The sequence below is a fragment of the Bradyrhizobium nitroreducens genome (assembly GCF_002776695.1).
GTDB lineage: Bacteria > Pseudomonadota > Alphaproteobacteria > Rhizobiales > Xanthobacteraceae > Bradyrhizobium > Bradyrhizobium nitroreducens.
The window spans coordinates 7666868-7780452 of record NZ_LFJC01000003.1 but is presented as its reverse complement, the minus strand read 5'-3'; the positions used below and the strand labels follow the sequence as shown (position 1 = coordinate 7780452).

The following is a 113585-nucleotide window of genomic DNA, read 5'->3' as shown; positions in this document are numbered from 1 at the left end:
GCTCAGCGCCACCGCCGGCGCAGCGGCCGGCAGCGAGGCCGTCCCCGTGGCGCACAGTGTGGTGCGGCTGAACACTTCGATCGTCAGCAGGCCGTTGTGCTCGGTGGCATCGACATCAGCGGCCTCGCCATCATAGACCGGCTTGATGAAGCGCGCCTCGACCAGCCCGCGTGACAGGAAATCACGCCCCCAGCGGGCGATCGGCACGTGCATCATGTAGGCGAAGACATCGACGCCCGGGACCAGCCCGCCGGAAAAGCCGAAGCGGCGCGCCACCGTGTCGTCATGCATCTTGTTTTCGGATTGTTTGGCGGTGTTGTAGGCCTCGACGCGGTAGGTTTCGAGCCGGTTCGGCATGGCTTGGCGTTCCCCATATTCTTGTTTCGGGACCGATCGTAGGCCCCGGGGAACAGCGGTCAATCCCCTCGCCTTTGCGGCCCGAATGGGGTACCACGCGGCGGAATGACCGATACCCCCACCCGCATCTATGTCGATGCCGACGCCTGTCCGGTGAAGGACGAGATTTACCGCGTGGCGCTCCGACACGGCGTGCCCGTGAGCGTGGTCGCCGGCAACTTCATTCGCGTGCCCCAGGACCCGCTGATCTCGCGCATTGCCGCAGGCAGCGGCATGGACGCGGCCGACGACTGGATCGCCGAGCGCGCCAGGCCGGGCGACGTCGTGGTGACCTCGGACATCCCGCTGGCGAGCCGCTGTGTGAAGGCGGGCGCCGACGTGATCGCGCCGAACGGCAAGCCCTTTACCGAGGAATCGATCGGCATGACGCTGGCGGTACGCAATCTGATGACGGATTTGCGCTCGGCCGGCGAGGTCACCGGCGGCCCCAGATCATTCGCGCCGCGCGACCGCTCCGCCTTCCTCTCGGCGCTCGACCAGACGCTGCGCCGGATCCAGCGCCGCCGCGCCGACCAAGCCGCAACACATCAGGGCTGACCATGGCGCCCCCGCTGATCCAACTCAAGGACATCAGGCTGACCTTCGGCGGCACGCCGCTGCTGTCGGGCGTCGAGCTCAATGTCGCTCCATCCGAACGCGTCTGCCTGATCGGCCGCAACGGCTCGGGCAAGTCGACGCTGCTCAGAATCGCGGCCGGCCTTGTCGAGCCCGATAGCGGCACCCGCTTCGTGCAGCCCGGCGCCACCGTGCGCTATCTGCCGCAGGAGCCCGACTTCGGCGACCACAAGACCACGCTGGCCTATGTCGAGTCCGGGCTCGCCCCCGGCGACGACCAGCATCAGGCGCGCTACCTGCTGGAGCAGCTCGGCCTCACCGGAGAGGAGAACCCGCACAATCTCTCCGGCGGCGAAGCCCGGCGCGCGGCGCTGGCCTACGTGCTGGCGCCCTCGCCCGACATTCTGCTGCTGGACGAGCCGACCAACCATCTCGATCTCGCCACCATCGAATGGCTGGAACAGGAGCTCGACTCCAGGCGCAGCGCACTGGTGATCATCAGCCACGACCGCCGCTTCCTCACCAATCTGTCGCGCTCCACGGCCTGGCTCGACCGCGGCAAGATCAAGCAGATCGACCGTGGCTTTGCCTCGTTCGAGACCTGGCGCGACGAGGTGCTGGCCGAGGAAGAGCGCGACCAGCACAAGCTCGACCGCAAGATCGTCGACGAGGAGCACTGGCTGCGCCATGGCGTTTCCGGGCGCCGCAAGCGCAACGTCAAGCGCCTCGCCAATCTGCATGCGCTGCGCGACCAGCGCCGCAACTATCGCGGCACCGCCGGCACCGCCAGCCTCGCAGCTAGCGAAGCCGACCAATCCGGCAAGCTGGTGATCGAGGCCAAGGGGATCACCAAGGCCTATGGCGAGCGCAAGATCGTCGAGAACTTCTCGACCCGCATCCAGCGCGGCGACCGGCTCGGTATCATCGGCCCGAACGGCGCCGGCAAGACCACACTGGTCAATCTGCTCACCGGCGGCATGCAGCCTGACTCCGGCACCGTACGGCTAGGGGCCAATCTGGAGACAGCCACGCTCGACCAGCACCGGGAAAGCCTCGATCCCAAATCGACACTGGCCGAGGCACTGACCGGCGGCCGTGGCGATCAGATCATGGTCGGCGGCAAGCCGAAGCACGTCGTCGGCTACATGAAGGACTTCCTGTTCGCCCAGGAGCAGCGCGGCACCCCGGTGGAAGTTCTCTCCGGCGGCGAGCGCGGCCGGCTGATGCTGGCGCGCGCGCTGGCGAAGCCGTCCAACCTCCTGGTGCTTGACGAGCCGACCAACGACCTCGATCTCGAAACCCTCGACGTGCTCGAGGAGATGCTCGGCGACTACGAGGGCACCGTCATCCTGATCAGCCACGACCGCGACTTCCTCGACCGCATCGTCACCTCCGTGATCGCGCCTGAAGGTAACGGCAAGTGGATCGAGTATGCCGGCGGCTACAGCGACATGCTGACCCAACGCGGCGCGGACCTCAAGCGCGAGGCGGCGAAGGCGCAAGCCCCTGTCGAGAAGAAGGAGGAGCGTGCTGCGGCTCCCTCGTCCGCGCCGAAGCGCAAGCTGAGCTTCAATGAGAAGCACGCGCTGGAGACGCTGCCGAAGAAGATGGAGACGTTGCAGGCCGACATCGCCAGGCTGCAGCGCGTGCTCGACGATCCCAATCTTTATGCGAAGGATCGCAAGAAATTCGACGATACCTCGGCCGCCATCGCCAAGGCGCATGACGAACTGTCCGCCGCCGAAGAGCGCTGGCTCGAACTTGAAATGCTCCGCGAAGAGATTGAACAGGCCTAACCCATGACAACCACCCTCGCCGCCAAGATCGCCCGCGAATACGGCACGCCCTGCGCCGTCATCGACATGGACAAGGTCGAGCGCAACATCGCGCGCATCCAGAAGGCCTGCGACGAGGCCGGAATCGCCAATCGTCCCCACATCAAGACGCACAAGAATCCGACCATCGCCAGGATGCAGGTCGCGGCCGGCGCCAAAGGCATCACCTGTCAGAAGATCGGCGAGGCCGAGATCATGGCCAATGCCGGCATCGACGACATCCTGATCAGCTACAATCTGCTGGGCGAAGAGAAGATGGCGCGGCTTGGCGCGCTGAATGCCAAGACCAACATGACAGTCGCCGCCGACAATTCGACCGTCGTCGCGGGGCTGCCCAAAGCCGCCGCAGCGTCCGGCCGCCCGCTGTCGGTCGTGGTCGAATGCGACACGGGTCGCAAGCGTGCGGGCGTCGAGACGCCGGCCGAGGCGATTGCGCTGGCGCGCGAGATCGCGGGGTCCAAGGGGCTCGAATTCGCCGGCTTCATGCTCTACCCGACCGAGACCGGCTGGGGCGATGCACAGAAATTCTATGACGAGGCTCTGGCCGGCGTGCGCGCGCACGGCCTGGATGCCAAGATCGTCTCCACCGGCGGAACACCGAACCTCGTCAACATCGGCAAGCTCAAGGGCGGCACCGAGCACCGTTTCGGCACCTACATCTACAACGACCGCATGCAGGTCGCGGCCGGCGTCGCCAGCTGGGACGACTGCGCGCTGCACATCTATTCGACCGTGGTGAGCCGCGCCGCGCCCGAGCGCGGCATTCTCGATGCCGGCTCGAAGACGCTGACCTCGGACACCGGCGGCCTCGACGGCCACGGCCTGATCCTGGAGCACCCCGAAGCCAAGATCGCCAAGTTCGCCGAGGAGCACGGCTTCCTCGACCTCTCCCGCAGCAACACCCGCCCCAATGTCGGCGACGTCGTCCGCATCGTGCCGAACCACGTCTGCGTCGTCGTCAACATGATGGACGAGGTGTTGATGGTGCGCGGCGAGGAGATCATCGGCACGCTGCCGGTGGCGGCGCGCGGCAAGCTGCGGTAGACTAGGCGGAGCGCCCGCGCATCCTTCGAGGCGCGGCCTCAGGTGCTTTGCACCGGAGGCCGCGCACCTCAGGATGACGCTCTCTCTTGAGCTATGCTCGAGAATAGAGGGCGCTCACGCGTAGCCGTCACCCTGAGGTGGCCGCTTCTTCAGCGGCCCTCGAAGGGCGGCAGCATTCTATGAACGCTTGAGCCACGCCAACACGCCCCTGCCCGCGGCGGCCCCGGTCGCGAACGAGGCCTGCAGCAGGTAGCCGCCGGTCGGCGCCTCCCAATCCAGCATCTCGCCTGCCGCGAACACGCCCGGCAGCTTGCGCAACATGAAGCGGTCGTCGAGCTCGTCGAACGAGATCCCGCCCGCGGTCGAGATCGCGCGCTCGATCGGGGCTGTGCCGGTGAGCTGAACCGGAATGGCGTTGATCAGCTCCGCAAGCTCCGCCGGCGAAAGCGACGCGAGCGGCCGCCCCGAGGCGATGGCGGCCTCCTGCATCAGGCCGATGCCGACCGGCGACAATTGCGCGGCCTTGCGCAGGAAGTTCGCCAGCGACTGCTTGCCGCGCGTGCCCGACAAGCGAGTCGTCAGCGCAGCAACGTCGAGATCAGGCCGCAACGCGATCATCAAGGTCGCCGGCCCGAGACCCAGCACCGCCTCGCGCAGCTCCGCCGACAGCGCATAGATCGCCCCGCCCTCGATGCCGCTGCGCGTGATCATCGCCTCGCCGCGCACCGTGTGCGCGCCGATCGTCAACGCCACGCCCTTGAGCGGCTGGCCCTCGAAACGATCGCGGAACACGTTTGACCAAGCGACCGTGAAGCCGGAATTGGCCGGCCGCAGCTTTGAGACGGCGATGCCTTTGGTGGCGAGCAATTCGACCCAGCCGCCATCTGAGCCGAGCCGCGGCCAGCTGGCACCACCAAGCGCGAGCACGGTCGCATCGGCAACGACGGCTACCACGCCATGCTGCGTTCGAAACAGCAAGCGCCCCTCGCCGTCCCAACCGGTCCAGCGATGACGGAACGTAAACCTCACGCCGGCCGCATCGAGCCGCCGCAGCCAGGCGCGCAGCAACGGCGAGGCCTTGAACGCTTTCGGAAACACGCGCCCGCTGCTGCCGACGAAGGTCGGCTCGCCCAGCGCCTCGCTCCAGGCCCGCAGCGCATCCGGCGAAAAGGCCTCGATCGCGGCTTGCAGCTTCGGTGCCGCCTCGCGGTACCGCGCCATGAACTGCGGCAGCGGCTCGCTGTGGGTGAGATTGAGCCCGCCCCGGCCCGCCATCAGGAATTTGCGGCCCGCGGACGGCATGGCGTCGTACACGGTGACGCGCGCGCCGCCCTGCGCCAGCACCTCCGCCGCCATCAGCCCGGCGGGACCGGCACCGATGACGGCAACGTCGGTCAGAGCTTGATCCCCGCCCGCGCCGCGGCCTGCGCCACGTATCTCTGGGTCTGCTCGAACGCGCCGGTCAGCGCCTTCGCCTTCGACATGTCGCTGATCTCCGCGAAATGCGCAGCGACCGCGTCCGGCGTCCATTCGGATTCCGGCAGGTTGATGCCTTCGCTCTCCAGGATCTTGATCACCGCGAACGAGCCGGCACCGGCGCCCATGATGGTGCGGGTCGGCGCATCCTCGCTGAGCATGTACTCGACCGCGGGCGTGATCGCGTTCGGCTTCATCAGCTGCAGCGCCTGCGGCGGCAGCAGCTCCTCGGTCATGCGGGTCGCCGCCGTCGGCGAGATGATGTTGACGCGGATGTTGTTCTTGCGCCCCTCTTCGGCGAGCACGTTCATCAGGCCGACCATGCCGGACTTGGCCGCGCCGTAATTGGCCTGGCCGAAATTACCGTAGAGGCCGGAGGACGACGTCGTCAGCACGATGCGGCCGTAGTTGCGGTCGCGCATGCCGGCCCAGGCCGCCTTGCAGCAATAGAAGGTGCCGACGAGATGCACGTCGAGTACCTTCTGAAAATCGGCGGCTTCCATCTTGCCGAACGACTTGTCGCGCAGGATGCCGGCATTGGCGCACATCAGATCGACGCTGCCCCACTCCCTGGTGGCGCGTTCGACCATGGCGGTGACCTGCTCGAAGTTGGAGACGTCGGCGCCGTCGGCCATCGCGGTGCCGCCGGCTTTGCGGATCTCCTCGACCACGGCCTCGGCCGGGGACAGCGAGCCGCCGGTGCCATCACGCGCGCCGCCAAAATCGTTGACCACGACCTTGGCGCCGCGGCTGGCCAGCCCCAGCGCATGCGCCTTGCCGAGACCATTGCCCGCGCCGGTGACGATGGCGACGCGTCCGTCGAACCTGATTGCCATTGTGCAGTTCCTGCCTCTTCTTCCTTCTCCCCCTGTGGGAGAAGGTGGCGCGAAGCGCCGGATGAGGGGTCTCTCGCAACAGATGCGCTCGCGGAGAGAGACCCCTCACCCGGCTTCGCGTTCCGCGAAGCCACCCTCTCCCACAAGGGGAGAGGGTGAGAGCGCTCCGCGAGAGATTTGGTCAGCTTTTGAGCAGCGATGGGTTGCCGGGTCAAGCCCGGGAACGACGCGCGGTATCAAGCGAAATAGATCAGGCCCAGCCACTCCGCGACCAGCGCCGGCTTGTCCTCGCCTTCGATCTCGACCGTGACGTTGGTGCGGGACTGCAACTCGTTCGGCTTGCGCAGCTTGGCCTCCGCCAACACGAAGCGGCCGCGGACGCGCTTGCCCGAACGAACCGGCGAGATGAAGCGCAGCTTGTCGAAGCCGTAATTGACGCCCATCGTGGTGCCTGCGATCGCCGGCATCACTTCATAGGACATCACCGACAACATCGACATCGTCAGAAAGCCGTGGGCGATGGTGGTGCCGAACGAGGTTTCCTTGGCGCGCTCGGGATCGACGTGGATGAACTGGTGATCCTCGGTGTCGTCGGCAAAGGCGTTGATGCGGGGCTGGTCGATCAGATGCCACGACGACACGCCGATCTCCTTGCCGACCAGGGCCTGATAGGCCTGAAGCGTGATCGGCGGCGACTTCCAGATTTGGTTCACTTAGGTCTCGCTCCGTGTTTTCGAAAACTCCGGAAAATCCTCCTCGCGGAATTCGCGGCCGCGCAGGGGATCCTCGCGATCGTCGTCGCGTTCGAGCCGTCGTAGCTGCACGCGACGGATTTTGCCAGAGATCGTCTTCGGCAGTTCGGTGACAATTTCGAGACGGCGGATGCGCTTGAACGGCGCAAGCCGCGTATGCAGGTGCCTGAAGATGGAAAGCGCCGTCTCCGGCGTCCGCTCCGTGCCGGAGGTCAGCAGCACGAACGCCTTGGGGATCGCAAGACGGATCGGATCCGGACTCGGCACGACCGCGGCCTCCGCGACGAGCTCGTGCTCGAGCAGCACGCTCTCGAGCTCGAACGGGCTGATGCGGTAATCGGATGACTTGAAGACGTCGTCGGAACGGCCGACGAAGGTGAGATAGCCCTCGTCGTCCTCGAACACGACATCGCCGCTGCGATAGAGCTCGCCCTCGGCGCCGGACAGCTTGCCGTCGTCGCCCTGATAGCCCTGCATCAGACCTGCGGGCCGCTCCGAGCCGAGCACCAGTGTGACCTCGCCTTCCCTGGCGGGATGGCCGTCGGCGTCGCTGATCTGCACGCGATAGCCCGGCAGCGGCCGGCCCATCGAGCCGATCTTGATCTTCTGGCCCGGCGAGTTGCCGGCGAGCGCCGTGGTTTCGGTCTGGCCGTAGCCGTCACGGATGGTGAGGCCCCACGCCGCCCGCACCTGGTCGATCACTTCAGGGTTCAGCGGCTCGCCGGCGCCGCAGACCTCGCGCAGCGCCACCTTGAACGAAGCAAGGTTCTCCTGGATGAACAGCCGCCACACCGTCGGCGGCGCGCACAGCGTGGTGACGCCGCAGCGGCCGATGGTGGCGAGCAGGCCCTTCGCATCGAAGCGCGGCTGGTTGACCACGAACACGGTCGCACCCGCATTCCACGGCGCGAAGAAGCAGCTCCAGGCGTGCTTGGCCCAGCCGGGCGAGGAGATGTTGAGATGCACATCGCCGGGCTTCAGCCCGATCCAGTACATGGTGGAGAGATGGCCGACGGGATAGCTGCGCTGGCTGTGCCGGACCAGCTTTGGTTTCGCCGTGGTGCCCGAGGTGAAATAGAGCAACATCGGGTCGTCGGCATTGGTCGCACCATCAGCCGCGAAACTTTCGGAGGCCTTCGCGGCTTCATTGTATGACAGCCATCCGTCGGAGGCGGTGCCGTCCACGATGCGAACGATGCCCTCGGCACCGAGGCTTGCGAATTTCGCCACCTGATCCTCGGCAGCGACAACCGCCCTCGCCCTGCCGCGATCGAGGCGATCGCGCAGCTCGTCCGCGGTGAGCAGCGTAGTCGCGGGAATCACGACGACGCCGAGCTTCATCGCCGCCAGCATGGTCTCCCACAACGGAACCACATTGCCGAGCAGCAGCAGGAGATGATCGCCGCGGGTCAGGCCCTGCGCACGGAGGAAGTTCGCGACCTGGTTCGAGCGCTTCGAGAGCGCCGCGAATGACAGCTTCGTCTGCCGGTCCTGCGCAGCGTCGACGATCCAGAGCGCGGGGCGATCCCTGCTCTCCGCGCTCGCCGCCAGCTCGGCGTCGAACCAGTCGAGCGCCCAGTTGAAGGGAACCGGATCGGGCCAGCGAAAGCCTTTGACCGCGGCCTCGTAGTCCGTGCGGTGATCCAGCAGAAACGCGCGCGCTTCCAAAAATGTCGTCATGATCCGGGCCCGTCGAATTGATCTTCGAGCGTAGCCCGGATGGAGCAAAGCGCAATCCGGGGCCGGCTACGCCATTGGAAGCAGCTATCCCGGATTTCGCTTCGCTCCATCCGGGCTACGAAGCCCCGCTATTTTCCAGCGAGGCTGCGAACGTGCTTGATAATTCCGGAAAAATCCACCCCGCCCTGACCGGCTGCGTCGAAAGACTGATAGATCTCCTGCGCATGCTTGCCGAGCGGCGTGGCCGCACCGGCGGCCTTGGCGGCGTCCTGCGCCAGCGTCAGATCCTTCACCATCAGCGCCGAGGCAAAGCCCGGCTTGTAGTCATTGTTGGCCGGCGAGGTCGGCACCGGGCCCGGCACCGGGCAATACGTCGTCAGCGACCAGCACTGGCCCGAGGAGGTCGAGGCGACGTCGAACAGCGCCTGATGCGAGAGCCCGAGCTTCTCGCCGAGCGCGAACGCTTCGCTGACCGCGATCATGGAGATGCCGAGGATCATGTTGTTGCAGATCTTGGCCGCCTGGCCCGCGCCGGCGCCGCCGCAATGGACGATCTTCTTGCCCATGTTTTCCAGCACGGGCTTCGCAGCGGCAAACGCCTTGTCATCGCCGCCGCACATGAAGGTGAGCGTGGCGCCCTTGGCGCCGCCGGTGCCGCCGGAGACCGGCGCATCGACCGAAAGCACACCGCTCTTGGCGGCGAGCGCATGCGCGGCCCGCGCGCTCTCGACGTCGATGGTGGAGCTATCGATGATCAGCGCGCCCTTGGTCATGGCGGGCACGACCTCGTTCCAGACGCCGAGCACGTGCTTGCCTGCGGGCAGCATGGTGACGACGACGTCAGCGCCCTTCACCGCGCCCGCAGCGCTGTCGGCGATGCCGGCGCCATCGGCCTTGGCCTGATTGCGCGAGGCTTCGACGAGATCGAACGCCACCACCTTGTGGCCGGCCTTGACGAGGTTGGCGGCCATCGGGCCGCCCATGTTGCCCAGACCAATGAATGCGATCGTGGCCATTGTCATTTCCTCCGCTGTCGCGTTGTTAATTGAACTTCAGCTCGTCGGCGCCAATCTCGGCGAGATACGGCGCCAGCATCTCCGGCGTCACATCCTCGATGCGCGGCGGCGACCAGGTCGGGTTGCGGTCCTTGTCGATCACGGCGGCACGCACGCCCTCGCGAAAATCGTCGCTGCGGAAGACTTCCAGCGCGGCGCGGTATTCGCGCACCAGGCATTCCTCGAGGCTCGATGAAGCGCGGGCGAGCCGCAGCAGCTTCAGCGTCACCACCATGCCGCGCGGCGACTTTTCGTTGAGCGTCTTCAGCGTCGCCAGCGCGAAGTCGGAGCCGTCACGCTTCAGCGCCGCGAAGATGTCCTCCATGCGGTCGAAGCCGAACAGCGCGTCGATGATTGACTCCTTCTCAGCCACCGGTCCTGCGGTCTCGCCGGTCGCAAAGCCGCTGATGAGCTTGCCGACATCGGCCGCGCTCGCACCGGGGTGCAGCTTCGTCAGCGCCTCGCGCAGCTCGGGCAACCTCAAAGCCGGCACCACCCAATCGGCGAATTTCGCATGGATCGCGTCCGGCCCATTCATGGTCTGGCCGGTGAGCCCGAAATAGGTGCCGATCTCGCCCGGCGAATGCGAGAGCAGATAGGTGCCGCCGACATCGGGGAAGAAGCCGAGGCCGACTTCGGGCATGGCGAGCTTGGTGCGATCGGTGACGACGCGATGGCTGGCATGGGCCGAGAGGCCGACGCCGCCGCCCATCACGATGCCGTCCATGAAGGCGACATACGGCTTCGGGAACTTCTTGATCCGCGCATTGAGGATGTATTCCTCGCGCCACAGGATCTTGCCGAGATCGCCGCCAGCCTTCGAGCTTTCCCAGAGCGTACGGATGTCGCCGCCGGCACACAGCCCGCGCTCGCCGGCACCTTCGAGCAGGATCACAGCGACTTCAGGATCGGCCTCGAAGCGGTCGAGCGCTTTCTCGATGTCGCGAAACATCTCCAGCGTCACGGCGTTGATGGCCTTCGGACGGTTGAGCCTGATGATGCCGGCGGCGCCCTCGACGCGGGCGACGAGATCGCCCTCCTCTGCTCCGCTCATCGCGCGCCCTCGATCAGCTTGCGCGCCACGATGAGCCGCATGATTTCGTTGGTGCCTTCGAGGATCTGGTGCACGCGCAGATCGCGCACGATCTTCTCGATGCCGTATTCGCTGAGGTAGCCATAGCCGCCGTGAAGCTGCAGGGCATGGTTGGCGACCTCGAAACCGACATCGGTGCCGAACCGCTTGGCCATGGCGCACAGCATGGTGGCGTCAGCATCCTTGCGGTCGAGCGCCGCCGCAGCACGCCACAGGAAGGTGCGCGCAGCCTCGAGCTCGATCGCCATGTCGGCCAGGCGGAATTGCAGCGCCTGGAATTCGTCGAGGCGCTTTCCAAATGCCTTGCGCTCCTTCATGTAGGCGCGCGCCTTCTCGAGCGCGGTCTGTGCGCCGCCGAGCGAGCACGCCGTGATGTTGAGCCTGCCACCGTCGAGGCCGGCCATCGCGATCTTGAAGCCGACGCCCTCCTCGCTCAGCCGGTTGGCAACCGGCACGCGGGCGTTCTCGAACATCACGGCGCGGGTCGGCTGCGCATTCCAGCCCATCTTGCGCTCGTTGGCGCCGAAGGAGACGCCGGGCGTCTTGCCGTCGATGACCAGGGTCGAAATGCCGCCGGGGCCATCGCCGCCGGTGCGGACCATGGCGACCAGCAGATCCGTGCCGCCAGCGCCGGAGATGAACTGCTTCTGGCCGTTGAGAACGTAATGATCGCCGTCGCGCACCGCCCGCGTGCGCAGCGCTGCCGCGTCCGAGCCGGCGCCCGGCTCGGTCAGGCAGTAACTCGCGATCAGCTCCATCGAACAGAGCTTTGGCAGCCATTTGTGGCGCTGGGTGTCGCTGCCGAAGGCATCGATCATCCAGCTCGCCATGTTGTGGATGGAGATGAAGGCCGAGGTGGTCGGGCAGCCGGTCGCCAGCGCCTCGAAGATCAGCGCCGCGTCGAACCGCGTCATGGCGGAGCCGCCGACATCCTCGCGGATGTAGATGCCGCCCATGCCGAGGGTGGCAGCCTCGCGCATCACGTCGACGGGAAAATGCTTCTCCTCGTCCCAGCGCAGCGCATGCGGCGCGATCTTCTCGGCCGCAAACGCCAGCGCCATGTCGCGAATTGCGACCTGATCCTCGTTCAGAGCGAACTGCATCCCGGCCTCGCTCCTCAAGAGGATCACTTCATCAGCGGGATCGAGAACTCCGCGCCTTCCTTGACGCCGGACGGCCAGCGCGAGGTCACCGTCTTGGTCTTGGTGTAGAAGCGGACCGAATCCGGGCCGTGCTGGTTGAGGTCGCCGAAGCCCGACTTCTTCCAGCCGCCGAAGGTGTAATAGGCGATCGGCACCGGGATCGGCACGTTGATGCCGACCATGCCGACATTGACCTTGGCCGCGAAGTCGCGCGCGGCGTCGCCGTCGCGGGTGAAGATGGCAACGCCGTTGCCGTAGTCATGCTCCGACGGCAGCGCCAGCGCTTCCTTGTAGTCGTGCGCGCGCACGACCGAGAGCACGGGCCCGAAGATCTCTTCCTTGTAGATCCGCATGTCCTTGGTGACGTTGTCGAACAGCGAACCGCCGAGATAGAAGCCCTTCTCGTAGCCCTGCATCTTGAAGCCGCGGCCGTCGACGGCGAGCGTCGCGCCTTCCTTGATGCCGATGTCGATGTAGCCCTTGACCTTCTCGACCGCCTCGCGCGTGACCAGCGGACCGTAGTCGGCCGACGGATCGATCGAGGTGCCGATCTTCAAGGACTCGACGCGCGGGATCAGCTTTTCCATCAGGCGGTCGGCGGTGGACTTGCCGACGGGGACGGCGACCGAGACGGCCATGCAGCGCTCGCCGGCCGAGCCGTAGCCCGCGCCGATCAACGCGTCGACGGCCTGGTCCATGTCGGCGTCGGGCATGATGATGGCGTGGTTCTTGGCGCCGCCGAAGCACTGGCAGCGCTTGCCGGTCTGGGCGGCGCGCTCATAGATGTACTGCGCGATCGGCGTCGAGCCGACGAAGCCGACGGCCTTGATATCGGGATCGTCGAGGATGGCGTCGACCGCTTCCTTGTCGCCGTTGACGACGTTGAGGATGCCGGCCGGCAGGCCCGCTTCCATCATGAGCTCGGCGAGCAGCATCGGCACGCCGGGGTCGCGCTCCGACGGCTTGAGGATGAAGGCGTTGCCGCAGGCGATCGCCGGGGCAAACTTCCACATCGGGATCATCGCCGGGAAGTTGAACGGCGTGATGCCGGCGACGACGCCGAGCGCCTGGCGCATCGAATAGATGTCGATGCCGGGGCCGGCGCCTTCGGTGTACTCGCCCTTCATCAGGTGCGGAATGCCGCAGGCGAATTCGGCGACCTCGAGGCCGCGCTGGATGTCGCCCTTGGCGTCCGGCACGGTCTTGCCGTGCTCGCGCGCGAGCAGCTCGGCGAGCTTGTCGTAGTCGCGCTGCACCAGCTCGACGAATTTCATCATCACGCGGGCGCGGCGCTGCGGGTTGGTCGCGGCCCATTCGGGCTGTGCCGCGCGCGCGTTCTCGACGGCGGCGCGAACCTCGGCCTTGGACGCCAGCGCCACCTTGGCCTGGACGTCACCGGTCATCGGCTCGAAAACGTCGGCGGTGCGGTTTGAGGTGCCCTTGACCTCCTTGCCGCCGATGAAATGTCCGATTGAACGCATGGAATGGTCTCCTTCAGGCCGAGCGTGGTCGCTTTGACAAATCCTATCGACCTGCATTTTATAGGATTCAAGTCTGAGATAATGCACCATAGATGTGCGAAAATGCTGGATCAAGGCGCTATCGACTGGGACGACTTTCGCTTCGTGCTGGCCATCGTGCGGGGCGGCTCGGTTTCGGCTGCGGCAAAACAGCTCGGCGTCGACCACGCCACCGTGATCCGCCGCGTCGACCGGCTGGAGAAGCACCTCTCGGCCAAGCTGTTTGACCGGCGCAAGACCGGCTATCTCCTCACCGAGGCCGGCCAGCGCGTCGCCGACAGCGCGGAAGCCATGGAATCGACCATCGTCGCCAACCAGGAGCAGGTCGGCGGCTCGGTGGCACGTCTGACCGGCACGGTGCGGATCGGCGCGCCCGACGGGTTCGGCACCGCCTTCCTGGCGCCGCGGCTGACGCCGTTCGCGGACCGGTATCCCGATCTCGACCTGCAACTTGTGGCCACCGCCCGGCTGTTCAGTCTCTCCAAGCGCGAGGCCGACATCGCCATCAGCCTGACCATGCCGAAGGAAGGCCGCATCGTCGGCCGCAAGCTGCTCGACTACCGCCTCGGCCTCTATGCCGCCCCCACCTATCTCGACCGCTTCCCGAAGATCGCTTCAAAGCAGGACCTGCCGCAGCACCGCTTCGTCGGCTACATCGAGGAGCTCCTGTTCACCCCGGAGCTCGATTATCTGCCGCAGGTCTCGCCGCGGATTTCCGCCCGCTTCCGCAGCGCCAATCTGATCGCCCAGCTCAACGCCACGCTGTCAGGCTTCGGCATCGCGGTGCTGCCCCATTTCATGGCGAGCGATTACCCGCAGCTGGTGGCCGTGCTGCCGGAGGAGATCTCGATCACGCGGACGTTCTGGATGCTGATGCACGCCGACAGTAAGGACCTCGCCCGCATCAGGGCGGTGGCGGATTACATCGGGGAGATCGTGGAACGCGAGCGGGCGCTGTTCAACGGCGCGAGGTTCGTGCAAACCGGTAGCGACGATCATTTAGAAGGATGAGCTATGGCTCTCAGTTTTTCAATGGCGTCCGCGCCGAAAAGTCGATTGCGGCTTCGATCTTCGCTGATCGTCACAACTGGAAAGGGATAGGGGTATTCTAAATCTTCCGGAGCCTCAAGCACCGTGACGCTGTCGGCGCTCAGCATCCCCCGAAGCGTCCGAATCAGGCCCCTCACCTCTTCGAGGTCTTTATCGTGCTTAATTGTGACAGCGAGGTGCATGACGAGACCTTACGGTGGCGGTGTCCGAATCAGCTCTTCGAGCGATCCCTTCTTCTGTACTAACGCTTGTGTTTGTCCAATGCCCATGGAACCGGCCGCTGGAAAACGGTTACCCACGAAATCCCCAGGGTCCCAATCTTGTTGCTGCCAGTAATTACACGTGATTCCGACAGTAACAGCAGTTTGGATTTCATCTTCCACACCCCTAGTTATCCGATTCTCGTGGGGAGGCTTGGGGCAAACGATAGCCAGAGACGCGGATTGCAAAACAAGACGCCTATCCCTCCATCCAACATCCGTACGCATCGCAGATGAAGCATCATCGATTTGCTTTACAGGAATTGAAATCGTCTCGCTTAGGCAGGGCAAGATTGAGAGATCTGCATTCCCCCAAAGTTCAACGAGATTCCAGCGTTCTTTGTCGCATTCAAAATCCACACTTGTGGTTCCCGCAGGCACTTTGCCGGCCTTCGATACAATTGGCAGTTCATCAATTGAAAGTGGTGAAATAAATGCCCTATGCCGATTTGTTATCATTTCTTGTGCAGCTAGCAGATGCGCTTGATTTATAACTGCGACAAAACTGCTATCGCCCGAGGCGGCCAATTCGCGCGGCGCGCTAATGGGAAAAGACAGGTAAGTAACCGGGGCATCAAAGACTATTACGTTCACCAACGCATCAAGGTTGTTCCCAGTTGCGCATACTATGTGACGCGCCTTCGGATTTCCAAGATGAGAAAGTACGACATCTCCCAATAGTTGTTCAGCACGCCTTGCCGCGAGCAATTGCTCGAACGTTGGACGCCCCTTCACCTCCTGACCTTGCGCACGAGTCTCTGTTCTGCTCCACATCTGGAATACGTCGTCCACGAGAGAAACAATGAGCGTAGGCGCAAAATCGCTACAAATACTCGGAATGTGGACGGGACAACGAAGTCCCAAGATGCCGCTGACGTAAGTCGCGTGCAATCCGAGGACGACCGCCTCGCTTCCCAACGTCTTCTTAAAATCGTCCCAAGCTTGTCGCCAAGTCATCGCTTGCTGCGCAATATCCTGCGCAAGAAACGTAACCCAATTGCGAACATTCAGCCGAGCCTTCAAGAAGTCGTTTTCAAAATCGACGTAAACGAAGTCGTGGCCAAGTGAACCATCCATCCGGGTGCGCAGCCTCTTCATGGCTGTGACCTTGTCGACGCCTGTCGGTCCCAAAAGCAAAACTCGTTTGTGCGCGCCCGACATTGACCTCCCCCGATGAGCGTGCAGACAGGTTGTCGTGCAATCAGCAGTCGGTCAACGGAATAAGCGAAACGACACTAGAACAAATCAAGAACTTCGTCAATGGAAATACGCCGATCTCTAGCCCGCGGCCATCCTGCGAGACGGCACTGCTTTTAGGATGAGATCCTGGAGCGGTGGCTGCCGCTAGCTCGGCTTCGCCTTCTTCGCTGCCGCCGCCTTCGACTCGCGCTTGGTGACGTCGAGCGCACTGTCCTTGCCCGCCTTCAGCACTTCGTCCGACAGCTCGCTAGAGCCGGCGATGCGCGCCAGCAGCATGGTGCCGGCCATCGTCGCCAGCGTCGCGATCGCCTGCTTGCGGGCAGCCTTGCGCGGCAGGTTCGGGATGTAATCCGCCATCAGCTCGATCATCTCGTCGAGCTTTCCGGCAAACGCCTTGCGGGTTTTCGGGCTCTCGCGGGCGATCTCGGCGCCCAGCGCGGGAATTGAGCAGCCATGGCCGGGATTGTCGCGATGCAGCGCCGAGAGATAGGCCTCCGCGATCAGCGCCAGCCGCTTGTCCGGCGCGGCTTCGCCGGTGATCTTGCGCCAGTGCTCCATCGAGCGGTCCATGGCGTAACCGAACGCCTCGATCACCAGCGCCTCGCGGGAATCGAAATGCGCGTAGAAGCCGCCATGGGTGAGGCCGGCCTCCTTCATGAGGTCGGCGACGCCGATGCCATGGGCGCCCTTTTCGCGCAACCGCACGGAGGCCTTCCTCACGATGCGGTCGTGGGTTTCCTGCTTGTGTTCCCGGGAGTAGCGCATGCGGTTCTCATTGGATGTCGATGGTCATCTCATAGCACGCCAATCACGAAATGGGTGCATTAATTCATGTCAAGTTGCTTCCGATCATGGAAAACGTTGCAGTTGCATGCACCGCAAGGGCCCCCTTGCCGTCGCGGACGAAGCCTTCGGTGTAGCTGGTCTGCCGCCCCAGCTTGATCACCTTACCTTCGGCCGAGATCAGCCCGGAACGGACCGAGAGCGGACGCAGGAACGTCATTTTCAGGTCGAGGGTCACAGAGCTCTGCCCCGCTTCCAACCGGGTCGAGATGGCGCATCCCATCGCGGTATCGATCAGGGCCGCCGCCGTCGCCCCGTGCAGCAGGCCGATGGTATTTTCGAGATCCTCGCGCGGCTCCAGTTCCATGACGATCCGGCCCGGCTCGACGACGGCCATGGTGAACCCGATCAGTTTCGCAAAAGGCGGCGGCGGCAGCCGGCCGTCGCGAATGCCCAGCATCGCGTCCATGCCCGATAGGCCCATCGCCACTTTCGCGACGGGCGCCGGCACCTGCCAGTCCACCACGCGCTCACGCCGCTGCGCGGGCGCAAACAGATCGAGTTGATCGGGTTCAGTCATGGGACTCCCTTTGTATGATTGTTATCATACTATGTCACGGACTTCGCACTTGCAACTCGGCGGCGCGCCCGCTTGACAACAGGGACGTTTCGGCCCGGAAGTAGCCTCGACCCGCGCGCCTCGCGCCGGTCCACGAAACTTTCGAGTTGCCAAAATGGAAATGCTCAATCCCCATTGCGGCGTGACGCGCGATACGCGCGGCGTCGTCCATGTCGCGATCTGCAACGCCGGCCCGCTCAACATTCTCGGCTCGCCGGTGACCGACGCCGTGCGCGAAGGCCTGCAGCAGCTTGCATCCGACCGCAGCATCCGCGTCGTGGTGCTGCGCGGCCAGAGCGAGAAGAGCATGATCGGCGGCGCCGACATCAAGGAGATGGCGAAGCTCGACCAGAAATCCGCTGAGGCCTTTATCAGCCGCCTTCGCGACCTCTGCGAGGCGGTGCGCCAATTCCCGGCACCTGTGATCGCGCGCATGCCCGGCTGGTGCCTCGGCGGCGGCCTGGAGGTCGCGGCGGCCTGCGACTTCCGGATTGCCGCGCATGATGCGCATTTCGGCATGCCCGAGGTGCGCGTCGGTATCCCCTCGGTGATCCACGCCGCACTGCTGCCACGCCTGATCGGCTGGGCCCGCGCGCGCTGGCTGGTGATGACCGCGGAAAACATCGACGCAGCCACAGCCCTCGCCTGGGGACTGGTCGACAAGGTCGCCCCGGCAGGCGAACTGGACGCCGCCGTCGAGCATCTGGTGAACATGCTGCTCGACTGCGGCCCCGAAGCGCTGCGCGCGCAGAAGGCCCTGCTGCGGCAATGGGAGGAACTGCCGCTGACGGAGTCGGTGAATCTGAGCGTGAAAGTGTTCGGCGAATCGTTCCTGACCGACGAGCCGACGCGGCTGATGGGCGCGTTCGTGAACCGGAAAAAATAGCACTACTCCCAATCGGACGACCAAATCTCATCCCACCCACGACAATTTCTCATCATTGGCGCGGGTTGCATTTTTTGCGCCGCATCATATGATGACCATCATCTTACCCTCCATCGCCAGGGAGCCCATCATGGCCGAAGCCGCCGATCCCGTCGTCATCGTCTCCGCCGCCCGCACGCCGCTCGGCCGCTTCATGGGCGAGTTGTCGCCGCTTTCCGCGCACAAGCTCGGCTCGCATGTGATCGGCGCGGCGCTGGAACGCGCCAAGCTCGTACCGGAGAAGGTGGACGAGGTCTTCATGGGCTGCGTGCTGCCGGCCGGCCAGGGCCAGGCGCCCGCGCGCCAGGCCGCCCGCGCCGCCGGTCTGCCCGATGCCACCGGCGCGACCACCGTCAACAAGGTCTGCGGCTCCGGCATGAAGGCGACCATGCTGGCGCACGACATCATCCGCGCGGGCTCGGCCGAGATCGTGGTCTCCGGCGGCATGGAGAGCATGAGCAACGCGCCCTATCTGCTCGCCAAGGCGCGCGGCGGCTATCGCGTCGGCCATGACCGTATCATCGACCACATGATGATGGACGGCCTCGAGGACGCCTACGAGACCGGCCGCTCGATGGGCGATTTCGGCGAGGCGACGGCCGAGGCCTATCAGTTCACCCGCAAGGACCAGGACGCCTATGCCATGGAGACGCTGAGCCGTGCCCGCAAGGCGGTCGAGGGCGGCGCGTTCAAGGCCGAGATCGCGCCGGTCACGCTGGCCGAGAAGGCTGGACCTCGCGTCATCGCCAATGACGAGCATCCGCTGAAGGTCGATCCCGCCAAGATTCCCGGCCTCAAGCCGGCGTTCCGCGCCAACGGCACGATCACGCCGGCGGCCTCCTCCGCCAATGCCGACGGCGCCGCGGCGCTGGTGCTGACGAAGCGCTCGCTCGCCGATCGGAACGGGCTGCCCGTTCTCGCCGAGATCAAGGGCCATGCCACCCATAGCCAGGAGCCGCAATGGTTCACGACGGCGCCGATCCCGGCGATCCGCAAGCTGCTCGACAAGGTCGGCTGGGCTGCCTCCGATGTCGACCTGTTCGAGATCAACGAGGCCTTCGCCGTCGTGGCGATGGCGGCTCAGCGCGATCTCGGCATCGCCAGAGAGAAGCTGAACATCAATGGCGGCGCCTGCGCGCTCGGCCACCCCATCGGCGCCACCGGCGCGCGGCTGATCGTGACGCTGCTGCATGCGCTGGAGGCCAACAACCTCAAGCGCGGTGTCGCCGCGCTCTGCATCGGCGGCGGCGAAGCGACCGCGATCGCGGTGGAGCGGCTGAGGCACTAGCACCAATGTCCGAAATTGAGGGAAGTCTGTCATTTCAGACTTCCCGGAACTGTGCCAAACAGGAAGCATGACGCGGGCCCTCGCGGGACTCGCCAACAACATTGAGGCCCAATGATCTCGAACTGGCTCGCGGCAGCACTGTCCCGTCGCAACATTCATTACGGCTGGGTGATGGTCGGCGTGACTTTCCTCGCCGCGCTGATCAGCGCCGGCACGGTCGGCGCGCCCGGCGTGTTCATCGTCCCGCTGCAGAAGGAATTCGGCTGGAGCACGGCGGAGATCTCCTCCGCGCTGTCGATCCGCTTCATCCTGTTCGGGCTGATGGCGCCGTTCGCGGCCGCCCTGCTCAACCGCTATGGGCTGCGCAACGTCACGCTGACCGCTCAGCTGATCGTGGTCTCGGCGCTGGTCCTCTCGCTCGGCATGACCGAGGTCTGGCAGCTCGTCGCCCTCTGGGGGGGCGTGATCGGCATCGGCACCGGCATGACCGCGCTGGTGTTGGGCGCGACGATTGCTACGCGCTGGTTCGCAGCACGGCGCGGCCTCGTGGTCGGCATCATGACCGCGAGCGTCGCCACCGGCCAGCTCGTATTCCTGCCGCTGCTGGCCAGCCTCACCGAACGCTATGGCTGGCGGCTCGCGCTCGGCTTCGTCTGCATCATGCTCGGCGTCTCCGCGCTGGCCGTCCTGCTCGCGATGCGCGACCGCCCGAGCGACGTCGGCCTGCGTCCTTTCGGCGACGAGGGCACCGAGCCCCTGCCCGCTCCGCCCGTCAATCACGGCTCCATCACGGCCGTGGCGCTCGGCACGCTGCGCGACGCCTCGAAGTCGACCGCGTTCTGGATCCTGTTTGCGACCTTCTTCGTCTGCGGCGCGTCCACCAACGGCCTCGTCCAGGTGCACCTGATCCCGATGTGCCTCGATTTCGGCATCCCGCAGGTGCAGGCGGCGAGCCTGCTGGCCGCGATGGGCATCTTCGACTTCTTCGGCACCATCATGTCGGGCTGGCTGTCGGATCGCTACGACAACCGCTATCTGCTGTTCTGGTATTACGGCCTGCGCGGGCTCTCGCTGATCTTCCTCCCCTTCAGCGATTTCTCGTTCTATGGCCTGTCCATCTTCGCGATGTTCTACGGTCTCGACTGGATCGCGACCGTGCCGCCGACCGTGCGTCTCACCGCGCAGAAATTCGGCCCCGAGCGCGCCAATCTCGTGTTCGGCTGGATCTTCGCCGGCCATCAGCTCGGCGCCGGCACCGCCGCCTTCGGTGCGGGTTTCTCGCGAACGGTCTATCAGAGCTACCTGCCCGCGTTCTTCATCGCTGGCGCGCTCTGCGTGTTCGCCGCACTGATCGTGCTGGCGCTGTCGCGGCAACCGAAACCGCAGCCGAAACCCGCCATGGCCTAGTACCTGATCGTGGTGGTGACGCCGAACACAGCGGCGTCACCAATTCGCGAGACACCGGCCGGATCGTTCGGATTGGGAATTCCGCCGGAGGGGCGGAACACATATTGGAAATAAGGCGCGACCAGCCAACCCGGCTTGACGTGCGCCTCGTAGATCATCTCGATCAGTGTCTCATTGCTGCGCACCGGGCTCCGGACCCCGGTGAAGGCCTGCGTGTCGAGATCGAGATTGCGCGCGGTGTTCGAGATTCGCATATAGGCCATCGCCACGCCGAAGCGGTCGAGTGGACGGCCCGGTGTGAAACCGACAAAACCGATGCCCCCGTCCAGGTACAGATCGATCAGATTGCGATCCGGCGGGCTGTACGCGACACGGCCGAACGCGGTGATGCCCGGGAGCGAGGCCGAGGTGCTGTTCTCGGTCACCGATGGCGGGCGATACAGCACCTGCTCGATGACCGCAAAGATCCCGTAGTTGCCGCGTAGTTTCGCGGGGATGCCGCTTCCGCCGGGATCGGCGATCGACAGCCCCTCCGCCGTGAAACGCTGGCTGTCGAACGAGCCATAGTGCTTCCAGGCGCCCGGCGTGAAATTGCCGGCGAGCGGCCGGCCGCCGATATCAATGTCGTAGTTGAAGCGGACCTGCCCGATCACCCACGGCGGATCGTTGACGCGGAATGCCAGGCCATGGTGGTCGCGCAGCTGCGGATCGGCTTCCCCTGGCCCCGACGGGTCGCCGTCGAACACCGCGCCGTAAGCGGTGATCCTGTCGGTCAGCGCGGCCTTGATGCGAATGCCGGGCACCGCGATCGGCGGCGCCGGGCCACCCGCCGGAAGGTTGGAAGCCTTGATCGCGGGCCAGCCGAAGGTGCCGTTGATGAAGAGGTCGTCGGTCTGGCTGTCGAAGAACTCGACATCGGCTGCCTGCTGGCCGGCCCTGATGTTCAGGCGGTCGTTGAAGAAGCTCTGCTCGAAATAGGCATTGTAGAGCCGCTGGTCCGGCAGCGCTTCGATCTCGCTGATGGTGGCGAGGTTCATCACGTAGTTGCGCGAGAGCCCCTGGCCGTAGATCACGAATGCGTTGGCGTAGAAGCGGCCGCCGCTCCAGCCAATCAGCTTGTCGAGATCGGCATCGACCGACAGATCGAGACGGCCGAAATGGACGGCGCCGCGCTTCACGCCGCCGGAGGCGTTGGCGATGTTGTCCGCGATATAGGTGGCGCCGAAATTCAGGCCCTTGCCGGCAAGGCCGTCATGCCACGCGTTGAACCATTTTGGAAACAGCCATTCGGCCGCGCTCTCGTCCTTGGCGCCGGCGAATGCGCTGGGGCTTGCCACTATGTGGGCCAGCGCGATTGCAGCCAGGGTTGTTCGGGTCCTCCAGCTCACGATCGGCGCGCGCTATTTGAAAATGCCTGTGCGCCGCATGAACAGATAGGCCGCACCGACGGATGACGCCATCAGCATCGCGGCCCACAGAAATCCGCTCTCGACGTCGGTCAGCGGCAAGCCTTTGGTGTTCATGCCGAAAATGCCGGTGATCAGCGTCGGCGGCAGCAGCAACGAGGTCACGATCGAGAGCGTGTGCAGATGACGATTGCTCTCCTCCTCGTTCTTGAAGCGCAGCTCCTCCTCGAGCAGCCGGCTGCGCTCGCGGAGCTCGACGATGTCGTGATCGAGCCCGTCGAGCCGCTGCGCCAGCTTGCCGGCCTGGATCCGCAACGCGGGTGAGAGACGGTCCGTGTTCTTCTGGTCGAGGCGATGGAACAGCACGCGCAACCCGGTGAGCTGGCGATGCAGCCTGACGCAGGTCCGGCGCAGACGGCCGAGGTTGCGGCGCATCTCCGGCCTTACGTCGTCGGCGAGAATCCGTTCCTCGATGTCGTCGATCTCCTGGCCGAGCTTGTCGGCCATCCGATCCAGCGTATCGGCGACCTCGTCGACGATCTTTTCCAGGAGATGGGCGACATTGTCGACGCGATAGCCACCTTCGAGCACGCGCCGCGTTGCGTCCGCCGAGCACAGCGCCTGATGGCGGCCGCTGATCAGAAGACGCTCGGTCATGGCGAAGCGCAGGAACGCAGTCTCTTCCGTCGCGCTGTCGATGTCGCGGATGAGATCGGAGAACACGCCGTAGACGCAGTGGTCGATGACGTGAAGCTGCTGGAACGTGTCGTTCGACAGCAGCAGCTCCCGCGCAAGCGGCGGCAGCTGCGACGACGCGATCCACGGACGCACCCGACCGTCCGTCAAATTGAAATGCAGCCAGAGCCGGCCGTCATGGCTGAATTCGATCGGCCGGTCGATCGGCAGCGCCTCGGCGCTGCCGTCACTGTGCAGACGGAAGGCCCAGACCAGACCGGGAATGGCCGGGTCGGCCTCCTCTATCGCGCTGACAAGCTTTGCCGGCTCAGCCATGGATAGCCCCAACCGTCAACGACTGTCCCATTCCGGAAGATGGCTGACGGCATCTTTTCCGGATCCATGCGGGGTACTCAATTACGCCAGTGTTACAGCTTGATGATGGCGCCTGATGCCGCCGCCGGCCCGATCGCAGCTGCCGGCCTCCGTGGCACGAGCATCCACAAGACATGATCTTTCCGGAAGACGCACTTGCGCATTCTCGCGGCTGATTTCGCCCGAGCTTTGCTCTCTTCGTTGCGCCCTCTCGATCAGAAAGGGCGCAGGGAAGGCCGGGCGCCGGCTGGCACCCGAAGTCCCGCGTGCGAACAAAGACGCGCACGGGGTGGACCACAGGTGTTGCCGGTCGCCCGGCCTTCCCTGCGCGGATGGTTTTACGGCTTATGTCGCGCTCTCCCCGGGGAGCGATGCACTATTGCCCCCGTCGCCTTGCGGATGGCTGATGCGCGGACCCGGTTGGGCCGCGACATCACCGCAACACTTGACGCACAGACCCCGGGCGTCAGGACCACACGATTTTGCCGCCGCGCACATCCTCAGCCCCTGTCCGCGACGGCTGGCGTGCGCTCGCCATCGCGGCCGAACGAGGACGCTGTCAGCGCCGTGTCGTATCGCGCGGGCTGCTGCTCACGGGAAGTCCCGCCCTGCAGCCGACCCGGCGCGCCGACGCCGTCGCGGCCACCGCCTCCCGGCCCGCGTCTCGTGACGATCGCGAAACGCCCCTTGCGGCGGGCGGGATGGGTGAAATATGCGATATTTCCGAATTCTTGTAAAGCGAATTCTTGTCCCCCTGGTCCGAGGGTGCTCTTCCCGGGTACCCGCCGCCCCTTCTGTGCCGGCAATCGACCGTCACAGTTGGGGAGGACGCTGAAACGGGAGAGAGGACCGCCGCCAGTTGGGGGTGCCAACGTCGGGGTGCGAGACGACGGTCCTCAGGCGAGAGAACTTGGAGAAGGATCTGAGGGGAATGAGCAGGGATCGAGCTCAAGCGATCGAAGTCACCTGGCGTCCTTGTTCAATTCGATCGCGACTTCCGACATCCAGGAGCCCGGCGCCTCCATCAGGAAAGACTGGTGATTGCTCCTGGTCTGGATCGTCACCAGGGCGGCCACCGTGTTTCCCTCAATTCGCGCCTCGATCAAGCCGTCCTTGTTGCTGCCGTAGACCTTGCCGCCCTGTCGGTATTCGCTCTCGAACCAGTTGCCGGAAAGCTCCGTCCCACTCTGCTCGATGTTGGCGGACAGGACCATCTTGTACGCATCGCTCGCGCAACGCAGATCGAGCGTCAACGACCGTCCCGGCCTGGTGACGTTGTACGCCACCTTGCAGCGGACCTTCTCACGCGGACCGTCGGACGGCTTCATCGTGCCGATGCCCGACCATGCGCCGGCCAGACCGTCGAACACGGCCTCTGCGCGCACGGCGCTGGTGCCGACGAGCACGAGGCAGGCCGCGCCAATGCCCATGCGCGCCGCCGAACTCTTCAATCGCATTCTGTCAATCCTGATTCGTGAAGTCTCGGCGCGTCCTACACCCGGACAGCCGCGGGATGTTGACGAAGATGTTTAGAAATGTTGCGGAGATTGCCTGAACGTTGCCGGGACCGGGCTGCCCTCCCCCGGGCCGGAGCTATCGCTTTCGAGCTGTTCACTCTAGGCACGATAGTCCCAGATCGCCATGGCCGGGCTTGTCCCGGCCATCCACGCCGCCACGCAGCACAAAGAACGTGGATGCCCGGGACAAGCCCGGCCTTTTACCGAGACCGACAATCGGGATGATGTGATTTTGAGCTTGGCCTTGTAGCCTGATTTGGCGGCGCGCGCGACCCAGTCGATGATGGTGTCGAGATCGCCGTGCAGGGTGATCTGGAGGTCGCCGCGCTTCTCGCCGGGGCTGATGACGATGCGGTCGATGACTTCGCGTAGTGCCTCGGCAGCCTCGCGGGCGTCGTCGGCGTGATTAAGCGCTTCGGTCAGGCGCTCGATCCTGCGCCGGTAGATGTCGCCTATGTTGGGATGGATGTCGGGCAGATCGACGGGAACCTCCGATAGACGCGCGTTGAGTTCGGCCTGCCTGGCTTCAAGCTCGGTCAGCCGGTTGGACAGGGCACGATGATAGCCGCCTTGCTCGATAACGCGGACGATCTCCTTGATGGCCTTCTCGGTGTTGGCAAGCGCGCGATGGGTCGTCTCGCCCGAGTTGCGGCGCTCGCGGTTGAGACGGTTGGTTTCCTGCGCGTAGGCGCGCATGGCTTCGGCTGCGGCCTCAGGCGCCATCAGGCGGTCGCGCAGACCGGCGAGCACGCGGCACTCCAGCACCTTGCGGTCGATGGTGCGGGCATTGTCGCAGCCGTTGGACAACACATGATTGGTGCAAGCGTAGCGGTCCTGGCCGCGCCGCGCATAGGAGCCGTCGCAGCAGCCGCAGAAGAGCAGGCCGGACAACAGCCTGCGCGGCCGGTGCGTGGCGTTAAGACCTCCGTTGGCGACGACGCGGCGGATACCCTCGCGAGCGCCCTCGATCTGCCTGGTGTAGAGGCCGGTCAGATGGTCCTGCCGCGCCTTGGCGGCCTCCCATAGCTCCTGCGGCACGATGCGAAGCCCGGGAACCTCAGAGCGTATCCATTCGCTTTCGGGATTGAGACGCAGGACGCGGCGGCCGGTGTCCGGGTTCTTCATCTGGCGCTGCCGGTTCCAGCGGATGACGCCGATGTAAAGCTCGCAGTTGAGAATGCCGGAACTGATGGCGCGGTTGCCGCGGATGGTGGTGTCCGACCAGCGCTTGCCGGCCGGGCTAGGGATGCCCTCGAGGTTGAGGTCGGCGGCGATCTTCTGCGGTCCCTTGCCGGCGACATATTCGCGGAAGATGCGTCGCACGATCTCGGCTTGCTCCTCGACGATCTCGCGCTCGCCTCGGACCGGCTCGCCGCTCGCGTCCAGCGTCTTGACGACGCGATAGCCATAGGCGTTTCCGCCGCCGATCTTGCCCGCCTCGACGCGGCCCCGGATGCCCCGATGGGTCTTGAGCGCGAGGTCTTTCAGGAACAGGGCGTTCATGGTGCCCTTGAGGCCGACGTGAAGCTCGCTGATCTCGCCTTCCGACAGGGTGAAGATCGTCACGCCCACGAAGCGCAAGCGCTTGAAGACACCCGCCACATCTTCCTGATCGCGGCTGATGCGGTCCAGCGCCTCCGACAGCACCATGTCGAAACGGCCAGCCTGTGCATCGGCCAGCAGGGACTGGATGCCCGAACGGATCAGCGATGCGCCGGAGATGGCACGGTCGGAATAGCTGTCCTCCACGGTCCAGCCCTCACGCGCCGCGCGCTCGCGGCACTGGCGCAACTGGTCTTCGATGGAAGCATCACGCTGGTTGTCTGAGGAATAGCGGGCATAGAGTGCAACGCGGGGCATGGCGGTGTCTTTCTTGTCTACAGGTTCTTCAAATCCTTGATGAGTGCGAACAGATGCCGCGGATCAGTGGGAGACGGCTGGAAGTCGAACCGCTCGTAAAATGAACGCGCGGCGTCGTTCTTGGCGTGAACCACGAGCGCGCGGACACCGGCGATGTCGGCCACTTGCAGCGTGCGCAGAATGGCGTCGCGCAACAGCCCCGCGCCAATCCTCTTGCCTTGCCACTGCTCGCTGACCCCAAGCCGGGCCAGCAGCATGACCGGTACGGGATGCCGGGCCAATCCCTTGGTCAGCCGTTCCGGCGCGCCCTCATAGCCAACCTCGCCGACAACGAGCGTATGAAAGCCCACGATGGAATCGTCATCCGCGAGGCCAACATAGGTCTGTGAGGCGTTCGCCATCTGGTTTGGAAGGGCAAAGCGAACCAGAAAGCGGTTCAGCGCTCCCTCACCACAATCGAAGGTCTCGACGGAATGACGGCGATGCAGCTTTTCGATCCGAAAGCCCGTCACGCGCGCTTATCGCCCGAAAAGACGCTGGGCTCGTTCAGAAGCTTGCGCAGACGCGGCAGATCGCGCGGCGGGGCGTCTAGGGCCGCGATGAAAGCTTCCCACTTCTCGGGCGGAAGCTGAAAAACGCGACGGTCGGCAAGGGCTTCCTCGGCCCTGCCGAGCGCGCTTTCAAGCACGAACTCGCTTAGCGAGCGGCGTTGCGCCTGCGCCGCGGCTGCCAGGGTATGCTTAGCCTCCGCCGTCAGGCGGAGATCGAGCTTTTCGGTGCGGGTGATGCGTGTGGCCATGAGACTGCCTCCTCAACGCACCCTGCCGAAATGCCAGACATTGTCAAGACGTTTGAGCGCATTACGTGTCCCCGCTGCCAGGCTCGTCGCCGGATTTGGGCGTGTTGTCATTGGCGGCGGCGATGTGCGCGGCAAAATCCTCACGCGCCATGCGGCGGCCGATGATGCGCGCAAGTTGGAGGACGACATCGTTGACCTTGCGCAGCGCCTCGGGGTTGGGGTTGTCCGCGTCGCCGTTATCGTTGGCCGCGACGGGATGCCTTTCGGGATCAGACGGGTCAGCCGGCGTCATGGTTGCCCGCCTTTCCGCCGGGGTCTTCGTTGTCATTGACGGCACGCCACTCGACGGGGTGGGCGACCCACCGGTTGATGTCGGATTCCCGCCAGCCGGCGCCGTTGGTGCTGATCTTGAGCTGAGCGGGGAAGGTCCCCTCGGCGATCTTGCGGTAGATGGTGGAGCGGGACAGGCCGGTGCGAGCGAGCACGGTCTTAAGGCGGATGATACGCTCTGGTGTCTGCATGGCTGCGCTGCCTCCTACCGGCTGTTTCTGACGGCTTCCGAGACCAGACAGAACAACGATTTATCGTTTTGCAAGAGGCATTTAGCTGGCTTAACGCTACGGCGTACAAACGGCGGAAAATAGGATGATTCTACAGTCCGATGCTCCGGCCTCTGCCTAGGTCGATGCCGTGCGTGAAGGCCAGTTCCCGGCCGAGGCTGCTGCCTGTTTCGATCCCGATGCCGAGGTCTTTCTTGCGGCCCGCAAGAATGGATTCCAGTTGCGGATCGCGCTCCAGGCTCCGCGCCATGTCGCCCATCTGAATGCGGGTTGTCTTGTAGCCGGCATAGTCGCCTTGCGCGTACTGGTGCTGGCGCTGTCGGTCCAGCTTCTGCCAGCGCTCGACAAAGCGATCGGCGCGCTGGCCGAGGTCCGTGCCAAAGCCGGCGTCGCGTCCGGTGCGGATTTCCGTTTCAAACTGGAGGGCGCGAACGGCGCGGCCGATACTACCGGAGCCTGTTTCGCGCGCGAGGCTGTTATCCTTGCTGTAGGCGGCTTCCGCATCCTGCCAGCCGTAGGGCCGCACCTCATCGAATGCGCGCCTTGCCGCGCTGAGCTCGCGCCGTTGCTCGACGGAAGGCGCAAGGCCCTGTTGTTTGGCTTCGATGATGGCAGCGGACGCGCGGGCGTGGCGGACAAGCGCCCGCCTGCGGGCGCTGCGCAACGCGTCCTCCGGGTCTTCCGCCACCTTCCTGTCCGGCGCTGCCCGCTCTGGCATCTGTGTGCCGTCTGAGGGTGAGCGCACGGCCTCTATCATGTCGCCGATGCGCTCGCGGAGCTGTTCCGGCACGATCGTCTTGACGATCTCGACGACACGCTCGCGGAAGGTGATGCCGCGGCGCTCGGCATAGTCCTGCGCCGGATCGGAGCGCGCATAATCCGACGCCATGTCCTTGGCGCGGTCACGCGACAAGGTGCGCACCAGCCTGTCCCCATCCGCGAAGTCGTCGCGGCCATAGTGCAGCTCCATGCCGTCGCGGTGGCGCGAGAGGGCGACATAGCTGGAATGGGCATCCAGGCCGGGCGTGGCCAGCACATGGGTGCGGTCGACCGTCATGCCCTGCGCCTTGTGGATGGTGGCGGCATAGCCATGGTCGATGCGATCGTAGTCCTTCAGATCAAAGGCGATGGATCGGCCCTCATCGGTACGCACCGACATGGACTGCGCGCTGACCTGCTCGAGGGTGCCGAGCGTGCCGTTCTTCACGCCCAGCCCGCGCTCATTCTGCAGGAACATCACACGGTCGCCGCGGGCAAAGGAACGCGCGCCGCGCTCCACGGTGACGCGCACTTCCTCCCCGAGTTCACCTGCCTCCCGCATGCGTTCGCGGGCGGCCTGGTTGAGGGCGCGCACCTCGTCATTGGTGTGAGTGAGGATGATACGGCTTCGGTCTGGTGCGACCTGCCGGTCACGGTCCCAGCGGTCGATCAGTTCGTCCCGCGCCTGTTCTCGCGTCTGAGCTGCATGGACCATGCCACCCCTGTCATAAGCCTGAATGGCATCGCCGATCCGGCCGGACGCCAGATCCCGCGTGGCGTCGCGCTGCCAGTACGCGCGCTGGCGGCGTACCTCGCTGATCTCCGCACCGCCATAACGCTCAACAAGCGAGCGGAACGCCGCACCCGCCTCGATCGATTGCAGTTGCTGCGGATCGCCGACCAGCACCACCTTGGCGCCAACGTCAGCGACATGGGAGAGCACGCGCTCCAGCTGGCGCGTGCCGACCATGCCAGCCTCGTCGATCACCAGAACATCGCGTGAGGTGAGCAGATCCCGACCCTGTCCCCAGCCATGTTCCAGGCTGGCGATGGTGCGAGACGCAATGCCCGATCCGCTCTCCAGATTCTCCGCCGCGATACCGGAAAGGGCGACGCCGCGCACCTCCAGGCCCGCCGCCTCCCAGGCTTCGCGCGCAACACCCAGCATGGCGCTTTTCCCCGTCCCGGCATAACCGACGACGATGCCGAGATCGCGCGTGCCGGTGATGTGCGCCAGCGCGTCCGACTGCTCGCCAGACAGAACGAGGCCCCGCTGTTCGGCACGCGCCAGTGCCGCCTTCCTGTCGCCATCCCTCACCGCATGACGCTCGCCCTCTGCCATCAACGCGGCAGCCCTATGTAGACGCTGCTCGGCCTCGATCATCTGCCGCGTGGCGAAGCGGGCCTCGCCGCGTCTATCCTTGCCCAGCTCGACAAGATCGGGCGCGCAGCCCATTGCGCCCATCACCTCGTTGAACTGCTCGATACCGTCGCTATGGCGATGCGCGAAGCGCGCCATGTCACGCCGGGTAAAGGTCGATTGCTGGTGGGTGATGGCGTCCAGTGCCAGCGCCGGATCGGCGATGATCCGCGCGCCATTGCCGCGCGCGATCTCGCGGTGCAGCTCTGCCCGATCGGCTGCCTCGATCCCTTCCGCTTCAATCCTCCGGGCGGGCGCGCCGATCTGGCTCTGCGGCTCGAGCTCGATGCCCTGCGCTTCCAGGCTGCGATGATCGATGCGCGCGTCGATGTCGAGTTCGGCCAGCCGCTCATTGGCGAGCGCCGCCCAGCGTTCGCGCCAGCGCTCGACCATCTCGGTCGCGTTCCACTCCCGCACCTTCGGACCGAAGCCGTCCTCGTCAACCGAACGCATGGTGAGCATGACATGGGCATGGGGTTTGGCCATGCCGTCCTCGCCACTGTCCCAATGCACATTGAGATCGGCGACCATCCCGAGATCGACGAACTCCGCCTCGACGAAGTCACGGGCGAGCGCGATCCCCTGCGCCTCGGTCATCTCGCGCGGCAGGGCAAACTCGACCTCACGGGCAAGCTGGGCGTCCTTGCGCAGTTCGGAGGCTTCGACATCGTTCCACAGCCGCTCGCGGTCGCCCCACATCTCGGGCGCCCCGTCCGGCAGCAGAACCTCAGAATGCACAACGCCGCGTTTACCGGAGAAGTCCTGGACACGATCGATCCGGTTATCGCGCAGCCGCGAGGCCGAGCGATAGGCAGCAGCCGCTACCGCGCTGGAGCCGGCCCTGCGGCCGATGACCTTGACGTGAAGATGATAGATCGCCATCGCGATCCGAACATCACCACGGCGAAGCGCACGTCGGAACGACGTATAAGCGCGCCCTCCCTCGAAAAAATCTCGGGAGCGACGAGCCCATCTCAGTCTGTCTCAGCAACATTACAGCCATCCGGAACAAGCTCAACTATCTTCCCACCATCGACTGCTGATGGAGATGACGATGCGCAAACCACGGGACTATGATGCGGAGCTAAAGGCACTTGAGGACAAATCACGAGAGCTCAAGACCCGCAAGGTGCAGCAGCTCGGCGATCTGGTGATTGCCACCGGCGCGGACGCGCTCACGGCGGAGGAACTCGCAGGCGCCCTGCTCGTGCTCGCCGAGACTAAGGACCCTGGACGAAAGGAGGCCTGGGCGCGACGGGGCGCAGCATTCTTTCAAGGAGGGGCACGTCGATCTGCACCGGCATCTGAACGCGACCCGGTCAGCACTCCGGCGCATCAGGGCGGCGCGCAACCGTCATCAGGCAACATGGGCGCGGCATGACATGCGGACGTGGCAGGTCGAACGCCGCAAGCGCACGCGGCACCTCATCGAACTCGGCGGGCTCGTCATCAAATCCCGAATCGTCGACCTCACCAACGACGACCGCGCCACCATCCTCGGCGCGCTCCTCTGGATGGCGGAGAAGCTCAAAAGCGACGAGCGCGACAGAGCGTTGGCGCTCTGGGCCGGAAAGGGGAAGCAGGCGTTCGAGATGGAACGCAAAGGAGATGCACACGCCATCGCGCGGCTTTAGTATCGCAACACCGGATAGATGCTTCGTCATGAACTCCACGGACCCGGTGAGCTTTGGGGCCGCAAGAGGCAAGTAGGACGTTCGTCGCGTCGACGTCCATGCACTCGTTCCCGGACATGCAGATCGCCATTTCATTGACGCGAGCATCTCTCAAATGCTATTAAGACGATGCTCTGGCGGAGCTGAACGGCATAGCCGGAAAACTACTTGCCCCGAAAGTGAGGCGGATTCTCGCGGAGGGAGGCAGTATGTTTAACCGCCAAGATCATCTTGATTTCTTTGCAGCTTATGACCTACCCGTCGTCAATATCACGACGGAGTGCCGATGCCGCGACTTCGCAGCGACAGCCAAGGCGAAGAAGGTGCCGCCCTTTGCCGTGATGCTTCACGCCATCGCACGCACTTCCCTAGCGCTGGGGCCATTCCGTCGTCGCATCCTTGATGGCCGGCTGCGGCAGGTCGAACGGCTACGGGTGTCGTATCCGGTCGATGGAATGAACGGAAACCTAAATTACTCGACCTTCCTGTTCGACGATGACTTCTCCGCGTTTCTGAAGCGCTATCTTGCTGACGGCGCCGAGGCTCGACAGGCGCAGCACCTGCGCCTCAGCCCTATGGAAGATCGCGACCATCTCTTCGTGACCTGCCTGCCGTGGCTGCATTTCACATCCATTCAACACCCGATCGCGCGCTTGGCCGACTGCTCCATCCCGAACATCGCCGTCGGACGCTTCCAGAAGACTGGAGATTCCCTTGTGTTTCCGCTCGCAGTCCAGGCGCATCACGGCCTTGTTGATGGTCTGCATATTCAGCAATTCGCATCGAAACTTGAGGAAATGCTCAACGAAGCAGCGGAGATAAACAGAAATGAATGATGATCATATCTTTCTATCCGTCACGGAAGCCTATGACCGTTGGGCCTCCTTCTATGATGCTTACGACAATCCGATGGTCTTCGGCGCGGCCCAGGTTATCGAACATCTGTCCGACGATGCCTGTGGCAAGGTCGTCGTTGAGTTTGGGTGCGGCACCGGCCGGAATCTCGCTGGATTGAAGCAGGCCGGTGCCGAAAAGCTGATCGGTTCCGATCTTTCGCCGGGGATGCTGGAGCAAGCCCGCGCGCGCGATCCCGAATTCACGCTTTTCCAGCAGGATATGTCGCATCCCCTGCCATTGGCCGATGGCGTTGCCGATCTTGTGCTCTTCTCCTTGGCTTTGGAGCATGTCGGCAACCTGATATCGCCGCTGCGGGAAGCGCGCCGTCTTCTGCGCGCAAATGGCAAGATCGCGATTATCGAAATCCATCCGTTCCTGTCGCTCGGCAATGTGAGCGCTCATTTCCGCGAGGGCGACGACATCGTGCGGATGCCGACCTTTCCGCACCGCTTTTCCGACTACATCAACGCTTCCGCAAAGGTTGGCCTGGCGATCAATCAATGCCGGGAATGGCGGCCACATGATTTTCAAGGAGCGGCGCCGGAAAAGCTATTCAAACGCGGGGCTAATGTTCCGCTTCTTGTCGCGTTCACACTGGTGAAAGCCGAGTCGGGCCAGCCATGAAGTATCGGAGCACAAACGGCCTGATGCGTTTTCGGCCATTGGTTGGTCGGACAGACCTCGCCGTCGCTCGTTGTGCCGACAATGGGCAGTGTCTAAGTATCAATTTTTAACTTTCAGTATTCGGATATGGCTAAGGATTTCGTACACGACGCTGACGCGCGGCTGTGTTGCATCTATTACGATCAAACTGCTTGGCGTATCTTCTTTTTTGGCGTGTAAACGTAGGATGATCTCCCGTTCACTCTTGTGCTTGCCCCAATCGTCAGTGGCTTATTGAGATGTGTCAGGTAGCCACCAGATATAGTATGAATAGATTCGTCGAATTTGTGGTTGAGGTCAGGCAGGTGAATTGATTGGACAGGCTGATGCAGACCGTCAGGGAACTCGAACCAAGTGACGTAGAAGCCTTCCGGGAAATCCGCTTGGAGGGGCTTCGCCTTCATCCCGATGCCTTCGGCTCGGTCCATGCGGTGGAAGCCAAGGAGACGCTGGCCGATTTTGCTGCGAAGATCGTTCGCGGTGGCCTGTTCGGCGGCTTCGTCGAGGGGCGGCTTGAAGGAATGGCTGGATTTGGCGTGTCCAGCGCCGCGCAGCTCAGCCACAAAGGCATCTTGGGCGGGATGTATGTTCGCGAGGCCCTTCGTGGGAGCGGCCTTGCCGAGGCCATTGTGAAAACCGTCCTGGCCCATGCCGGGAGGCGGGTCGAGCAAGTCCAACTCTCCGTCGCCGCGACGAACGAACGCGCCATCCGTTTCTATCGCCGTCTCGGCTTCCAGGCGTACGCCACCGAGCCTAGGGCCCTGAAGGTCGGTCAGACCTATATCGACGAATTACTGATGGTCCGTTTCCTCGGCGAATAGCCAGAACGCGCCATGGACCGCTTCCCGCAATCCCTGATCGAGTTCCAGCAAACCTACGGCGACGAGGATGCCTGCATCCGCTTCATGGTGGAGTGCCGCTGGCCGGAGGGCTTAGTCTGTCTGAAATGCGGATCCACAAAGGCGTGGCCCATGACGGGCAGGCTGGTGTGGGAATGCGGCGCTTGTGGGCGCCAGGCGTCGTTGAAGCACCTCGCTACCGCGATTCAGGTACACAGCAATGAATCGCAAGCGATTCATCCGATTCAAGAATTTTTGATAGAGACCTCTCAATCGATTCAAGCACTTGTGGGTAATTGGAAGCCGGTGAAGGCTGCGGCCAATTATGCCGCTACGAACCGGTTAAGGGCGCCAACAACGGCGGTGATGAACGTGCCGCTACCGCCGTGTCCGGCATCGTCGAGGACGTGAAGCTCACTGGTGCTCCACCGCTGCGACAGTTGCCACGCGGTATCCAGCGGGCTGCTGACGTCATAGCGGCCGTGGATCAGGACGCCGGGAATGCTGTTCAGTGTCGCGGCATCCCGGAGCAGTTGGTCTTCCCCGAGAAAGGCGGCGTGCCGCCAGTAGTGCGTCACTAGGCGCGCGAACCGGAGGCGAAATTCCGGATCTTCGTGGCGCGGGTTCGGGAGGTGGCCGGGAGTGAGGGAGACGTGCGCGTCTTCCCAGGCGCACCACTCGCGTGCTGCGAGATCACGGACGGTTGGATTGGGGTCAAACAATAGAGTGGCGTACGCATCGGCCAGCGGCAAGTGCTGCAATTTGTCGGGTACAGCTGAGGCGAACCGGTTCCACTCGCGAGGGAAGATGCGGCCAACATCGCGGGTGATCCATTTGACTTCGCGACGGGATGTGGTGGTCACGAGTGACAACACCAATGCGTCGATCCGCCCGGGGTGCGCCTGGGCATAGGCCAAGCCAAGGGTGGTCCCCCAGGACATGCCCAAGATGGTCCAACGCTCGACCCCGTGGAACTGGCGCAACGCTTCGATGTCCGCGATGAGATGGGCGGTGGTGTTGGCACTCAGGTCGGCATCCGGCGCGCTGGCGAGCGGCCTGCTGCGTCCGGACCCACGCTGGTCGAAGAGTACGACCCGATAGGCATCCGGATCGAAGAAGCGTCGCTGGCCTGGCGAGAAGCCTGAACCGGGGCCGCCGTGCAGATAGAGCGCGGGTCTGCCAGCGGCGTTCCCACAGCACTCCCAATACACCTGATGGCCGTCACCCACGTCGAGCATGCCGCTGTCGTACGGTTCAATTGCTGGGAATCTATCGTCCTGCATTCAGTCCACCCTCCACCGTCCTCCCGACCACCGCTTGGTTCGCGCGCGTTCGCTCACGCAGGTTCAGCGGTGGTGCTCTCACGGGCAACTTCGGAAGCGACCGCACTCAGCGCCGTAGCCACGATCCGCTCTTTCTCTTCTAGCGTCCAGCGCCGGCGACGCTGCACCGACGTGATAGCCTCAACCGCCTTCGTCATAGGTCCCAACTCCTGATCGTGAGCGTGCCGGCGTGTACCGGAGCGCGAGAGATTCGAACTCGTAAGGTCGCGGGGACGTGGTCGCCGCTCCGCTCCGGAAGCGTGAGCCTAAATGGCAAAGGCCGCCCCGAAGGGCGGCCTGGATGTTCCTAAATCGCCACGACGAGCGATTTATGATGGAAGTGGTTGCGGGGGCAGGCTTTAAATCTCCACCGTTATTAAGTGTCTGTCTCGGTCAAAACCTGCCCGGGCATGACGACCTTTGCTGAAGTTCAAATGCGATCGCCCTAACTCCGAGCCGAGGGGCCGCCGGGGCTAACCGGAGTAAAAACCCGGCCTCACCCCGGCCCCGGCAGGCCGCCTGCGAACTGCGGATAGCATTCGCGCAGCTCCTCGCGAATGCGGTCCCGCATCAAGGACAATGTCGCCTCGTCCGGCAACGGGGTCGTGATCTCGCATTGCTCGTTGTCGTAGGAGAAGCCGGTCGTGCCTCGGATGTCGCGCCAGTCATACCCCGGATGCGTGCTCTCCAGGCGAAAGCGTCCGGCCTCCCGGTCGAACGAGAACAACGCCGCATTGGTCAAGAGGGCGTGCGGGCCGCCGCGCCGATAGACCGTCTCGTCGCTGACGCCTGGCGCAGACACGAAGTCCACGCGTTCGACCAGGGATCGCAGGCTGTGCTCCTCGCGGAACAAAATGACCCTGGGAACGAGGAAGTACAGATAGGCCGAACCGAACGAGCCGGGCCATCGGACCTGATTGTTCGGATAGTCGCCGGTGCCGACGAGATTGACATTGCCCTGGCCGTCGATCTGGCCGCCGCCGAGAAAGAAGGCGTCGAGGCGCCCCTGCGCGGCGCAATCGAACAACTCCTCGGCACCGCCGGTGAAGGAATTGTGCTTGACCGAGCCGAGGATCGAGACCTGCACGCGCTCCTGTCCGTCACGCTCGTTGAGCGCCCGCAACAGCATCGCGCCGGCGGCCGGCATCGGCGACGACTGGCCGACCGCAACATGCCGCACGCCCCTGAGCAACCGCGAAATCGTGTAGATCATCAGCTCGCGGCTGGTACACGCCTCGCTCATGCCGCGCTCCTGGAATCCCGGAGATAGGCCTGGAAGCCTTCCGGCGAACGCGCCGCGCGCGCATATTTCTCGACCTCCTGCCCATCTCTGGGATACTCGGCGTAGAGCCCCGTGGGCCACCCGCCCTTCTCGAGCCGAGCCACCGCACCCACATAGATCGCGGGCAGCACACCGGCGGCCAGCTTCTCGTCCTCGAGCAGCGACGTCTCGGAGATGCGCTCCACGGTCACGAAAGCCGTCTTGGACGCATGGGCCAGCAGCATCGTTTCGCGCCGGCGCCCGAGCCGGACATTGCCGGACCGGTCCGCTTCGGGCGCATGAAACAAGGCGATGTCGGGCTGGATCGCCGAGACCACGACGATCTTCTCGCTATCGTCGAACGGGTTGGAGGTCACCTTCCAGTCGTCGCGCTTCTTGAGGACGTCGCTGCCGATGATGCCGCGGATCGGCATGAACGGAACGCCCTTCTCCGAAGCCGTGAGCCCCGCGAACACAGCGGGGCACGTCGCATCGCGGAGACGAATGGACCCGTCGCGAACGGCGCGGCTGAAACACGGCGCGCCGCCGGCTTCGCCGAGGCTGACGGCGCTGGTCTCCAGCGTCGCCACGGCGCCGGCGCCGATGAGCATATCGACCTGCATGCCGCCGATCGGTGCACAGACCACGTGAAGATCGCGAATGCCGCGATCGATCAGCATCCGGACCAGTCCCGGGGCCGCAGCGTAATCGTCCGGCGCCAAACCGAGCTTGCAGCCCGAGGGGATCATCTCCGCCATCTCTCGCGGCGTTACGAAGTCTGTCATCTCTCCACCTCCCTCGATCTTCAATCAGGACGTGTCACGCGTCCCGATCCTTTTCCGTGCCGCCCCTTGACGAGACGTAGCCGTCCCGCGTCTGCGGCAGCTTCCAGCCCAGCACCTTGCTTGCGACCAGCGTCCGCAGCACCTGAGCCGTGCCGCCGCCGATCGTGAACATGCGGACATCGCGTGCCATGCGTTCGAGCGGAAATTCGCGCGAATAGCCGCGGGCGCCGAACACCTGCAGGGCGTCGTTGACGATCTTGATGGCAGCTTCCGAGGCGAAGATCTTAGCCTGGGCGGCAAGCGTGGGATCGGGGAATGCACTGCCGCCCGGCCCGCGCGAGGCAGCAGCTGCGTGCAGCATCAGGCGCGATGCGGTGAGTTGCGTCTGCATGTCGGCGAGCATCCAGTGCAGCCCCTGGAATTCGCCGATCGGCCGGCCGAACTGCTCGCGTGTCTTGGCCCATGCGACGGCGTGCTCCAGCGCGCCGGCGGCGATCCCCATGGCGACCGTGCCGGCGCCGACGCGCTGACTGTTATAGGCATTGATGAGATCGGCAAAGCCGCGCTTGAAGCCGGATGGCGGCAGCAGCACCATGTCCGGGGTGATCTCGAGGTCCTCGAACACGAGCTCGCCCTCGGGCATGCCGCACAGGCCCATCGTCGTTTCACGCTTGCCGACGCGCAGCCCCTCGGCCTCGCCGCGGACGGCGAGAAAGCCGCCGACGCCGAGCTCCTCGCCGCTCTCGTCGAACACGCGCGCAAAGATCAGGTGCAGGCGCGAGACCCCGGCGCCGGTGATCCAGTGCTTCCTGCCGTTGAGCACGTAGCGGTTGCCGCGCCTGTCGGCCCGGGTCGTCATGCCGCTGGCATCGCTGCCGGCGTCAGGCTCGGTGATGCAGATGGCGGGCTTGTCGCCTCCCAGGACGAGATCGGCCGCGCGCTTCTTCTGCGCATCGGTCCCGTACGCCATGACGGTCGAGATCGCGCCCATATTGGCCTCGACCACGATGCGCGCAGAGACGGTGCAGGACCGGGCGATCTCCTCGATGACCAGCACCGTGTCGAGGAAGCTCCGGCCCTGGCCGCCATATTCAGGCGGAATGGTCATGCCCATGAAGCGCTCGGCCTTCAGCACCTCGACGACGTCCCACGGATATTCGCGCGACGTGTCGATGTCGGCCGCACGGCCGCGGATCGTCCCGTTGGAGAGCGCCGCAGCCCTCTCCTTCAAGGCCAGCTGCTGGGACGAGAGCTCCATGACCGTTCTCCATTCCGCGCGGACGCGCGTGCTCGCCGAAGCGATCCGTCAGCCGCGTCCCATGCTGTAGAATTCCGCGTTCGGACGCATGCTGGTGACGTTGGCAAGCCGGTTGGAGAGGCCGAAGAAGGCCGTGATCGCGGCAATGTCCCAGACGTCCTCCTCCGTGAAGCCGTGCGATTTCAGCGTGGCGAAATCGGATTCGGAAACCTTGTAGGCCTCGGTCGAGACGCGCACGGCGAAATCGAGCATCGCCTTCTGCCGGTCGGTGATGTCGGCCTTGCGGTAGTTGACCGCGACCTGGTCGGCGATCAGCGGATCCTTGGCGCGGATGCGCAGGATCGCGCCATGCGCGATGACGCAATATTGGCACTGGTTGAGGTTGCTGGTGGCAACCACGATCATCTCCCGCTCGGCCTTGGTGAGGTTGCCGGGCTTGTCCATGAGCGCATCGTGGTAGGCGAAGAACGCGCGAAACTCGTCCGGGCGGTGCGCGAGCACGAGAAACACGTTCGGAATGAAACCCGACTTCTCCTGCACGGCCAGGATGCGGGAGCGGATGTCTTCCGGCATGTCGGCGAGATCAGGGACGGGGAAGCGGCTGATGGCGAGTGCCTGGGTCATGGCCTGGAGATCCTTCAGATTAGTCGATGGAGATCGGTACGATCACGCGTCCCCGCACCGCGCCGGCAAGGAGACGGTCCGCGACGGGAATGCAGTTTTCGAGCGAGACTCTCTCGGTCATCGCATCAAGCAAATGCAGATCGAGATCGCGGGCGAGCCGCCGCCACGCCTCGCGGCGTTCTTCGCGCGGACACATCACACTGTCGATCCCGACCAGCGTGACGCCCCGCAGGATGAAGGGCGCAACGGTGGCCGGAAAGCTCATGCCGGCGGCCAGCCCGCAGGCGGCAACGACGCCGCGATATTTCATGGACGCGCAGACATTGACGAGCACCTGCCCGCCGGCCACGTCGACCGCGGCGGCCCACTGCTCCCTGGCAAGCGGCTTGCCCGGCTCGCTGAAGAGCGATCGCGGCAGGATCCGCTTGGCGCCGAGGCTCGTCAGATAGTCGCTCTCCTCCATGCGACCGGTCACGGCGACGACGTCGTAGCCGAGCTTTGCGAGCAACGTTGTCGCAACGCTGCCGACGCCACCGGCTGCGCCGGTGACCAGCACCTCACCACGACCGGGCTTGATGCCGTGACGCTCCAGCGCCATCACGCACAGCGCCGCGGTGTAGCCGGCGGTACCAATGCTCATGGCTTGCGCAAAGGAAAACGCAGGCTCGAGCGGTATCAGCCAATCGCTCTTGAGGCGGGCCATCTCGGCCAGACCGCCCCAATGCTGCTCGCCCACGCCCCAGCCGTTCAACACGACCTTGTCGCCGCGCTTGAACTCGGACGAGGAGGATTCCTCGACCGTCCCCGCAAGGTCGATGCCGGGCACCATCGGAAACTTGCGGACCACCGGCCCCTTCCCGGTGATGGCGAGCGCATCCTTGTAGTTCAGGGTCGAACAGGCGACCCGCACTGTCACATCGCCATCGGGCAAACTGTCCCGCGGAAGCTCTGCCAGCCTTACGGACTGCTTGCCGCTCTCATTCTCGATCAGGATGGCTCTGAAACTATTGCTCACGGTCGTGGGTCCTCATGTCCTTGGCCTCAATCATCGCGAAGAATCCTCGCGCGAATACGTCGAGCGCCTCGGGGCGTCGTTCCAGCTTCGCCCGCAGCACCGCCCCCTCCCAGCCGATCCAGAAGAAATGCGCGAGGCTATCGCAATCGAGGCTCTTGGGTATGTCGCCCGCGCGCTGCGCCGCGCGGAGGCAGCGGGAGGTCCGCGCTTCCCAATCCCTGAACACGGCGGCCAGGCGCTGCCGGAACGGCTCCGGCAAGGCGCCCATCTCCTGTCCGAGATTGCCGACCAGACAGCCGCGTCGATAGAAGTGGCGCGCCATGCCCGAGCGGGCGTCTGCGATGAAATCTCGAAGGCGGTCGAGCGGAGCGCGCGTCCCATCGTCGAACCAACGATCCAGCTTGCGCGCGAAATAGGCGGCATACGTATCGATCAGCTCGAGGCCAAAGGCCTCCTTGCTGCCGAAGTAGTGATAGAACGACCCCTTTGGCACGTCCGCCGCGGCCAGGATCTCCTCGACGCCGACGGCGCTGAATCCCTTCTCGGTCAACATCGCCAGGCCCGTGCGCAGCAAGCGGGCGCGCGGCGCGTTCGGCTGCGACTGGTCCTTCGGAGGACGACCGCGCCGACGCCGCTCTGAAACCGAGGCTTCGCTGTTCATGCGAATTTATTAGACCGATCGTTTTACTAAATCAACCCCGTGGCTGAACGCGATCCCCGCCCGCCGGCGTACCGGCGCGGAGACGCGAGCTTGCCCTGGCGGGCCCGCTCCGATGTCGTGAAGCAATGCGAGGTGCTGCGGCGAGCCGCGCGCGGAATGCGCACAGAGACGATTGCAGGCGTGCCGCGCTAGCGAGATGAACTTCTCTCGGCGCGTCGGACGCGGCAACTCGGCGGCATCCCGTTCGATCAGGCTCGCTTTCGCGAGATCAGCAGGTCTTCTGCTGCAAATGCTGCACGCAGGTGCAGGTGGCCGCCGGATATTTGATGTCGTAATAGGGAGAACTCGAGGAGCCGCCCGGGCCGTTGGTCGAGCAGCGCGGGAACAGATAATAGCTGTCCGACAGCTTGACGGTGCCCGCGATGGTGAAGCCGAGGTTGGGCGTATAGTCGTAGGAGACTTCGCTCAGGATGAGGGAGATGTTGGCGTTGGTGGTTCCGCCCGGCGCGGTAAAGGACGACAACGTCATCTGCTGACCGACAGTCCTCGCCGACGACGCGTTGGTCGACGCACTCCACTGCACCGTCGCTTTGCCGCTGCTGTCGGTCGAGACTTCCGAGACCGTGATCGTCATCAAGGAGGCGCTGCCATTCTTGATGGGATATGGCGCCATGATGGCACCCGCAGCCGCAAGGATGCCGGTCATCTGCGTCGCGCTGACCTGCGTGTTCTGCGTGATCATGTCGGCGACGCTGTGAGCGGTGGCGCTGACCTTGACGTTCATGGCGAGCCCGTTGCCGAGCTCGACGCCGCCGATATAGAGCACCAGCATGAACGGCGTCACGATGGCGAACTCCGTCGCGGCAACGGCGCGGACATCGGTCAAGAGGTGCCGAGCGCGGGATGTCAGGGCGGAGATCATCAGTTGGCTCCTGGCTCGTTCTGGAACGCGGCGGACGACATGACCAGCCGGTTGCCGTTGCCGAGGTTGGACAGGTTGAAACCGAGCGGCCCGAGCACGACGGGCCACACGTACATGACGCGGAGAACGACGATGTCGCCGGCATTGCCGGGGTTGTACTGCCACGTATTGGTGACGTTGCCCGAGGCATCGAAGGTCAATGTGGGCATCGCCGTGTTCGCCGATGTCCACGAGGTTGCCACCTGCATGTCGACCATCAGGCCGCTGCACTTGAACAGGATCACGATCTGATCGCAGACCTTCTGCTTGAACACGTCCTTCGTCATCTGCGCGGACTGAACCTGTCCAGTCATGACGAGGCGCGCCGACTGCTGCACGACGGATTCCAGCATCTGCTGGGCGAAGAAGACCAGAAACGTCTGAATGAGCGCGATGACGAGCGCGAGGAACGGCGCTGCGACGAGCGCGAACTCGACGGCCGTGGCACCCTTCCTGTCCCGCGCGAAAGCGGCGCAGCGATTGCGGCGTCTCCTCATTGTCGAGGCGGATCCGAACATGGCCCCTTCCCTACTGCACGAGGCTGGCCGTGCTGGACGCGACCTTGATGAACAGGTCAGTCAGCGCCTTGGAAATGTCGCCGCCATTCTGGACGTTTGCGTACAGGCCCGGTGAGGCACAGGATTGCAGCCGTTGCGCGATCGTGCCCGTCGACGAGGTCGGATTGTTGAACTGCGCGATACGGCTGGTGTACCAGCCATCGCTCGGCAGTTGCAGATACTCGGTGTAGAGGATCGCGATACGGATGTTCCGGCTCTTGATGGTGTCGCATATCGCCGTGTTGAGCGGTTGCTGGCATCGCGCGGTCGTGCTGTTGGCGGACGGAAGCGGATAGGTGGCGTTGGGGTCGCAGCTGCCCCCCGACTTCGGGATGAGCTTGTCCTCGACGCCGTCGGTGACGAGGAAGACCACTTCCTGGGGCGTTCCGGTCGCGCTGCCGTCGCCGGGATTGGGCATGGCGGCGTTGAGGTCCGTCAGCCCCTTCGAGATATCGGTGCCGTAGTCGGTGGTATAGATGCAGCCGCCCGAGCCGTTGAGAACGGGGCAGTTCTGGTGATCGACCGTCAGCAGCTGAATGTTGCCGATCTTCGTGCCGGCGGTGGTCGGGGTGGTCAGCGTCTGGATCGTGTTCAGGGCGTAGTCGAAGGTATAGATGGCAGCCTGGTAGGTCGTGTTGTTGAGCGCCGACATGCACTGCATGACGCCGCCCGAAGTGCCCGACTGCGGGCAGGTCCAGGGTCCGACCATCAATTGCTTGACGGCATTGGTCACGAGATCGATCCGCAGCGTGATGTTGTTCGCACGCGCGACCGTGAGATTGTCCTTGTTCGTCGAGCTGGGGGCTGCGTTGTTGGGATGCGCCTCATGGCAGGCGAACGCGCAATTCTTCGCGTAGGTGGGCTGGTTCTTCGTGGCGAGAACCATGTTGTCGATGTCGCTCTGGGTCGCCGCCAGCGCCATCGACGGGGAATCGTCCAGCAGCAGGTAGAAGTTCATGTTGGGTGCGCTCGACGCCTTCGCCGTCGACGAACCGGACACCTGCCAGGTCTGCTTGCCGAGGACGCCGGGGAAACTGTTCACGGACTGCGCCACGTAGGACACCGTGATGGTCCGCGCGAGGCCGACATCCGTGACCGTGACCGTCGGCGTCGGCACGGCCGCGAGCCCGGGCAGATTGGCCTTGGCGGCAAAGACGGCCGTCGCCGTCGCCTCGATGACGGACTTGGTGGTTTGCGTCAGCATCGCCGGCCGCACGGCTGCGATCGCGGCCGCGTCGGCGGCTGCGTTCAACTGCTCGCGCTTGCGCAGGGCCTGCGTGTAGTCGAGCGTCATGCCCAGGAGAAAGATGATAGGAACCATCGTCAGCGCGAAGATGATGGCGACGTTGGCCTTCCGGTCTGTCGCAAAACAGAGCATTGCGCGGCGGAGCATGAGGTTCATCCTGGCTGCCGTCGTTGCGGCAGCGGTCCTTTCCCTGTGAAATCGACGGAAGAGATCGTCGGGTTTCGATCCCGGCGCTCCCCCATCACGGGCGGACTATGTCGATGGCTCTCTTAATCAACGCTTACGGCCAATTCGCAAACCACGGCCGAAGCGGATCGAGATGTCTCATATCGAGAAGGCATCATTAATGTCGCTTAAATGCAATCGCAGCGATTGGCGCTAAACCCCAGCAAACACCCGTAGATTTCCGGATGAGCCACAATTTGCGCGTGCCGGCGGAGGGCCGTGAGGCGCTTCGTGCGCGCGGCTCGAACAGGCATCCGAAAACGCTGCCGCGCACGGTGCCCGGCGCAAACCGCCCTGCCCGCCTTGCTCTGCGGATGAGAGACATATTGCCGTTAGACTTCGCCGCGCAAACGTGGACAATGCCCTGACGCACATGACGTGCGCAGTGCACACCAAGATGCGCCAGGGGAAACAAATGCCGGCTGCCGGTCCGTCGTCCGAATCCATCATTCCAACAGCTCCGCTCACCGCCCACATGCGCGATTCGCTGCGCGCGATCGTCGGCGAGAAAGGTTTCATCGAGGACGAGCACGGCAAGCAGCCGTTCGTGACGGACTGGCGCGGATTGCTGGTTGGACGGGCCGGAGCCGTCGTTCGCCCCGGCAGCACCGAGGAAGTCGCCAAGGTGGTCAGGCTCTGCCACGAGCATGGGGTCGCGATCGTGCCGCAGGGTGGCAACACCGGCCTGATGGGCGGCGCCACGCCCTGGCCCACGCACACGGGCATCGTCTTGTCCTTGGGCCGCATGAACCGCGTGCTGGATATCGATGCCACCGGCTACACCATGACGGTCGAGGCCGGCTGCGTGCTGCAGTCTCTGCAGGAGACGGCAAGCAGGCACGACAGGTTCCTGCCTCTCAGCCTCGGCGCGCAGGGCTCGTGCATGATCGGCGGCAATCTGTCGACCAACGCCGGCGGCGTGCAGGTGCTCCGCTATGGCAATGCCCGCAATCTCGTCCTGGGACTCGAAGTCGTTCTGCCGAATGGCGATGTCTGGGACGGTCTGCGCGCGCTCAAGAAGGACAATACCGGCTACGACCTCAAGCACCTCTTCATGGGTGCCGAAGGAACGCTCGGCATCATCACCAAGGCGGTGCTCAAGCTATGGCCGGCTCCCAGGGACGTCTGCACGGCGTGGCTTGCGATCCGGGATCCGCGCGCAGCGCTGGAGATCCTGTCGGACGCCCATAGCGCATCCGAGGACAATGTCGGCTCCTGCGAGCTGATGAGCCGCGCTGCCGTCGACATGGTGCTCCGCCACATTCCCGGCACGCAGGATCCGCTCAAGGCGGACACGCCATGGTACCTCCTGCTGGAATGGTCGTCCTCGCGGGCACGCCAGGACGGGGCCGTGGGCATCGCAGAGAAGATGGAGCAGTTTCTCGGCGATCAACTCGAGGCCGGACGCGTGCTCGACGCGGTGATCGCCCAGACCGGAAATCAATCGCGCAACATGTGGCACATCCGGGAAAGCGTTGCCGAAGCCTCGCGCGCCGAGGGGCCGGGGCTCAGCTACGACGTCTCGGTGGCCATCTCCAGGATTCCGGAGTTCATCGACCTCGGCCTCAAGGCCGTGCGCGACATTCTCCCGTCCGTCCGGCCCTATCCTCTCGGGCATATCGGCGACGGCAATCTGCACTTTTCGTTCATGGCGCCGGTGGGCATGGATCAGCAGACGCTGACCCAATACAAGACCGCCATCACGCGGGCGGTGAACGATCTCATCACCTCCATGGACGGCTCGATCTCGGCGGAGCACGGCATCGGCATCGACAAGCTCGACGAGCTCAGCCACTACCGCTCGAAGATCGAGCTCGACGTCATGCGAACCATCAAGCGCGCGCTCGATCCGCAGAACATCATGAATCCCGGCAAGGTGCTGCGGCTGTGAGCTAGAACTTCGCGCCGAAACCTCCGGCGCCTCCCCGGCCGCCCGGACCACCCGGCCCCGGCGAAGGCGACGATGTGCCGCCCTTCAGCTCGGCGGCCGTAACCTTGCAGTCGGCGTTCTTGTCGTACTGGCCGATGAAGCGGCTCGGCTTGTCCACGAACTCGGAGCGGCTGACTTTGCCGTCGTGGTCGTCGTCGAAATATCCAAGCTCTGCCTGGGCGAAGGTCCGCTCGGCGCGACGGATAGCGGGGAATTCCGATGCGCTGAGAAAGCCATTCCGGTTCTGGTCGGCAAACCGGAACAGCTGCTCCATGTAGCGCTTCCATTCATCGCAGGTGTAGGTGCCGTCGCGGTCGTAGTCCCAGATCAGCGGGCCGTCCGGCAGCGGATCGACGCGCGGCGGCGTTGCGCCTCCCTGCGCCGGACCTCCTGGAGGCATTTGCGCGTGAACACCAGAGACGAAAACGAGGGAGAATACGACGACGAGAAAACAGCTCGCGGCGCGGAATGCGGTAGTCATAGGAGTGAACCGGAGATGGGAGCTTGCATGCGGACTGAGCAACCAGCCGCCGGCGGCGACAGTGTGGCTTCCGCCCGTCCGGCAATCGACTGTTACAAATCGGGGAGAGCCCGCATGGGTCGACGTCACCTGGCGTCCTCGTTCAATTCGATCGCCACCTCCGACATCCACGAGCCCGACGCTTCCATCAGGAAGGATTGATGGTTGCTTTTGGTCTGGATCGTCACCAGCGCAGCGACGGTGTTGCCCTCGATGCGCGCCTCGATCAGACCATCCTTATTGGTGCCATAGACCTTGCCGCCCTGCCGATACTCGCTCTCGAACCAGTCGCCTGACAGCTCCCTCCCGCTCTGCTCGATGTTGGCCAACAGCACCGTCTTGTACGCATCGCTGGCGCAGCGCAGGTCGAGCGTCAGGGATCGTCCGGGCTTCGTGACGTTGTAAGCCACCTTGCAGCGGACCTTTTCACGCGGGCCGTCCGACGGCTTCATCGGTCCCGATGGCCGCGGGAGGTTGACGAAGATGTTTACAGATGTTGCGGGATTGCCTGAACGTTGCCGGCCAGCACGTCAGTCGGTGATAAAGCCGATATCGCCGCGGCGGCCTCCCGTCGGCCTGGTTCCGCCGTAGATTCGGTTGATGTTGCCGATGAGAGCGGATTGCGGGTCGCTCGAGGCGGCGAAGCCGTCGTCCGGCCGCGACAACTCTCTCGGGCTCACGGCGCGGACCAGGTACGGCGTCACGAGAACGACGAGCTCGGTCTGATTGTTGACGAAATCCTGGCTGCGGAAGAGCGCGCCCAGCAGCGGCACCTGCATGAGCCCGGGCAAGCCGTTCACCGCCCGCTTGGTCTGGTCCTGAATCAGGCCCGCGATGGCCATGGAGCCGCCGGAGGGAATTTCGAGCGTGCTCTCGGCCCGGCGCGTCTTGATCGACGGCACGGTCAGCGAGTTGGTCGTGCTGTCGCTCACGGCCTGGGACAGAGTGATCGAATTCTCGTTCGAGAGGTCTGACACCTCGGTCATCAAATGCAGGCTGATGCGGCCCTCCGCGAGCACGACCGGCGTGAAGCTGAGCGACATCCCGAACTTCTTGAAGCTGATCTGCGTGGTGCACACATGGGTGGTCGGATCGCAGGAATAACCCGCGGGAACCGGAAATTCGCCGCCGGAAATAAAGGTCGCCGCCTCTCCCGAGATCGTCGTCAGCGTCGGCTCCGCCAGGGTGCGCACCACCCCCGCATTCTCCATCGCCCTCAGCGTCGCGGTCGTTCCACCCGCCGAAAGGGAGACATTGTTGCCGTCGACGAGATTCTTGCCATATGCCGTGAACGGGTTCGCATTGGTCAAGTTGACCACCGAGGTGCCAGAGCTGAGACTCGTGCTGAGATCGACGCCCAGCTGCTTGATGATCTGGCGGGAGACCTCAGCGACCGTCACCTTCAGCATCACCTGGTCACGGCCGCGAACCGTGATCGAGTTGACGACCTTGTCGGCGCCGCCCGTGAGGCGCGCGGCGATGTCGCTGGCCTGCTGGGCCTCCAGGGGCGTCGCGGCGGTACCGGTCAGGATGACGCCGTCGCCGACGCCGTCGATCTGGACGTTGGCGGCGGGAAGCGCCTGTTTCAACGCGGCGCGAACACCGTTCAGGTCACGCTTGACGGCGATGTCATAGGCCCTGATCGACTGGCCGGTATCGTCGAAGAACACCACGCTGGTCTGCCCGACCGCCGCGCCGATGACGTAGGCGCGCTGCGCCGATCGCAGCACGACGTTGGCGATCTTGGGGTCCGCGACCAGCACGTCCTTCACATCGCGCGGAAGGTCGAGCACGAAGGATTTGCCGACGCCGAGCGACACGAACTGCCCATCGGACTGGCCGGCCGCATCCTGCTGTCTCGAGATACGGCGGTCGGCGGCCTCCACGCCCGAAGGCAATGGACAAGACACCGCAGCCAGAAGGATGAGCAACGGCAGCATGCGCCTGAATGCGCGCGACAATGATCCGGCTCTGCCATGCATGACGATCGTCCTCAACGTCCAGCTCCACGGAAGACGCGGGTCCCCGCGGACTGCGGGATCCAGGTCGCATCAACGCGGGTTTAACGTCGCAGGTCGGCCGTTCGGTCGCCACTACAACAAGTGAAACAAAACAGAGAAGAGCGATACACGCGGGAAAAGAATGCCCGGCGCGCACTCGGCCCGCAAATCGCGCCAAGGTGCTCCGGCTGCGACGGAGCGGGGCACCCTCACTGTTTCTCAGCCGCGCGGATTGACCACGGCACAGCCGCGCAGAGAGCACGCGTGAATGCGCGTCGCGCTGCCGCCCGAATTGGCATCATACGCCATCCCCTACTGCATGATCGCAGCCGCGATCTTCTCGGCCGACATCAGCACCGGGAAATTGGTGTTGGCGCACGGCACCACCGGGAAAATCGAGGCGTCGACGACGCGCAGGCCCTGGATACCCCTGACGCGGCCCTGATTGTCGACCACCGCCATCGGATCGTCGGCCCGGCCCATGCGGCATGAGCAGGAGGCGTGCCAGACGCCGATGGTCGCCTTGCGCACGAAAGCTTCCAGCGCCTCGTCGTCGTTCATCACCTGATCGAAGGTGAAGCCCTCCACCACGAAATTGTCGATCATGTAGTGGCGCAGCGCCGCCGGTCCGTCCATCAGCGTCGCCGCGATCCTGGTCAGGATCTTGTTCCTGGTGTTGACGACGCCGATCTTGCGGACCTTGTCGGTGTAGGCGGCCGGGAACGGCTTGTCCGTCACCTGCTTCACGATGTCGCTCATCTGAATGGCCGCCATCTTGCGGAAGCCGCTCATCAGGCGATCGAGATCGCGCCGGTCTGACAGGAGATTGAACTCGACGATCGGCTCCGCGGACGGATCGCGCGAGGCCAGCTTGACCTGTCCGGTCTCCGAATAGGTCTTGTTGACGAAGGTCAGGAGCGAACCGATCTGCTCGCCGACCGCATGCCAGGCCGATTTCGAGAGCAGGACGACGAACATGTCGCCCTTCGGCACGCCCGCAAGTCCCGACGAATAACGCAGGCCCAGCTGCATGTGGCGCCTGGTGTGCTCGTTCATGCGCGCGCCGCGGCGGACGAAGGACGACAGCGAGATCGAGGGATGATCCATCAGACGCTGGCCCACGCCCGGTAATCCCATCAGCACGGGAATTCCCAGGTCCTTGAGGTGGCCAACCGGGCCGATGCCGGCACGCAAGAGATGCGCCGGTGAGTGGATCGCGCCGCTGGAGAGGATGATCTCGCGGCCGCGGAATTCCTGCTCGCGCCCGTCGACGATCGCCTTCACACCGACGCACTGCGTGCCTTCGAACAGCAGCTCGCGCACCTGCGTGTTGGTGGAGATGGTGAGATTGGCGCGCTTGCGGGTGTCGCGATCGAGATAGCCCATCGCGGCGGAGACGCGCTGCTCGGCCTGGTTCGAATGCGTCACCGGGAAGAAGCCGTCGACGAACTCGCCGTTCTGGTCAGGCAGGAATTGATGGCCGGCCTGCTGGAAGGCCTCGGCGAACGCCTGCGAGTGCTTGGTCCAGTGCTCGCGCGGGATGCGGCGGACCGGGATCTTGCCGTCCTTGCCGTGGTAGGGGCCGTCGAAATCGAGGTCGCGCTCGACCTTCTTGAAAAAGGGCAGCACGTCATTCCACGTCCATCCCTCGGCGCCGCGCGCGTCCCATTCGTCGTAATCGGTCGGCGCGCCGCGATTGGCCATCTGGCCGTTGATCGAAGATCCCCCGCCGAGCACGCGCGCCTGCTCGTATTTGCGCAACGGCGGACGGGATTCGTTCGGATTGTTGTGGCTGACGACCTGCGTCGTGACCTTGAGCTCGGTCCAGTGGAAGCGCGGATCGAAATAGGCAGTGCCCGGATAGCTGTCCCTGATCTCGGCCGGCTCGTTGCCGGGAGGCGTGTCCTGACCGGCTTCGCACAGCAGGACCTTGTTGGCGCTCTTGGCGGAGAGCCGGTGGGCCAGCACGGACCCCGCCGAGCCGCCGCCCACGATAATGAAGTCATGCACGATTGGCGTTTCCTGTTGTTCTTTGTTGGTGGAGCATAGCGCGTTGTCGTTTTGCCGTGGAAGGGCTTTGGACGCCGCACCTCGTGTCCCGGACGCGCTGCAACGCGTAGCGTTGCTGCGCTGAGCCGGGACCCAGAACGCTCCGGACTCGCTGTGATATGGGCCCCGGCTCTGCAGCGCACCGCTGAAGAAGCGCTGCGCTGCGTCCGGGGCACGAGCGCCATCGCTTGGTTCACAATGCTAGGGCCTGATCGAAAAATTCCCCGGCGGCCCCGCCTTGCGCAGCGGCTCCGCCAGACGCGCGAACTCGCACAGCAGCGAGCGCGTCTTGCGGGGATCGATGATCTCCTCGACCCAGAACTTTTCGGCCGAGCGGAACGGCGAGCGCAGCTTGTTGAGGCGCTCCTGGATCTCCTCCAGCTTGGCTGCCTTGTCCTCGGCCGCGTCGATGTCGGCGCGGTAGGCGGCCTCGATTCCGCCTTCGAGCGGCAGCGAGCCCCAATAGGCCGACGGCCAGGCGTAGCGGATCGAGAAGCGGTCGGCGGGCTGATGCACGACACCGGCGACACCGAACGCGTTGCGCAGGATCACCGTGCACCAGGGCACGGTGGTCTGGTTGACCGCGGCCATGACGCGGACGCCGTGGCGGATGGTCGCCGCCTTCTCGGCATCGAGGCCGATCATGAAGCCGGGGCAGTCCATGAGATAGACGATCGGCAGGTGGAAGGTCTCGGCGAAGTCGACCCACCGCACCACCTTCTGGCAGGCATCCGCGGTCCATGACCCGCCATAATGAAAGCTGTCGCTGGCGAGCAGCATCACCGCCCTGCCCTCGAGCCGCGCGAGTCCGACGATGATGGGCTTGCCGAAATTCTTGCCGACCTCGAAGAACGAGCCCTTGTCGACGACCGTTTCGATGATCGGGCGCACCTTGTAGACCTGCCTGCGGTTGCGCGGCACCGCGCTCATCAGCGCCTCGTCGCCGCGTTCGGGATTGTCGGTGCAGGGCAAGGTCGGCGGCAGCTCGTAGACCGACGACGGCAGATAGGACAGGAACCGCCGCGCGCAGGCAAAGGCCTCTTCCTCGGTGTCGACGGCATGATCGACCGCGCCGGCGCGGGTCTGAATGTCGGCGCCGCCGAGCTCCTCCTTGGAGAGGTCCTGCCCGAGCGCCTTCACCACCGGCGGCCCTGCAACGAACATCGCGGACTTCCGGGTCATGATCGAATAGTGGCTGGCAGCAAGGCGCGCGGCACCGAGGCCCGCGACCGAGCCGAGGCCAAGTGCCACCACCGGCACGCGCGACAAATTCTCGGTCGTGAAGCGATACCAGCGCGTGCCGCCAATGCCGCCGGGCAGATTGGCCGCGCCCTTGGTCTCGATCGTCTTCACCGAGCCGCCGCCGCCGGAGCCTTCGATGATGCGGACGATGGGCAGGCGGAAGTCGTGCGCCATCTCCTCCGCCATCAGGGGCTTTGCCGAGATCGACGCATCCGCCGAACCGCCGCGCACCGTGAAATCGTCGCCAACGACCACGACCGTGCGGCCGTCGACGCGGGCGCGGCCGAACACGCAATTCGCCGGCGTCAATTTCTTCAGATCGCCGCTGGGATCGTACTCACCGATGCCGGAGACGGCACCGATCTCGTGAAAGCTGCCTTTGTCGATCAGCTTGTCGATACGCTCCCGAACAGTCAGCCGGCCTTGGTCATGCTGTCGCTTGACCTTGTCAACGCCGCCCATCTCCCGCGCGAAGGCTTCGCGCCGGGCGAGCTCGTCGAGTTCCGGCTTCCAGTTCATTCACTCCCTCCGAATTGATCGGCTTGTTATTGTTATGCACGGCCATTGCGACCGGCTTACGCGAGATGCGATTGGCGAAGGCATCGCTTTCCGCGCCCTCCATCAGGCTGCCGAGCGAGCGGCCGAGCGCGAGCATCGGCGGAGCAACTTCGTCATGCAGACGCTGCTCGTCATACATCGCCGACAGAAGGCCGATCGTGATGACGACGAAGGTCTGGTACTGCGGTGACCAGATCGGCACCGCGAGCCCGTTGATGTGCGGGCTCCACAGGCCACAGGCCGTGACATAGCCGCGCTCGCGCAGCGACTGCCGGTTGGCTTCGATACGGGGCCGCAGGATCTTCGCAGCCTCGGGCGCTTCCCGCTCCATGTCGTTGATGAAGGCATCGCCGATTTCGGGCGCCAGCGCCGCCGTGTAGGCCGCGCCCGCCGCAGTCGAGGCCATCGAGATGCGGCTGCCGGTGCCCTCGTGCAGGCCGAGCGCGGAAGCCGAGCGCGCGAACTGGAGATAGACGAGATGGAAGCGATCGGGAACGACGAAGCCGACCGTGCCCGGCAGCTGCTCGGCGACTTCCTGCAGCCGCTGGCGGATCATGCTGCGCAGCTGCGCGCCCTTCATCATCGAAGCGCTCATCGCCACCGCGCTCGGACCGATGCGATACTTCTGGTCGCGCGGCAGATAAACCAGTTGGCCCATGCGCGTCAGCGTGTGCGTGAGCCGCGACACCGTCGAACGCGGCAGGCCGCAGCGATTGGAAATCTCGAGATTGCCGAGCCTGCTGTCGTGGCCCTCGAAGCATCGCAACACGTCGAACGCGCGCGACACCACCTGAATGACATCTCCCTCACCGGCATCGCCAGCGAGCACGCCCTGCCTACTCAACCGCTCGGATCGTCGTCCCATGTTCCCTACCGTCTGTTCCGCTGTGCGGAATTAAATTCCACTTGCAGACGACGCTACCTCAGGCATTTTGCGACGACAACAAAAAGGCGATGGCATGCCAGAAATTAAGATCGTCACGGAGGTCGCCGGACGCATCTGCGCAACTCCCGTGCAAGTTGGAGGAACCGTCGACGATGGCGACGACGTTGTGGTGGTCGAAGCCATGAAGATGGAGATACCGGTGCCATCGCCAGCGAGCGGCACGATCACATCACTTCTGGTGAAGCTCGACGACGTCGTTGCGGAGGGACAGGCGATCGCGATTGTCGCGAACTGACTGCATCCTCCGTCATTTCCGCGACAATCTGTCAGCCTCATTCCTCCATGCGCGGTACGGCGTTGCCATCGCTTGATGGCGATGACATGATCTCTTGCAAACAAAACGTTGTTTCAAACAAAGAAAGAAAACCCTCGCAGCAAAGCGAGGATCATTGGAGGGAAACATGCTTCGTGGGCTGTTCATGCTCGCGCCTGCCTTGGTTGCGGGCATTTCTTTTGCGTCTACACGCTATGCATCCGCCGAAGACATCAAGCTACCGGCGACGTTGACCTTCACCGCCTATGACACCGGCACCGCCGGCTTCAACATCGCCGTCGGCGTCGGCAAGATGATGAAGGACAAGTTTGGCACTGACGTGCGCGTGCTCCCCGCAGGCAACGACGTCGCCCGCCTCGCGCCGTTGCGTTCCAAACGCGCGGCATCCTCGGCGATGGGATCGGGCACCTACTTCGCGCAGGAAGGCGTGTTCGAATTCGGGGCCAGGGAGTGGGGCCCGCAGCCGCTCCAGATCATGCTCTCGACCGTCGACTGCAACTGCGGCTCGCTTGGCGTTGCCGCCGACACCGGCGTGAAGGAGCTGAAGGATCTCAAGGGCAAGCGTGTCGGCTTCGTGGTCGGCTCGCCCGCGCTGAACCAGAACTCGCTCGCAGTGCTCGCCTTCGCCGGGCTGACGCAGAAGGACGTCAAGGCCGTCGAATTCGCGAGCTACGGCGCGATGTGGAAGGGCCTGATCAACAACGACGTCGATGCCGCCTTCGGCACCACGATCACCGGCCCCGCCAAGGAAGCCGAGACCTCGCCGCGCGGCCTGATCTGGCCGCCACTGCCGGCCAAGGACAAAGAGGGCTGGGCGCGGATGCAGAAGGTCGGCTCGTTCTTCTTCCCGCAGGTCGCCACCTGCGGCGCCGGCATCTCGCCGGAGAAGCCGGTCGAGCTCGGCAACTACCCCTACCCGATCTTCGTTACGTACGCCTCGCAACCGGCCGACCAGGTCTATGCGATGACCAAGGCGATGATCGTCAACTACGACGCCTATAAGGACTCCGCGCCCGGCGCGGGCGGGCTTGCAGCCGACCGCCAGACCAAGAACTGGGTGGTGCCCGTGCATCCCGGAGCGGTGAAAGCACTGAAGGAAGCCGGGCAATGGAGCGATGCGCAGGAGGCGCACAACACCAAGCTGATCAAGCGGCAAGAGGTGCTCGGCGCCGCATGGACGGAGTACGGCAAGTCCAATCCGCCGTCGGACGACAAGGCGTTCCTCGACGGCTGGATGAAGGCGCGCGCAGCGGCGCTCGCGAAGGCCGACATGCCGAACGGGTTTGAGGAATAGTCCAAAGCGTTGAATAGCCCACGCGCGGGGTCCATCTGATGTCTGCTTCCACTGCCACCACCCCGCAAGACGAGCCCAAGCGGGTCGTGTTCGACGACCCGCATGGCGCCGCCGGCAACATGCAGGAGGCCGAGGTCACGCGCGTGCGCGCGCTTCGCGGCGCCTGGCGCTGGCTGCTGGTGGCCGCGACCGCGGCGACCATCCTGCTCTGCATCAACCAGCAATTCTCGCTACGATTCTTCATCGGCTACACCCAGCTCAACACGGAGTATTTCTATCTCCTGATCGCGCTGATGCTGCCGTTCACCTTCCTGATCTTCCCCGGCACCGAGAGCGCGCCGCTCGACCGGATTCCCTGGTACGACCTCGTCCTGTTCGTCGTGACCTTCGCCGCGGCGCTGCTGTTGATGTCGAACGTACGGAAGGCCGCCGAGGCCGGCTGGGAATTCGGTGGCGCGCCGAACAACGTGATCGCGGCGGGCCTCGTCATGTGGGTGATGCTGATGGAGGCGCTGCGCCGCACCGGCGGCTGGAGCCTGCTGCTCAGCGTGCTCCCCTTCACCGTCTATCCGCTGTTCGCGGAGGCCGGCTGGCTCGGGCCGTTCCGCGGCACGCAATCGACGCTGGAACAGGCGACCGCCTATCACGTGCTGTCGGGCGAAAGCCTGCTCGGCATACCGATCCAGGCCTTTGCCGACACCGTGATCGGGTTCCTGGTGTTCGGCACCGCGCTGATGATGACCGGTGCCGGCAAGTTCTTCATCAACCTCGCCTTCGCGCTGTGCGGCACCTTCCGCGGGGGCGCGGCGAAGGTCTGCATCTTCGCCAGCGGCCTGCTCGGCATGATGTCGGGCTCGATCATCTCCAACGTGCTGACGGCCGGCACCATGACCATCCCCGTCATGAAGAAGAGCGGTTTTCGCGCCTCCTATGCCGGCGCGATCGAGGCCTGCGCCTCGACCGGCGCCGTGCTGGCACCCCCGGTGATGGGGGCCACGGCCTTCGTGATCGCGCAGTTCCTCAACGTCAGCTACGCCGACGTCGCGCTCGCCGCGATCATTCCGGCTGCGCTCTATTATGTCGGCCTGTTCATGCAAGTGGACTCCTACGCCGCGCGTCACGGGCTGAAGGGCATTCCGCGCGCCGAGCTGCCGCGCGTCATGGATACGATCAAGGATGGCTGGTATTACGTCTTCGTCATCGCGCTGCTGATCGTGATGCTGCTCTACTTCAAGCGCGAGAGCCACGCGCCGTTCTACGCCACCGCACTGCTCCTGGTGCTCAACCAGCTCTTCTCCAAGGACACGCGTTGGACGTTGGCAACGATCGGCAAATTCCTCGAGGTCAACGGCCGCACCTTCGTCGAGCTGGTCGGCATCCTCGCCGGCTGCGGCCTGCTGATCGGCGCGTTCTCGATGACTGGCGTGGTGTCGAGCCTCGCCAACGACCTGCTGCACATCGCCGGCGACAATCCGTTCCTGCTGCTCGGCATGTGCGCCCTAACCAGCCTGATCCTCGGCCTCGGGCTGACGACGACGGCCTGCTACATCTTCCTCGCCATCCTGGTCGCGCCCGCACTGGAAAAGCTCGGGCTGAACAGGATGGCGGTGCACATGTTCATCTTCTATTGGGGCATGCTGTCGTCGATCACGCCGCCGGTGGCGATCGCCTCCTTCGCCGCCGCAGGCATCGCCGGCTCGCCGGCGATGAAGACCGGCTGGGAATCGATGTGGGTCGGCAGCATCATCTATTTCATCCCGTTCTTCTTCGTGCTCAATCCGGCGCTGGTGCTGCAAGGGCCGAGCCCCTATTTCGCCGGCCTCGGCCTGATGGGGCTGGCCGCGTTCGGCACGCTGTTCATCTGCGGCGGCATTCAGGGCTACCAGCCCTTCGTCGGCGACCTGCGCGGCACAGGCAGCCTGGAATGGCCGATCCGCGTGCTGCTGGTGATCGGCGGCTTCGTGGTGGCGACGCCCGGCGGCGGAATCATGCCGCTGTCGCAGATGCAGGTGACGCTGCTCGGCCTTGGGATCCTCCTGCCGACGATCTTGATCGCGCTTCTGCTGATCCGACGCCAGCCTGTGATGCCGGATGGGTTGCGCGTCCCCTGATTGCGTTGCACAAGTGAGGCGATGACACCGCTCTCGCCTCTCGCCGCCGCCTGGACCCGTTCGAAACCGCCCTTGCTGCGGTTTCTGGACAATTGCCTGAACGAGTTCTCGGCCGAGACGTCGGGCCACGTCGCAGGCTACATCCCGGAGCTGAGCAAGGCCGATCCTGCCTATTTTGGCATCAGCCTCGCGACACTGGACGGCCACGTCTACGAGGTCGGCGATTCCAGGGTACCCTTCACCATCCAGTCGATGTCGAAGCCGTTCGTGTTTGCGCTGGCGCTGGACCTCCTCGGCGCAGGCAGAGTCGAGAGCGCGATCGGCGTCGAACCATCAGGCGATCCCTTCAATTCCATCCGGCTCAACGCCGAGAACCATCCGTTCAACCCGATGGTCAATGCCGGCGCGATCGCCTGCACCGGGCTGATCTACGACAGCAAGGGTGCGGAAGCCTTCGAGCAGATCCGCCTCGCGCTCAGCCGCTTTGCCGGACGCGACCTTGCCGTGGACGAGGCCGTCTATGCGTCCGAAAGCCAGACCGGCGACCGCAACCGCGCCATCGGCTATCTGCTCAAGACCAACGCGGTGATCTCGGACAACGTCGCGGCCGTGCTCGACGTCTATTTCCGGCAATGCGCCGTGCTGGTCACCGCGCGCGACATCGCAGTGATGGCGGCGACGCTCGCCAATCGCGGCGTCAATCCGGTCACCGGCGAGCAGGTGCTGACGCCTTACGCGATCTCGCGCACCCTCTCGGTGATGACCTCGTCGGGCATGTACGACTATGCCGGCGAATGGATCTACCGGATCGGCATTCCCGCCAAGAGCGGTGTCGGCGGCGGCATTCTGGCCGCACTCCCTGCCCGGCTTGGGCTCGGCAGCTATTCGCCGAGGCTCGACAAGCACGGTAACAGCGTGCGCGGCATCAAGGTCTGCGAGGCGCTGTCCTCGCATTACGACCTGCACATGCTCAACCGCAGCGACGATGCCCGCAACGCCGTCATCGCCGATTACGACATCGGCAGGAGCCCGTCGCGCCGCGTGCGCCGGCCGCAGGAACGGGAGATTTTGGCCGTGCACGAGCAGGAGGTGCGGGTCATCGAGCTGGTCGGAACGTTGTCGCTGTCGGCAGTGGACTACGTCTCACGGCGGCTGGCCGGACGGCCGCGGCCGCAAATCGTCGTGTTCGACCTGCACCGCGTCACCTCCACCACCCGCGCAGGCGCCCGGCTGATCGCCGAAGCGTTCGAGGAGCTCGCGGCGCTGAATGTCACCGTCGTGATTTCAGGCGTCAGGCGCGCCTCCAAGGAATGGGACTCCTTGCGGGAATGGACCGCCGAGCTGAAGAACGTCCGCGACTTCTATCTGCTCGACACCGCGATCGAATGGGCCGAAGACCAGATCGTCTACCGCTATGGCGGCTCGATCGACTTTCACGAGACCACCGAGCTTGCCGAGCAACCGCTGCTCGAGGGCATGAGCGAGGAAGAGCTGACCGACCTCGCCTCGATCTGCACGATCAGGACCTTTCGGTCCGGCGAGAAGATCCTCACCAGCGGCGATCCCGCCGACGCCCTGTTCTTCCTGCGCAGCGGCGCGGTGCACGTCACCTTGCCCGACGGCGTGCGCCTGGCAACGCTCACCGCCGGCATGGCCTTTGGCGAAATGGCGCTGCTGGAGCCGACGCGCTCGGCCGACGTGTTCGCAGACATGGCGGCGACCGCGTTCGAGGTTCCGCTGAAGGATTTCAAGCGCTTCCGCAAGCAGCATCCGCGCGCCAGCGAGCGCGTCATGCGCAACCTGGCGCAGCTCCTCGCCGACCGCCTGATCGTCGCCAACGCGAAGGTGGATATCCTGACTTCGACGTAAACTCAGCCTACCGGCTCGCCGCCTCGCTGATGCGTCGCCTGATCTTGGCGGCACTGGCGTCGAGCAGCGCCGACGGCTGCTGGCCGGTGGCGGCGCACAGGCAGGCCCAGTAGTAGACGACATCGCCGAGCTCTTCGACGAGACCCGCCTTGTCGAGCCAATCGTCGCGCAAGAGCTTCTTGATGTGCTCGGCGACTTCGCCAGCTTCGCCGGCGAGTCCGAGGCCGAGATAGGACAGCCGCTCGTTGGTCGGATGCTCATCGACCTTGGCAATGGTTGCGGCCCAGGCCGCGTATTCATCGATCGTCATGAGCATCCCTCGCAAGCCAAGCCTTGGATCAGCCCACCACTTCCGTGACGGGCTGGAGGTCGATCTCGAACGTCTCCAGGAACTTCGAGGTCATGATGTAGAAGCCGACCGAGAGCTGGAGCTCGACCAGCGCGGCCGGTGTCAGCTTCGACGCGATCGCCTTGAAGGTCGCATCCGTCGGCTTATTCAGCTTCACGATCTCGTCGGTGAACGCGAGCGCTGCGCGCTGCACCTCGTTGAAGCACGTCGCGGCCTGCCAGTTCTCGAGCGCCTCGTTCTGCGCGTCGGTGACGCCGACATTCTTGCCGATGCGCTTGTGCGCGACGATCTCGTACGGCGCCTCGCACAAGATTCCGGTGCGCGTGATCGCGAGCTCGCGCACGATCGGATCGAGCTCGCCCTTGTGGCGGATCGCACCGCCCAAGCGGCAGTACTGCTCGAAATAACTCGGCGAGTGCGCCATCATGCGGAAGATGTTGGCGTTGCGGTTCTTGTCGAGGATTTCGCGGGTGCGGTCGGATGCCTTGGACGGGTCGCTGTAATCGATGCGGGCCATGATTTTCCTGAAGTTTTTCCTGAGCCTTTGATGCTCATTGTCGTTGCCGGGATAGGTTCCCAAAAACTCTATTCGCGCACGAACGCAGGAGCAACATCAAGGAGTCAAATTGCCGCCGCATTGCTGATCGACCTTGGCACAGTCGATATTCGCTGCGTGGGGACAAATCGCGGCGGATACTCGCAAGGGGTGTTCCGAGTAAAAACAATTGGCCGTCGGGTGCGCTAGCCGCGCATTGACGAGTCACGCCCAAGTCTAGGGAGAAAACGGCATGAAGGAAGCCACCAAGGGGGCGGCCTCGGGAGCGCTCGCGCATATGCTGGCGGTGACGGCGATGCTCGTCATCGCCAGCATCTTGTTCTACGGGCGTTGAGTTTCAGAGTTTTCGTCATTCCGGGGTGGCCCTCGCACAGGCCAGGCCCAGAATACCCGTTCCAGGCTCGGTCCTATGACCGCCCCCGAATGACGAATCCCGTTACGTTTCCCTCGTGAAGAACGGCACAAGCTTTCCCGCAAACGGCTTGAAGCTCACGACAACCGAATCGCCGATGACGAGATCGTTCCCGCCGTGGGCCATCATGCGAAACCCTTCCGCACAATCGACCAGCAGGATGTTGTAGGGCACGTGCGCCCGTGTCTCGGGCGTGGCGGCGCGGCAGACCAGCGAGGTGGCGTAGACCTTGCCCTTGCCGCTGGCGCGCTGCTCGCGCGGATCCGATTCGCCGCAGGCCGAGCAGAAGGCGCGGTGGAAATACTGCACGTGTCCGCACGCGGTGCAGGTCTGGTAGGTGATGGCCTCGTTGCCCTTGGTCCAGTCGGCCAGACGCTCGCTCATCGCACCCGCTCCAGGAACATGCTCACGTGGGACGACAGCACGCCGCCGTCGCCATGCAGCAGCGCGATGGAGGCATCGCGGACCTGTCTGTTCGCCGCCCGCCCCGTCATCTGCAAATGCGCCTCGACCAGATGCGCCATCGCGCCGCCGACGCCGCAATGGCCGTAGCTGAGCAGCCCGCCATGGGTGTTCAGCGGCATGGCGCCGTCACGGCCGAAATGCCCCGCACGCACCCGCGCGGCCGCCTCGCCGCGACCGGCGAGTCCGAGGTCTTCCAGCAGCATCGCGAGCGTGATGGTGAAGCTGTCGTAGATCGCCGCGTAGCGCACGTCGGAGATCGCAAGGCCTGAGGCGTCCTTGGCGCGGGCGATCGAGATCTCCGCGCCGAGCTCGCTGAGAGCAGGTGCGGCCGTGACATGCTGATGGGTGTGCGCCTGTGCGCAGCCGCGAATGCGCACGCCGGTCTCACCGGTCCGCTCGCGGCTGATGATGAAGGCGGCGCCGCCATCGGAGACCGGGCAGCAATCGAGCAGCTTGAGCGGCATTGCGACCGGCTTCGAGGCCATGACGTCGGCGACCGTGATGGGATCGTGGAATTGCGCGCCGGGATGGTTGCAGGCATGGGCGCGCATCAGCACGGCGAACTCGGCAAGATCTTCTTCGGTCACGCCGTATTCGTGCATGTAGCGCGTGGCGACGAGACCGTAATAGGCGGGAATGGTCGGGCCCAGCGGCACCTCGTAGTCGGGATGGCCGACCTGCGCCAGCGCCTGGATCGAGGCATCGCGGCTCTGCCCGGTGAGGCGGTTCTCGCCGGCGACGACGAGGACGTTGCGGCAGACGCCCGCGTCAACGAGGTGATGGGCGAGCATGGTCATCGCGAGCCCCGTGGCGCCGCCGACCTGCACGGCGTGGGCGTAAGCAGGCCGGATGCCAAAGTGCTCGGCGAAGACGGTGGCGAGCATGATGTGCGGCGAGACCGTGGAGTAGCCGCAGAGGATGCCGTCGATGTCCGACCGCTTGAGCCCGGCGTCGTCGAGCGCGGCTTGCGCGGCCTTGCTCATCAGGTCGAGCGACGATGAACCTTCGTGCTTGCCGAACGACGTGAGGCCGACGCCGGTGATGAAGCTCATGTTCTCTCCTCCCTGTCATTCCGGGGCGGCCCGAAGGGCCGAGCCCGGAATCCATCGAGCGGCATGTGCGGAGGAGGAATGGATTCCGGGCTCGCGCCCAAGCGGGCGCGCCCCGGAATGACGGATGAGAGAGCTATTGTCATCCCCTACTCCGGCACTGATCGCGTGACGCCGTCGCGGACCATGGCGGCGATCTCGTCTGTGGAGTATCCGATCTCGCGCAGAATCTCGGCGCCGTGCTCGTTGAGCCGGGGCGCCAACCGCACCGGCTCGGCCTCCGTCTCCGACCACGTCGCCGTCACCTTCATGCTGCGGATCGGGCCTTCGGTCGGATGGTTGACGACCGGGAAGAAGTTCGTCGCTTCCAGATGGTCGTCGTGGAGCACACCCTGCAAATCATGCATCGGCATCACGGGCACGTCGGCCTTCGTCAGCAGATCGATCCACTCCGCCGTGGTGCGCGTCTCGAAGATGCGCGCGAGTTCGGCATAGACGACGTCGATATTGGCGGCGCGGCCGGCGAAGGTGGCGAACTTCGGATCCGCGCGCAGATCGTCGCGGCTAGTCGCCTTGAAGAAATTCTCCCACTGCTTGTCGTTGTAGACGATGACGCTGAGATAGCCGTCCGAGGTCTTGTAGGGCCTGCGGTCGCGCGAGAGGTGGCGGGCATAGCCGCCCTTGTCGAGCGGCGGCTCGTAGGTGAGCCCACCCATGTGGTCGCCCATGACGAAGCCGGCCATGGTCTCGAACATCGGGATGTCGACCCGCTGGCCGCGCCCGGTGCGGTCGCGATGTACGAGGCTGGCGCAGATCGCCCCGACCGCGGTGAGGCCGACGATGCGATCGACCAGCGCATTCGGCACGTAGCGCGGCACGCCGTCGCCAGTCTGCGCCATGAGCGCGGGCAGCGCGGTGGCGCCCTGGATCAGATCGTCGTAGGCGGGCTTTGCGGCATAGGGCCCGTCCTGGCCGAAGCCGAACACGCCGGCATAGACGAGGCGCGGATTGATCTTGGAGACGACGTCATAGCCGAGTTGCAGCCGCGCCATCGCCTGCGGACGGACGTTGTAGACCAGCACGTCCGCATCCATCAGAAGCCGCAGCACGGCTTCGCGCCCCGAGGGCTTCTTCAGGTCGAGGCAGATCGAGCGCTTGCTGCGGTTGGTGTTGAGGAACACCGGGCCCATGCCGGCATGGCGCATCGGGCCGATCAGGCGGGTGACGTCGCCGTCGAGCGATTCCACCTTGATGACATCTGCACCGTAATCGCCGAGCATCTGGGTCGCGTAGGGCCCCATCAGCACGGTGGTCATGTCGATGACCTTGATGCCCTTCAGCGGCCCCATCGTTCGCTCCCGATTGCGCAGGCGCCAAGGCGCGGCCCCGCGATTTCGGTCCAGCTAAGGGCAGTGACGCCGCGTGCGCAAGGGCGGCCGGGGTATGGCCGCATGCGCCGCGCGGTGATATCGGCCGCTATTTCTTCTGGCGGGATTCGCGGATCTTGAGGAGCCGGTCGAGCTCTTCGTTCTGCTGGCTGATCCGGTCGGCGATGCGCGACTCACTCTGCTCGCCCGAAGCAGCCGCGGCCTGCTCGATGAGCTGGCGGATATTGTCCTCGAGGATCGCAATACGATCGTTGAGTGCGTCCATCGACAGCGAGTCTTCGTAGTCAGTGCTCATGATGCTTTTCCGCCAATCAATCAGGAGCGTTAAGGTGGGCCAAGCAAGGCGGGCCCACCATGATCTAACGCAAGGAAGATGGTGGGCACGGCACCTTCGCGCCTTTGCCCACTCTACAAGGCCTACTTCAACGGCTCCAGCACCGAGACGTAGTTCGCAACCGCAGCACCGCCCATGTTGAAGATGCCGCCGAGCTTGGCATTCTTGAGCTGCATGCCCTCGGGCGCCTGGCCGGCGAGCTGCATCGCGGTCATCACGTGCATGGAAACGCCGGTGGCGCCGATCGGATGGCCCTTGGCCTTGAGGCCGCCGGACGGATTGACCGGCAGCTTGCCGTCCTTGAGCGTCCAGCCTTCCTTGATGGCGCGGGCGCCCTGCCCCCTCGGGGTCAGGCCCATCGCTTCGTACTCGATCAGCTCGGCCACCGTGAAGCAGTCATGGGTCTCGACGAAGGACAGATCGGACAGCGTCACACCCGCCTGCTCCAGCGCGCGCTGCCAGGCGACGGTGCAGCCCTCGAACTGGAGGATGTCGCGCTTGGACATCGGCAGGAAGTCCTGGGCATGCGCTGTGGCGCGGAAGCCGATCGACTTGCTCATGGTCTTGGCGGTTTCGGCATCGGCCAAAATCAGCGCCGCGGCGCCGTCGGAGACCAGCGAGCAGTCGGTGCGCTTCAGGGGGCCGGCGACGTAAGGGTTCTTCTCGCTCTCGGCGCGGCAGAAGTCGAAGCCGAAATCCTTGCGCATCTGGGCGAAGGGGTTGGCGACGCCGTTCTTGTGGTTCTTGGCCGCGATCAGCGCCAGCGCATCGGACTGGTCGCCGTATTTCTGGAAATAGGAGCTGGCGATCTTGCCGAATACACCGGCGAAGCCGCCGACAGTGTCGCCGTCCTCGGGCAGGTAGGAGGCCTTGAGCAGGTTCTTGCCGATCTCGGGCCCCGGGGTGCGGGTCATCTGCTCGACGCCGACCACCAGCACGATCTTGGCCGCGCCCGCGGCGATCGCGCGCAAGCCCTGATGCACGGCGGCAGAGCCGGTGGCACAGGCGTTCTCGACCCGGGTCGCGGGCTTGAAGCGCAGCTTCGGATCGGCCTGGAGCACCAAAGAGGCGGTAAAATCCTGCGGCGAGAAGCCGGCGTTGAAATGGCCGAGCACGATCTCGTCGACATCGCCGGCCGAAATGCCGGCATCCGCCAGCGCCTCATTGGCGACGCGGACGACGAGACTCTCGACGGTTTCGGTGTCGAACTTGCCGAACGGCGTATGCGCCCATCCGACGATGCTGGCGGTCATGGTCATGTCTCCCTGAGGGTCTTTTCCTGAGCTAAGTCTTAGCCCAGGGATGGCAAGACTTCACGCGGCTTTCAGGGCCTGAAGCGTGCGCTGGCAGATGGCAGTTATGCCGGCCCAGTTCCCGGCCTTGATCTCTGCCGCCGGGCACAGCCAGGAACCGCCGACCGCGACCACATTGGGTTCGGCGAGCCAGGTTGCCGCATTGGCCTCACTGATGCCGCCGGTCGGGCAAAACCGCACGTTCGGGAACGGCCCACCGAGGGCGCGCAGGCCCTTGAGGCCGCCGGCCTGCTCGGCCGGGAAGAATTTTGCGACGTCGAAGCCATAGGACAGCGCCATCATCAGCTCGGACGCCGTGGCGATGCCTGGTGCGAACGGCAGGGAGCTGTCGGTGGCGGCCTTGAGGAGATCGGGGGTCAGGCCCGGGCTGATGCCGAACGCGACCCCGAGCTTCTCGACGCGGACGAAGTCGGCGGGATTGAGAATCGTGCCGATGCCGACGACCGCCTCCGGCACCTCGGCCATCATCGCCCTCGCCGCCTCGATCGCAACGGGGGTGCGCATGGTCACCTCCAGCGTGCGGATACCGCCGGCAACCAGCGCTTTCGCCAGCGGCACGGCATCCTGGATCCGCTCGATGGTGAGGACGGGAATGACGGTCGCGGCCTTGAACAGCGCGACGAGGTGGTTCTGTTGGGCGGTCGTGGTCATGGGTCTCGATTCATTTGGTCGCGTCTACTTGGTCCCTTGGCGAGAGGCCGCCGGCCGATGCCGTTTCTTCGGCGGCATGGCATAGCCCGGAATGATGGCCCCAGCATAGCAGATCACGACGGAGGCGAGCCGGTGGCCGGCCTGGGCCGCCTCGACCGGATCGGAACCGGCAAGCCGGGCGGCGATGTAGGCTGCGGCAAAGCTGTCGCCGGCCGCCGTGGTGTCGACGACGGGGTTCGTCATGGGTTCGGCGCGGACCTCGCTCGCTCCGCCGGGGAAGCGCAGCAGGCTCACGGGCTCGGCAAGGCGGAACACCAGCTCCGGGGTCGGGATGCGCGCCATCAGCTGATCGTGGCTCTCGCCGGGATAGAGCGCGAGCAGATCCTCAGTCGAGGTCAGCACGATGTCGGCGGTCGCAAAGGCCGCGGCAAAGACCTCGCGGGCGACGTCGCGGTTCGGCCAGCCGCGCGCGCGAAAATTGGTGTCGAACACGAAGCGGGTGCCGAGCAGGCGCGCCCGCTTGATCGCCGCGAACAGGCGATCGCGCCCCGCAGCATCGTAGATCGAGAGCGTGATCGCGGAGAGATACACGACGTCGTAGCTCATCAGCGAGTTGAGCAGCTCGTCGGTCTCCGGCAGGCTCATCAGCTGCCGCGCCGCCGCGCTGTCGCGCCAGTGGAAGAACTGGCGCTCGCCCTTCGCATCCGTCTGGATCATGTAGAGGCCGGGCAGCTTGCCGGCGAGCCTTGCGACGCGGCGTGTGCCGACGTTCTCCGCGGTCCAGGCCGCGATCATCTCGTCGCTCAGGGCGTCGTCGCCGAGCGCGGTGAGATAGTCGACCTTGACCTCGAGCCGCGCCAGATACACGGCGGTGTTGAGTGTGTCGCCGCCGAAGCCGCGCGAGTACAGCCCGCCGCCCTGCCCGGCAGACGCGCCACTTTGCGCCTGCCGGAGCTCGACCATGCATTCGCCGATGCAAGCAACGCTCGCCATCACCAGGGCCCGCTCTGCCGGAGATCAGGCGACGAAATTGCCGCCGAGCTCGTCTTCGATGTGAATGCGGATGATGTCGTCGAAGTTCTTCTCGGCGGTGGTGAAGCCGAGCTCGAGCGACCGCTTGGCGTTGAAATTGCGCGGCCAGCCGCCGACGATGCCGACGATGAATGGATCGGGCTCCCGCTTGATGCGCGCGGCGACCTTCTCGCCCGCAACCCGCTTCAACGCGGCGATCTGCTCGCCGACCGTCGCCGACAGGCCCGGCATGGTCAGGTTGCGGCGCGGGCCGACTGCGGCAAGGTCCATCGTGCCGGCGTGCAGCAGGAAGCCGACCGCCGAGCGCGGCGTGGCGTGCCAGTGGCGGACGTCCTCGGACACCGGGAGGATGGCCTCCTTACCGGCCAGCGGCTCGCGCAGGATGTTCGAGAAGAAGCCCGAGGCCGCCTTGTTGGGCAGGCCGGGCCGGATGCAGATGGTCGGCAGGCGGATGCCGATGCCGTCGAGGAAGCCGCGGCGGGAATAGTCGGCGAGCAGCAGTTCGCCGATCGCCTTCTGGGTACCGTAGCTGAGCAGCGGGGTGTGGAAGAACTCGTCGCCGATCGCGTCCGGGAAAGGCGCGCCGAACACGGCGATCGAGGACGTGAACACCACGCGCGGCTTGTAGCCGCCGCCGGCCAGCCTGACAGCGTCGAGCAGCATCCGCGTGCCGTCGAGATTGATGCGGTAGCCCTTGTCGAAATCGAGCTCGGCTTCGCCCGAGACGATCGCGGCGAGATGGAAGATCACATCGGGCCGGCCGGCGATCAGCTTCTCGGCAGCGCCGGGGACTGCGAAATCGCCCGACACGGTCTCGACCGGGAAGCCGGCCTTCTCCGGCTTCTTCGGCTCGACTACGTCGTGCATGGTGAGCTTGGTGATGTCGCTCTTGCCCAGCCGGCCGTCGCGCAGCAGCCGTTCACAGAGTTTGCGGCCGACCATGCCGGCGGCGCCCAGAACCAGAATGTGCAAGAGCTCAACTCCTTCTTATTGGCCGGAACGCGCAGTCTCCAGCGCGCTCCCGTGGCAGCGCCCGCGACTATTCCTTCACGGCGCCTGTCATCGCGGACACATAATGCTCCACGAAGAAGGCGTAAAGGATGACGAGCGGCAGCGAGCCGGCCAGGGCTCCGGCCATCAGCGAGCCCCAGCGGTAGATGTCACCGTCCACGAACTCGTTGACGATCGCGACCGGCACCGTCTTGTTGCTGGTCGACTGCAGGAACGTCAACGCGTAGATGAACTCGTTCCAGCACAGCGTGAAGCAGAAGATGAAGGCCGAGATCAGCCCGGGGATCGCGAGCGGCAGCACGATCTTGATCAGGATCTGCCAGCGGCTCGCCCCGTCGATCAGCGCGCATTCCTCGAGCTCGAACGGGATGGTCTTGAAATAGCCCATCAACAGCCAGGTCGAGAACGGGATCAGGATGGTCGGATAGGTCAGAATCAAGGCCAGCGGCGAGTCGAACAGGCCATACTGGAACACGACGGTGGCGAGCGGAATGAACAGGATCGACGGCGGCACCAGATAGGCGAGGAAGATCAGCCCGCCGACGAGATTGGCGCCCTTGTAGCGCAAGCGCACGATGGCGTAGGCAGCCAACACCGACGCGACGATCGAGAGGATCGTGGCGCAGATCGCCACATACATCGTGTTCCAGAGCCAGTGCGGGTAGTAGCTCTCGAACAGCAGCTTGTGGAAATGCTTGAAGGTCGGATTCCAGGTCCAGAACGGGTTGAACCTGTCGAGATCGAGCAACTGGTCGTCCGGCTTCACCGAGGTCAGCGCCATCCAGTAGAACGGGAACAGCAGGACCACGACGATGATCGTGAGCGGCAGATACAGCGTCACGAGCCGGCGCGGCACCGACTGCAGATAGCTCATGCCCTCGCTGTTATCGACGCGCGCGGGCGTCGCCAGCACGGACTTGAGATCGACTTTCGAGGCAGGAAGATCAGTCATTGTTCTCTCCCTGTTGCCATTTGCGACGCTGCAGGCCGAACCAGGACACCATGATCGCGGCGAGCAGGAACGGGATCATGGCGCTGGATATAGCCGCGCCCTCCCCGAGCTGCCCGGCGATGATCGCGCGCTGGTAGGACAGCGTCGCCATCAGATGGGTGGCGTTGACCGGGCCGCCACGCGTCATCGCCCAGATCAGCTGGAAGTCGGTGAAGGTGAACAGCACCGAGAAGGTCATCACGACGGCAATGATCGGCGTCAGCAGCGGATAGGTGATGAAGCGGAAATTCTGCCAGCGCGTGGCGCCGTCGAGCGTTGCCGCTTCATAGAGCGAGGGCGACACCGTCTGCAGGCCCGCCAGCAGCGTGATCGCCACGAACGGCACGCCGCGCCAGATATTGGCGAAGATCACGCAAATGCGCGCCCAGGTCGTGTCGCCGAGGAAGTTGATGTTCTGATTGATCAGCCCCAGATGCTTCAGCGACCAGGAGATGATTGAGAATTGCGAATCGAAGATCCACCAGAACGCCAGCGCCGAGAGCACCGTCGGAACGATGAAGGGGATCAGGACCATCGCCCGCAGCATCGCCTTGAACGGCATGTTCTCGTTCAGCAGCAGCGCGAGATAGAGTCCGATCGCGAATTTGAGGGCGCTGGCGACGAAGGTGTAGAGCAGCGTGTTGAACACCGACAGCCAGAAGATGGAATCGTCCCACAGCCACTCATAGTTCTCGACGCCGACGAAGTGCCCGACCCTGCCGATGCGAGTGTCCGTGAAGGACAGCCAGATGCCGAGCCCGAGCGGATAGGCCAGGAAGAAGATCAGGAAGGCCATGGCCGGCACCATGAACCAGAAGCCGAGCCAGTTGCGATTGTGTTTGAGCCGGGTCCAGGCGTTGTCCTCGCTCATCTGAGGCTTGGCCCGGGGAATTGCGACATCAGCCATGCCCGATATCCCTGATCGAAATGTTGGAGAGCGGGCGGCGCGACGGCCGCCCGCTCCGTGACGCTCAGCGATAGATGCGCTTCAGCTGGCGCTCGGCTTCCGCCATCGAGCCCTTCGCATCCTTGGTGCCGGTGCAGTAGTTGGCGAACATGTCGACGACGATGAAGTCGGCGATGGCAGTTGCCGCCTTTTCGCCGACGGTGCCGATACCGGCCGCCGGCAGAGTGCGCTTCGAGGCCTGAGAGAAGACCTCGTTCTTGGGATCAGCCTTCCAGATCGGCGCCGATTCATAGGCGTTCAAGGTTTGCGTCAGATAGCCCTGCGCGCCGTCCAGCCACTTCTCGTAGTTCTCCTTCTCCAGCATGAAGGCGATGAAGGCCTTTGCCGCATTCGGATATTTGGTGAAGTTGAAGGCGAGGATGGGCAGCGCAAGCTGCAGTTCGGTCGGCTTGCCGACCGGTCCGACCGGCCAGAGCGCGTGATAGGTGTCCTCGGCGAGCTCCTTCTTGCTCGCATCGGTCTTGGCGGCAACGTAGATCGAGATGCCGTTCGCCGTGCAGTAAAGCTCGCCGGCGAGGAACGCCTTGTTGTTGGAGGAATCATTCCAGGACGCGGTGCCCGGGATGAAGCTGTCGTACAGCGCCTTGCAATATTCCAGCGCCTTCGCCGTCTCCGGCGAGTTGATGATGATCTTGTCGTTCTGGTCGACCGTGTAAGCGCCGTGGCCCCACAGCACCCAGTGCAGCCACGAATTGCCGTCGCCCGAGGCATGACCGAGCGCGAAGCCGGCCGGCGTGTTGTTCGCCTTCAGGGCCTTGCACATCTCGAGGAAGCCGGGGAAATCCTTCGGGAATTCCTTGAACCCGGCCTTGTCGAGCGCCGACTTGCGGTACGTCATGTAACCGCCGTTGGTGGCGACGGGAATTCCGAGCCAATCGTTGCCCTGCTTGCAGGTCTTGGCGGCCGCGTCGGTCCAGCCGCCGTACTTCTTGCCGAGATAATCGGCGACGTCGTTCATCTTCAGCACTTTGGTCGGGAACAGCTGCGGCAGCGTGTGCAGGCCCCAGGCAAGGTCGAGCCCCGAGCCGGTATTGGCCGCAACCGAGGCCTTCGGCTGCACGTCCTCGAAGGATTCGCTGAACACGTTCATCTCGGTGCCGGTCGCAGCCTTGAACGCCGCCACCATCGCGTTGAACGCATCGTCTTCCGCCGGCACGAAGCGCTTCCAGCGCATCACGGTGAGCTTGGCGCCTGCCTCCGCTTTCCAGGGCGAGCTCTGTGCCCAAGCCTTGGCGAAATCGAACAGTGCCGGCCCGGTGAGCATGCCGGTCGCAGCCAATGCCGTTCCGCCTTGAAGCAGAGTCCGGCGGGTAAAGTCTTGCATGGTGTCCTCCCTGTGATGCTTTTTTATTATCTTAACTCAAAGCTACGCTACGCGTTCAGGCGTTTTCCCGTCGCGTCATCGAACAGATGCACCAGTGACGGCTCGGGCTTCAGCCGGATCTTATCGCCCGGGTTGAACTGGTGACGCTCGCGGAAGACCGCGACGACCTGCTCGCCGCCGATCTTGGCGAACACTTGCGTCTCGGAGCCGGTCGGCTCCACCACCACGATCTCGGCTTCGGCGCCGTCGTCGGCGATGGTGAAATGCTCGGGCCGCACGCCGTAGACCGCGGGACGGCCATCGGAGGCCGCAGGCGCGGTCTTGAGCGGCAGCTTGACGCCGTTCGGCCCCTCGAAGGTCGCAACGCCGTTGACCCGCACATGCCCCTTCAGGAAGTTCATCGCGGGCGAGCCGATGAAGCCGGCGACAAACTGGTTGTCGGGCTTGTCATAGAGCTCGAGCGGCGTGCCCATCTGCTCGACGATGCCGTCATGCATGACGACGATCTTGTCGGCCATGGTCATGGCTTCGATCTGGTCGTGGGTGACGTAGACGGTCGTCGTCTTCAGCCGCTGGTGCAGCTCCTTGATCTCGGTGCGCATGGCGACGCGCAGCTTGGCATCAAGGTTCGACAACGGCTCGTCGAACAGGAAGACCTGGGGATCACGCACGATGGCGCGGCCCATCGCGACGCGCTGGCGCTGACCGCCGGAGAGCTGGCGCGGATAGCGATCGAGCAGCGGCCCGAGCGCGAGGATCTCGGCGGCGCGCTTGACGCGCTTGTTGATCTCGTCGGCGCCTGCGTTCCGCAGCTTCAGCGAGAAGCCCATATTGTCGGCGACCGTCATGTGCGGATAGAGCGCGTAGTTCTGGAAAACCATGGCAATGTCCCGCTCCTTGGGCTGGACATTGTTGACGACGCGGTCGCCGATCGAGATCGTGCCGGAGGTGATGTTCTCGAGACCGGCGAGCATGCGCAGAAGCGTCGACTTGCCGCAACCGGAGGGGCCAACCAGGACGACGAACTGTCCATCCTCGATCGGTACAGTCACGCCGTGCAGGACTTCAAAATTGCCGAACGATTTCCGCACGTCGCGGATTTGCACAGACGACATCTAGCTCCCTCCTCGAAAGTCCACGACGCCTTTCGCGCCGCGACCGTCTTGTTTTTTCAGACTTCGCCGAACGAAGCCCGATCTTAGCGGGCAACATTGTCGGCAGTTTGTGCGGTTTTGGCAATTTGTCTTTGGTTAGTCGTTGCTGGTAGCGCTGTCAACGTTCCTTTGTTTGCGGGACTGACTGTGTTAAGAGCAACAAATGGGTCGAAAACGCACCAAGTCAGGCAAAATCCGGTTGGCGGAAGTCGCCGAGCTTGCCGGCGTCAGCCCGATCACGGCGTCCCGCTTCTTCCGCAATCCCGAGGCGCTGTCGGTCGCCAAGCGGACGCGGGTCGAGAGCGCGGCCAAGGAGCTTGGCTATGTGCCGAACCTTGCGGCACGCGCGCTGGCTTCGCAACGCACCGAGGTCATCGGCGTCTTGATCCCCTCGCTCACCAACAACGTGTTCTCGGACGTGCTGCGCGGCATCTACGACGCGTCCGAAGGCGGCCGCTACTCGATCCAGTTGTCCAACACGCGTTACAGCATTCTCCAGGAAGAAAAGCTGCTGCGACTGTTTCTCGCACAGAAGCCTGCGGGGCTGATCGTCACCGGCATCGACCAGACCACGGAATCGCGCGCGATGCTGGAGGCCGCCGACTGCCCGATCGTGCAGATCATGGAGATCGGTCCCGATCCGGTCGACATGATGATCGGCTTTTCGCACTATGATGCGGCGCGCGCAGCGGTTGCGCACCTGTTCGAACAGGGGCGCCGCAGAATCGGATTCGTCGGCGCGCGCATGGATCCCAGGGTACAGCGGCGGCTGGACGGCTATGTCTCCGCCATGAAGGACGCCGGACTGTTCGAGCAGCGCCTCGTCGTCACGACGGCGACGCCGACCTCGGTGACGCTCGGCGGCGCCCTGTTCACCGATCTCCTGGCGCGAGAGCCCGACCTCGATGCGGTGTTCTGCGCCAATGACGACCTCGCACTCGGCGTCCTGTTCGAATGCCGGCGCCGCGAGATCGCGGTCCCCGAGCAGATCGCGATCGTCGGCTTCAACGACCTCGAATTCATGGCCTCCGCCGTGCCCACCCTCACCAGCGTGCGCACCAACCGCTACGAGATGGGCAAGACGGCCGCCACCATGCTGATCGAGGCGATCGAGGGACGGCGCCCGGAGCAGCCGGTGCTAGATCTCGGCTTCAAGGTCATCGAACGGCAAAGCTCGACCTCGCGCCATTCGGACAGCAGGCCGTCCGTTTCGGGCGCGGGTGTGGCGAACAAAATGGTAGCGTTACCAAGTAGCCATGACTAGTATCGGATTTGTGAGGAAACGACCCGCCAGCGGGCCAGCGATCCATCATTCGCGCCGTTCGGCATCGCACAAGCCGACGCCCCAGGACTGATGTAAGTGGACGGACGCCGGTGCGTTTGCATTGCAGGAGAAACCAATGACAAAAAAGCCAACCAATGGGCATGCCCCCGCCGGCAACGGCTCCCGCCGCCACCTTCGCTCGCAGGAATGGTTCAACAATCCGCATAATCCGGGCATGACCGCGCTCTACATGGAGCGCTACCTGAATTACGGCCTCACCCGCGCCGAGCTGCAGTCGGGCAAGCCGATCATCGGCATTGCCCAGACCGGCAACGACCTTTCCCCCTGCAACCGCCACCATCTCGAGCTGGCCCACCGCGTCCGCGAAGGCATCCGCGAGGCCGGCGGCATTGCCATGGAATTCCCGACCCACCCGATCCAGGAAACCGGCAAGCGCCCGACCGCGGCGCTCGACCGCAACCTCGCCTATCTCGGCCTCGTCGAGATCCTCTACGGCTATCCGCTCGACGGCGTCGTGCTCACCACCGGCTGCGACAAGACCACGCCGGCCTGCATGATGGCGGCGGCGACCGTCAACCTGCCCGCGATCGTGCTGTCGGGCGGCCCGATGCTGAACGGCTGGCACAATGGCGAGCGCACCGGCTCCGGCACCATCGTCTGGAAGTCGCGCGAGCGGCTTGCCGCGGGCGAGATCGACTATGAAGAATTCATGGAGATCGTGGCCTCCTCGGCGCCCTCGGTCGGCCATTGCAACACCATGGGCACGGCATCGACGATGAACGGGCTTGCCGAAGCGCTCGGCTTCTCGCTGCCGGGCTGCGCGGCGATCCCCGCGCCCTATCGCGAGCGCGGCCAGATTGCTTATGAAACCGGAAAGCGCATCGTCGAGATGGTGTGGGAAGACCTCAAGCCCTCGGACATCCTGACCCGCAAGGCGTTCGAGAACTGCATCGTGATCAATTCGGCGATCGGCGGCTCGACCAACGCACCGATCCACATCAACGCCCTCGCCCGCCACATCGGCGTCGAGCTGTCGATCGAGGACTGGCAGAAGGTCGGCCATGACGTGCCGCTGCTGGTCAACATGCAGCCGGCCGGCTTCTATCTCGGCGAGGAATTCCACCGCGCCGGCGGCGTGCCCGCCGTGGTGCGCGAATTGATGAAGCACAAGCGCATCCATGAAGACGCCGTCACCGTCAACGGCCGCGGCATCGGCGAGAACTGCAAGGACGCGCCGGTCCCCGACAACGACGTGATCTGGGCCTACGACAAGCCGCTGGTGAAGGATGCCGGCTTCCTGGTGCTGAAGGGCAATCTGTTCGATTCCGCGATCATGAAGACGAGCGTGATCTCCAAGGAATTCCGCGACCGCTATCTCAGCAACCCGAAGGACCTCAACGCCTTCGAGGGCCGCGCCATCGTGTTCGAGGGCCCGGAGGACTATCACGAGCGGATCGACGATGCCTCGCTCGACATCGACGAGCGCTGCGTGCTGTTCATCCGCGGCACCGGCCCGATCGGCTACCCCGGCGGCGCCGAGGTCGTGAACATGCAGCCGCCCGCGGCGCTGATCAAACGCGGCATCCTGTCCCTGCCCTGCATCGGCGACGGCCGCCAGTCCGGCACCTCGGGGTCGCCCTCGATCCTCAACGCCTCGCCGGAGGCTGCCGCCAATGGCGGTCTCGCGATCCTCAAGACCGGCGACAAGGTCCGCATCGACCTCAACAAGGGCAGCGCCAACATCCTGATCTCGGACGAGGAGCTGAAGAAGCGCCACGCCGAGCTGAAGGCCAGCGGCGGCTTCAAGCATCCGCCGAACCAGACGCCGTGGCAGGAGATCTACCGCAACACCGTCGGCCAGCAGTCGACTGGTGCCTGCATGGAGCTCGCCACGCGCTACCAGAACGTCGCCGGCACGTTCGGCGTGGCGCGGGACAATCACTGAACCGAGCACACGTAGCCCGGATGGAGCGTAGCGCAATCCGGGGTCCCTATCCGCAAACGCCAGATCCCGGATTACGCTTGCGCTCCATCCGGGCTACTGCGCTACGGCTATAAGCACATCGAGGAGAACAAGAAAATGGCAGACCGCCTCAAGGGCAAACGCGCCGTCGTCACGGCTGCAGCCGCCGGCATCGGGCGCGCATGCGCTCTCGCGTTCGCGCGTGAAGGCGCAACCGTCATCGCCACCGACATCAACGAAGCCGGCATCGCGGGCCTCACCAAGGAAGGCATCGCTGAGGTCGCAAAGCTCGACGTCCGCAACACCGCCGACGTCAACGCCTTTGCCAAGCGGGTCGGCAAGATCGACATCCTGCTCAACGCGGCCGGCTTCGTGCACCACGGCACCATCCTGGAGTGCTCGGAAGAGGACTTCGATTTCTCGTTCGACCTCAACGTCAAGTCGATGCACCGGACCATCAAGGCCTTCCTGCCCGACATGATCGCGGGCGGCGGCGGCAGCATTGTCAACATCTCGTCCTGCGCGGCTTTGAGGCCGCCGGCGAACCGCTACGTCTACAGCTCGTCGAAGGCGGCGGTGTCGCTGCTGTCGCGCGCGGTCGCGCTCGATTTCATCACCAAGGGCATCCGCTGCAACTCGATCTGCCCCGGCACCGTCGAGACGCCCTCGATGCTCGACCGCGCCGCCGCGCAGGGGCCCCAGGGCAAGGAGATGTTCATCTCCCGCCAGAAGATGGGCCGGCTCGGCACCGCCGAGGAGATCGCCTCCATGGCGGTCTATCTCGGCAGCGACGAGAGCGCCTTCACCACCGGCGTCGACCTCGTCGTCGACGGCGGCTACATGCTCTGACGCCTGGGGCATCCGGCATGAACAAGATCGATCTCAACGGCCGCGTCGCCATCGTCACCGGCGGCGCGCAGGGCTTTGGCCGCGCCATCACCGAGCGCCTCACCGCCTCCGGCGCCAGGGTCGCGATCTGGGATTTCGACGCGGCACTCGCCGAGAAGACGGCGAAGGAGGTCGGCGGCGAGACCAAGGTTTTCAAGGTCGACGTCACCGACACCGCCGCCGTCGAAGAGGCCCGCGATGCGACGCTCAAAGCCTTCGGCAGGATCGACATCCTGGTCAACAATGCCGGCATTGCCGGCGTCAACAAGCCGGTCTGGGAGACCGACCTCGAGGAATGGCGGAAAGTTCTGCGCATCAACCTCGACGGCCCCTTCATCGTGAGCAAGGCGATCGTGCCCACCATGCTCAAGCAGAAATACGGGCGGATCGTGAACATCGCCTCCATCGCCGGCAAGGAAGGCAATCCGAACGCAGCACATTATTCGGCCTCCAAGGCCGGCCTGATCGCGCTGACGAAGTCGCTCGGCAAGGAGCTCGCGGCGCACGACATCCTCGTCAACGCCGTGACGCCGGCGGCCGCCAAGACTGCGATCTTCGACCAGATGACGCAACAGCACATCGACTTCATGCTGTCGAAGATCCCGAAGGGTCGCTTCGTCCTCGTCGAGGAGCTCGCCGCGATGGTGGCTTGGCTCGCGTCCGAGGACTGCGCCTTCTCGACCGGCGCGGTGTTCGACATCTCGGGCGGACGCGCAACCTATTGAGGACAGCATGATCCGGGAAGGTGGATGCCTGTGCGGCGCGGTGCGCTTCAAGGCGGAGGGCGAGCCGCTCAACGTCCGCGTCTGCCATTGCCGCCTCTGTCAGAAGGCGATGGGCTCGCCCTTCTTCGCCCGCGCGCAATTCGACCAGCGCGCGCTGAGCGTCGAAGGCGACACCGCCCGCTACGCCTCGTCCGAAAACATCGACCGTGTGTTCTGCAAGCAGTGCGGCACGCGGCTGTTCGCCTGGCGGCGCAACGGCACGCTGGCGGGCGTATCCCTTTCCGTTTTCGATGATCGCAACGCCTTCGCGCCGACCGAGCACATCTGGGTCTCGGAGAAGCCCGCCTGGCTCAAGCTCGATGATGGTCTGACGCAATATCCGGGAACGATCCCGGCGTGACGTCAGGCCTGATCTGACGCAGGCGCACCCGTCGGCTGAGTACGCCCGCTCGTCGTCGCGATCCAGATTCCAGCAAATACCGCGACGATGCCGGCCGCCAGATTCCAGCGCAGCGGCTCGTTCAAAAGCCAGGCGCCGACCAGCGATGCCGTGATCGGGTTGACCGTCACCGAGATCGCGACCCGCGTGGGCGTCGTGCGCTTCAGTGCGAAGGCCCAGAGATAGAACGTCAGCGCCGCGCCAAAGGCGCCGAGATAGGTAGCCGCCAGCCATTGCGGCGTGCCGAAGCCTGCGACCGGCGCAAAGCTGCCGCGGACATACGAGAGCAGGATCAGGCAGACCGCGCCCGCCGCCATGCTCATCGTGGTGAAGGCGATCGGGCCGGAGCGCCGGATCAACGGCTTTGACCAGATGCCGTAGAGCGCCATGCACAGAGCCGCCGCCGTCATCAGGAGATCGCCGCGCCAGGCGCCTGAGGGCGCCGAGGTCAGGTCGGAGAGCAGCGCGATGGCGACGCCCAAGGTCGCGATCACCACACCGGCCGATTTGCGCCAGGTCAGCGCCTCGGCGCCGAGCGCGGCCCCGATCACCAGGGACAACAGCGGCAGTGTCGACAGCGCGAGCGCACCGCGCGCGGCGGTCGTGAAGATCAGCGATGCGTTGAACAGGATCGGGAACAGCGCGAAGAACAGGATGCCGAGCCCGATCGCGGCGGCCCAGTCCCCTCGCGCCGGCCAGCGATCGCCGCGCAGCAGCGTCAGCGGCAGCAGCAGAAGAAAGCCGATGCCGAACCGGAACGAGCCGATCGCCAGCGGATCGAGACTGCTCACGAGATAGCGCGTGGCGCCGATCGAAGTGCCGCCCAGCGCGCTCGACAGCACCGCGGCCAGAACGCCAAGAACCTCGCCCACGCTTCCTCCCGTTGATGCTTTGCAGGCAGCATAGGAGGCGCGCCGAAACAGGGAATGGAATTTCCGTCATGCCAGGATAAGCTTTCGTCATGAGCTCACCTGTTCTCGATCCTGATCTGCTGAAGGCGTTTGCCGCCGTCGCCGAACATCGATCCTTCACGCGCGCCGCCGCGACGCTCAACCGGACCCAATCGGCGGTCAGCGTCCAGATCAGGCGCCTGGAAGAACGGCTTGGCGCAAAATTGTTTCAACGCACCCGGGCCGGCGTCGCGCTCACAGCGGCAGGCGACGAACTCCTCGTCTATGCAAGGCGGCTGCTCGATCTCAATGCCGAGGCCGTCGATGCGCTCCGCGCGCGCAGGCACGACACAGTCGTCCGCCTCGGCGTGATGGAGGACTACGGGACGATCGTCATTCCGCCCTTGCTGGCGTCCTTTACCCAACGCCATCCGGAAATCCGCGTCGAGATCGAGACCGGGCTGACCGCGACGATGCCGGCCCGACTCGGCGAAGCCTATGACCTCGTCATCGCCATGCACCCGGAAGGACGCGGCGATGGCGAGTTGCTGCGGCGCGAGCAGGCGGTCTGGGCCGCGGCTGCGTCGTATCCGGTCGAAGCCCAGGATACGCTGCCTGTCGCCCTCTACCCGCCGGGCTGCCTGTTTCGGCAATGGGCCGCGGACGCCCTCGATGCCACCGGCCGGCCCTGGCGGCTGGCCTTTGTCAGCCGCACGCTGGCCGCGGTCGAGGCCGTCGCGTCGCTGGGCCTTGCGATCACGGTCGTGAAAGCCGGCACCCTGCCCGCCAGCCTGCATATCCTGCCGGAGCGCGTCGGCCTGCCGCCGCTGCCGGCGGCGGACATCCGTCTTCACCGCGCCCGCAACCTGTCGCCTGTGGGTGGCCTGTTGGCCGACCATTTACAGCTTGGGATTTTGGAGCCGGTGTCCCATATCCTGATCTGACGCGTTGCCCCACCACCGGATTGGCCGGGCTGGCTGCAAGGCCACGAGGCACGAACCGGGACAATGAGCCGTGAACGTTTCCCTTTATGACATCTCCGTCTGGATCCTCCCGGTCCTGATCGCCATCACCTTCCACGAAGCCGCGCATGCCTTCGCCGCTCACCGCCTCGGCGACGACACGGCCTCGCAGCTCGGCCGCGTCAGCTTCAATCCGATCAAGCATATCGACCCGTTCGGCACCGTGATCCTGCCGGCGATGCTGCTGTTCGCGCATTCGCCGTTCCTGTTTGGCTATGCCAAGCCTGTCCCGGTGAATTTCCGCAAGCTCAATCACCCCCGGATCGACATGGTCTGGGTGGCCCTGGCCGGGCCGGTGACCAACATCCTGCTGGCACTGATTGCCGGCCTTGCCATCCGGGCCCTGCCCCGGGATCTGGACGACTGGTCGCGTTGGGTCCTTCAGAACCTCTGGAATGCGATCCGGCTCAACGCCGCGCTTGCGGTGTTCAACATGATGCCGATCCCGCCGCTCGACGGCGGGCGCGTCGCGGTGGGGCTGCTGCCCCGCACCCTCGCCGTGCCGCTGTCCCGGCTCGAGCCATTCGGGATGCTGATCCTGATCGGCCTGTTGATCCTGCTACCGCTGGCGGGTTCGCAGTTCGGTCTAAATCTTGATGTTATTTCAGCAATACTGCGAACGTTGACCGGTCATGTGATTCAGGCTGTTCTCTTCCTGACCGGCAATGCGTAGTTGAACAGCGACACCCGAACACAAGCCGAAGGGCCCGAGGCCGACTTGGTCAAAGCTGCCGATATGCTGATCGCGCGACGCGCGGACACCCGCGCCCGCGCCGATTTCGCCACCTGGAAGATGATGGCCAAGCTCAACGGCGCGTCCGCGCTGCCGGCGGAAGCCCAGGAATTCCTGGTGAGCTACCAGAACCTGCTGGCGCGGACGAGCGAGGGCGAGGCCACCGAGGCCACCATCGGCGCGATCTACAAGGCCTATTATGCCGAGATGGGCGGCGCGGGAACCCCGCCCGACGTGCGCCCGCGCCCGGCCGAGCCGGCAGCGGACAATGTTACCGCTTTCCGCCGCCCGGCGCCGAAGCCGAAGGCGACCAGCTTTTTCGGGGGTGGCACGGCCGCCGGTGCCCAGAAACGGCCGCTGCCGGTGGCGCTGATCTTCGCCTGCCTGGTCGTGGTCTATGTCGGCATCCGGCTCTATTGGCGCTGAGCCGTCTTCTTCTTTTTCTTCGCGTCTGGGGGCGTGAAGATGATGTCGACGGTGCGCTCGAACCGGTCCTCGGTCAGCCCGGCAGGCGGCTGCGGAATGGGGTCCGACTTGCGGACAATCGTGACCGCGGCCGCATCGTAAGCGGCGTCCCCGGACGACTCCACGACGTCGACGGAAAGCACGTTTCCTCTGCGGTTGATCGCAAAGCTCACCTTGACCTTCTGGTTACTGGGCTCTTTGCCCTCCGGATTGACCTTGTGAGCCGCGAGATGCGCACTGATCTTCCGATTCCAGTCGGCCGTGATCTTGAGGATGTCCTTGCCGAGCCCAAGCACCGGCGCCAGGGCTTTCTCGGCCTCGCGCGCGTCTTCATCGAGCGTCTGCCGCGCCGTCGCAACCGACTTCGGTGATGCTTCGGCCGCGGGGGTTTCGACCGCCGCGATCTTCGGATCCTCCTCCTGCGGCTTCTTGGAGATGTTTTCTGTCACGACCCGATCGGGATCGTCGACCTGCTGCGACTGATCCTTCGGCAGCTCCGTTTCCTTGGTCTCGGCCTTCTGTTCGGGAAGCGCCTGCTGCTCCTGCATCGCTTCGCTGTCGGGCCCGGGCGGAAGATCGGTTTCGGGCGCCTTTGGCGATGCCATCTCGACGGCGAACTCGGCGCCGGCCGCACCCAGACCGTCGTCTCCGTCGTCGGCCTGCAGATGCGCCAGCGCGAGCGCAGCACCACCCAGGTGGAGCACCAGCGCCGCGACCGCCGCCAGGATCCAGAGCTTTCGGGATGGTCTGAGTTCGTCCGACATGGCCTGTCTTCTTAAGGCTGGGCGGCGCCGGCCGCAGGCGCTCCCGGAGCGCCTTCCAGCGCCACCAGCTTCACCCGCGTATAGCCGCCCGAGCGCAGGAGCTCCATGACGCCCATCAACTCCCCATATGGTACCGACTTGTCGGCACGCAGGAAGACGTACTTGTCCTTGCTCATGTCGGACAGTCCGTCGAGCGTCCCGATCAACTCGGTCCGGTGGACCGGATTTTCTCCGATGGCCAGCGTCAGATCGGGCTTGATGCTGAGATAGGTCGGCTTGTCCGGCTTCTTCTGCGGCGTCGCGCTCGACGTCGGCAGGTCGATCGGCAGGTCGACCGTCGAGAGCGGCGCGGCGACCATGAAGATGATCAGCAGGACCAGAATGACGTCGATGAACGGCGTGACGTTGATGTCATGCGTTTCCGAGAAGTCGTCATCGTCATCATTGTCTGCGAGCGAGACGGCCATGGTTCACTCCGCTGCGCGCGAATGCACGCTGCCGTGGCTGCGGTCGAGATCGCGCGAGAGCAGCCGCGCCGCGGCGCCCGAGGCGCGGCTGACGAGCTCGATATAGCCCTTCGTCACGCGCGAGAAGTGGTTGTAGATGATGACGGCGGGGATCGCCGCAACCAGGCCGATCGCGGTGGCGAGCAGCGCCTCGGCGATGCCGGGCGCGACCACGGCAAGGTTCGTGGTCTGCGACTTCGAAATGCCGATGAAGCTGTTCATGATGCCCCAGACCGTGCCGAACAGGCCGACGAAGGGCGACGTGGAGCCGATGGTCGCGAGCACGCCCATGCCGATCCGGATCCGCCGCGCCTCGGCGCGCACGATCTCGGAAAAGCTGGAGGCCGCACGCTCCTTGATGCCGGCGTCGCTGGACAGGCCGGCCGACATCCGCGCCTCGCGCAGGGCTGCCGCCAGGAACGACGGCAGGATGCCTTCCTTGGCGCCCAGCGCCATCTGAGCTTCGGCGAGCGATCGCGTCTCAGCAATCTTCTTCAGGGCCGAACGAAGCTTGGTGGACGCGACCGACAGCTCGATCGACTTGGCGATGAAGACGGTCCAGGTCATCAGCGATGCGAAGGCGAGCCCGATCATCACCGCCTTCACGACGACGTCCGCCGACATGAACATCACCCAGGGCGACAACTCCTTCATGGCCGGCGCGATCGCGGCGGACGCATCGGGCTTGGCCGTGGTCGAAACGCTGGCCGCGGGGGACGCTGCCGGAGTAACCGGAGCGGCCGTCGCGGAAGGCGCCGGGACAGCAGGCGTGGTGACTGCCGGTGCGACCGGGGCCGGCTGAGGAGCCGATTGCGCCGGTGCCGAAGGGGTTTGTGTCTGGGCAGAAACGGGGGATGCGAGCCAGGCGGCCGCCAGCATCGCGGCGGCGGCAAGGCTTGCTCTAGAGGTCATGGTCTTCATACTTCGGCCCAGTAGCGAATGAGGTTGTGATAGATACCCGTCAATTTGACCGTTTCGGGATCGTCACGCCCGAGCCGTTCCACCAGCGCCTGTATCGCGGTGTCGAGGTCGAAGATCATGCTCCGGGCTTGATCGTCCCGTATCATGCTCTGAAGCCAGAAGAAAGACGCAACCCGCGCTCCCCTCGTCACCGGCGTGACGAGATGGAGGCTGGTCGATGGATAGAGCACGCAGTCGCCCGCTGGCAACTTGACTTCGTGGGAGCCGTAGGTGTCCTCGATCACAAGTTCGCCACCATCGTACTCCTCCGGCTCGGCGAGGAACAGCGTCACCGACAGGTCCGTACGGATGCGAAGGCCGGTCAGACGGTCGCCGCGGATCGCATTGTCGACATGCAGGCCGAAATGGTGGCCGCTGCTCGCCGCATAGCGGTTGAACAGCGGCGGGAAGATCTGGAGCGGAACCGCCGCCGCGATGAAGCGCGGGTTCGACGTCAGCGCCGAGATGATCCGGTTGCCGAGTTGTCGCGCGACCTCGCTGTCGGGTGGGAGCTGTTCATTGCGCTTGACCATGGCCGATTGCGCGCCGGCAGTCGACCGACCATCTTCCCATTCGCTGGCGTCCATGATGCGGCGGAAATCCGCCACATCATCCTTGCTCAGAATGCCAGGCAGGCACGTCAACATGATCAGAACTTCGCCGTCGTGACGATGTAGAAGGCCCGCCCCGGCGCGACCGCCACGAACGGCACTGCGCTGCGATAGAGCGTGTCGTAGTACAGCTTGTTGGTCAGATTCTGGGCGTAGAACTTCATGCTCCAGTTCTTGTCGATCTTCTTCTCCACGAACGCATCGAAGCGCCAATAGCTCGGCAGTTCGTTGCCGGTATTGGCCGCGAAGGTGCCGCCATAGACCTTCGAGCGATACACCGCCTGCCCGCCGATCTCCCAGCCGTCGTCGAACTTGTACTTGGACAGCATGCTGAACGACTGATGGGCGACGTTGGCGAGCTGCAGGCCGATGTTGGAGGCGATGCCGCTTTGCGTGACCTTCGACTGCATCAGCACCAGGCCGCCGAAGATGCTCCAGCGATCCGTGATCTTGCCTTCGGCCTCGATGTCGATGCCCTGAATACGGTAGGCCGCGCCCGAGGTGAGCAGGTTATTGACGGTCTCTCGCGCATTATCCTTGGTGGTCTGGAACAGCGCAGCGCTGACCAGCAGGTGACGGTCAGCCAGCTCCCATTTGGTGCCGATCTCTGCCGCCTTGTTGCGCTCGGGCCCGAGCAGGATCGTCGAGTTGGCGGGAACGCCACCGTAATCGGTGCCGGTAGCGTCGAGCTCCGAACCGAACGGATTGGCGGAGGTCGCATAAGCGGCATAGACACTGCCGATCGACATCGGCTTGTAGACGAGGCCGACGTTGTAATTGACGAGATCGGAGCTTTGCTTGAGGTAGGCCGAATTGGTGGATGAGCTCTGGCTGTAGCCATCGTAGCGCACGCCGCCGTTGACGATGACCGTGTCCTGCCAATTCGCGGTATCCATCACATACACGCTGCTGGTGTTGACGCCATAGCGCGTCGGATTTCCAACCAGCGACGGCGTGCCGAACGGAATGTTGGTGTATTGCGGGGAGTAGAGATTGACCCCCGTCACGGCACCGGTGCTCGTGAAGGAGCTCCCGGCCAGCTCCGACGCGAGGCCGGCGTAACGGTCGATCGAAATGTTCTCGTTCGAATATTCGACGCCGAACACAGCGGTGTGCTTGACGCCGCCGGTGTCGAGCTTGAACGTGGCCTCGTTCTGGTTGGCCCACACGTCCACGTTCTGGTAGCGGCTCTGCGCGCTCGCCGTCGTGGTCCAAAGCATCGGATTGGAGCTGGCCGTAACCGGGTTCTGCGGCAGCGTGCCGATGTAGTTGAGCAGCGAATGCTCGCCGCGCACCTTGCTGGTCAGCGTGATGGCCTCGTTGACCTTGTACTCGATCGTGCCGGTGCCGAAATCCTGCCGTGCGGTCTGGAAGTCGCGGTTGAGGAAGCCGTACCAGTTTCCGCGCGGAATGCCGGCCGAGGTCACCGGCACGTTGCCCTGCTTGTAATAGGGCACGCCGAAATCGGGAAGGCCGCTGAGGTCGGTGTGAACGTAGTTGGTCGTGATCTTGATGTCGTTGGTCGGAGTGTACTTGGTCGAGATGAAGGAGCCCCAGCGATTGTCGGTCACGTAATCGCGGCCGGCGACGTTGGCGTCCTGGAACATGCCGCCCGTGCGTACCGAGAAGGTGGGATCGATGACCTGGTTGACGTCGAGCGTGACGCGCTTTGTGTAGTCGGTCCCGAACTCGGTATCCATGCGCTGGAAATTGCGATCGCCCGCCTGCTTGGTGACGATGTTGATGGCACCGCCGGCGGTGCCGCGGCCGGCATAGGAAGAGGCCGGGCCGCGCAGGATCTCGATCTGCTCGGTGAAGAAGTTCTCGCGGATGGAAACGGCGGGATCACGGATGCCGTCGATGAACACGTCGTTGCGCGCATCGAAACCACGGATGAAGAAGCGGTCGCCGAACGCGTTGCCGCCCTCGCCCGAGCCCAGCGTCACGCCCGCGGTCGAGCGTCCGATCTCCTTCAGCGTCGTCGCGTTCTTGTCCTGAAGCACTTCCTTGCTGAGCACCGTGATGGTCTTGGGCGTGTTCAGCATCTTCTCGGGAAACTTGCCCGACGCCTGGACATGATCGACCTTGTAGGGTGCGGCCGGATCGGCATAGGGGCTGCCGTCGGGAGCACCTGACGGCGTCGTCGGTGCCGCCTGCTGCGCCGCCTGCTCGCGCTGCGCGGCGCGGCGAAGCGCGTTGCGGGCACGGACCTGCTCCGGCGAGGGCTTCGATGCCGTCGGACGCGGGCGCTCGACAGGCGCGTCGACCGTCACCGGCGGCAGGTTCGACTGTTGCGCCTGCGCGCCGCTCGACACCGACGCCACCGCAATCAAGCTCGCAACCGCAGACGCCTTCTTACCGGAAACGCCCGCGAATTTTTCATCCACCAGATCGAATGCTGCGACCGAACGCAACGACTTCGGTGCGACCACCTGCCCCATTACCAAACGCCCCATCTTTCTGTTCGCTCATTCGCTTCGGCGAACGATGAGATGTTGGTATCGGCGGCAAAATAACGGGTCAATGCGAGCGGCTCGCAAGAACCCTTGAATCGATCCAGATCAAAACAATTCTAAACTGCAGTTTGAAACCGTTCTAAACCTAGCTTGGACTCGTTCTAAAGAGCGCGCCGCACGCAATGCAATCGCAACCGTCTTCGCAGCATCAATCGCTGCTCGGCGGCTTCATCAGCGAAAACAATTCATCGACGGTTTTCTGCGCGACTGCGCGCACGCGATCGGTTGAGTCCATGCCGGCGATGTTGACGCCGTTTACAACGGCTTTGATCTCGTCTCGGAAGTCCGTGAGGAAGCGCAAGGGATCGCGCTGCTCGTTGGCCACGCGCGCGATCAATCCCGTGATCAGAATCTGACACGCGATCAGCTTGCCGTTCAATTCGTCCATCCTGCGCTCCATGTGTGGCGGCGCCGATATGGACGATGCGGCAATCCCTGACAACCGAAACAGCCTCCGCGCGATTTAGAACCGTTCTTCGCACCGGCACCGGACGGCGGTTCGGCGCGGCACCGGGCGGGCCGAGCTCACCGTCTGCGAGTGCCGCACAAGACTTGCGCGCCGGTCGCATGGTCGGGAAAATGCAGCACTGCACACCGCCGCGCCACGGCACTGCCCAGGCGGTGCAAAGCTTTCCAATTGTTTAGGATTCTCGACGGATAGTGCTGTTTACACTGGAACTTGGCGTGTATTATACAAACGCGCTGGAACCCTGCGATTGCCCTGTAATTCGTAAGCGAGGGCACACGAGCCGACACGAGACAACATGAAAAAGTCCCGGCCGATCCTCTGGCTTCTGACCGTCGCGGCCGTGGCCACGGCGGGTTACTATGGGTGGCAGACGTTCGGGCACGGGGCCGGCAAGGCCCAGACCGCCCAGAAAGGCCCGACCCGCCCGGCCGCCGTCCCGGTGAGCGTTTCGCCGGTCCAGAAGGTCGACTTTCCGGTCTACCTGACCGGTCTCGGCACGGTTCAAGGTTTCAACACCGTACAAGTCCGGACTCGCGTGGACGGCCAGATCGACAAGCTCGCCTTCAAGGAAGGGCAGATCGTCCAGCAAGGCGAGCTTCTGGTCTCGATTGATCCCCGCCCCTATCAAGCCGCGCTCGACCAGGCCAAGGCCAAGAAGGCGCAGGACGAGGCCAGTCTCGCCAACGCCAATCTCGAACTCCAGCGTGCCATGAAGCTCGGCGAATTCGCGACCGCGCAGCGGGTCGATACCCAGCGCTCGACCGTCGCCCAGCTGACCGCCCAGATCGCCGCCGACGAGGCCGCGATCGCCAACGCCCAGACCCAGCTCGACTACACCCAGATCAAGGCGCCGATCACCGGCGTCGCGGGGCTTCGGCAGGTCGACATCGGCAACATCGTCAACGCATCGACACAGACCGGCATCGTGACGATCTCGCAGGTCGAGCCGATCGCCGTGATCTTCACGGCGCCGGAAGACCAGCTTCCCTATATCAGCGAGGGCCAGAAGAGCGGCGCGCTCAAGGTGATCGCTTTCACCACCGACGGCAAGAAGACGCTGGCCGAGGGCAAGCTCGCGGTCATCAACAACCAGGTCGACACGAGCAGCGGGACGATCCGGCTGAAAGCGGTGTTCGACAACAAGGACCACGCGCTGTGGCCGGGTCAATCGGTCTCGACACGGCTTCTGGTGCGGACGCTGAAGGACGCGACCGTTGTTCCCGATGACGCGGTCCAGCATTCCACCAACGGCCTCTACGCCTATACTGTCAATCAGGACAACAAGGCCGAGGTGCACAAGGTCAAGGTCAGCTACGCCATCGATGGACGTTCGGTCATCGACGAAGGGCTGAGCCCCGGTCAGCAGGTGATCACAGGCGGCCAGTTCAAGGTGCAGCCCGGAAGCCTCGTCTCGACGGCGGTGGCAAGCTCCAACCCGGCCCAGAACAAGGTACGACAGGAATGACCGAGGGCGGGATTTCGGCACCTTTCATCCGTTATCCCATCGGCACCTCGCTGCTGATGGCCGGCATCCTGTTTGTCGGCCTCGTCGCCTATCCCCTGCTCCCCGTGGCACCGCTGCCGCAGGTCGACTTCCCGACCATCCAGATCACCGCCAATCTGCCGGGCGGCAGCCCCGAGACGATGGCCTCGTCCGTGGCCCAGCCGCTGGAGCGCCAGTTCGCCCAGATCCCCGGCATCGCCCAGATGACCTCGACGAGTTATCTCGGCACCGCCTCGATCACCATCCAGTTCGACCTCAACCGCAGCATCGACGGCGCTGCCAACGACGTGCAGGGCGCCATCAACGCCGCCAGCGGCCAGTTGCCGAAGAACCTGCCTTCGCCGCCGACCTACCGCAAGGTCAACCCGGCCGACGCGCCGATCCTGTTGCTGTCGGCGACATCCGAGACACTGCCTTTGACCAGCGTCAGCGACGCGGTCGACGCCCAGCTCGCCCAGCAAATCAGCCAGCTGTCGGGCGTGGCGCAGGTCTTCATCGGCGGCCAGCAGAAGCCCTCCATTCGCGTCCAGGTCGATCCGGCGAAGCTTGTCGCCAAGGGCCTGTCGATGGAGGACGTCCGCAGCCAGATCGCGATCACCACGGTCGACAGCCCCAAGGGCAATATCGACGGCGAGAAGCGCGCCTACACGATCTACGCCAACGACCAGCTCACGCACGCGAAAGACTGGAACGACGTCATCATCGCCTATCGCAACGGCGCTCCGTTGCGAATCCGCGACATCGGACAGGCGGTCAGCGCCGCCGAAGATGCCAAGCAAGCCGCCTGGGCCAACGGCAAGCGCGGCGTGTTCCTGGTGATCTTCAAGCAGCCGGGCGCCAACGTCATCGAGACCGTCGACAGGATCAAGGCGACCCTGCCTCGCCTCGTGGCGGCGATCCCGCCCGCGATCAAGATCGAGCTCATCAGCGACCGCACCACGACCATCCGCGCCGCCGTCGAGGACGTCCAGTTCACGCTGCTTCTGACCATCGCCCTCGTGGTCATGGTCATCTTCATCTTCCTGCGCAGCTTCTGGGCCACCGTCATTCCCACCGTCACGGTTCCGCTGGCGCTGTTGGGCGCCTGCGCCCTGATGTGGGTCGCCGGCTATTCGCTCGACAATCTGTCGCTGATGGCGCTCACCATCGCAGTCGGATTCGTCGTCGACGACGCCATCGTGATGCTCGAGAACATCACGCGCTACATCGAGGAGGGCGAATCGCCGATGGCGGCGGCCTTCCGCGGTTCCAAGGAAATCGGCTTCACCATCGTGTCGATCAGCATCTCGCTGGTCGCGGTGCTGATCCCGCTCCTGTTGATGGGCGGCATCATCGGGCGCTTGTTCCGCGAATTCGCCGTCGTGCTGGCGATGACCATCTTCGTGTCGATGTTCGTGTCGCTGACCCTGACGCCGATGATGGCCTCGCGCTTCCTGCGGGCCCATGGCGAGGTCAACCACGGCAAGTTCTACCAGTGGAGCGAGCGCGCCTTCGATTCGATGCTGCGCGGCTATGAATACGTTCTGGATCACGCCCTCGCCTGGCGGCGCACCACGCTCACGATCTTCTTCGCCACGCTCGCATTGTCGGTCTATCTGTTCGTGCTGATCCCGAAGGGCTTCTTCCCGCAGCAGGACGTCGGCCTGATCACGGCGACTTCGGAAGCCTCGCAGGACATTTCGTTCAAGGAGATGACCCGGCGCCAGGAACAACTCGGCAAGATCATCCTCGCAGATCCCGACGTTGCCAGCGTCGCCATGTCGATCGGCGGCAGCGGCCGCGCCGGCAACAACGGCAACATCTTCATCACGCTGAAGCCGCGCGACAAGCGCGAGGCCTCCGCGCAGCAGATCATCGCGCGACTGCGTCCCCAGTTCGACAAGGTCGAGGGCGCCCGCCTCTACATGCAGGCGGCGCAGGACGTGCGGCTCGGCGGCCGGCCGACGCGCACGCAGTTCGAATTCACGCTGCAGGACGCCAATCTGGAGGAGCTCAACGAATGGGCCCCCAAGATCCTGGCCAAGATGCAGACGCTGCCCGAGCTGCGCGACGTCGCGACCGACCAGCAGACCCAGGGCACCACCGTCCAGCTCAAGATCAACCGCGATACCGCCTCGCGCTACGGCATCCAGCCGCAGCTGATCGACGACACGCTGTATGACGCCTTCGGACAGCGGCAGGTCACGCAGTATTTCACCCAGCTCAACACCTACAAGGTGATCCTGGAGATCCTGCCGGAGATGCAGGGCAATCTCGACAGCCTCAACAAGCTTTATCTGAAATCGCCGCTGACGGGCGATCAGGTCCCGCTGTCGACGTTCGCGACCTGGACCACCGATCCGGTCCGCCCGCTCTCGATCAGCCATCAGGGTCAGTTCCCGGCGATCACGATCAGCTTCAACCTCGGCCAGGGCGTCGCGCTCGGCCAGGCGACCGAGGCCGTGCAGAAGGCGATGGCCGATCTCGGCGCGCCGCCGACGCTGAACTCGAGCTTCCAGGGCACTGCGCAGGCGTTCCAGCAGTCGCTCGGCACCGTGCCGCTCTTGATCCTCGCCGCGCTCGTCGTGGTCTATCTGATCCTCGGCATCCTCTACGAGAGCTACATCCATCCGATCACGATTCTGTCGACGCTGCCCTCGGCCGGCGTCGGCGCGCTTCTGATCCTGATGGCGGCCGGCTTCGACTTCAGCCTGATTGCGTTGATCGGCATCATCCTGTTGATCGGCATCGTGAAGAAGAACGGCATCATGATGGTCGACTTCGCGATCGCCGCCGAACGCGACGAGCACAAGACGCCGGCGGAATCGATCCGCCAGGCTGCGCTGCTGCGCTTCCGGCCGATCATGATGACGACGATGGCCGCGCTGCTCGGCGGCGTGCCCTTGATGCTCGGCCATGGCACCGGCGCCGAGATCCGCCAGCCGCTCGGCTACGCCATGGTCGGCGGCCTGATCGTCAGCCAGGCGCTGACCCTGTTCACGACGCCCGTGGTCTATCTCTATCTCGACGAGCTCAACAACTGGTTCTCCACCTGGGGCCGATCGGGTGACGGCGAAGGCGGCGAGGCAGTCGAGCACGGTGGCGTCAAGCAAGCCGCCGAGTGAGCTTGCACCGCGCCTCCCGCAACGCTACAGCGAGACCCCGGTTCACGCCAACGCGGTTTCGCCATGCTCATGCAATCCAGACTTGTCGCCCTCGCCGCTGCCGTCCTGCTCCCCCTGGGCGCCGCGCATGCCCAGCAGGGCGCCAAGAAGAACGCCGCCCCTGCCCCGGCGGCACAACCCGCACCGGCCCCGACGCAGCCACAGGCTGACGGCTCGCAGGCGCACCAGCCCGGCTGGGTCGTGCGCTGCACCAGCGTGAGCCGCGATGCTCCGCTCGAATGCGCGATGGAGCAGAATGCGGTGCTGACCAAGACCGGTCAGACCGTCGTCCTGATCAACATCCGCATCGCGCCCGACACCCGCACGCCGATCGCGCTCCTGCAATTGCCGCTCGGCCTCAACCTTCCCGTCGGCGCCAAGCTTCAGGTCGACGAGGGCAAGACGGTCGACCTCCAGATCCAGACCTGCGAGAACCGCGGCTGCTACGCCTCGACACCGATTGCGGCGGACCTGCTCGGTGCCTTGCGGTCGGGCAAGCAGCTGAAGGTCTCCTTCCAGAACATGGCCAAGGAGACGATCGCGATCCCGATGCCCCTCGGCGATTTCGCGGCTGCCTACGACAAGATCAAGTAGCCGGCCTCGCGTTACTGCCGCGCCATCTGCGCGTTGCCGACGGCTTCGCCGTCGAGCTTCTGGTCACCATGCATGGTGACCGTGACGCGCAGGAGCCGGCCCTCGAACTCGAACGGCGCCTCGTAATGTGACACCGGACTGCCGCGGTCACGGCCGATGTCGAGGCCGGACCACGAGATCAGCGTGTGGAAGCCGAGCTGGGTCTGCAGCGAACCCGCCGGCTCGCCGTCGATCAGCAGCGTGTATTCGCTGACGCCGGTGCGCGCGCCCTTGGCCGGCGGCTCCTTGCGCACGAGACGCTCGACATGCACGCCGAGCCGCCGCGCGCCTGACGGCACCTTGCGATCCGAGCGTACGACCTGGTGGCTGCCGCCGATGTTGAGGTCGTGCACGAGATGACCGTCCTTGACAAAGAGGCTGTAACCCGACGTCGCATCGCCGTGCGAGATCAGAACGCCGTCTGCGCCCTCTTCGGCCATCTCGACATGCGCCTCGATGGTGTAGCTGCGGCTGCGCACGTCGGGCGCGACGTCGGTCGGGACGTGGCCCATGCCGGCGTGGAAGACGAAGCGATGTCGCGCACCGTGGAAGCGTGCGGCGTTCTCGGCAAAGCGCGGCCCGAAGCGGTCGTCGAGCGGCAGCACGTTGTGCTTCTCGGCCTCCTCCCACCAGGTCGCGATCATCCGTCCGAGGCGCTCCGGCTCGGCTGCCGCCAGGTCGCAGGTCTCGGAGAAATCGGCGTCGAGATGGAACAGCTCCCATTTGTCGTTCTCGAACGGCGTGCCCGACGGATGAAAGGCGACCGCCTTCCACCCGGCGTGCCAGAGACCGCGATGACCGAACATCTCGAAATATTGCGGCGAGCCTTTTGACGGCGCCGATGCATCCGTGATCGAACGCGCAAAGCTCTCGCCTTCGAGCGGCATCTGCGCACAGCCTGCAATCGTGCCGGGAGGCTCGATGCCGATCAGTTCGAGCAGCGTCGGCGTGAGATCGCAGGCATGCACGAACTGGTGCCGCAGCTCGCCATTGGCCGCGATGCGTCTCGGCCAGTTGATGACGAAGGGATCGCGGATGCCGCCGCCATGGGTGTTCTGCTTGTAGCGACGCAGCGGCGTGTTGGACGCCATCGCCCAGCCATGCGGAAAATTGCTGTGAGTGTCGGGGCCGCCGATGTCGTCGATGCGGGCGAGCTTCTCCGCGATCGGCTCCGGCTTGAAGTTGAACGGCCCCATGGCGTTGACGAAACCGAGCGGCCCGCCCTCCTGGCTCGCGCCGTTGTCGGACATCACGATGATGACGGTGTTGTCGCGGATGCCGGCCGTCTCCAGGAATGCGACGAGACGCGCCAGATGGCGGTCGGAATGGTCGAGCATGCCGGCGAAGGCCGCCTGCAAGCGCGTGAAGACGCGACGCTCGTCGGCCGAATGCTCCTCCCAGGCTTTTACGCCGTCATTGCGTGCGGGCATCCGCGTATCCTGCGGCACCAGCCCCATCGCCTTCTGGCGCGACAGACGCTGCTCCCGCTCGACGTCCCAGCCATGCGCGAAGGCGGCGTCATAGCTCCTGATGATCTCGGCCGGCGCCTGATGCGGCGCGTGGCAGGCACCGAGCGCGACCCAGGTCAGCCAGGGCACATCAGGCCGATCCGCGAGGTGATCGCCGATGAAGCGGATCGACTGGTCGATCAGATCTTCGGTGAGATGATAGCCGTCGGCATAGGTCCCCGGGGGATCGATATGCGTGTTGTCCGAGACGAGCTCCGGCGCGTACTGGTCGGTCTCGGCGTCGAGGAAGCCATAGAAGCGATCGAAGCCGCGCCCGAGCGGCCAGCCGTCGAACGGCCCGGTAGCGCCGCTCTCGGTCAGCGGCGTGACGTGCCATTTGCCGACCATGTAGTTGCGATAGCCGTGCACCCGCAGCATCTCGGCCAGCGTCCCCGCCTCGCGCGCGATCTTGCCGCGATAGCCGGGATAGCCGGAATCGAAATTGGCGAGGCACCCGACCCCGACCGAATGGTGGTTACGCCCCGTGAGCAGCGCGGCGCGCGTCGTCGAGCACATCGCGGTGGTGTGGAAACCGGAATAGCGCAGGCCCTCGGCGGCGAGCCTGTCGATGGTCGGCGTCCTGATCGCCGAGCCGTAACAACCGAAATCGGAGAAGCCGACATCGTCGAACAGCACGATGAGGACGTTCGGCGCGCCCGCGGGCGGCTTCGGCGCCTCCGGCCACCACGGTTTTGACTGCGCAACCGTCTTGCCGATGCTGCCGCCGAACGGCGTGGCGCTGCCTGCACTCATCTGATCCTCCCTGCCGGACCCAATGTTCGTCTCGGCGCCCGCGTTGACCCGTGGCGCATCCGGCTCTAAATTATAATCAGAATTATGATTATGATTTTTGGCGGATGCAAGCACGGATGCGCCCACGTTCAGACCAGCCGGAGCTTCGCGATTTCGACCTGCCGGGCGTCGCCCCGTCCCGTCAGAAGCGCAGTCGGGAAACGACGCTGGCGTTGCTGCGCGCCGGCGCCGCGATGCTGCGAACGCGCAGCCTGGTGGAGCTTTCGATCGAGGCGCTCTGCACCGAAGTCGGGGCCACCGTCGGCGCCTTCTACAGCCGCTTCGAGAGCAAGGAGACCTATTTCAACGCGCTGATGGCGCTGGCCGCGCGTGACGGCGAGCAGCGGCTGGACGAGATCAGGCGACCGTCGCCGGATGCAAGCCTCGACCAGCTCTGCCCCATCATCGTCGGCGGCATCATCGCCTGGATGCGCAGCCACGAAGGCGTGCTGCGCGCCGCGCTCCAGCACGACGACACCCGCCCGGACAAATGGACGCCGTTCAAGGCACTTGCGCAGGCGACCACCGCGCGCGCCACCCCGCTCCTGCTGCCGGCCATGGGCAAGGGCCGCAAGGCCGCCAAGAGCCGCGCCATCGCCTTCGGCTTCCAGATCGTGCTGGGCACGCTGGTGAACGCGATCCTCAACGATCCCGGTCCGCTACAGCTGTCGTCGAAAGAGATGGAGACGCGCCTTGCGAGCTGCCTGTTGCTGCTGCTCCAGGCCGAACTATGACAGACCTTCCTCGCGAAGGATCTGCTTCGCTTTTGTGTCTCCGAGCGCAGCGGCTTTTCTGACCCAGAAGATGGCGCGTTCAGTATCTTTCGAGGCGCCGTTGAGGCCGTGAGAATGATTCACGATCATCTCTCGGATGGTCGCCAAATGGCCGGCTTCGGCGACCCGCTGTTTCAGATCGAAGGCCCTGAAGTACCGCTCCTTTGCCGTCCCGGCCCCGAGCCCTCTTCGGAGAGCTCCCGCAAGATGAAGCAGCGATTCCAAATCGTGGTCGGCGATCGATGCCTCGGCTCGGTCCATCAAGGCCACACTCGCCGCCTGATCTCCCTTGTCATCCAGATATTCGGCCATCTCGATCATGGCCATGACAGAGCCTTTCGCGATGAACTGCTCCAGATAGGCAACGGCTTCGCCGTCGTCATCCTGTCTCAAAAGTCTGGCGACCCCGACATCGAAGCCGAGCGCATCTGAGAACACGACTCTCGTCTCCCGCGCGTGAAGTTGTACGAGCGTAGCACCACGATCCGATATCTGTCATGGCCGCTTCGAGCGGGAAGCCGGTCGGCCGGCATCGAGAGATGTACCCGGATCTCACGCGCGTTCCATCCGGGTGCGGGCCACCTCGCTTGTTGCCGTCAGTCTCCGTCAGCCGACGACGTCGCTCGCCCGCAGCAGCGTCGTGAAGCCGCCATAGATCATGCGCTTGCCGTCGAACGGCACGCCCTCCATCTTCAGCCGCGGGTCTGCCATCACCTTCTTGTTGACGGCATCGCGGGTCGCCCGGTCGGGGTAGACGATCCAGGAGAACACCACGACCTCGTCCTCCCCAGCCATCACCGCGCGCGGAAACGAGGTCAGCTCGCCATAGGGAACATCGTCGGCGATGCACTCGACATAATCGAGCGCGCCGTGCTCCATCCAGAGCGCGCAGGCGGTCGTCGCCAGCGTCTTGTAGGCCTCGACCTTGTCCTTCGGCACGGCCAGAACGAAACCATCGACATAGGGCATCACGGATCTCCTTGGGTTGTATGACCCAAGGACGATGAGGAGCGCGGCGATCCGACGGCGGGATGCGATTTGAGGATGAGGCAAACCGTCGCGAGCGGCGCACGGCCAATGAACCGGACGTCCCCGCCGAGCGGCATACCGGGGACGTGGATTTTGGAAGAGCGCCCGGAACTGGCTGGGGAACCTGGATTCGAACCAAGACAAACAGAGTCAGAGTCTGTTGTGCTACCGTTACACCATTCCCCAACGGAATAGTCGAACAAATTCAATGACTTGATTATTTGTTCGACTGTCGCCGGAAGCGCGTTTGGCGCAAATCACGGCTCAGGCGTGGCAGGGTTCTACCCGCTCGCCCCCGGGCTGGCAAGCGCTGCGGTGGATGGGGCGTCTCTCCTCAACAGGAGGAGCGGGACCCGACCATTCACGCGCTTCGCCAGCCAAACTTCGCCGTGGCTCTGTCGCCTAGTCCAGCTTGATGTTCGCGGCCTCGATCACCTTCTTCCAGCGCGCCGTCTCGGCGGCGATGTAGGCCGCGAACGGCTCGGAATCCACGGCGACGGCGGTGGCACCGAGCTCGGCCAGCTTCTGCACCGTCTCCGGCTGCTGCATGAAGGCGCGGATCTCGGCCGACAGCTTTTCGACGATCGGCTTCGGCGTGCCAGACGGCACGAAGAAGCCGTGCCAGGCCACCGCCTCGAACCCGGGCAGGAATTCGGCAACGGCCGGCGCCTGCGGATCGAAGTCGGCGCGCTTCGGCGTTGCGGTCGCCAGCAGCGCCAATTGGCCGGTCTTCACCTGCGGTAGCAGCAGCGGCACGTTGTCGAAGGCCAGATCAATCTGGCCGCTGAGCAGGTCCGTCAGCATCTGGCTGGAGCCCTTGTAGGGAACGTGCACCATCTTGGTGCCGGTCATCTGCTGAAACAGCTCGCCGGCAAGATGCTGGGACGTGCCGACGCCGGCCGAGCCGAACGAGACCTTGTCCGGATTCGCCCTCAGATAGGCGATCAGCTCCGGCACGGTGCGCGCCTTGATCTTGTTGGGATTGACGACGAGCACGTTGGGCACGACGCTGATCTGGGCGACCGGCACCAGATCCTTGTCCGGCTGGTAGCTGAGCTTCGGCCCGTAGAGCGACGGGTTGATCGCAAGAGCGGACGTGCTCGCAAGGCCGAGCGTGATGCCATCCGGCGCCGATTTCGCCAGCCGCGTCACGCCGAGGATCGAGCCGGCACCGGCGACATTCTCGACCACGAACGGCTTGCCGAACTTCGTCTGCAGATGGTTCGAGACCATGCGCGCGAAGATGTCAGCCGTGCCGCCGGCGGCGAAGGGAACGATCACCGTCACCTGCTTGGACGGATAAGCATCCTGCGCCTTCACCGGTGACGTCGCCAGCAGCACTGCCGACACAAGACCAAGCCACATCGATCTCATCGAAGTTTCCTCCACCTTTACCGTGTTGTTGATCGGGGGCCGCGCGCGACGGAAGCGTCAGAACGCGGCGTCGTACATGTTCAGGATCGCATCCCGGCTAAGATCGCGCGGATTGTTGTCGAGCAGGCGGCGAATGGCGTGCGCCTCATCCGCCATCACGCCGAGGTCGTTCCTGGGCACGCCGAGCGCGGACAGCCGCATCTCGATGCCGAGGTTCTTGCAGAACCCGTAAGTGGCGTCGAATGCGAGCTTCGGATCGGTGCGCTCCGGCAAGCCCAGCGCACCCAGCACCGCGATCGTCTTCGCCTCCACGGCCGGCATGTTGAAGGCCAGCGTGTGCGGGAAAATCACCGCGCAGGCCAGTCCATGCGCCACGTGGTGACGCGTGCCGAGCGGATAGGCCACGGCGTGGCCGGCGGTCGTGTTCACCGGTCCCAGGCAATAGCCGCCATAGAGCGAGGCCAGCGAAAGGCCCGCGCGCGCCTCGCGGTCGTCGCCGTCGGCCACCGCGCGCGCGAGATAGTGTCCGACCAGCCGTGCGCCCTCGAGCGCATAGAGGTCGATGGTCGGATGCGCCTTGCGGCTGGTATAGGCCTCAACGCAATGCGCCAGCGCATCGACGCCGGTCGCCGCGGTGACTTCCCTCGGCACGGTCATCGTCAGATCCGGATCGACGATGGCGATGTCGGCCAGCATGAAGCGGCTCTGCACCGCCTGCTTGTTCTGGCTGACGGGATCGGTAACGAGCGCGCGGGTGCCGGCTTCGCTGCCGGTGCCCGACGTCGTCGGGATCTGCATCAGCGCCACGCTGCGGCCGGCCACCTTCTCGGGCCCGACGATATCGGCAAAGGGCACGTCGGACGTGCACATCACCGCGACGAGCTTGGCGAGATCCATTGCGCTGCCGCCGCCAAACCCGACAACGAGGTCGGGCTTAACGTCCTTCGCCATCGCCACCGCCGTCTCCAGATTGGGCAGGTCCGGCTCGGGCTTGACATCGCCGAACACTTTTACAGCCCCCGGCAGCGCCAGCGTGTCGACGCGAGCAGCATTGAAGGGATCGGAGATCACCAGCGGCCGCCTGGCGCCGATCCGCTCGGCAAAGCGCGCCGCGGCGGTGATGGTGCCGTTGCCGAACTCCAGGATGGTGGGACGTTGGATTTCGATGGGCGTGAAGGCGTTGGTCATAGGCTCAGTCTCATGACTTCGATGCGGAGACGCCGGCGGCCAGCCGCTCGGCATAGTCGATGGCCTCGATCAGGCTGTGCTCGTTGGCGATGCCCTTGCCGGCAATGTCGAAGGCCGTGCCGTGATCGACGGAGGTGCGGATGATCGGCAGGCCCAGCGTGATGTTGACGCCGGACAGCTCCTGCCAGCGGCCGGTCGCGGGATCGACCTGGAAGCCGAGCAGTTTGACCGGGATGTGGCCCTGGTCGTGATACATCGCGACCGCTGCATCGTACTGGCCGGCGCGCAGCTTGACAAAGATGGTGTCGCCGGGCACCGGGCCGACGACGTCGAGACCATCGGCGACCGCCTTCGCAATCGTCGGCGCTGACACGTCGATATCCTGCCGGCCGAACAGACCGCCCTCGCCGGCATGCGGATTGAGCGCGGCAATCGCGATCTTCGGCTTGGCGATGCCGAGCCGCAGCAAGGCATCGTTGGTGAGGTCGATCACCATGCGCAGACGCTCCGGCGTCAGACGCTTCGGCACGTCCTCCAGGGCGACATGGGTCGAGACATGGCTGACACGCATGTTGCCATGGGCAAGAAGCATCACCGAGCCACGCACCCCGGTGAGATGCGCCAGCATCTCGGTATGGCCAGGGAAATGATAACCCGCCTTGTTGAGCGCTTCCTTGTTGAGCGGCGCCGTGACGATCGCCGCGGTCCGGCCGGCCTGCGTCAGGCGTACGCCCTGCTCGATCGCCTTGTAGGCAAAGCGGCCGCCATCGGCGCTGAGCACGCCGGGCTTGATCGGATCCCCCTCGGTGTCGGCCTGGAGGTAACAGAGATTGGGCCATTCGCGATCGTCGGCCATGACCTGGGGGATGGCGACGTCGGCGCCGAGCGCGGCCTTTGCGCCTTCCAGCGCTGCGCCGCTGCCGATCACGAGCAGGCGCAGATCGCCCTTCGCGATCCGCTCCTTCAGCCCGACGCAGGCCTTGACGATGATCTCCGGCCCGATCCCGGCCGGATCGCCCATGGTGATGGCAAGATGACGAGAGGTCATATCGGACCCTCCATTCTGAGCAGATGATTGTTCCGGAGCAGGTCACGCCACAGCCCGCTGGAACCGAATGCGCCTGATTTCGAGATGACGTCAACGCCGGCCCAGCGCCCGCCTTGCAGGATCGAACGCGGCAATCCCGGGACGATACGCCCCGTCACCTGGAGGGCATGGGCATCAAGACCAACACACGCCGCCTTCAAGGTCTCGCCGCCGGCCACGATCAACGTGCCGGGTCGATCGAGCGTCGCGATCAACGCGGTCAGTTCGTACGCGATCCGCCGCGCCGCCTCAGTGCGCGTCAGGCCTTCGGCGAGCGAGAACTTGACCATCGCCACGCGATCGTCGACCAGCTTGCGCCGAACGCGGTCCGCGCCCTCGCCCTCCGCAAGTGTCATCGCAGCCTCGCCGCACGTCGCCAGTTGCGCCGCCGTGGCGGGCTGATCGGAGCCGAACAGCCCCAGCACGGGCAGCTTCAATTGGTCCGGCGCATCGGCACGGTGACTGCGCGCCAGCGCACCGGCCAGTCCGCCGCTTCCGCACCACAGCACGGGACCCGGCATGCGCCGTCCCATCTCGACGACGCGGTCGAGGTCGATGTCACTCTCGGCGTCGAAGACCTGAACACCGCCCCGCGATGGCGTATCGGAGCTGCCCTGCCGCGCCTCGAGGCCCTCGCGTTGCAACTGGGTCAGGAGATCGTCGCCGACCCGATGCCACTCGCCCTGCACCGTGCGTGCGAATTGCTGCCCGCCTGCGGTGCGGCGTCCCTGATAATCAAATGCGGGCGCGACCACGCAGGATGCAAAGTGACCGCCTTTCAGGCAGGCGCCGAGCTCTGCCGCCCACGCCCCCCGCAACAGGCTATCGACCTTCTTGTAGGCGATTGTCGCGCCCAGAAGATGGGACGCCAAGCGTCCGACGATCCTGATGCTCTCGTCCTTCGCGCGCTCACGGGTGCCGCTATCGATTGCCAGGCTCCCGGAATCCAGCGGCGCAGACCCTTCCGACCAGATGACATCGAAAGGTCCGCACAGGCCGACGAACTCCGCCGCGGTGTCGAGCGCACCGGTGAGGTCGTCAGCAAGCAGCCGGACGCTCGTCATCGTCATGCAGCTCCCGCGCCGAAAATCTTGCCGGGATTCATCAGCCCGTGCGGGTCGAGCAATCGCTTGATATCACGCATCAGGTCGATGTCGAGCGGATCGGCGACGCGGGCAAGCCTGCCGCGATTGGTGATGCCGATGCCGTGCTCGGCACTGATCGCCCCGCCCTGCGCCGCGGTCTCGTCATCGACGATCTCGTTGATTTGCGCCACCAGCCTCGCCGTCACTTCCGGATCCTGGCAATGTACCCGATCGATCAGGGCCACGACGTGGATGTTGCCGTCGCCAATATGACCGTGCATCACGACGTTGGCATGAGGGACAGCCGCCTTGATGCGGGCTTCGACATTGTTGACGAAAGCCGCCTGACGCTCCAGCGGCACCACGCTGTCATGCGACACCACATAGCCGCTGCGCTTGTTGCCTTCGGACACGCTGTGCCTGACGGCCCAGATCGCCTTCGCCTGCGCCAGGTTGGAGGCCAATATGGCGTCCTCGGCCAGCCCTGCTTCCATCGCATCCGCGAGAACGGCAGCCAGCGGCTCGTTGAGGTCGACGCCTACAAGCGTATCGGTCAGCTCGACGATCAGATACCACGGCGTCGTCAGCTCGAAGGGAATGGTGACGTGCGGCACGGTCGAGGCGATCGCCTCGATCTGCGACCGCGACATGATCTCGAGGCTGCCGAGCCGGTCGCCGATCGCGCCGCGCAGGCGCTGCATGATCTCGAGCGCCTGCTCGACGCCCTGCAATTTCAATAGCGCCAGGGCCGAACTGCGCGGCGGCGCGAACAGTTTCAGCACGGCCGCGGTGACGATGCCGAGCGTGCCCTCCGCGCCGATGAAAAGCTGCTTGAGCGCGTAGCCGGTATTGTCCTTGCGCAGCGCGCGCAGGGCGTTGAAGACGCGCCCGTCGGGCAGCACGACCTCGAGACCGAGCACGAGGTCGCGCGTCGGACCGTAGCGCAACACCGCGGTTCCGCCCGCATTGGTCGAGATATTGCCGCCGATCTGACAGGAGCCCTCGGCGCCCAGACTCAAGGGAAAGTAGCGATCGACGTCCCGGGCCGCGTTCTGTACCTCCGCGAGGATACAGCCGGCCTCCACCGTGATCGTATTGGCGAGGGGGCTGACGTCGCGCACAGCGCGCATCCGATCGAGCCGGATCACCACATTGCCCGCGTGATCGTCCGGCGTCGCCGCCCCGCACATGCCGGTGTTGCCACCCTGCGGCACGATCGTGAGGCGCCTTGCGGCGCAGAACTTCACGACGGCGGCGACCTCGGCTGTCGAGCCCGGCTTCACCACCGCGACCGCGCGGCCGTGATAGCGCCCGCGCCAGTCCACCACGTAGGGCTCCTGGTCGGGCCCGGACGCGATGACGTGCTTGTCGCCGACGATTGCGGCGAGCCCGGCCAGCGCATCCAGGAAAGAGTCGGACATCGGTTCGCCTCGCCTTTCGGGCCCGGCCTAGGCGGAGGCGGCGAACGCCGCGGCATTCGCGAGCAGCACTTTCAGCTGGTCCGGCTGCAAGGACTCCAGCGGCGGCCGCAGACGCTGCCATCCGGCATGCCCAGTGCGATCGGCCGTGAGTGCCTTCAGCGAGGCCATCTGCGGGAACTGCGAGACCAGCTCGCGCGCCTGCACGATGCGCGCCTGCGCCGCCTTCAGCACCGGATCGTCATCGCTGTCGCCGAAATGCTTGAAGACATAGGCCAGACTGCGCGCGACGACGTTGGAGGTCGCGGTGATGCAGCCAGCGCCGCCCTTGCGCAGCAGCGGCAGCATCAACGGATCGGCGCCGCCGAGCACGGCGAACCCGGGGAAGCGCTCCACCATCGCCGTCATGTTGGCGAAGTCGCCGGACGAATCCTTGATTCCGGTGAACGTCGCCGGATAAGCCTTGCGCAATCGTTCGATCAGGGCATGCGAGATCGGCTGCGCCGACATTTGCGGATAGTGATAGAGAACGACTTTCAGGCGCGCATCGCCGATACGCTGCATCACTTCGCTGTAGGAGGCGAAGATGCCGTCATCCGTGACGTTCTTGTAGTAGAACGGCGGCAGCATCACCACGGTCTCGACGCCGAACGAGAGCGCGTGGCGCGTCAGCGCGACGGTCTCGGTGAGTGCGGCAACACCGGTGCCCGGCAGAAGCCGCTGCGGCGAGATGCCTGCGGCCACGACAGCTTCGAGCAGAGCGGTGCGCTCCGCGACGGAAAAGGAGTTGGCCTCCCCCGTGGTGCCCAGCATCGCGATGCCGTCGCAGCCTTCGTCCAGGAGATAGCGGCAATGCTCCACGAAACGCGCGTGATCGGGGGCAAGCACGGCATCGAGCGGCGTCAGCGCGGCGGAGAACACGCCATGAGGGTGGAGTGATGATGTCGACAAAACTTCCTCCGATCGCCAGAACGATATTGTTCGGATTGCGAACATTTGTTATTTGCTGTCGTTGTCGTAAAATCAGCCGCTCCCCGCGTCAAGGGCGATGGCTGTCATGGCGGGGCATTCGAGCATGGCCAAGGTCCAAAAGGCCGCGAAGCGTAAACCTGAATCCGGGCCAAAGAATCCCAAGAACTACGTTGCTTCCGTCGGGAAGGCCTTTGCCGTGCTCCAGAGTTTCAGCAGCGAGGCCTTCGAGCTGAGCCTGAGCGAGATTGCCGCACGGGCCGATCTCGATCGCGGAACGGCGTTCCGCCTGATCCATACCCTGGTCGAGCTCGGCTATCTCCAGGCGGTGCCGCAGAGCCGGCGGTTCCGCCTCGGGGTTGCCTGTCTCGACCTCGGCTACACCGTGCTGACGCGCGGATCGCTGCGGCCGATGGTCGAGCCGTTGCTGCGCGACCTCGTGCCTGAGGTCGGCGATGCGGCCTCGCTCGGCATCCTCGACGGCGGCGACGTGGTCTATCTCGCGCGCGTCGGCGCCGGCCTCGACCGCCACAAGATGGACCGCCGGCCGGGGACGCGTATTCCCGCCTACAGCGCCGCGCTCGGCCACGTCATGCTGGCGCAGCTGGCGCGGGACGAGCAGATCGCGCGACTGGAATCGCGCCCGCGCGTAAGACTGTCGGAGCGGACGCTGACCGATCTCGACGCCCTGCTCGCCCGGCTCGACCTCGTGAAGAAGAAGGGCTACGCCGTCTCCGACGGAGAGAACGCCTATGGCCTGCGCACGCTGGCAACACCGATCTTCGACGCGCAGGGCGTGGCGATCGGAGGATTGAGCCTCACCATCGATGCGGTGCGCATGGACATGGCCGCCTTCCGCGACCAGGCGCTGCCACGGCTGATGCAGGTGACGGGCCAGGTGCAGGATCTCGCGATCAAGTCGGGATTGACGAGCTGAACGCGGGTCGGCGCGACTAGACCACGATGTGATCGAAGTCGACGGCGATCCGGGTGTTCGGAAAGATCCTCGCCGCCTCCGCCAGGATCTCGGCGTCCTCGTAACGTCCGGACATATGGGTCAGCACGAGCTGGCGGACGCCGTTCGCGGCGGCAAAGGAAGCGGCCTCAGCCGCAGTGAGATGGCCGTAATTCCGCGCGGTCGGCGCGTCGCGATCGAGGAACGTTGCCTCGATCACCAGCAAATCGGCGTCAGCGACGTAATTCGACAGGCCCTCGGTGGTCTCAAGGTCACCGATCACCACGAGCTTTTTGCCGCCGCTCGGCGGCCCCAGCACGTCCTCCGGATCGATCGTGCCGCCGTCGATGACGATTGGCCGTCCCTGCGCCAACTCGCCGCGCAAAGGACCGTCGGGCACACCCAGCGCCGCGAGACGATCGGACTGAAGGTGGCGGCGAGCGGGGCTCTGGAAGACGAAACCAAGACTGTCGGTGTCGCGGTGGCGCACCGGAAAGCAGTCGATGGTGAAGTCGCCGGCGTCGATGACCTGTCCTTGGGCCAGGGCTGCGAACTCCACCGGAAGCGGCGCCCTGCCCGCGCCCCACAAGCCTGCGAGCATCTGGACGACGGTCTCGAGCGTGGCCGGGCCGCCATGAACGGTCATCACCTCGGCGCCCTGCCGCAAGCGCAGCGTCGAAAACAGGCCGGGGATGCCGAGCACGTGATCGAGATGCGCATGCGTCAGCAGGATGCGGTCGAGCCGCCGGAAGCCGGCGCCGCTGCGCAGCAGCTGGCGCTGCGTGCCTTCTCCGCAATCGACCAGCATGCGCTGGCCGGCCGCCTCGATCAGCAAGGCCGGATGGTTGCGTTCTGCCGAAGGAACGCTTGCCGAGGTCCCGAGAAAAGTCAGGGCGAACATGGTCGTCGTTTGTCCAGAGATGGAGCGCTCCTCCGCCCTGACGTCTCTGAGACCCTTACAGCTTCACAACGACCTTGCCGAAGTGGGAGCCGGTCCGGAGATGGGCGAACGCGTGGGGGACCTCGTCGAAGCCGTACACCCGATCGACGATCGGGTGGATTGCCTTGTCGGTCAAGAAGCGATTCATGGCGGTGAAATGCTCGCGAGATCCGACGGTGACACCGACGATGTCGGCGTTCTCCCACTGAAGACGCGCGAGGTCCGGCTTCGGGCCAAACCCCGTCAAGACACCGATCTGGACGATCTTGCCGCCCGAAGCGATCGATCTAAGCGATCGGTCATAGGTGCCGGGTCCGCCGAGTTCGAGGATATGACTTGCGCCTTCGCCTTCCGTCGCCTTCATCAGCGCGGCATCCCAGTCGGGCGTGTCGCGGTAGTTGATGAGGATCGAACCGCCCAGCGCCTTGGCGCGGGCGAGCTTCTCATCCGAGGATGATATCACGATCGCGCGCGCCCCCAGCGCCACGGCGAACTGAAGGCCGAACAGCGCGACACCGCCTGTTCCCTGGACCAGCAGCGTGTCACCTTTGCCCATCCCGCCGCGTGCGATGAGGCCGTGCCAGGCCGTGACGCCGGCACAGGGCAAGGTCGCCGCTTCGACCGCGGACAAGTGCGCCGGCACAGAGACAAGCGCGGTTGCCGGCAGCACGACATACTCCGCGAGCATTCCGTCCATGGTGTTGCCACCGAGGGCAGACGGAATATAGCTGGCTTTGAATGGCCCCGCGACCCAATCGCGAAAGAATGACGCGACGACGCGGTCTCCGGGCTGCCATTGCGTGACGCCCGAACCGATGGCGTCGACGACGCCCGCGCCGTCCGACAACGGCACGCGACCATTCAGCCCGCCTTGGCCAACACGGTCGAGGATCATGAGGTCGCGATAATTCAGGCTTGCCGCTTCGACCCGGATACGGACCTCGCCGCCCGCGGGTTCAGGCCTACTGACATCAGCCAGCACAAGGCCACCGGCACCGGCACCGCCGTTCAAATGGTAAGCTTTCATCGTTGCTCCTCCGCGATGGTGTTCACATGGACGAGCACGACCTGTAAGGTCTGACAGTACTGTCAGGGTCAAGAGGATTCTTCAGTGAAAATTGGTGAGCTCTCCCGCAGGACGGGAGTCAGTGTCCGGATGCTGCGTTACTACGAAGCCGAAGGACTGCTTGCGCCGCAGCGGACAGACTCCGGCTATCGCGATTATGGCCCGGCGGAAGAAGAGACCGTTCGGCGGATCAAAATGCTTGGCGCGGCGGGGATGACGCTCGAAACGATCCAGCAATTGCTGCCGTGCGTGCGGAACAACGATCCGGAATTCACGCCGTGCAACAACCTGCGCAGAATCCTCGCGCAGCAGGTCAGCCTCATCGATGAACGCATCGAGACGCTCAGCCAAAGCCGGACGATTCTGGCAGGCTTCCTGTCGAGTGTGAGCTGAGCGCCAAATCGCCTGCTTGGTCTCACCGCCCCCAATGCCACGCGAGCAGCAGCGCGTACAGGCCCATCGAGGCGGCATAGAGCACCGCAAGGAGTGCGTAGCCTGCGACCTGGCGACTGATCACCTTCGGCGTGACCCACCAGTCGAGCGCCTTGAAGGCGGCAGGCACCAGCCACCAGCCGAGCAGCTGGGTGCTGACGAGATTGCCGATGAACAGCGACAGCCAGACGGGCACGCCGTGGCTGTCGATCAGCGGCCTGCTGATGAAAGTGCCCCAGAGACAGACCACGGGATAGAGCACCAGAAGGACGATGAGGTTGCTCTTCCAGATGAACTCCGGACCTTGTTCCGGTGCCTGCGTCTTGCCCGCCGGGAACCAGAAATTGAATCCGTAGCTCGCCCGCTTCACATTCATACCGGCGTTGAAGCGCTCGCCTTCCTCGAGCAGCGCCTGCCGCACGGGCGAGTCGAGCCACGCATTGAGGTTGGCATCGGAGTCGAACGACAGGATGATGATCCATTCGTCGTGCAGGCCCGCAATCGGCCGCTCGATCTTGTGGCGCAAAAATCCCTTGAACTCGGCCTCCGCAGCCTGGATGCGCTGCTGCCATCTCAGGAACGCATCCTCGAGCCCCTCGGGGACCTTGAAGGAGATCACGGCGGAGACCGCGCTGTCGCGCTGGACGCCGCTGTCGGGCAGGATATGGACGTCCTCCGAACCGACGAAATGGCGCTGCACCTCGCCGATCAGCCGCGCCCGCACCTCGCTCCGAAGCCAGGCGCGCGCCGCGGCCGGACTCGCGAAGCGCAGGATCGTCACCCAATCGACCTGGGCCGGCGGCTGCGGTGGCACCACCTCCTGCCCCAGGAATCCGGGCCATGCCTTCAGCACCTCGCCGACCTCGCCGTTCCAGCGCGCGAACGCGGCGAAGCCGTCATCCGCGATGCGGCGCTGGATGACGAGGGCGACCGGCTGGCCGGCTGTGTCTAGCGATGCACTCATGAGCCGCCCGTCCGCTCAGCTCTTCTTGTAGAGACGCTTGCCCATCACCCAGGTCTCGTCGACGCAGCGGTCGTCGCCGACCATCATGACGGCGAACAGCATGCTCGCGGCCTCGTCCATCGTGCGCGGACCGGCGCCGTCGGCGATCAGCGACTGATGCCACGCTTGCGCGATCTGCCCGCCGTTCGGATCGAGCGCGACGAAATCGGCCTCCTTGCCCGGCTCGAAATTGCCGAGCTTGTCGTCGATGTAGAGGCCTTCGGCGCCGCCGAGCGTGATCGACCAGAAGCCGCGATAGGGCGAGAGCTTGTTGCGCTCGGCTTCGGCGAGATCCTTGCGGGTGGGATCGATGCTGCCGTCGAGCAGCGTGTTGTTGCACATGCCGACCTTGTAGGCGTCGTCGAGCACGGCGATCATCGAGAAGCGGTTGCCGCCGCCGACGTCGGTGCCGAACGACATCTTGACGCGATGCTCGGGATCGGTGGCGCGGCCGAGGCGGAACAGGCCGCTGCCGAGGAACAGGTTCGAGCACGGGCAGAACACCACTGCCGCGCCCTTCTTCGACATGCGGCGGAATTCGTTGTTCGAGAGATAGACCCCGTGCCCGCCGGAGAATTTCGGCCCCACAAGGTCGAACTTCTCGTAGACGCCGAGATAGTCCTGGCAGTCCGGATGCTCGACCAGCACGCCGCTGCATTCGGCCGGGTTCTCGGAGATGTGGGTGTTGACCCAGCAGTCCGGATGCTCGTGCTTGAGGCGCTGGCAAGCCTTCAGCAGCTCGGGCGAGGCGCCGAAGGCGAAGCGCGGCGTGATGGCGTAGAGGTTGCGTCCCTTGTTGTGATACTCGGCGATCAGCCGCTTGCTGTCACGATAGAAATTCTCGGGCGTATCGATGAAATCGGCCGGCGCGTTGCGGTCGATGCCGGTGAGGCCTGCGATGACGCGCATGTTGCGGCGGGCGGCTTCCTCGAACAGCTCTTCGGTCGAAACCGGCGACGAGCTGGTGAAGGCCTGGCAGGTGGTGGTGCCGGAGGCGAGCAACGCGTCGAGAAAACGCTTCACGCCCTCGCGCGCGTAGTTGCGATCCCGATATTTGAGCTCTTCCGGATAGACCCATTTCTGCAGCCACGGCAGGAGCTGCTCGCCATAGGCGCCCAACACGCGGGTCTGCGGCAGGTGGATATGGCCGTCGATGAAGCCCGGGACGATGATACGGTCCTTGATCTCAGTGATGGCGACGCCCGGATGCGCAGCGGCGATCTTCTCATACGGACCGAAGGCCTCGATGACGCCATCCGTGACGACCATGAGGCCGTCCTGGTGGAAGCGCGCAGCCGCCTGCTCGTTGCCGATATGCTTCCAGGGATCGTCGACGAAATCGAAGAACGTGCCGCGAATACCAACAGTGGTCATGATCCAATTCCTTCCCTAGGTCTGTGTGGCGTGCCGCGCCGAGGGCAGCGAGATCGCAAGCAGCGCGCCCGCGATGGCGCAGAGGCCGAGATAGAGCCATCCGATCGGCGCCTGCGTGGCCTCGGGCAGCACCGCCGCGATCGCCATGGCACCGCTGACCGCGAGATAGCAGAGCGCGCTGATGAGGCCGCCGATCAGGCCGTGGTCGCGCTCGAACAGGCCGAGCGCCATGCCGTACATCATCGGACACAGCACGCCGCAGCCGCCGAGCACCAGCGCGCCGCCGATCGTGATCGACGCGAGATCGAGACCGAAGATCATGCCGGTTGCGGTCAGAACCGCTGCGCCTGCGAGGAACAGCGCGAAGGCGCCGAAGCCCAGCATGCGGGCCGGCATGAAGCGCGCGAAGTGCGCGCAGCCGAGCTCGCCGGCGAGATTGACGCCGCCAAGGCCGAGCGCGACGAGGCCGTAGATCGCCGCCGAATAACCGAGACCGGTCTGGTAGAAGAAGGGCGCGACGACGCCGAACGCCAGCTGTGCGCTTGCTGCCGCGGCAAACACCAGCACGAAAGCGAGGAAGCCCGGACGGACCAGCGCCTCGCGCAAGATGCCGGCCGTGCGGCGCGGATCGAACGGCGCGCGGCGCTCGGCCGGCAGCGTCTCGGGCAGGAGAAATACGACGATCGTGGCAATGATGGCCGCAGCGATGGCAATGACGACAAAGACCCCGCGCCAGGACGTCAGCTCGACGATGAAGCCGCCGGCCGCGGGGGCAAGCACTGGCGCGAGACCCCAGGCGGCTCCAAGCAGTCCGGAGATCGCCGTGAGCTCACGACCGCGAAAGCAGTCGGCCGCAACGGCATAGGCGACGACGAGGCAGGTGCAGCCGCCGATGCCTTGCAGGAAGCGCAAGCCGAGCAGCAGCGAAGCGCTGGTGGCGAGCGCACAGGCGATGCTCATCGCGATCAGCACGGACAGACCTGCGAGCAGGACGTTGCGGCGGCCGAGCGTGTCGGAGGCGATACCAACAGGCACCAGCGCCAGACTCATGCCGAGCATATAGGCGGTGACCGTATTCTGCATCGAGGCCGCATCGGTGGAGAGATCCACCACCATCTGCGGCAGGCCGGGCGTGTAAGCGTCGAGCGGAATCTGACTGAACGGCACGACGCCCAACAGGATCGGCACGATCCCACCCCTCGCGCGACCGGCGTCCGAAGCAAGTGCAGTCATGGCTTACGCCCCCTCGATTTCCGCGGGCCCCGTCTTTTCGTGCGCGCAATGAGAGGCGCCGATGCAGGTTGCGGATATTGACGCGCGGAACGTGCCAGAACTGTGTGTAGAAACTCTTAGAGGCGAGCGTATCGATCCGTTTCCGGCCGCTGATGCTCAGGCTGCCACCCCTCAAACAAAAAATGCGAAAACAACCCCATGCAAAGTACAAATCATTGAAGAATTTCCCTGCGTGCGGCCGAGCCTGATGCCGCGTTTGACACGTCGGGCAAAACAGCGGCACGATTGCACGATCGCCATATCGAGTTGCCTTCGTCCGGATCCATTAACCGATCGGAAGGCACGACTGTTTCGGATCGCGAGATGGAGGTCCCATGCAAAGACCTGCGGACGCTGCTGACTTGGACTACGGCTCGATCAGCGCCCTTCTCGGCGCCCTGCACGCGCGCAAGATGTCGGCGTCGGAGTTGCTCGAACGCACCATCGCACGCATCGAGGCGCTGGATGGCAAGATCAACGCCATCATCGTTCGCGATTTCGATCGCGCCAGAGACGCCGCGCGAGCCGCCGATGCTGCGCTCGGCCGCGGCGAGCGGCTGCCGTTGCTTGGCATCCCCGTCACCATGAAAGAGCCGTTCAACGTCGCCGGCCTGCCGACGACCTGGGGCTTTCCACATTTCAGGGATTTTCGGCCAACGGAAGACGCGCTCGTCGTCTCGCGGCTGAAAGCGGCGGGCGCCATCATCATCGGCAAGACCAATATCCCGATCGGCCTCAGGGATTTCCAGAGCTACAACGAGATTTACGGAGCGACGAACAACCCGTGGGATCTCGGCCGCTCGCCCGGCGGCTCCTCGGGCGGATCGGGGGCGGCACTGGCCGCAGGTTTCGGCCCGCTCTCGATCGGCTCGGATATCGGCGGCTCGATCCGGGTACCCGCGCATTTCTGCGGCGTGTTCGGACACAAGCCGAGCCTCGGCCTGGTGCCCCTGCGGGGATACAGCCTGCCGCCGACGCCGCCTGTTCCCGGCCAGGGCGATCTCGCCGTCCTTGGGCCGATGGCGCGCACGGCCTCGGATCTTGCCCTGTCGCTCGACGTCATCGCCGGCCCCGACGAGCTGCGCGACGGGGTCGGCTATCGGCTCGCACTGCCCGCCCCTCGCCATGCCGATCTCAGGGATTTCAGGATCCTCGTGATCGATACGCATCCGCTGATGCCGACAGGTGACGCCGTGCGTTCTGCCATCGGACGATTGGCCGATCGGCTTGGCAGATCGGGCGCTCATGTCGCGCGTGCCAGCGCCTCGCTGCCTGATCTTGCGGACTCCGCGCGGCTCTACATGAGGCTGCTCAACGGCGCGCGAAGCCCGCGCCTGACACCCGCCGCGCTCGCCGAAGCGCAAGGCCTTGCCGCGGCACTCTCACCCGACGACCGCAGCCTGCAGGCCGAACGCGCCCGCGGCTGGGGCATGCTCCATCGTGAATGGCTCGCAGCCGACGCGGCCCGGCTGCAGCTGCAGCAACGCTGGCAGCAGTTCTTCCGCGAGTTCGACGCGGTGATCTATCCCGTCGCCACCGTGCCGGCCTTTCCGCACGACCATTCCGAGCCGTTCGAGGCGCGGCAGCTCGACATCGACGGCAAGCTCTACAATTACTCCGATGCGTGCTTCATCTGGGCCGACCCCGCCTCGACCTGCGGACTGCCGGCGACCGCCGTTCCGATCGAGCGCACACCCACAGGCCTGCCGATCGGCGTCCAGATCATCGGCCCCTATCTGGAGGATCGCACGACTATGACGCTGGCCGGGTTGATCGAACGCGAGTTCGGCGGCTTCGTCCCGCCGCCGTCGCTGTGAGAAAAAGGACGGCGACGCTGAAAGCTGCCGGGATAAACGTGCCGCCGTGCTTCTCAGAACGGTATCAAGCGCGAGAAATGCGAGCGCTAGCACGGATCCTGGACGTTAGTTACGTTATACTTCTTGGCCGCCAGTACCTGATAACACCACCCTTCCATCAGCGCAGGATGGCTCACATTGTAGAGAGTGCAGTCGAGAATATCCTTGGGGTCGTAGAACTTGAAGACCTGCAGTAGTCCTCCCGTCGGCCCATTGGTGTAGCGACTCTTGAATGTACCCAACGTTTTCCCCACATACGCCCACTGCTTGCCCGACTTAATAACGTTGATGATATAGGTTATTCCGTCGTTCTTGCCGCCGGCGTCGAGAATCTTCTGCCAAGCGTCGGTGGCGCTTGTACCCTCCTTGAATCTCTCGTCCATGATACACATGATCGAGCCGGTGATGTTCGCACTGCCATCCATGCCAAGCTCGTATTTGTGGGACTCTCCTTTGGCGAGACCAAGCACATTTATGCTCATCGATCGTCCTCCCGTTATTTAGCCGGAACTGCTTCTCGGCTCTTCAGAAAAATCATCGAACCAATGGCGCTTCGCTTCAGTCGCCCTCGATGCAGCTAGACGAACTGCTGCAGGCTTCCGACCGTGGTCATCCCGTAGACCCGCAACGAAGGTCCGCCACGGCCGTCGCGTGGCCAGATCATCCACTCGCCGCGAAAACGCTGGCCGCGCGGCGCCTGTGCGCGTGCATCATTGGTCCAGGTTCCGGCAAACCGATCGAGGTTCGTCGACGTCAGGATGACGAAGTATTGCTCGCCGGGCACCAAGACATACGCGCCCGGGAGGGGAATATCGTGGGATGCGAATGGCGTCGTCCCGGGAAGGGACTTCGAGACGACAACTTTCGGCTCCGGAATCCGCACGACTTGAGAGGGCTCCGGCACGTTCGGTCCGGTGGCAAGCTGCACCACCATATCCTGCCCCTTCATCGGAATGATCACACCACGAAGATGGTAAGGAGTGGTCACCTTGAAGGGGATCACGAAGACGGCGTGGTCATATCCGCCCGCCGGCTCGGTTCCGATGACGACATCGCTGACGTATTGCGGCGCGCCGTCGTCGACGTTTTGAAACACGTAAATCCGACGCGATGCAGCGTCGGCATGCCGAGCCAGATAGAGGACGGCATCCTGCAGCGTTCCGGAGCGAAGGTTTCCGTCGTCATCAAGCACCTCGACGGCCGTCGAAAGCCGTGCGGCGATCTGATACGTGCTATCGAGGTCGCTCGCCGTGTCGTCGAGCGCAACGGCCAACTCGTCGTAGAATGCAGACACTTTGGCTGATGTCGCCACCAGCGCGGAGTCGCCTTTCTGGGCTTCTTCGAGCCAGACCTGGTGCTGCTTTAGTTCACTTTCGGCCCCCACGAGCTCCCTGAGCCTGGCCTGAAGTGCCGCGGTGTCCGCCGCCAACTTTGCCATATCGCGTTGCAGCCCAGGCAGCTTCGATTGCTCGTCCCTCAAGTTCTGAATGACGCCATTCAGCTCGCCCTGCTTTCCCTCGATGAGATCCTTGATGTTCTGCACCGCCAAATAGACGTTGTAGCCTGGCACCCAAAACCACTTGCTCATCTTGTCCTGGTTGTCTTCCAACTCGTCTTGAAGCTCCCTGATCCGGGACATCAGTTCGGTCATTTTCTTCTGGTAGTTTGCCATGTCGACCTGAGCCTGCTCGAGCTTGGCTACGTCACCGGCAAGGGCAGCCTGCGTGCTATCGATCTGGGACCTCGCGACAGCCTCCGCATCAATGGTCGAGGCGATCGCTTCGGTGACCGCGTGAAGCCGGGCCTGCGCCAGATCCTCTTCGGTCTTGACGACTTCGTGCAGGCCCTTTGCCGCCTCGCTCAG

The 113585-nt window shown here is 64.7% G+C and carries 109 protein-coding genes and 1 tRNA gene (2 of these 110 running past the window's edge); 33 read left to right on the top strand and 77 right to left on the bottom strand.

Translation table 11 applies throughout. The features are described from left to right. Positions 1–357 carry the start of a hotdog family protein gene (locus TSA1_RS36805; RefSeq protein ID WP_100180599.1) on the bottom strand. 444 nt of this gene lie to the left of the window's left edge, so 357 of the gene's 801 nt are visible here — the first part of the coding sequence; it begins with the start codon at positions 355–357; its stop codon lies off the left edge, out of view. A 105-nt stretch (positions 358–462) separates the two neighbouring features. Here TSA1_RS36805 and TSA1_RS36800 point away from each other — a divergent pair, with 105 nt between their 5' ends. The 3 genes from TSA1_RS36800 to TSA1_RS36790 are packed head-to-tail and all read left to right on the top strand — an operon-like array spanning position 463 to position 3851. Further along, on the top strand, positions 463–954 hold the full coding sequence (locus TSA1_RS36800; protein ID WP_100180598.1) for a YaiI/YqxD family protein: 492 nt from the start codon (positions 463–465) through the stop codon (positions 952–954). A 2-nt stretch (positions 955–956) separates the two neighbouring features. Next, the gene (locus tag TSA1_RS36795) at positions 957–2768 is read left to right on the top strand and encodes an ABC-F family ATP-binding cassette domain-containing protein (RefSeq protein ID WP_100180597.1); all 1812 of its coding nucleotides are present in this window, start codon (positions 957–959) and stop codon (positions 2766–2768) included. Between the two features lie 3 nt (positions 2769–2771). Continuing rightward, positions 2772–3851, top strand: coding sequence for a D-TA family PLP-dependent enzyme (locus TSA1_RS36790; protein WP_100180596.1), 1080 nt, complete (start codon positions 2772–2774; stop codon positions 3849–3851). 177 nt (positions 3852–4028) lie between these two features. Here the strand turns inward: TSA1_RS36790 and TSA1_RS36785 are convergent, their stop codons facing one another. The 8 genes from TSA1_RS36785 to TSA1_RS36750 form a co-directional block, all read right to left on the bottom strand. Next, positions 4029–5249, bottom strand: a complete 1221-nt coding sequence (locus tag TSA1_RS36785; RefSeq protein WP_100181545.1) for a BaiN/RdsA family NAD(P)/FAD-dependent oxidoreductase — start codon at positions 5247–5249, stop codon at positions 4029–4031. Beyond that, positions 5246–6163, bottom strand: coding sequence for an SDR family NAD(P)-dependent oxidoreductase (locus TSA1_RS36780; RefSeq protein ID WP_100180595.1), 918 nt, complete (start codon positions 6161–6163; stop codon positions 5246–5248). The genes TSA1_RS36785 and TSA1_RS36780 overlap by 4 nt, the downstream gene beginning before the upstream one ends. Before the next feature lie 236 nt (positions 6164–6399). After that, positions 6400–6876 carry a MaoC family dehydratase gene (locus TSA1_RS36775; protein ID WP_100180594.1) on the bottom strand — a complete coding sequence of 159 codons (477 nt, stop codon included), beginning with the start codon at positions 6874–6876 and terminating at the stop codon, positions 6400–6402. Then, positions 6877–8595 carry an AMP-binding protein gene (locus TSA1_RS36770; protein WP_100180593.1) on the bottom strand — a complete coding sequence of 573 codons (1719 nt, stop codon included), beginning with the start codon at positions 8593–8595 and terminating at the stop codon, positions 6877–6879. Positions 8596–8723: 128 nt separating this feature from the next. Continuing rightward, positions 8724–9617, bottom strand: a complete 894-nt coding sequence (gene mmsB, locus TSA1_RS36765) for a 3-hydroxyisobutyrate dehydrogenase (RefSeq protein WP_145984423.1) — start codon at positions 9615–9617, stop codon at positions 8724–8726. A gap of 19 nt (positions 9618–9636) precedes the next feature. Continuing rightward, positions 9637–10704 carry an enoyl-CoA hydratase/isomerase family protein gene (locus TSA1_RS36760; protein ID WP_100180591.1) on the bottom strand — a complete coding sequence of 356 codons (1068 nt, stop codon included), beginning with the start codon at positions 10702–10704 and terminating at the stop codon, positions 9637–9639. Further along, positions 10701–11846 (bottom strand): isobutyryl-CoA dehydrogenase, encoded by a 1146-nt coding sequence (locus TSA1_RS36755; RefSeq protein ID WP_100180590.1) that lies wholly within the window; start codon positions 11844–11846, stop codon positions 10701–10703. Before TSA1_RS36755 ends, TSA1_RS36760 begins: the two co-directional genes overlap by 4 nt. 23 nt (positions 11847–11869) lie before the next feature. Next, positions 11870–13366: a CoA-acylating methylmalonate-semialdehyde dehydrogenase gene (locus tag TSA1_RS36750; RefSeq protein WP_100180589.1), complete on the bottom strand. Its 1497-nt coding sequence runs from the start codon at positions 13364–13366 to the stop codon at positions 11870–11872. A gap of 102 nt (positions 13367–13468) precedes the next feature. Between TSA1_RS36750 and TSA1_RS36745 the strand changes: the two genes are divergently transcribed. Further along, positions 13469–14416 carry a LysR family transcriptional regulator gene (locus tag TSA1_RS36745; protein WP_100180588.1) on the top strand — a complete coding sequence of 316 codons (948 nt, stop codon included), beginning with the start codon at positions 13469–13471 and terminating at the stop codon, positions 14414–14416. On the opposite strand, the gene TSA1_RS36740 is transcribed toward TSA1_RS36745, so the two are convergent. From TSA1_RS36740 to TSA1_RS36730, 4 genes are all read right to left on the bottom strand, one after another. Next, positions 14401–14637 (bottom strand): hypothetical protein, encoded by a 237-nt coding sequence (locus tag TSA1_RS36740; protein ID WP_100180587.1) that lies wholly within the window; start codon positions 14635–14637, stop codon positions 14401–14403. The two genes, TSA1_RS36745 and TSA1_RS36740, sit on opposite strands and share 16 nt — an antisense overlap. 9 nt (positions 14638–14646) lie before the next feature. Beyond that, positions 14647–15876 carry a hypothetical protein gene (locus TSA1_RS39165; RefSeq protein ID WP_145984422.1) on the bottom strand — a complete coding sequence of 410 codons (1230 nt, stop codon included), beginning with the start codon at positions 15874–15876 and terminating at the stop codon, positions 14647–14649. Between the two features lie 183 nt (positions 15877–16059). Beyond that, positions 16060–16680 carry a TetR/AcrR family transcriptional regulator gene (locus tag TSA1_RS36735; protein WP_100180586.1) on the bottom strand — a complete coding sequence of 207 codons (621 nt, stop codon included), beginning with the start codon at positions 16678–16680 and terminating at the stop codon, positions 16060–16062. 64 nt (positions 16681–16744) lie between these two features. Beyond that, complete coding sequence (locus TSA1_RS36730) at positions 16745–17278, bottom strand: PaaI family thioesterase (protein WP_100180585.1); 534 nt, start codon at positions 17276–17278, stop codon at positions 16745–16747. Positions 17279–17432: 154 nt separating this feature from the next. Here TSA1_RS36730 and TSA1_RS36725 point away from each other — a divergent pair, with 154 nt between their 5' ends. From TSA1_RS36725 to TSA1_RS36715, 3 genes are all read left to right on the top strand, one after another. Next, on the top strand, positions 17433–18203 hold the full coding sequence (locus tag TSA1_RS36725) for an enoyl-CoA hydratase (protein WP_100180584.1): 771 nt from the start codon (positions 17433–17435) through the stop codon (positions 18201–18203). A 130-nt stretch (positions 18204–18333) separates the two neighbouring features. Continuing rightward, on the top strand, positions 18334–19530 hold the full coding sequence (locus TSA1_RS36720) for an acetyl-CoA C-acyltransferase (protein WP_100181544.1): 1197 nt from the start codon (positions 18334–18336) through the stop codon (positions 19528–19530). Positions 19531–19641: 111 nt separating this feature from the next. Continuing rightward, complete coding sequence (locus TSA1_RS36715) at positions 19642–20937, top strand: MFS transporter (RefSeq protein ID WP_100180583.1); 1296 nt, start codon at positions 19642–19644, stop codon at positions 20935–20937. Here the strand turns inward: TSA1_RS36715 and TSA1_RS36710 are convergent. The 9 genes from TSA1_RS36710 to traA all read right to left on the bottom strand — a co-directional run bounded on the left by TSA1_RS36710 (position 20934) and on the right by traA (position 31190). Continuing rightward, the gene (locus TSA1_RS36710; protein WP_245448502.1) at positions 20934–22274 is read right to left on the bottom strand and encodes a carbohydrate porin; all 1341 of its coding nucleotides are present in this window, start codon (positions 22272–22274) and stop codon (positions 20934–20936) included. The two genes, TSA1_RS36715 and TSA1_RS36710, sit on opposite strands and share 4 nt — an antisense overlap. A gap of 63 nt (positions 22275–22337) precedes the next feature. Further along, positions 22338–23354, bottom strand: a complete 1017-nt coding sequence (locus tag TSA1_RS36705) for a transporter (protein ID WP_100180581.1) — start codon at positions 23352–23354, stop codon at positions 22338–22340. A gap of 1001 nt (positions 23355–24355) precedes the next feature. Beyond that, complete coding sequence (locus TSA1_RS36700) at positions 24356–24850, bottom strand: hypothetical protein (protein WP_100180580.1); 495 nt, start codon at positions 24848–24850, stop codon at positions 24356–24358. A 159-nt stretch (positions 24851–25009) separates the two neighbouring features. Further along, positions 25010–26770, bottom strand: a complete 1761-nt coding sequence (locus TSA1_RS36695; protein WP_100180579.1) for a recombinase family protein — start codon at positions 26768–26770, stop codon at positions 25010–25012. A 17-nt stretch (positions 26771–26787) separates the two neighbouring features. Then, positions 26788–27282: a GNAT family N-acetyltransferase gene (locus TSA1_RS36690; RefSeq protein WP_100180578.1), complete on the bottom strand. Its 495-nt coding sequence runs from the start codon at positions 27280–27282 to the stop codon at positions 26788–26790. Then, positions 27279–27569: a type II toxin-antitoxin system TacA family antitoxin gene (locus TSA1_RS36685; protein WP_100180577.1), complete on the bottom strand. Its 291-nt coding sequence runs from the start codon at positions 27567–27569 to the stop codon at positions 27279–27281. Before TSA1_RS36685 ends, TSA1_RS36690 begins: the two co-directional genes overlap by 4 nt. A 61-nt stretch (positions 27570–27630) precedes the next feature. Next, positions 27631–27861 carry a hypothetical protein gene (locus tag TSA1_RS36680; RefSeq protein ID WP_100180576.1) on the bottom strand — a complete coding sequence of 77 codons (231 nt, stop codon included), beginning with the start codon at positions 27859–27861 and terminating at the stop codon, positions 27631–27633. Next, positions 27848–28090, bottom strand: coding sequence for a helix-turn-helix transcriptional regulator (locus tag TSA1_RS36675; protein WP_100180575.1), 243 nt, complete (start codon positions 28088–28090; stop codon positions 27848–27850). The genes TSA1_RS36680 and TSA1_RS36675 overlap by 14 nt, the downstream gene beginning before the upstream one ends. 130 nt (positions 28091–28220) lie before the next feature. Next, complete coding sequence (traA, locus tag TSA1_RS36670) at positions 28221–31190, bottom strand: Ti-type conjugative transfer relaxase TraA (protein WP_100180574.1); 2970 nt, start codon at positions 31188–31190, stop codon at positions 28221–28223. A gap of 172 nt (positions 31191–31362) precedes the next feature. On the opposite strand from traA, the gene TSA1_RS36665 reads away from it, so the two are divergent. From TSA1_RS36665 to TSA1_RS41230, 6 genes are all read left to right on the top strand, one after another. Continuing rightward, positions 31363–31689, top strand: coding sequence for a conjugal transfer protein TraD (locus TSA1_RS36665; protein ID WP_174719242.1), 327 nt, complete (start codon positions 31363–31365; stop codon positions 31687–31689). 1 nt (position 31690) lies between these two features. Continuing rightward, the gene (locus TSA1_RS36660) at positions 31691–31942 is read left to right on the top strand and encodes a conjugal transfer protein TraD (RefSeq protein ID WP_100180572.1); all 252 of its coding nucleotides are present in this window, start codon (positions 31691–31693) and stop codon (positions 31940–31942) included. 248 nt (positions 31943–32190) lie between these two features. Continuing rightward, entirely contained in the window at positions 32191–32817 is a 627-nt protein-coding gene (locus tag TSA1_RS36655; RefSeq protein ID WP_100180571.1) for a CatA-like O-acetyltransferase, read from the top strand. Next, positions 32810–33502, top strand: a complete 693-nt coding sequence (locus TSA1_RS36650) for a class I SAM-dependent methyltransferase (protein WP_100180570.1) — start codon at positions 32810–32812, stop codon at positions 33500–33502. Before TSA1_RS36655 ends, TSA1_RS36650 begins: the two co-directional genes overlap by 8 nt. 365 nt (positions 33503–33867) lie before the next feature. Next, positions 33868–34362 (top strand): GNAT family N-acetyltransferase, encoded by a 495-nt coding sequence (locus TSA1_RS36645; RefSeq protein WP_100181543.1) that lies wholly within the window; start codon positions 33868–33870, stop codon positions 34360–34362. A gap of 12 nt (positions 34363–34374) precedes the next feature. Next, complete coding sequence (locus TSA1_RS41230) at positions 34375–34791, top strand: transposase (RefSeq protein WP_100180569.1); 417 nt, start codon at positions 34375–34377, stop codon at positions 34789–34791. Here the strand turns inward: TSA1_RS41230 and pip are convergent. From pip to TSA1_RS36590, 11 genes are all read right to left on the bottom strand, one after another. Continuing rightward, the gene (pip, locus tag TSA1_RS36635) at positions 34704–35663 is read right to left on the bottom strand and encodes a prolyl aminopeptidase (protein WP_100180568.1); all 960 of its coding nucleotides are present in this window, start codon (positions 35661–35663) and stop codon (positions 34704–34706) included. The genes TSA1_RS41230 and pip overlap by 88 nt on opposite strands. 53 nt (positions 35664–35716) lie before the next feature. Then, positions 35717–35860, bottom strand: coding sequence for a hypothetical protein (locus tag TSA1_RS39460; protein ID WP_161497302.1), 144 nt, complete (start codon positions 35858–35860; stop codon positions 35717–35719). A 338-nt stretch (positions 35861–36198) separates the two neighbouring features. Then, on the bottom strand, positions 36199–36945 hold the full coding sequence (locus tag TSA1_RS36630; protein WP_100180567.1) for a CoA-transferase: 747 nt from the start codon (positions 36943–36945) through the stop codon (positions 36199–36201). Beyond that, the gene (locus TSA1_RS36625) at positions 36942–37748 is read right to left on the bottom strand and encodes a CoA transferase subunit A (protein ID WP_100180566.1); all 807 of its coding nucleotides are present in this window, start codon (positions 37746–37748) and stop codon (positions 36942–36944) included. Before TSA1_RS36625 ends, TSA1_RS36630 begins: the two co-directional genes overlap by 4 nt. A gap of 34 nt (positions 37749–37782) precedes the next feature. Further along, positions 37783–39006 carry a 3-sulfinopropanoyl-CoA desulfinase gene (gene acdA, locus TSA1_RS36620; protein WP_100180565.1) on the bottom strand — a complete coding sequence of 408 codons (1224 nt, stop codon included), beginning with the start codon at positions 39004–39006 and terminating at the stop codon, positions 37783–37785. A gap of 48 nt (positions 39007–39054) precedes the next feature. Next, entirely contained in the window at positions 39055–39630 is a 576-nt protein-coding gene (locus TSA1_RS36615; RefSeq protein ID WP_100180564.1) for a peroxidase-related enzyme, read from the bottom strand. Positions 39631–39649: 19 nt separating this feature from the next. Continuing rightward, a complete protein-coding gene (gene acuI, locus TSA1_RS36610; protein ID WP_210421918.1) occupies positions 39650–40645 on the bottom strand; it encodes an acrylyl-CoA reductase (NADPH) in 996 nt (331 codons plus the stop codon). Beyond that, complete coding sequence (gene acuR, locus TSA1_RS36605; RefSeq protein WP_100180563.1) at positions 40635–41306, bottom strand: acrylate utilization transcriptional regulator AcuR; 672 nt, start codon at positions 41304–41306, stop codon at positions 40635–40637. Before acuR ends, acuI begins: the two co-directional genes overlap by 11 nt. Positions 41307–41574: 268 nt before the next feature. Beyond that, complete coding sequence (locus TSA1_RS36600; protein WP_100180562.1) at positions 41575–42228, bottom strand: TadE/TadG family type IV pilus assembly protein; 654 nt, start codon at positions 42226–42228, stop codon at positions 41575–41577. Beyond that, positions 42228–42764: a TadE/TadG family type IV pilus assembly protein gene (locus TSA1_RS36595; RefSeq protein ID WP_245448501.1), complete on the bottom strand. Its 537-nt coding sequence runs from the start codon at positions 42762–42764 to the stop codon at positions 42228–42230. The genes TSA1_RS36600 and TSA1_RS36595 overlap by 1 nt, the downstream gene beginning before the upstream one ends. A gap of 31 nt (positions 42765–42795) precedes the next feature. Beyond that, on the bottom strand, positions 42796–44217 hold the full coding sequence (locus TSA1_RS36590) for a TadE/TadG family type IV pilus assembly protein (RefSeq protein ID WP_100181541.1): 1422 nt from the start codon (positions 44215–44217) through the stop codon (positions 42796–42798). 493 nt (positions 44218–44710) lie between these two features. Between TSA1_RS36590 and TSA1_RS36585 the strand changes: the two genes are divergently transcribed. Next, on the top strand, positions 44711–46186 hold the full coding sequence (locus TSA1_RS36585) for an FAD-binding oxidoreductase (RefSeq protein WP_100181540.1): 1476 nt from the start codon (positions 44711–44713) through the stop codon (positions 46184–46186). Position 46187: 1 nt separating this feature from the next. Here the strand turns inward: TSA1_RS36585 and TSA1_RS36580 are convergent, their stop codons facing one another. From TSA1_RS36580 to TSA1_RS36555, 6 genes are all read right to left on the bottom strand, one after another. Further along, positions 46188–46625, bottom strand: a complete 438-nt coding sequence (locus tag TSA1_RS36580; protein WP_100180560.1) for an EF-hand domain-containing protein — start codon at positions 46623–46625, stop codon at positions 46188–46190. 206 nt (positions 46626–46831) lie between these two features. Continuing rightward, complete coding sequence (locus tag TSA1_RS36575) at positions 46832–47197, bottom strand: hypothetical protein (protein ID WP_245448500.1); 366 nt, start codon at positions 47195–47197, stop codon at positions 46832–46834. Positions 47198–47275: 78 nt separating this feature from the next. Beyond that, a complete protein-coding gene (locus TSA1_RS36570; protein WP_100180559.1) occupies positions 47276–48685 on the bottom strand; it encodes a type II and III secretion system protein family protein in 1410 nt (469 codons plus the stop codon). A gap of 372 nt (positions 48686–49057) precedes the next feature. Further along, positions 49058–50755: a GMC family oxidoreductase gene (locus tag TSA1_RS36565; protein WP_100180558.1), complete on the bottom strand. Its 1698-nt coding sequence runs from the start codon at positions 50753–50755 to the stop codon at positions 49058–49060. 240 nt (positions 50756–50995) lie between these two features. Continuing rightward, positions 50996–52555 carry an acyl-CoA carboxylase subunit beta gene (locus TSA1_RS36560; protein ID WP_100180557.1) on the bottom strand — a complete coding sequence of 520 codons (1560 nt, stop codon included), beginning with the start codon at positions 52553–52555 and terminating at the stop codon, positions 50996–50998. Then, positions 52485–53459: an IclR family transcriptional regulator gene (locus tag TSA1_RS36555; RefSeq protein ID WP_100180556.1), complete on the bottom strand. Its 975-nt coding sequence runs from the start codon at positions 53457–53459 to the stop codon at positions 52485–52487. Before TSA1_RS36555 ends, TSA1_RS36560 begins: the two co-directional genes overlap by 71 nt. A 94-nt stretch (positions 53460–53553) precedes the next feature. Between TSA1_RS36555 and TSA1_RS36550 the strand changes: the two genes are divergently transcribed. The 4 genes from TSA1_RS36550 to glsA all read left to right on the top strand — a co-directional run bounded on the left by TSA1_RS36550 (position 53554) and on the right by glsA (position 59088). After that, on the top strand, positions 53554–53775 hold the full coding sequence (locus TSA1_RS36550) for a biotin/lipoyl-containing protein (RefSeq protein ID WP_100180555.1): 222 nt from the start codon (positions 53554–53556) through the stop codon (positions 53773–53775). 166 nt (positions 53776–53941) lie between these two features. After that, complete coding sequence (locus tag TSA1_RS36545; protein WP_100180554.1) at positions 53942–55108, top strand: TAXI family TRAP transporter solute-binding subunit; 1167 nt, start codon at positions 53942–53944, stop codon at positions 55106–55108. A gap of 38 nt (positions 55109–55146) precedes the next feature. After that, positions 55147–57219 (top strand): TRAP transporter permease, encoded by a 2073-nt coding sequence (locus tag TSA1_RS36540; protein ID WP_174719241.1) that lies wholly within the window; start codon positions 55147–55149, stop codon positions 57217–57219. A gap of 21 nt (positions 57220–57240) precedes the next feature. Continuing rightward, on the top strand, positions 57241–59088 hold the full coding sequence (gene glsA, locus TSA1_RS36535) for a glutaminase A (protein ID WP_100180552.1): 1848 nt from the start codon (positions 57241–57243) through the stop codon (positions 59086–59088). Between the two features lie 7 nt (positions 59089–59095). On the opposite strand, the gene TSA1_RS36530 is transcribed toward glsA, so the two are convergent. From TSA1_RS36530 to TSA1_RS36465, 14 genes are all read right to left on the bottom strand, one after another. Next, positions 59096–59398: a nucleoside triphosphate pyrophosphohydrolase family protein gene (locus tag TSA1_RS36530; protein WP_174719240.1), complete on the bottom strand. Its 303-nt coding sequence runs from the start codon at positions 59396–59398 to the stop codon at positions 59096–59098. A 28-nt stretch (positions 59399–59426) separates the two neighbouring features. Then, a complete protein-coding gene (locus tag TSA1_RS36525; RefSeq protein ID WP_100180550.1) occupies positions 59427–59954 on the bottom strand; it encodes a carboxymuconolactone decarboxylase family protein in 528 nt (175 codons plus the stop codon). A gap of 475 nt (positions 59955–60429) precedes the next feature. Next, positions 60430–60789, bottom strand: coding sequence for a Zn-ribbon domain-containing OB-fold protein (locus TSA1_RS36520; RefSeq protein WP_100180549.1), 360 nt, complete (start codon positions 60787–60789; stop codon positions 60430–60432). After that, on the bottom strand, positions 60786–61922 hold the full coding sequence (locus TSA1_RS36515; RefSeq protein WP_100180548.1) for a thiolase family protein: 1137 nt from the start codon (positions 61920–61922) through the stop codon (positions 60786–60788). The genes TSA1_RS36520 and TSA1_RS36515 overlap by 4 nt, the downstream gene beginning before the upstream one ends. A gap of 146 nt (positions 61923–62068) precedes the next feature. Further along, positions 62069–63268, bottom strand: a complete 1200-nt coding sequence (locus TSA1_RS36510) for a CaiB/BaiF CoA transferase family protein (RefSeq protein WP_100180547.1) — start codon at positions 63266–63268, stop codon at positions 62069–62071. A 127-nt stretch (positions 63269–63395) separates the two neighbouring features. Then, complete coding sequence (locus tag TSA1_RS36505; RefSeq protein WP_094974637.1) at positions 63396–63602, bottom strand: hypothetical protein; 207 nt, start codon at positions 63600–63602, stop codon at positions 63396–63398. 122 nt (positions 63603–63724) lie between these two features. Further along, positions 63725–64894, bottom strand: a complete 1170-nt coding sequence (locus TSA1_RS36500; RefSeq protein ID WP_100181539.1) for an acetyl-CoA acetyltransferase — start codon at positions 64892–64894, stop codon at positions 63725–63727. Positions 64895–64954: 60 nt separating this feature from the next. Continuing rightward, positions 64955–65605 carry a bifunctional 4-hydroxy-2-oxoglutarate aldolase/2-dehydro-3-deoxy-phosphogluconate aldolase gene (eda, locus tag TSA1_RS36495; RefSeq protein ID WP_100180546.1) on the bottom strand — a complete coding sequence of 217 codons (651 nt, stop codon included), beginning with the start codon at positions 65603–65605 and terminating at the stop codon, positions 64955–64957. Positions 65606–65629: 24 nt separating this feature from the next. Beyond that, positions 65630–66598: a sugar kinase gene (locus tag TSA1_RS36490; protein ID WP_100180545.1), complete on the bottom strand. Its 969-nt coding sequence runs from the start codon at positions 66596–66598 to the stop codon at positions 65630–65632. Positions 66599–66622: 24 nt separating this feature from the next. Then, positions 66623–67609 carry a D-erythronate dehydrogenase gene (gene denD, locus TSA1_RS36485; RefSeq protein WP_100180544.1) on the bottom strand — a complete coding sequence of 329 codons (987 nt, stop codon included), beginning with the start codon at positions 67607–67609 and terminating at the stop codon, positions 66623–66625. A gap of 67 nt (positions 67610–67676) precedes the next feature. After that, positions 67677–68600, bottom strand: a complete 924-nt coding sequence (locus TSA1_RS36480) for a carbohydrate ABC transporter permease (protein WP_100180543.1) — start codon at positions 68598–68600, stop codon at positions 67677–67679. Then, positions 68593–69546, bottom strand: a complete 954-nt coding sequence (locus TSA1_RS36475; RefSeq protein WP_100180542.1) for a carbohydrate ABC transporter permease — start codon at positions 69544–69546, stop codon at positions 68593–68595. Before TSA1_RS36475 ends, TSA1_RS36480 begins: the two co-directional genes overlap by 8 nt. Before the next feature lie 64 nt (positions 69547–69610). Further along, positions 69611–70930: an ABC transporter substrate-binding protein gene (locus TSA1_RS36470; RefSeq protein WP_100180541.1), complete on the bottom strand. Its 1320-nt coding sequence runs from the start codon at positions 70928–70930 to the stop codon at positions 69611–69613. 47 nt (positions 70931–70977) lie between these two features. After that, entirely contained in the window at positions 70978–72045 is a 1068-nt protein-coding gene (locus tag TSA1_RS36465) for an ABC transporter ATP-binding protein (RefSeq protein ID WP_100180540.1), read from the bottom strand. Between the two features lie 202 nt (positions 72046–72247). Here TSA1_RS36465 and gntR point away from each other — a divergent pair, with 202 nt between their 5' ends. From gntR to TSA1_RS36440, 5 genes are all read left to right on the top strand, one after another. Then, positions 72248–73348: an HTH-type transcriptional regulator GntR gene (gntR, locus tag TSA1_RS36460; RefSeq protein ID WP_100180539.1), complete on the top strand. Its 1101-nt coding sequence runs from the start codon at positions 72248–72250 to the stop codon at positions 73346–73348. A gap of 136 nt (positions 73349–73484) precedes the next feature. Beyond that, on the top strand, positions 73485–75314 hold the full coding sequence (locus TSA1_RS36455) for an IlvD/Edd family dehydratase (RefSeq protein WP_100180538.1): 1830 nt from the start codon (positions 73485–73487) through the stop codon (positions 75312–75314). 135 nt (positions 75315–75449) lie between these two features. Then, positions 75450–76181, top strand: coding sequence for an SDR family oxidoreductase (locus TSA1_RS36450; protein ID WP_174719239.1), 732 nt, complete (start codon positions 75450–75452; stop codon positions 76179–76181). Between the two features lie 17 nt (positions 76182–76198). Further along, the gene (locus tag TSA1_RS36445; RefSeq protein ID WP_100180536.1) at positions 76199–76945 is read left to right on the top strand and encodes an SDR family NAD(P)-dependent oxidoreductase; all 747 of its coding nucleotides are present in this window, start codon (positions 76199–76201) and stop codon (positions 76943–76945) included. A gap of 7 nt (positions 76946–76952) precedes the next feature. Continuing rightward, positions 76953–77345, top strand: a complete 393-nt coding sequence (locus TSA1_RS36440) for a GFA family protein (protein WP_100180535.1) — start codon at positions 76953–76955, stop codon at positions 77343–77345. Between the two features lie 2 nt (positions 77346–77347). On the opposite strand, the gene TSA1_RS36435 is transcribed toward TSA1_RS36440, so the two are convergent. Beyond that, positions 77348–78256, bottom strand: a complete 909-nt coding sequence (locus TSA1_RS36435; RefSeq protein ID WP_100180534.1) for a DMT family transporter — start codon at positions 78254–78256, stop codon at positions 77348–77350. Between the two features lie 89 nt (positions 78257–78345). Between TSA1_RS36435 and TSA1_RS36430 the strand changes: the two genes are divergently transcribed. From TSA1_RS36430 to TSA1_RS36420, 3 genes are all read left to right on the top strand, one after another. Next, a complete protein-coding gene (locus tag TSA1_RS36430; RefSeq protein WP_100180533.1) occupies positions 78346–79218 on the top strand; it encodes a LysR family transcriptional regulator in 873 nt (290 codons plus the stop codon). A 70-nt stretch (positions 79219–79288) separates the two neighbouring features. Then, a complete protein-coding gene (locus TSA1_RS36425) occupies positions 79289–79969 on the top strand; it encodes a site-2 protease family protein (RefSeq protein ID WP_100180532.1) in 681 nt (226 codons plus the stop codon). Positions 79970–80032: 63 nt separating this feature from the next. Next, positions 80033–80455, top strand: coding sequence for a hypothetical protein (locus tag TSA1_RS36420; protein WP_100181538.1), 423 nt, complete (start codon positions 80033–80035; stop codon positions 80453–80455). Here TSA1_RS36420 and TSA1_RS36415 read toward each other — a convergent pair. The 6 genes from TSA1_RS36415 to TSA1_RS36390 form a co-directional block, all read right to left on the bottom strand. After that, positions 80443–81258 (bottom strand): energy transducer TonB family protein, encoded by an 816-nt coding sequence (locus TSA1_RS36415; protein ID WP_100180531.1) that lies wholly within the window; start codon positions 81256–81258, stop codon positions 80443–80445. The genes TSA1_RS36420 and TSA1_RS36415 overlap by 13 nt on opposite strands. Positions 81259–81269: 11 nt before the next feature. After that, positions 81270–81725: a TonB system transport protein ExbD gene (gene exbD, locus TSA1_RS36410; protein ID WP_100180530.1), complete on the bottom strand. Its 456-nt coding sequence runs from the start codon at positions 81723–81725 to the stop codon at positions 81270–81272. 3 nt (positions 81726–81728) lie between these two features. Further along, positions 81729–82685, bottom strand: a complete 957-nt coding sequence (gene exbB / locus TSA1_RS36405; RefSeq protein WP_100180529.1) for a tonB-system energizer ExbB — start codon at positions 82683–82685, stop codon at positions 81729–81731. Then, the gene (locus TSA1_RS36400; protein ID WP_100180528.1) at positions 82682–83371 is read right to left on the bottom strand and encodes a Fe2+-dependent dioxygenase; all 690 of its coding nucleotides are present in this window, start codon (positions 83369–83371) and stop codon (positions 82682–82684) included. Before TSA1_RS36400 ends, exbB begins: the two co-directional genes overlap by 4 nt. 2 nt (positions 83372–83373) lie before the next feature. Continuing rightward, positions 83374–85776: a TonB-dependent receptor gene (locus tag TSA1_RS36395; protein ID WP_100180527.1), complete on the bottom strand. Its 2403-nt coding sequence runs from the start codon at positions 85774–85776 to the stop codon at positions 83374–83376. A 223-nt stretch (positions 85777–85999) separates the two neighbouring features. Continuing rightward, entirely contained in the window at positions 86000–86239 is a 240-nt protein-coding gene (locus tag TSA1_RS36390; protein WP_027571757.1) for a hypothetical protein, read from the bottom strand. Positions 86240–86615: 376 nt separating this feature from the next. Here TSA1_RS36390 and TSA1_RS36385 point away from each other — a divergent pair, with 376 nt between their 5' ends. The 3 genes from TSA1_RS36385 to TSA1_RS36375 all read left to right on the top strand — a co-directional run bounded on the left by TSA1_RS36385 (position 86616) and on the right by TSA1_RS36375 (position 91561). Then, the gene (locus TSA1_RS36385; RefSeq protein WP_100180526.1) at positions 86616–87785 is read left to right on the top strand and encodes an efflux RND transporter periplasmic adaptor subunit; all 1170 of its coding nucleotides are present in this window, start codon (positions 86616–86618) and stop codon (positions 87783–87785) included. Beyond that, a complete protein-coding gene (locus tag TSA1_RS36380; protein WP_100180525.1) occupies positions 87782–90928 on the top strand; it encodes a multidrug efflux RND transporter permease subunit in 3147 nt (1048 codons plus the stop codon). The genes TSA1_RS36385 and TSA1_RS36380 overlap by 4 nt, the downstream gene beginning before the upstream one ends. Positions 90929–90991: 63 nt before the next feature. After that, positions 90992–91561: an invasion associated locus B family protein gene (locus TSA1_RS36375; protein WP_174719238.1), complete on the top strand. Its 570-nt coding sequence runs from the start codon at positions 90992–90994 to the stop codon at positions 91559–91561. Between the two features lie 11 nt (positions 91562–91572). Here TSA1_RS36375 and TSA1_RS36370 read toward each other — a convergent pair whose 3' ends face one another. After that, on the bottom strand, positions 91573–93861 hold the full coding sequence (locus TSA1_RS36370) for an arylsulfatase (RefSeq protein ID WP_100180524.1): 2289 nt from the start codon (positions 93859–93861) through the stop codon (positions 91573–91575). Positions 93862–93977: 116 nt separating this feature from the next. On the opposite strand from TSA1_RS36370, the gene TSA1_RS36365 reads away from it, so the two are divergent. Next, positions 93978–94634 carry a TetR/AcrR family transcriptional regulator gene (locus tag TSA1_RS36365; RefSeq protein WP_174719237.1) on the top strand — a complete coding sequence of 219 codons (657 nt, stop codon included), beginning with the start codon at positions 93978–93980 and terminating at the stop codon, positions 94632–94634. Here the strand turns inward: TSA1_RS36365 and TSA1_RS36360 are convergent. From TSA1_RS36360 to TSA1_RS36320, 9 genes are all read right to left on the bottom strand, one after another. After that, positions 94629–95111: an SEL1-like repeat protein gene (locus TSA1_RS36360; protein WP_100180522.1), complete on the bottom strand. Its 483-nt coding sequence runs from the start codon at positions 95109–95111 to the stop codon at positions 94629–94631. The genes TSA1_RS36365 and TSA1_RS36360 overlap by 6 nt on opposite strands. 168 nt (positions 95112–95279) lie before the next feature. After that, positions 95280–95642 (bottom strand): DUF1428 domain-containing protein, encoded by a 363-nt coding sequence (locus TSA1_RS36355; protein WP_174719236.1) that lies wholly within the window; start codon positions 95640–95642, stop codon positions 95280–95282. A gap of 172 nt (positions 95643–95814) precedes the next feature. Next, a tRNA-Gln gene (locus TSA1_RS36350) sits at positions 95815–95888 on the bottom strand. Positions 95889–96104: 216 nt separating this feature from the next. Further along, positions 96105–97076, bottom strand: a complete 972-nt coding sequence (locus TSA1_RS36345; RefSeq protein WP_100180520.1) for a Bug family tripartite tricarboxylate transporter substrate binding protein — start codon at positions 97074–97076, stop codon at positions 96105–96107. Between the two features lie 57 nt (positions 97077–97133). Further along, positions 97134–98264 carry an iron-containing alcohol dehydrogenase gene (locus tag TSA1_RS36340; protein WP_245448499.1) on the bottom strand — a complete coding sequence of 377 codons (1131 nt, stop codon included), beginning with the start codon at positions 98262–98264 and terminating at the stop codon, positions 97134–97136. 10 nt (positions 98265–98274) lie between these two features. Then, entirely contained in the window at positions 98275–99312 is a 1038-nt protein-coding gene (gene pdxA, locus TSA1_RS36335) for a 4-hydroxythreonine-4-phosphate dehydrogenase PdxA (RefSeq protein WP_100180518.1), read from the bottom strand. After that, positions 99309–100415 carry a four-carbon acid sugar kinase family protein gene (locus tag TSA1_RS36330; protein WP_100181536.1) on the bottom strand — a complete coding sequence of 369 codons (1107 nt, stop codon included), beginning with the start codon at positions 100413–100415 and terminating at the stop codon, positions 99309–99311. Before TSA1_RS36330 ends, pdxA begins: the two co-directional genes overlap by 4 nt. A 2-nt stretch (positions 100416–100417) precedes the next feature. Further along, positions 100418–101857, bottom strand: a complete 1440-nt coding sequence (locus TSA1_RS36325; RefSeq protein WP_100180517.1) for an FAD-binding oxidoreductase — start codon at positions 101855–101857, stop codon at positions 100418–100420. Between the two features lie 27 nt (positions 101858–101884). Beyond that, positions 101885–102805, bottom strand: a complete 921-nt coding sequence (locus TSA1_RS36320) for a dihydrodipicolinate synthase family protein (protein ID WP_174719235.1) — start codon at positions 102803–102805, stop codon at positions 101885–101887. A 124-nt stretch (positions 102806–102929) separates the two neighbouring features. On the opposite strand from TSA1_RS36320, the gene TSA1_RS36315 reads away from it, so the two are divergent. Then, positions 102930–103760, top strand: a complete 831-nt coding sequence (locus TSA1_RS36315; RefSeq protein ID WP_100180515.1) for an IclR family transcriptional regulator — start codon at positions 102930–102932, stop codon at positions 103758–103760. 16 nt (positions 103761–103776) lie between these two features. Here the strand turns inward: TSA1_RS36315 and rnz are convergent, their stop codons facing one another. Continuing rightward, entirely contained in the window at positions 103777–104679 is a 903-nt protein-coding gene (rnz, locus tag TSA1_RS36310) for a ribonuclease Z (protein ID WP_100180514.1), read from the bottom strand. 55 nt (positions 104680–104734) lie between these two features. Continuing rightward, the gene (locus TSA1_RS36305; RefSeq protein WP_100180513.1) at positions 104735–105745 is read right to left on the bottom strand and encodes a zinc-dependent alcohol dehydrogenase family protein; all 1011 of its coding nucleotides are present in this window, start codon (positions 105743–105745) and stop codon (positions 104735–104737) included. Between the two features lie 84 nt (positions 105746–105829). On the opposite strand from TSA1_RS36305, the gene TSA1_RS36300 reads away from it, so the two are divergent. Next, positions 105830–106177, top strand: a complete 348-nt coding sequence (locus TSA1_RS36300; protein ID WP_100180512.1) for a MerR family transcriptional regulator — start codon at positions 105830–105832, stop codon at positions 106175–106177. Between the two features lie 22 nt (positions 106178–106199). On the opposite strand, the gene TSA1_RS36295 is transcribed toward TSA1_RS36300, so the two are convergent. Genes TSA1_RS36295 through TSA1_RS36285 form a run of 3 tightly spaced genes read right to left on the bottom strand, consistent with a single transcriptional unit; the run spans position 106200 to position 109826 of the window. Then, on the bottom strand, positions 106200–107180 hold the full coding sequence (locus TSA1_RS36295) for an antibiotic biosynthesis monooxygenase (protein ID WP_100180511.1): 981 nt from the start codon (positions 107178–107180) through the stop codon (positions 106200–106202). 15 nt (positions 107181–107195) lie between these two features. Further along, positions 107196–108593: a guanine deaminase gene (gene guaD, locus TSA1_RS36290; RefSeq protein ID WP_100180510.1), complete on the bottom strand. Its 1398-nt coding sequence runs from the start codon at positions 108591–108593 to the stop codon at positions 107196–107198. Between the two features lie 15 nt (positions 108594–108608). After that, entirely contained in the window at positions 108609–109826 is a 1218-nt protein-coding gene (locus tag TSA1_RS36285; RefSeq protein WP_100180509.1) for a multidrug effflux MFS transporter, read from the bottom strand. Between the two features lie 374 nt (positions 109827–110200). On the opposite strand from TSA1_RS36285, the gene TSA1_RS36280 reads away from it, so the two are divergent. Next, complete coding sequence (locus TSA1_RS36280) at positions 110201–111682, top strand: amidase (RefSeq protein WP_100180508.1); 1482 nt, start codon at positions 110201–110203, stop codon at positions 111680–111682. A gap of 86 nt (positions 111683–111768) precedes the next feature. Here TSA1_RS36280 and TSA1_RS36275 read toward each other — a convergent pair whose 3' ends face one another. Beyond that, positions 111769–112203: a hypothetical protein gene (locus TSA1_RS36275; RefSeq protein WP_100180507.1), complete on the bottom strand. Its 435-nt coding sequence runs from the start codon at positions 112201–112203 to the stop codon at positions 111769–111771. A 95-nt stretch (positions 112204–112298) separates the two neighbouring features. Then, positions 112299–113585, bottom strand: partial view of a coiled-coil domain-containing protein gene (locus tag TSA1_RS36270; protein ID WP_100180506.1) — the 3' portion only. The gene runs 138 nt beyond the window's last position; 1287 of the gene's 1425 nt are visible here — the last part of the coding sequence; its start codon lies beyond the right edge, outside the window; its stop codon occupies positions 112299–112301.

Coding starts and splice junctions, on each gene's coding strand:
- TSA1_RS36475 (WP_100180542.1), bottom strand. CDS start 69,546: ATGGCTGATGTCGCAATTCCCCGGGCCAAGCCTCAGATGAGCGAGGAC.
- pip (WP_100180568.1), bottom strand. CDS start 35,663: ATGCAGGACGATAGATTCCCAGCAATTGAACCGTACGACAGCGGCATG.
- TSA1_RS36735 (WP_100180586.1), bottom strand. CDS start 16,680: ATGCGCTACTCCCGGGAACACAAGCAGGAAACCCACGACCGCATCGTG.
- TSA1_RS36530 (WP_174719240.1), bottom strand. CDS start 59,398: ATGACGATCGATGAATACGCGGCCTGGGCCGCAACCATTGCCAAGGTC.
- TSA1_RS36480 (WP_100180543.1), bottom strand. CDS start 68,600: ATGACTGATCTTCCTGCCTCGAAAGTCGATCTCAAGTCCGTGCTGGCG.
- TSA1_RS36455 (WP_100180538.1), top strand. CDS start 73,485: ATGACAAAAAAGCCAACCAATGGGCATGCCCCCGCCGGCAACGGCTCC.
- TSA1_RS41230 (WP_100180569.1), top strand. CDS start 34,375: ATGGACCGCTTCCCGCAATCCCTGATCGAGTTCCAGCAAACCTACGGC.
- TSA1_RS36550 (WP_100180555.1), top strand. CDS start 53,554: ATGCCAGAAATTAAGATCGTCACGGAGGTCGCCGGACGCATCTGCGCA.
- TSA1_RS36780 (WP_100180595.1), bottom strand. CDS start 6,163: ATGGCAATCAGGTTCGACGGACGCGTCGCCATCGTCACCGGCGCGGGC.
- TSA1_RS36370 (WP_100180524.1), bottom strand. CDS start 93,861: ATGAGTGCAGGCAGCGCCACGCCGTTCGGCGGCAGCATCGGCAAGACG.
- TSA1_RS36375 (WP_174719238.1), top strand. CDS start 90,992: ATGCTCATGCAATCCAGACTTGTCGCCCTCGCCGCTGCCGTCCTGCTC.
- exbB (WP_100180529.1), bottom strand. CDS start 82,685: ATGAAGACCATGACCTCTAGAGCAAGCCTTGCCGCCGCCGCGATGCTG.
- TSA1_RS36760 (WP_100180591.1), bottom strand. CDS start 10,704: ATGAGCGGAGCAGAGGAGGGCGATCTCGTCGCCCGCGTCGAGGGCGCC.
- TSA1_RS36340 (WP_245448499.1), bottom strand. CDS start 98,264: ATGACCAACGCCTTCACGCCCATCGAAATCCAACGTCCCACCATCCTG.
- TSA1_RS36695 (WP_100180579.1), bottom strand. CDS start 26,770: ATGCCCCGCGTTGCACTCTATGCCCGCTATTCCTCAGACAACCAGCGT.
- glsA (WP_100180552.1), top strand. CDS start 57,241: ATGACACCGCTCTCGCCTCTCGCCGCCGCCTGGACCCGTTCGAAACCG.
- TSA1_RS36560 (WP_100180557.1), bottom strand. CDS start 52,555: ATGAACTGGAAGCCGGAACTCGACGAGCTCGCCCGGCGCGAAGCCTTC.
- TSA1_RS39460 (WP_161497302.1), bottom strand. CDS start 35,860: ATGACGAAGGCGGTTGAGGCTATCACGTCGGTGCAGCGTCGCCGGCGC.
- TSA1_RS36730 (WP_100180585.1), bottom strand. CDS start 17,278: ATGACTGAACCCGATCAACTCGATCTGTTTGCGCCCGCGCAGCGGCGT.
- TSA1_RS36790 (WP_100180596.1), top strand. CDS start 2,772: ATGACAACCACCCTCGCCGCCAAGATCGCCCGCGAATACGGCACGCCC.
- TSA1_RS36430 (WP_100180533.1), top strand. CDS start 78,346: ATGAGCTCACCTGTTCTCGATCCTGATCTGCTGAAGGCGTTTGCCGCC.
- guaD (WP_100180510.1), bottom strand. CDS start 108,593: ATGACCACTGTTGGTATTCGCGGCACGTTCTTCGATTTCGTCGACGAT.
- TSA1_RS36490 (WP_100180545.1), bottom strand. CDS start 66,598: ATGGCGAGCGTTGCTTGCATCGGCGAATGCATGGTCGAGCTCCGGCAG.
- TSA1_RS36795 (WP_100180597.1), top strand. CDS start 957: ATGGCGCCCCCGCTGATCCAACTCAAGGACATCAGGCTGACCTTCGGC.
- TSA1_RS36415 (WP_100180531.1), bottom strand. CDS start 81,258: ATGTCGGACGAACTCAGACCATCCCGAAAGCTCTGGATCCTGGCGGCG.
- TSA1_RS36645 (WP_100181543.1), top strand. CDS start 33,868: ATGCAGACCGTCAGGGAACTCGAACCAAGTGACGTAGAAGCCTTCCGG.
- TSA1_RS36345 (WP_100180520.1), bottom strand. CDS start 97,076: ATGAGATCGATGTGGCTTGGTCTTGTGTCGGCAGTGCTGCTGGCGACG.
- TSA1_RS36590 (WP_100181541.1), bottom strand. CDS start 44,217: ATGCTCCGCCGCGCAATGCTCTGTTTTGCGACAGACCGGAAGGCCAAC.
- gntR (WP_100180539.1), top strand. CDS start 72,248: ATGGGTCGAAAACGCACCAAGTCAGGCAAAATCCGGTTGGCGGAAGTC.
- TSA1_RS36450 (WP_174719239.1), top strand. CDS start 75,450: ATGGCAGACCGCCTCAAGGGCAAACGCGCCGTCGTCACGGCTGCAGCC.
- TSA1_RS36740 (WP_100180587.1), bottom strand. CDS start 14,637: ATGCACCTCGCTGTCACAATTAAGCACGATAAAGACCTCGAAGAGGTG.
- TSA1_RS36330 (WP_100181536.1), bottom strand. CDS start 100,415: ATGACGAGCGTCCGGCTGCTTGCTGACGACCTCACCGGTGCGCTCGAC.
- TSA1_RS39165 (WP_145984422.1), bottom strand. CDS start 15,876: ATGTCGGGCGCGCACAAACGAGTTTTGCTTTTGGGACCGACAGGCGTC.
- TSA1_RS36580 (WP_100180560.1), bottom strand. CDS start 46,625: ATGCCTCCAGGAGGTCCGGCGCAGGGAGGCGCAACGCCGCCGCGCGTC.
- TSA1_RS36275 (WP_100180507.1), bottom strand. CDS start 112,203: ATGAGCATAAATGTGCTTGGTCTCGCCAAAGGAGAGTCCCACAAATAC.
- TSA1_RS36715 (WP_100180583.1), top strand. CDS start 19,642: ATGATCTCGAACTGGCTCGCGGCAGCACTGTCCCGTCGCAACATTCAT.
- mmsB (WP_145984423.1), bottom strand. CDS start 9,617: ATGACAATGGCCACGATCGCATTCATTGGTCTGGGCAACATGGGCGGC.
- TSA1_RS36680 (WP_100180576.1), bottom strand. CDS start 27,861: ATGACGCCGGCTGACCCGTCTGATCCCGAAAGGCATCCCGTCGCGGCC.
- TSA1_RS36395 (WP_100180527.1), bottom strand. CDS start 85,776: ATGGGGCAGGTGGTCGCACCGAAGTCGTTGCGTTCGGTCGCAGCATTC.
- TSA1_RS36520 (WP_100180549.1), bottom strand. CDS start 60,789: ATGAGCGAGCGTCTGGCCGACTGGACCAAGGGCAACGAGGCCATCACC.
- exbD (WP_100180530.1), bottom strand. CDS start 81,725: ATGGCCGTCTCGCTCGCAGACAATGATGACGATGACGACTTCTCGGAA.
- TSA1_RS36665 (WP_174719242.1), top strand. CDS start 31,363: ATGCGCAAACCACGGGACTATGATGCGGAGCTAAAGGCACTTGAGGAC.
- TSA1_RS36355 (WP_174719236.1), bottom strand. CDS start 95,642: ATGCCCTATGTCGATGGTTTCGTTCTGGCCGTGCCGAAGGACAAGGTC.
- rnz (WP_100180514.1), bottom strand. CDS start 104,679: ATGTTCGCCCTGACTTTTCTCGGGACCTCGGCAAGCGTTCCTTCGGCA.
- TSA1_RS36295 (WP_100180511.1), bottom strand. CDS start 107,180: ATGAGTGCATCGCTAGACACAGCCGGCCAGCCGGTCGCCCTCGTCATC.
- TSA1_RS36420 (WP_100181538.1), top strand. CDS start 80,033: ATGCTGATCGCGCGACGCGCGGACACCCGCGCCCGCGCCGATTTCGCC.
- TSA1_RS36380 (WP_100180525.1), top strand. CDS start 87,782: ATGACCGAGGGCGGGATTTCGGCACCTTTCATCCGTTATCCCATCGGC.
- TSA1_RS36540 (WP_174719241.1), top strand. CDS start 55,147: ATGTCTGCTTCCACTGCCACCACCCCGCAAGACGAGCCCAAGCGGGTC.
- TSA1_RS36390 (WP_027571757.1), bottom strand. CDS start 86,239: ATGGACGAATTGAACGGCAAGCTGATCGCGTGTCAGATTCTGATCACG.
- pdxA (WP_100180518.1), bottom strand. CDS start 99,312: ATGACCTCTCGTCATCTTGCCATCACCATGGGCGATCCGGCCGGGATC.
- TSA1_RS36315 (WP_100180515.1), top strand. CDS start 102,930: ATGGCCAAGGTCCAAAAGGCCGCGAAGCGTAAACCTGAATCCGGGCCA.
- TSA1_RS36470 (WP_100180541.1), bottom strand. CDS start 70,930: ATGCAAGACTTTACCCGCCGGACTCTGCTTCAAGGCGGAACGGCATTG.
- TSA1_RS36655 (WP_100180571.1), top strand. CDS start 32,191: ATGTTTAACCGCCAAGATCATCTTGATTTCTTTGCAGCTTATGACCTA.
- TSA1_RS36325 (WP_100180517.1), bottom strand. CDS start 101,857: ATGTCCGACTCTTTCCTGGATGCGCTGGCCGGGCTCGCCGCAATCGTC.
- TSA1_RS36630 (WP_100180567.1), bottom strand. CDS start 36,945: ATGAGCGAGGCGTGTACCAGCCGCGAGCTGATGATCTACACGATTTCG.
- traA (WP_100180574.1), bottom strand. CDS start 31,190: ATGGCGATCTATCATCTTCACGTCAAGGTCATCGGCCGCAGGGCCGGC.
- acdA (WP_100180565.1), bottom strand. CDS start 39,006: ATGGAGCTCTCGTCCCAGCAGCTGGCCTTGAAGGAGAGGGCTGCGGCG.
- TSA1_RS36365 (WP_174719237.1), top strand. CDS start 93,978: ATGCGCCCACGTTCAGACCAGCCGGAGCTTCGCGATTTCGACCTGCCG.
- TSA1_RS36755 (WP_100180590.1), bottom strand. CDS start 11,846: ATGCAGTTCGCTCTGAACGAGGATCAGGTCGCAATTCGCGACATGGCG.
- TSA1_RS36505 (WP_094974637.1), bottom strand. CDS start 63,602: ATGAGCACTGACTACGAAGACTCGCTGTCGATGGACGCACTCAACGAT.
- TSA1_RS36385 (WP_100180526.1), top strand. CDS start 86,616: ATGAAAAAGTCCCGGCCGATCCTCTGGCTTCTGACCGTCGCGGCCGTG.
- TSA1_RS36615 (WP_100180564.1), bottom strand. CDS start 39,630: ATGACCCAGGCACTCGCCATCAGCCGCTTCCCCGTCCCTGATCTCGCC.
- TSA1_RS36705 (WP_100180581.1), bottom strand. CDS start 23,354: ATGGCTGAGCCGGCAAAGCTTGTCAGCGCGATAGAGGAGGCCGACCCG.
- TSA1_RS36650 (WP_100180570.1), top strand. CDS start 32,810: ATGAATGATGATCATATCTTTCTATCCGTCACGGAAGCCTATGACCGT.
- TSA1_RS36305 (WP_100180513.1), bottom strand. CDS start 105,745: ATGAAAGCTTACCATTTGAACGGCGGTGCCGGTGCCGGTGGCCTTGTG.
- TSA1_RS36700 (WP_100180580.1), bottom strand. CDS start 24,850: ATGCGATTGAAGAGTTCGGCGGCGCGCATGGGCATTGGCGCGGCCTGC.
- TSA1_RS36745 (WP_100180588.1), top strand. CDS start 13,469: ATGCTGGATCAAGGCGCTATCGACTGGGACGACTTTCGCTTCGTGCTG.
- TSA1_RS36285 (WP_100180509.1), bottom strand. CDS start 109,826: ATGACTGCACTTGCTTCGGACGCCGGTCGCGCGAGGGGTGGGATCGTG.
- TSA1_RS36570 (WP_100180559.1), bottom strand. CDS start 48,685: ATGCTGCCGTTGCTCATCCTTCTGGCTGCGGTGTCTTGTCCATTGCCT.
- TSA1_RS36465 (WP_100180540.1), bottom strand. CDS start 72,045: ATGTCGTCTGTGCAAATCCGCGACGTGCGGAAATCGTTCGGCAATTTT.
- TSA1_RS36625 (WP_100180566.1), bottom strand. CDS start 37,748: ATGACAGACTTCGTAACGCCGCGAGAGATGGCGGAGATGATCCCCTCG.
- TSA1_RS36770 (WP_100180593.1), bottom strand. CDS start 8,595: ATGACGACATTTTTGGAAGCGCGCGCGTTTCTGCTGGATCACCGCACG.
- TSA1_RS36280 (WP_100180508.1), top strand. CDS start 110,201: ATGCAAAGACCTGCGGACGCTGCTGACTTGGACTACGGCTCGATCAGC.
- TSA1_RS36660 (WP_100180572.1), top strand. CDS start 31,691: ATGCGGACGTGGCAGGTCGAACGCCGCAAGCGCACGCGGCACCTCATC.
- TSA1_RS36510 (WP_100180547.1), bottom strand. CDS start 63,268: ATGGGGCCGCTGAAGGGCATCAAGGTCATCGACATGACCACCGTGCTG.
- eda (WP_100180546.1), bottom strand. CDS start 65,605: ATGACCACGACCGCCCAACAGAACCACCTCGTCGCGCTGTTCAAGGCC.
- TSA1_RS36445 (WP_100180536.1), top strand. CDS start 76,199: ATGAACAAGATCGATCTCAACGGCCGCGTCGCCATCGTCACCGGCGGC.
- TSA1_RS36555 (WP_100180556.1), bottom strand. CDS start 53,459: ATGGGACGACGATCCGAGCGGTTGAGTAGGCAGGGCGTGCTCGCTGGC.
- TSA1_RS36685 (WP_100180577.1), bottom strand. CDS start 27,569: ATGGCCACACGCATCACCCGCACCGAAAAGCTCGATCTCCGCCTGACG.
- TSA1_RS36800 (WP_100180598.1), top strand. CDS start 463: ATGACCGATACCCCCACCCGCATCTATGTCGATGCCGACGCCTGTCCG.
- TSA1_RS36600 (WP_100180562.1), bottom strand. CDS start 42,228: ATGATCTCCGCCCTGACATCCCGCGCTCGGCACCTCTTGACCGATGTC.
- TSA1_RS36595 (WP_245448501.1), bottom strand. CDS start 42,764: ATGAGGAGACGCCGCAATCGCTGCGCCGCTTTCGCGCGGGACAGGAAG.
- TSA1_RS36675 (WP_100180575.1), bottom strand. CDS start 28,090: ATGCAGACACCAGAGCGTATCATCCGCCTTAAGACCGTGCTCGCTCGC.
- TSA1_RS36750 (WP_100180589.1), bottom strand. CDS start 13,366: ATGCGTTCAATCGGACATTTCATCGGCGGCAAGGAGGTCAAGGGCACC.
- TSA1_RS36400 (WP_100180528.1), bottom strand. CDS start 83,371: ATGTTGACGTGCCTGCCTGGCATTCTGAGCAAGGATGATGTGGCGGAT.
- TSA1_RS36515 (WP_100180548.1), bottom strand. CDS start 61,922: ATGAGCTTCATCACCGGCGTCGGCCTCACGTCGTTCGGCAAGCACGAA.
- TSA1_RS36440 (WP_100180535.1), top strand. CDS start 76,953: ATGATCCGGGAAGGTGGATGCCTGTGCGGCGCGGTGCGCTTCAAGGCG.
- TSA1_RS36575 (WP_245448500.1), bottom strand. CDS start 47,197: ATGAAGCCGTCGGACGGCCCGCGTGAAAAGGTCCGCTGCAAGGTGGCT.
- TSA1_RS36545 (WP_100180554.1), top strand. CDS start 53,942: ATGCTTCGTGGGCTGTTCATGCTCGCGCCTGCCTTGGTTGCGGGCATT.
- TSA1_RS36525 (WP_100180550.1), bottom strand. CDS start 59,954: ATGGCCCGCATCGATTACAGCGACCCGTCCAAGGCATCCGACCGCACC.
- TSA1_RS36585 (WP_100181540.1), top strand. CDS start 44,711: ATGCCGGCTGCCGGTCCGTCGTCCGAATCCATCATTCCAACAGCTCCG.
- TSA1_RS36725 (WP_100180584.1), top strand. CDS start 17,433: ATGGAAATGCTCAATCCCCATTGCGGCGTGACGCGCGATACGCGCGGC.
- TSA1_RS36500 (WP_100181539.1), bottom strand. CDS start 64,894: ATGACCGCCAGCATCGTCGGATGGGCGCATACGCCGTTCGGCAAGTTC.
- TSA1_RS36720 (WP_100181544.1), top strand. CDS start 18,334: ATGGCCGAAGCCGCCGATCCCGTCGTCATCGTCTCCGCCGCCCGCACG.
- acuR (WP_100180563.1), bottom strand. CDS start 41,306: ATGAACAGCGAAGCCTCGGTTTCAGAGCGGCGTCGGCGCGGTCGTCCT.